We start from the raw sequence: 111,432 nt of genomic DNA on the forward strand, positions 1-111,432 counted from the left end.
CTTCGACCGCGACTCCGGCCAGTGGAAAGGCCTGCGCTTCATCTCCGGCGGTCGCGCCCGGCCGCGCCGGATGCTCTACCTCGCCGCCATCACCGCCAAGCGTTTCGATCCAGGCTTCAAGGCTTTCGCCGAACGCCTCCTGGCCGCCGGCAAGGCCCGCAAGCTCGTCACCGTCGCCGTCATGCGAAAGCTCATCGAGGCCGCCAACCTCGTCCTCGGACGTCGCCAGCCATGGCTCACTCACCCCGCCAACTGAAACATGGTTGCTCCCCTTGCAGGGGAGGACCAGGGCGGGAGCGATGCGCGCCGATCGCCTGCCGCGGCGAAGGTCCCTGAAAGCCCTAGCGTCCCGTGGCGACGGAGGTGGTGCGGTCCAGCGCGGCGCGCCACTCGTCGGCGTAGTCGCAGTCGGCATAGTCCGCGAAGTACGGCCCGCCGCGGGTGAAGTGGGCGATCCGGGCGTCCGGGTTCATGTCGTACTCGCCCACCAGCCAGTTCCACTCCAGGGGCAGCGCGCCGATCTCGGCCTCGTCCGCGAGCCACTTGAACTGGTGGAGTTCCAGGCCCGACGCCGTCTGCACGAACTCGGGCGTCAGCGCCCGGCAGCGGGCGTTGTTCATCAGCATCACGCTCGACCAGTTTTTCTTGGCGTAGCGGGCCTGCGGATGGTTCAGGAACTTCACCTCGTCGCGCGGGGTGTAGTCGTGCTGCGCCACCATCACCGCATAGCGGTCGTTCGCCAGGGCGAACAGCTCGGCCACGTCGGCGCGCAGCAGCATGTCGCAGTCCATGAACAGCGACCAGCCGGCGTAGCCCGACAGATAGGGGGTCAGGAACCGCGAGAACGAGAAGTCGGTGGACTGCGCCGAGACCGGCGGGCGGTCGAAGATCGGCCGGATCGTGGAGAGCGCGATGGGCGTCAGCCGCACCGGGCGAGAGCTGCGCTCGAGGATGCTCTGGGCCAGCACGTGGTAGGCCACGATCTCCTGGCGATCGTAGCCGATGTAGATGTCCAGCGGTTCGAACGGCGGCACGGGCGCTCAGGACTCCAGGCGGGCGGCGACGGCGGCGGCGACCTCCGCCAGGACCGGGGCCCAGTCGCCCGGCGCCGCCTGCCGGAACAGCCGGACCGAGCGGTACCAGGGCATCGCGGGCCCGGCGGCTGTGTAGCGCCACTCGGCCACGTGCGGAATGAGGGTCAGGCAGGTCCGGCCCAGGGCGCCGGTCAGGTGGACCAGGGTCGTCTGCACCGACACCACCAGGTCGAGGTTGGCCACGAGGCCCGCCAGATCGTCGAAGTCGTCGATGTCCGCGGCGGGGAAGATGCGGATCGGCTGCGCCCGGCCATGGTGCGCCGCCGCGACTTCGGACTCCACCTCGCCGTACTGCAGGCTGACGAACTCGCAGCCGGGCAGGTCGAGGACGGGCCCGAGCGCGCCCAGCGCCAGCGAGCGCTGGTCCCGCCGGGTGTTCGGCGAGCCGCCGCGCCATGAGAGGCCCACCCGCAGCCGCGCCGTGCGCGGACCCAGGCGCTGCGCCCAGCGCGCCTCAGACGCCGGGCTCGGGCGCAGGTAGGGCGTCCCTGGAAAGGCCGCCGCGTCGGTACGGAAGAGGCCGCCCAGGCTCCCCATCGCCAGCACGGCGTCCACCGCCGAGAGGTCCAGGCGCGCCGCCTCGGGGCCGACGAACCCGGCCTGCGGGAAGGACGCCGCGAACAGGCCGACCAGCCGCGGGTCGCACACGCAGCCCACGTGGGCGCCCAGCCGGACCAGGTCGGGGATCATGCTGGCGAACATGATCTGGTCGCCCACGCCCTGCTCCCCCAGCAGCAGCACCCGCTTGCCGGCGAGGGCGTCGGGGCGCGTCGTCGGCGTCAGCAGCGGCCGCGTGCGGGCGTTCACGATGCCCCCAGCCACCGGCAGGAAGCGCTTCAGGTCCAGACGGGCCTCGTAGTCGGCCCAGCCGCCGGCGAAGTCGCGCAGCTGCAGGCGCACGATCGCGCGGCGATGCCGGGCGAGGGCGTCCTCGGGGCGCAGGGCGACGGCGGCGTCGAGGGCCTCCAGCGCCTCGGCGTGGCGGCCCATGGCCGAGCGGGCGAGGCCCAGCTGGCAGAGCGCCTCGTAGGCCGGACCGCCGGCCGCCAGCGCCGCCTCGTAGGCCTGGGCCGCCTCGGCGTGCCGCGCCAGTCCCGCCAGGCCCTCGCCGCGCAGCAGCAGCGCCTCGCCGTGGCCGGGCGCATGCGCGAGCGCGGCGTCGGCCACGCCCAGCGCCTCATCGAAGCGCGCCCGCTCGATCAGCAGGACCCCGAGGTTCCGCACCGCCAGCGGCTGGACCGGATCGGCGGCGAGCACGGCGCGGAAGGCGGCCATCGCCGCGTCGCTTCGCCCGGCTTCGAGATGGGCCACGCCCTGCGCCAGCGCGTCTCGCGCCTCAGCCACCCGCCAGCTCGCAGGCGGCCAGGATCTCGGCCCGCAGCTGCCCGATGCCGTCGCCCTTTTCCGCCGAGGTGGCGATCACCCGCGGGAACGCCGCAGGCCGCTTGGCGACCTTCGAGAGCGTATCGGCCTTGACCGCCTCGACCTCGCGCGCGCTGCGCAGCTTGTCGGCCTTGGTGAGGACGACCTGATAGCTCACGGCGGCGGTGTCGAACGCGTCCATGGCCTCGCGGTCGACGTCCTTCAGACCATGGCGGCTGTCGATCAGCAGGTAGGCCCGCTTCAGGTTGGGACGTCCGCGCAGGTAGCTGCGGCCCAGGTTCTGGAACTTGTTCGCCGCGCTACGGCTCACCTTGGCGAAGCCGTAGCCGGGCAGGTCGACCAGCCGCAGCCGCTCGTCGGCGACGAAGAAGTTGAGCTCGCGCGTGCGGCCCGGCGCCGTGGAGGCCCGGGCCAGGTCCTTGCGCCCGGTCACGGCGTTGATCAGCGAGCTCTTGCCCACGTTGGATCGGCCGGCAAACGCCACCTCCGGCAGGTCGGCCGGCGGCAATCCCTGGATCGAGACGGCCCCCATCAGGAACGTCACCGGGTGGGCGAAGAAGACCCGCGCCGCCTCCAGCGCCTCGGCGTCGAACGGGGCGTCGGGCGCCGCGCTCACCCCGTGGTCCTGGGCTTGCCCGACAGCCGCGCGATCAGCTGGTCGATCGGGTTGTCCACCTTGAACCGCCGCATGATCACGTACTGCTGCAGCGCGGTCAGGATGTTCGACCAGGTGTAGTAGAGCAACAGGCCGATCGCGAACTGCGCCATGATGAAGGTGAACAGGATCGGCATCAGCTGGAAGATGCGCTGCTGAATCGGATCGGGCGCCGGCGGGCTCATGGCCGTGGTGAGCCATGTGGTGAACCCGTAGAGGATCGCCATGATGCCTATGTGCAGGAAGCCGGGCGGGTTGCCGTAGGCCAGGAGGCCGCCGATGAGCGGCGCCGTGCCGGGATCCCACGGGATCAGGCCGAACAGGTTGAAGATGGTGGTCGGATCAGGCGCCGAGAGGTCCTTGATGAAGCCCACGAACGGCGCATGCCGCATCTCGATCGTGACGGTCAGCACCTTGAACAGCGCGAAGAAGATCGGAATCGTCAGCAGCAGCGGCAGGCAGCCGGCCAGCGGGTTCACCTTTTCGCGCTGGTAGAGGGCGAGCAGCTCCTGCTGCTGGCGCTGCGGGTCGTCCTTGAACTTCTTGCGCAGCTCCTCCATCGCGGGCTGCACCTTCTTCATCTTGGTCATGGACTCGTACTGCTTGTTCGCCATGGGGAACAGCAGCAGGCGCACGATCACGGTCAGGATCAGGATCGCGACGCCGAAGTTGCCGACGAGTCCGAAGAGGAAGTTGAGCAGCTGGTAGACCGGCCGCGTCAGGAACCAGAACATGCCCCAGTCCACCGCCTCGTCGAGGTGCTGGACGCCGAGCTTGTCCTGGTAACCTTCGAGCACCGGCATCCGCTTGGCGCCGGCGAAGACGCGGACGGTGGACTCGACCTGCCGGCCGGGCTGGATGGTGCGGGCCTGGCCGGTGAAGGTGGCGGCGAGCAGGTTGAGCCCCGGGGCCTTGGTCAGCTTGTACTGGGCCTCGAAGCTCTGCTTCTGATCCGGGATCAGGGCCGCCAGCCAGTAGTGGTCGGTGATGCCGATCCAGCCGCCGGTGGACGCGTGGGACGGACCGCCGCCCTCCTTCTGCCACTTGGCGTACTTGATCGGTCGGCGCTTGCCGTCGAACCAGCCCATGCCGCCTTCGTGCACGATGCCGTTGCGACCGAGCGTCGGCGGGACGCCCTGGCGCTGGACCGAGCCGTACGGTGCGAGCGTGATCGGCGCCCCGGTGGTGTTCGCCACCGCGTCGGTGACCGTGAACATGTACTGGTCGTCCACGGCGATGGTGCGGGTGAACGTCAGCCCCTGGCCGTTGGCGTAGGTGAGCGTCACGGGCTTGCCGGGCGCCAGCACCGAACCGCTCGACAGCGTCCACAGCGTCTGGGCGTTCGGCAGTCCGGGCACGTTCAGGCCGGCCCAGCCCACATCGGCGAACCAGGCGTACTGCGTGCCCTCGGGCCGCAGCAGCTCGACCGGCGGCGAGTCCTTCTTGAGCGTCTGGCGGTAGTTGCTCAGCCACAGGTCGTCGATGCGCGCGCCGCGCAGCGAGAGCGATCCCCGGAGCGCGGGCGTTTCGATGGGCACCCGCGGGCTGGCCGACACCGCCGCCTGCCGGTTCACCACCTGCGGGCCCGGCGCCACGGCCGGCCGCGAGGGCGACAGGGTCTTGGCGGCGGCGGCGCGGGCCTTCTCCTCGGCGACCTTCTTCTGGTTCGCCGGCTCGATGACGAAGAACTGGTAGCCGATGAGGATCAGGAACGCGCACACGACGAAGATGATCGTGTTGCGTTGGTTCTCGTCTTGCATAAGGGGGACGCGGTCCGTCGAGGAAAGGTGGGCGGGCCTATCGGATTTGGGGAGCCGGCCGGTCGGCGGCGAGCCTTACCAGCGCAGTTTTCACATCGTCAAGCAAACGGTCCCACGGCCGGGTGATCACGCCGCCGCGCGCGATCAGCACGTAGTCGTGGCCGGGTCGCGCGTGATCGGGCAGGACGCGCCGCGCCGCCTCGCGCATGCGCCGCTTGGCGCGGTTGCGCTGAACCGCCCCGCCGATGCGTTTCGTCGCCGTGAAACCCACGCGGACGGCGGGGTCGTCGTCGCCCCGCGCCCGCGCCTGGACGACCACGGCGCCCTTCGCGCACGACGGCGCCTGGGCGCAGGCCAGGAACTCGCTGCGCTTGGTCAGGCGGGTGATGGGGGGGGTGTCCAAGATCGTGCCGCCATCCCGGTTTCGAAAGGGAAGACCGGGGCGCATAGACGCCGACTCGTCAAGAAGGCCCGCGGCGTCGCCGCCGCGGGCCTTCTGGAACTTCGATGCCTGCAGGTCCCCCGGTCCGGGTCTCCCCAAGGCCGGGAAAAGTGCGAGGTCGCTAGGCGCTCAGGCGCTTGCGGCCCTTGGCGCGACGGCGAGCCAGCACCTTCTGCCCATTCTTGGTGGACATGCGCAGGCGGAAGCCGTGACGGCGCTTGCGCACGAGTCGGGACGGCTGAAAGGTCCGCTTCACGGGAAGGCTCCGGGTCGAAAATTCGAGCGGCGGTGGATAGTGGAACGGGCCGGGCCTGTCAACCGGGCGACCTCAGCGTTTCCACCCCGGGCCGATCAGGGCAGCGTCACCACCACCGGTCCCCGGCGGGTCGCAACCAGCGTGTGCTCGTACTGAACGGTGGGTTCGCCGCCGGGCGGTCCAAGCGTCCAGCCGTCTTCCCGGGTCTCGTCCACCCAGTCGGCGCCCAGCGACAGGAACGGCTCCAGCGTGAACACGAGGCCCTCGCGGATGGTCCGCCGCTCCGACCGGTCGGCCCAGGTCGGGATCTCGGTGGGCTCCTCGTGCAGCGACGCGCCCACGCCATGGCTCGCGAGGTTCCTGACCAGCGAATACCCGTTGCGGCGCGCGAACGCCTCGATGTCGCGTCCGGGCGCCGCCAGGGACGCCCCCGGCCGCACCGCGCGGATGCCGGTCCACAGCGCGCGCCGGCCGTCCCGGCAGAGGCGCTCCACGCGCGCCGCCACCGGGGGCACGGCGAACGAGGCGCCGGTGTCGGCGAAGAAGCCGTCCAGCTCGGCCGAGACGTCGATGTTGATCAGGTCGCCGGCCTGCACCCGCGTGTTATCGGGAATGCCGTGCGCCACGTCGGGGCCTACCGAGATACACGTGGCGCCCGGGAAGCCGTAGGTCAGCTCAGGCGCCGGTCGCGCGCCTTCGGACTCGAGCATCCGCCGGCCCAGGTCGTCCAGTTCGCGCGTCGTGATCCCGGGCTCCAGCGCATCGCCCATCGCCTTCAGGGTCCGCGCCACGAGGCGGCCTGCCGCCTTGAGCTTCTCGAGGTCGTCTTCGCTGCCGATGGTCATGGCGTCCAGCTCCGCTGCGTCCCGGGTCAGGGAGCCCCATTACATCACAGGTCGGGCCGGATGATGGTCTTTCCTACGACCTTGCGCTGGGCGAGCGTCTCGAAGGCCTCGCGCCAGTCCGCGAGCGGGTACTCGCGGTCGACCCGCGGCTTGACCCGGCCCTCCTCGGCCAGGCGCCAGATGGCCTCGTTGTTCTCGCGGCCCTTCTCCGGGTTCTGGCGGCCGTACTCGCCGGCGCGCACGCCCATGACCGAGAAGCCCTTGATCAGCGCGATGTTGACCGGCAGCACCGGCAGCCGGCCGCTGGTGAAGCCGATGGACAGGATCCGGCCGCCGAAAGCGATGCAGCGGATCGACTCGTCGAACACGTCGCCGCCGACGGGATCGTAGATCACGTCCGCCCCGCGTCCGCCGGTGATCGCCTTCACGCGTTCGCGGAAGCCGCCGGTGACGTTCACCGTGGCGTCGACGTCGTACTCCTTGGCGATGATCGCCAGCTTCTCGTCCGACGCCGAGGCCGCGATCACCTTCGCGCCCAGCACCTTGGCGTAGTCCACCGCCGCCAGGCCTACGCCGCCGGCCGCGCCGTGCACCAGCACCCACTCGCCGGGCTGCACCCTGCCGATGCGGCTGAAGGCCACATAGGCCGTGAGGTAGGCCACCGGATAGCCCGCCGCCGCGCTGAAGCTCAGGCCTTCCGGCTTCCGGCGCAGGGTCGCCGCGGGCAGGATGGCGTACTCGGCGAAGCCGCCCCGGCCGCCGCTGCAGACCGCGTCGCCAACCGCGAAGCCCGCGACGCCCTCGCCCAGGGCGTCGATCTCGCCCGCGAGTTCCATGCCGCCCACGAACGGGATCGGCGGCTTGTGCTGGTGCTCCCCGCGGGTCTGCATCAGGTCCGGGAAGTTCACCGCCGCCGCCCGCACCCTGATCCGCACCTCGCCCGGCCCGGGCTGCGGCAGCGGCAGGTCGCGGATGTGGACGCCCGCGTAGTCGGGCAGCAGTTCTTCGACGACCAGGGCGCGCATCCGGGGTCTCCGCTTGGATCGCCGCGTCCTAGCAGCGGCGCCGCATGGGAATGGAAGCCTAAGCCCCGCCGCCCGCCGGCAGGCCCTTCACGCCGCCCAGGATCATGGCCGCGGCGAAGTCGGCGGCGGCCGCCACGTCGATGGGACGCCGCGTCAGCATCTTCTCGCCCACCTCGCGGGCGATGCCGATGCAGGCGGCGGCCATGTACTCGGAGTCGGCCGCCGGCCCCTTGCCCTGGGCGATGGCGTCCTCGATGGCGTCCTTCACCTCGGCGAACACGGCGGCCATCTCCGGGGTCTCGCCCTGGATATGGGGATGCGCCTCGCCGGCGGGTCGGCGCGCCGCCCAGCTCACATGCTCGTCGGCCATGAACTCGAAGTAGGCGACGATCGCCTCGCGGACGAACTCCTCGAAGGCGCCGCCCTTGGTCCGCAGGCCCTTGAGGATCGGCGCGAACCGCCGGGCGCCGTCGTCGGCGAGGGCGGCGAACACCTCCTCCTTCGAGCGGTAGTAGTTGTAGAACGTGCCGGCCGCGAGGCCCGTGCGGCGGATGATGTCGCGCACGGTCGATGCGTCATAGCCCAGCTCGCCGAACACCTCGCGCGCGGCGTCCAGGATCGCCTGGCGGTTCTGGACCTTGGTCTGCTCCCGCTTGCCCACGGGAAGATACGCGACTTGTGACATGGAACTCCTCACCCACTCCCCCGAAGGTGACGGGTGTCACATTAGAATGCGCCGTACGGCTCAGCCAAGCGGGTTTACGCGCAGGTAAAGACAAATCGGACGCCACCTTCGACCGGGGCGCCCCCCTGTCCGCAGAGGGTCAGACCGTGCGCTGGGCGCGGTCCTTCTCGTTGCTGGCCCGGATCGAGTTGCGGGCCGCCTCCCACTCCTTGTCGCCCCACGCCGCCAGGCGGGTGAAGCCGCCGCCGCCCTGCAGGTGCCCGCCGCCGTCGATGGCGATGGTCTGGCCGTTCACATAGGCCGAGCCCGGGTCCAGCAGGTAGACGGCGAGGTTCGCCAGCTCGCGCATCTCGCCGTTCCGCCCGAGCGGGATGCCGGGGTCGGCCTTCGCGCGCGCCCCGCCGGTCGCCTCCGTCGAGCCGGGGTTCAGCCGGGCCCAGGCGCCTTCGGTCGGGACGGGGCCGGGGGCGATGGCGTTGAAGCGGATGCCGCGGTTGCCCCACTCCACCGCGAGGGACTGCGTCATCACGTTCAGGCCCGCCTTCGACATGGCGCTGGGCACGGTGAACGGCCCGCCGTGCCAGACCCAGGTGGTCAGGATCGAGATCACCGAGGCGTGCCGGCCCTCGGCCAGCCAGCGCTTGCCCGCGTCCAGCGTCACGAAGAACGAGCCTCGGAAGACGATGTTGGCGATGGCGTCGAAGGCCCGCGGCGACAGGTCCTCGGTCCGGCTGATGAAGTTGCCCGCGGCGTTGTTGACGAGGCCCGTCAGCGGCCCGCCGGCCCACACCTCGTCCATGGCGTCGTGGATCGCCTCCGGCACGCGGATGTCCACCGCCATGCCGGTGCAGCGTCCACCGGCCAGCCCGCCGTGGGCGTCGGTCAGCTCCTGGGCCGCGGCCTTCACCACCTCGCCGCGCCGGCCCCAGATGACCACGTCGGCGCCCAGCAGGACGCAGGCCTCGGCCATCACCTTGCCCAGGCCGGTGCCCCCGCCGGTGATCAGGATGCGCTGGCCCTTCATCAGGCCCGGCTTGAACATGATGTCGTCCTGGGTGAACTCGGTCATCGGGGCGCCTCCATCGTTGTGTCCGTGAGCAGGCCGTCCTGACGCCGGGTCGGTCAAGCGCCCCTGCGACCAATCGCCGGGGCGCATACGGCGCAGTTGTGGCATTCTGAGTCGCGGGGGGCCGCATCGAGGGACTCGAATGGCGGCCATGAGGCGTGACCGGTCACAGCCCGCCGATCTTGCGGTGGAGCTGGGCGAAGCCCTGCTCGAGCTCGCGGGCGCGGACGGGCTCTTCGCCTGCGACAGCGGCGGGCGCATCACCTACTGCAACGCCGCCGGCGCGGCGTTCCTGCAGACGTTCCGCACCAGCTCGATCGGCAAGGCGCTCAAGCCCATCCTGGAACGGCTGGGCGTCGAGACCCTCGAGCTGCGGTTCCTGGCCGCCGTCCGCGACGCATCCGCCGTGGAGTTCGTGGTGGCGCGGCCGGGTGCGGCGGACGAGTGGGTCGAGGTGCGCGGCCTGCCGGTGACCGGCGGCATCGCTTTCTTCCTGCGCGACGTGACCGCCCGCGAGCGCAGCGAACGCACACTGCGCCGCAGCGAGCGGCGGCTGCGCTCCACCACCGAGAGCCTGCGGCTGGCGCATCAGGCCGCCCGCGCCGCCACCTGGGAATGGCGGACGGGGCGCGGCCTGCGCTGGCTGGATCCGGAGGCCGCCCGCGCCCTGATCGGCCTCACCGCCGGGCCCGACGAGTCCATCGCCGACTGGCGCACCTTCGTGTTCGACGACGACCTGGCCGGCGTGGGGGCCAGCCTGACGACTCTGCGCGACGCCGACGAGGTGGCGTTCGAGTATCGCGTGTCGGCCGCGGACGGGGGGCATCGCTGGCTGCGGTCCAGCGCCGCGGTCGTCGAGCGGCGCGACGGCCTGCCGGTGCGCGTGGCGGGCGTCACGCTCGACGTCACGGCCTCGAAGCTGCACGAGGCGCGGCTCGAGCGCGAGGTCTCGGAGCGCGACCGCGCCGAGCGGCGCCAGCAGCTCCTCATTCACGAGCTGAATCACCGGGTGAAGAACATGCTGGCCACCGTGCAGTCGGTGGCGCGCCAGAGCCTGGGGCGCGCCCGCGGCGGCGGGCCGCTGGCCGACTTCGAGGACCGGCTCATGGCGCTCGCCTGGGCCCACGACATCCTGACGCGGGAGCGTTGGGCGGGCGCATCGCTGCGGGCGGTGCTCGAACGCACCCTTTCGCCCCACGCCGCCGCGCACCGGGTCGAGTTCGCGGGCCCCGACCTGCGGGTCTCGCCCAAGATGGCCCTCGCGCTCGCCATGGGCGCCCACGAGCTGGCCACCAACGCCGTGAAGTACGGCGCGCTCTCCAACGACGTGGGGCGGCTCGCGGTGCGCTGGCGGCTGGACCCCGAGACCGAGCCGCCGCGCCTCATCCTCGAATGGGAGGAGGAGGGCGGACCCCCTGTGGCGCCGCCCAAGGCCCGCGGCTTCGGCTCGCGGCTGCTCGAGCGGGGGCTCGCCGGCGAGCTGGGCGGCGAGGTGAGGATCCTGTTCGAGCCGGCGGGCGTCCGCTGCCGCATCAGCGCGCCGTTCCAGCCCGAGGCCGCGCCGCCCGAGGAGCCGCTGGACGACCCGGTCTTCATGGCGCACGCCGGCGAGGCCGAGCTGCGTCAGTAGCGCCGGTTCAGACCGGCTCCGGCGGCTGGAACTCGGGATCGACCCGGCGGATGAACTCCATGGCCGCGGCGGGCGCGCGCACCTTACCTTCGTGGATGACGAACGCGTAGACGTCCCGCGGGCCCTCGGGCGGGCCGGTACGGTCCACCGGCGTGAAGTCGCCCGGCACGCGCCCCTCGGCGTAGGCGCGGAAGCGGCCGGCCCACAGGTCGAGGTCCTTGGCCTCGTAGCCCGTGGGGATCTCGTCGTCGGCCGACAGCAGGCGCAGGTAGACGAAGTCGGCCGTGATGTCGGGGATGAAGGGGTAGTTCTCGTTGTCCGAGTTGCAGATCGCGATGCCGCGGTCGCGGCAGAGGCCGATAAACTTCGGGTCGTTGAACGTCCCGTTGCGCACCTCGAACACGTGCTGGGCCCGGGTGTCGCCGATCCGCTCGGGCATCAGGTCCATGAAGCCGGCGAAGTCGTCGTAGTCGAACTTCTTGGTGGGCATGAACTGCCACAGGATCGGTCCCAGCCGATCCCCCAGCTCGGTCAGCCCCTGGTTGAGGAAGATGTCCAGGCTGGCCTTGCCGTCGGCCAGCACCTTGCGGTTCGTGCAGAACCGGCTGGCCTTGACCGAGAACTTGAAGCCCTCGGGCGTCGCCGCGCGCCACTTCGCCCAGCTGTCCGGCTTGAACGACGAGTAGTAGGTGCCGTTGATCTCGATCGCGGTCAGCCGGCGCGAGGCGTACTCCAGCTCCCGCGCATGGGGCCACTTGGGCGGGTAGAAGACCCCGCGCCAGGGCTCGAACGTCCACCCCCCGATCCCGCAGCGGATCCGGCCTGCCGCGTCAGCCATGCGACATCTCCTGAAGCTCGCCGGAAGTGGTAGCGACTGGCGCCCGAGTTCACAAGATGTTCCCGCGCGTGACGCGGACGGGCGTTGGGGCCGCCGCGCGTCGCGAATGGCGGGGCGTGACGCATCGCTGACGTCAGCTCGGGGGGCTGCAGCGGACCTCAGGCAGGCGGGCCTAGGCGACGTCCTTGCGCATCTCGGGCGCTGGCTCGAAGAGCGTCTCCACGGTTCCGATCGTTGAGAACCCAACCGCTTCGTAAAACGGCAGCGCGCGCTTGTTGGCGATCACGTGAAGCCCCCTGAACCCGGACGCGACTGCGCGCCGCTCGGCCTCCGCGATCAGCATTCGGCCAATGCCCTGTCCCCAGAGGCCAGGCTCGACGAACAGATCTTCAAGCTCCGCATCATGACCGTCGGAGGCCAAGACGGTCGCGAACCCCAGGATCGCGCCGCCTCGCTCGGCGAGAAAGACGGAGGCGAGATGTTCCTCGGGCACCTGCCTGGCCTCTGGCAACTCCGCGAGTTCCGCGTTGAGGTCGCCCCAGGCCAGCGACGAGCGCAACTTGAGTTCCCCCAGCTCAGCCCTCTCATCCTCGCTGGCCGGCCGTATGGTGATGTCGCTGGTCATGGCGAGACTATAGTTCTTCCTGCCCGCCGCGAGGCATAGGGACATGAACTAGGGCATTGGAGCCGTCAGGGACGTGCTCGGAGCTGGCGAGCTGATCGCGCGTCTGCGAAGCGAGTACGATGCCGCAAGGGCGGAACTCAGCGCGAAGGCTTCGCTTGCCTGAGGCGCCCCTGGGATCGGCGCGATGCCGAACGGTTCGTGCCTGGCGCAGAGGCGTCCCTGCCGTTCGACGCCGCGGGCCGGCGGATCCCGCCCTCAGCGGCTCTTGGCGGCCTGGACTTCGATCTCGACCATCATGCCCGGGCGGACCAGGGCGGCGACCTGGGAGGTGATGCGCGCGGGCTTCTTCTTCAGCGGCTGATAGATCGCGTTGTAGCTCTCCATCATGCCCGCGAAGTCCATGCCGCCGCCCTTTGCCGGGTCGCCGACGAGCAGGACGCGCATCATCACGACGTCTTCCCAGCCATAGCCCTGGCCCTGGAGGATCGCGCCGATCTTGCCGAGGACGCTGGCGGTCTGGGTCCTGGTGTCGCCGAAAGGCGCGGTCGACGGCGCGCCGGCCACCGTGTCGGGCGTGATGCCGCTGACGTAGAGCGTCTCGGAGCCGGCCGGGACCTTCACCGCCTGCGAGATGAAGCCGTTCTGCGGATTGACGTGCACATTCTCGGCCTGCGCAGCGCCGGCCAGGGCGGCGAGGGCGAGGGCGGCGGAAGGCAGCAGGTGGCGCATCGGGAGTCTCCTCGAGGGTCAGGCCGCAGAAGCCCGGGCGCGGCCCTCGGCGACCGAGTTTGAAACCCGCTCGGCGATCAGGTTCAAGGTGCGCTGCGCCGACAGGACGGCGCCCTCTTGCCAGCCGGGCATCTGCGACAGGTGGGCGCCCGAGAAATAGACACGCCCATGCGGCAGGTTCAGGAGGCGATAGGCCGGGTCGTCGAGATGGCCTTCCTGTCCCCCGCGCCCGCCCCACGCCGGCCAGGGCCCCAGGTTGAAGGGGATCTTGCTCCAGTTGACCACGGCGGGGGCGGAGAGGTCGGCCTCGTGGCCGGGGTGCAGGCGCGCCACCACGCCCCTGGCGATGGCGATCTGCTCGTCGATCGGCCGCGCTGCGAAGCCCTTGGCGGCGCGTCCTGACCCGTAGCAGGCCAGCAGCATGCCGCGGGCGGTGTGCAGGCCGTTGGAGGGATACCAGACGAGATTGGTCTCGCCGCCGACGAACGAGATGCCGCCGTAGATCTGGTCCTTCTCCCAGAACCGCGGCGCATCGAAGCCGATCTTGTTGGAGTAGTCGTGGGGCACGCCGGCGATGGCGGCCTTCACCGGCTTGTCGAAGTTGGACTCTACGCCCGCGAGGATGTTGAGCGGGAGCGTCACCACGGCGAAGTCGGCCTGAGCCGTTTCGGTCGTGCCCCGCACGCGATCGCGCCAGGTGACGGCGACGGCGCCGGGGGACTGGCGGATCTCCAGCACCTCGGCGTTCATGCGCACGGGACTGGTGATCGCCCGCTGAAAGCCGGCCACGATGCGGTCCATGCCGCCCACGGGCTGGAACATGGTGGCCTGCATGTAGAGCTGGTCTTCGAACAGGGTGGCGCGGAGCTGTTCGTTGGCCAGCAGCTCGCGGAACGGGAGCGGCTCGCGCGACCGCCCGAACTGGCCGGCCGCGCCCGGAACCTGTGCGAAGCCCGAGCGCTCGGTCCCGCGGAAGGCGCCGGTCTCGTCCAGGTCGCCGTAGGCGCGCAGGAACGGGAGAAGCTTCTCGCGATCCTCGGCCGAGAGGTCCTGGTCCAGGGCGCCGCGGCTCAGCGCCTTGGACAGCAGTTCGGAGATGTAGCCGCGGGTGTCGTTCACGCCCTGCCGCATCTGGATCGGCTTGCCGCCGTTGGATCCTGCCGACCAGATGTAGGCGCTGCGGCTGGAGTTGATCTCGACCTCCAGGGGCACGCCCAGGCGCGAGCAGTAGCCGAGCAGGCCTTCGTGGTGGCTGGGGATGCGGGCCGGCCCCGCGTTCATGTAGAGGCCGTCGGAGAAGGCCACGGTCTGGGTCGTTTCGCCGACCATCTCGATGCGTGAGCCGTTGCGCAGCGTCCAGTTTCGCCCGCCCAGCCTGTCGCGCGCCTCCAGCAGGGTGACCGTGAAGCCGGCGCGCTCCATCTCGTAGGCGGCGACGAGGCCCGCGATGCCGCCGCCCAGGATGACGACGCTTCGCCCCCGACCCAGCCCGGCCGGAAGCGACATGGGCCCGGCCCGGGCGGGGACGGCCATCAGGCCCAGGCTGACCATGGCCGAGTAGGTCGCCGCCGCGCCGCCGACCGCGCCGAGCCGATGGAGAAAGCTGCGACGGCTGAAGCCCATGATCCACTCCGCGTCCTGATCGCCCCTGCGACACGGCAAGTCGGATCGGCAGGGTCGGGCGGCGCAAGCGGCGGCCCATCGGGCGAAGGCGGCCGGCCGGATTCTGCGGCGCAAACCGGCGCCCTTGGCGACGGAATGGGCATTTCGGCGCAGACGTCAAAGATACATCTGCGCGTCACCCGAGTAGTCAAATGTATCCCTAAAGGAAGAAGGCAGTCGCCTGATGATGTTCGGGCTGAAGGATGCTCTAGGGTCCGTGATCAATACCCGGCCCGCGCCTGGCAAGCCGTCCGCCGGCGGCGCGAGGATGCTGATCATGCCGCCGTCGCGGACGGGCCCCCGTTCGTCTCGGGGGCCCTCCGCTGGCGTCCGGTCAGAACCGCTGGCCGAAGCGGGCGCCGAAGAACTGCGGCTTGATGGGGAAGGCCCGCGAGGAGCCCGAGCAGAAGGTGATCGAGCAGAACGTGTTGCGGGTCAGCTGGCCCCGGCGGTCGAAGGCGTTCTGGATGAAGACGTTGAAGTTCCAGTTGTCCTTCTTCACGCCCCCCGACATGTCGAAGGTGACGAAGCCGCCGGTGTTGCCCAGGAGGTTGTTGTTGAAGACGTTCAGATCCTGGGTCGCGCCGGTCTGGTAGAGGGCCGCCCCCTGGAGGAAGACCGTGTAGTCGCCGTAGTCGGTGTCGTAGCGGACCGAGGTGGTGCCCTTGAACTTCGGCTGGCGCGGAAGCCGCGTGCCGTCGGCGGCCGCGACCTGCGGGGTCGGCGGGCTGGAGCCCGGCACGGTCTGGCCCAGCGCGCAGGAGGACAGCTGGGTGATCGCCCGGCTCGTCGCATCGAAGGCGAAGTTGCAGAAATTGCCGTCGAGCGCGGCGTCGTTGTAGGCGCCCGACGACGAGATGGTGACCTTCCCCAGCTTCAGGTCGGCGTCGTACTCCACGCCGTAGACCCGCGCCTTGCCGGCGTTGCCGGTGATGCCGGCGCCCTGGGCTCCGGAGACGACCACCGAGTACTGGATGTTGTCCCACTGCTCGTAATAGATCGCGGCGTTGAAGCGGAAGATGTCGTTCCACAGCGTCTTGATGCCCAGCTCGTAGTTGGTGAGCTTCTCGGACTTGAACGGATCGACCGAGGCGACGCCGATGTTGCGGATGCGTAGTGGCCGATTGAAGCCGCCGGGCCGGAAACCGGTCGAGTAGTTGACGTAGACCATCTTGGTCGGCGTGAACTGCCAGTCCAGCGCCACTTTATGCGTTTCGCCGCTCTCGTCGTAGCGCCCGACCTGGTCCGCCGCGGCGAAGTTCGTGTTGAGGCACTGCAGCCGCTTCTTGGGCAGCGGCAGCACGCACCCGCGCGTGTTGGTCGGCACGTTCAGCGAGGTGGTGGTGTTCAGGGCCGAGGCCATCACGCCGGCGAAGCCCTTGATGGTGTAGTCCGTCTTGAAATAGCGGATGCCGGCGGTGAGCTTCAGGTTCGGCGTGATGTTGTAGTGCCCTTCGGCGAACAGCGCCTTGTCGTGATAGATCTGGTCCGTCTCGACGATGTAGAAGCCGTCCTCCTTCACCGCCGGGGTGCCCAGGATCATGGTGCCCCCGTTGGCCACCGGAATGCCGAGGCCGGCCGGGTTGCTGTCGCCGCCGCCCGCGCGGGTGTAGCCCACGATCTGATCCAGGCCGCGGATGGCGTAGTAGGTGTTATTTTGCTGCTTCTGCCAGTGGTAGAAGGCGCCGACTGTGACGTCGAACGGCCAGTCCTTCGGCGTCGAGACGCGGACCTCCTGGGTGAACTTGTCCCGGTAGGTCAGGCCGTGGAAGTACTGGGTCGGGTTCAGGAACTTCGTGCAGCGCAGGGTCGCGCCCGTGCCCGTGCAACCGCTGCGGTCGAAGAACTGCAGGTAGTTCTCGTACCCCGGCCCGAAGCCGTCATAGGTCACGGTGTAGTAGGTGTAGTCGTTGAGCAGCTTGGTCCGGCGCTGGTGGTAGCCGGTCGCCGAGACCACTTCCCAGTCGCCGATGTGGCCGTGGACCGCCAGCTGGGCCTGGTACCAGCGGTCGTCGTTCTTGGTCTGGTCGTAGTCGTGGACCTCGAGGTCGCCCAGGCGCGGGTCGTAGCCGAAGTAGCCATTGGCGGTCTGGTACTGGGCGGTGACCTGGGGGGTGACCTCCCAGCCGGGCGCGACCTCCCACAGCGCCACCAGCCGCGCTCCGAACTCGCGGATGGTGTTGTAGTTGTCATCGGCGATCGCCGAGTTGTCGAGCGTGAAGGACGTCGCCGGATTGTTGTCCCCGAGCGTGAGGACGGAGGACCGCCCGTCGTTCAGTTTCCCGTTGTTCGGCGTGTTGTCGACGTAGCCCCCGTCGCGGCGGACGTAGGCCATCCCGCGGACCGCCAGGGTGTCGTTCACCGGCAGGTTCACGAACGACTCGAGCTGGCCGCCCACCGAGCCCGGCCCGTACTTGTTGGCCTCCACGTCGTAGCCCGTCTCGAACACGCCGATCTTCGGCTTGTTGGTGATGAAGCGAATGGTGCCGGACAGCGAGCCGGCGCCGTAGAGCGTGCCCTGCGGGCCTGACAGCGCCTCGACGCGCTCCAGGTCGTACACGTGGATATCGGGGACGCCGACGCCGGTGATCGGGATGTCGTCCAGGTAGTAGCCCACGGACGCGTAGGTGCCGCCGGCCGGGACGATGCCCCGGAAGTAGGTGGTCTGGCGGCCCGGCCCGAGGCCGGCGAACGAGACCGAGGGCAGCAGGGTGACGACGTCGGACAGGCTCTTCACCTGCCGCTCGGCCATCTTTTCGGTGCTGAGCGCCTGCACCGAGATCGGCACCTTCTGGATGCTCTCCGCCCGACGGGTCGCCGTGACGATCACCTCGCCCAGCAGCGCGCCTTCCGAGCTCTCGTCGGCGGCGTCGGCCGCCTCGGCCGCCGTCTCTGCGGAGGCGCGCTCGGCAAGGCCGAGCGGAGTCAGGAAGGTGGTGGCCGCAAGCAAGCAAAGAAGGCGCGTCGCTTTTGACGCCGGTTGCAATTTCATGACTTCGATATCCCCCAAATCCTGATGCCAAGTTTCTCCCTTGCGTTGTGTTTTCTTGTTTTCTTGCGGCTTGCTCAAAATGACGCATTCCCCAATCGCGTCAGGCGAAACCCAAGGTGGAGCAAGTCACAGATTTTCGTCGCCGAAGATAAAATCTCCGGAATATCAACCGCCGAGGCGGGACGTCCAGGACACATCCTGAATCCGCCAGAATTCGCGGACGCAGCACTCCGCGAACATTTCTGAATTCAGATTGGCTGAGCGGGTTTCGGCGCTGTCAAGCGGGCTGCACTGGGAATCCCAGGTCCGCGACGCCCCGACACCGTCCCAGCCCAAGCAGATGTCGGAATTTTGTGCGCGGGTGCCCAAGAGCTTTGCCATCGGACCCGCTCCGACCGGGCCGACGAGGCGGCGGTTGATCGGGACTCGTCCGCACGGCCGGATGCGCTGGGCGGCCGCGAGGCGCGTCGCCGCCCAGCGCGGGGAGGACCACGCCGCCATGACCGCCATGACCGGCCCCGCCGCCAGGGCGCCGTCGATCCAGGCCGAGATCGCCGCGCTGCTCGAGACCCAGCCGGCCGCGGCGCTGGCGCGGGCGGAAGCGCTGCTGCGGCAGTCCCCGGGGCTGCCGCCGGCGGAACTGCTCGCCTGCCAGGCCCTGCGCCGCCTGGGCCAGCCGGAAGCCGCGCTGCAGCGCTTGAACATGCTCGCGCGCGCGCACGCGAGAGCGCCCGCCGTGCTCTGGGAACTGGCCGGGGCGGCGAGCGACGCGGGCCAGGGCCGGCAGGCCATCGCGGCGCTGGAGACCCTCACGCGCCTGCAGCCGATGGCGGCCCCCGCCTGGTTCCGGCTGGCGAAGGAACTGCGGGCGGCGGGTCGCGCCATGGACGCGTGGCGCGCCGACCTCTCCGGGGTCCACGCCGCGTCGCACGACCCCGACCTGCTGCAGGCCGCCCTCGCCATGAAGGACGGGCGCCTCGACGAGGCCGAGAGGATCCTGGCCCAGCGGCTCGGCCGCGCGCCGGACGATGCGCCCGCCATCCGTCTCCTCGGCGAGGTCAGCTGGCGGCGGGGCGACATGACCGAGGCCCTGGCGCGGGTCGAGCGCGCGGTCGAGATCGCGCCCGGCTTCGACCTGGCCCGCGACTTCCTAGTCCGCCTGCTGATGCAGACCAATCGCCTGCCCGAGGCGCTGGAGCAGGCCCAGGCGCTGGCCGGGTCGCCGATCCGCAGCCCGGCCCACGACCTGCTCATGGCCTCGGTGCTGGTGCGGCTGGGGCGCCAGGCCGAAGCCGGGGACATCTACGAGCGCCTGCTGGCGCAGCAGCCGGACCAGCCGCAGGTCTGGCAGAACCTCGGCCACGTGCTGAAGACCCTGGGCCGGCAGGCGGATGCGATACGCGCCTACCGCGAGGCGGTGGCCCGGCAGCCGACGATGGGCGAAGCCTGGTGGAGCCTGGCGAACCTCAAGACGGTGAGGCTGGACGCGGCGGACGCCGCGGCGATGGAGGCGGCGCTGGCGGCGCTGGCCCTGGTGGCGGCCGAGCGCAAGGAGGACGTCTTCCACCTGCACTTCTCGCTGGCCAAGGCGCGGGAGGACGCCGGGGACTACGCCGCCGCGTTCCGCCACTACGACCTGGGCAACAGGCTGCGGCGCACGATGGTGCTGCACGATCCGGACGGCCTGGCCGCCGAGGTGCGCGACGCCGCACAGGCGATCACCCGGCCGTTCCTCGCCCGGATGGGGGCCGGCGGATGCCCGGCGCCTGACCCGATCTTCATCGTCGGCCTGCCGCGTTCGGGCTCGACCCTGGTGGAGCAAATCCTCGCCAGCCATAGCCAGGTGGAAGGCACGATGGAGCTGCCCGAGATGATGATGATCGCCGGGCGCCTGCAGTCGCGGGTGGACCAGGGCGAGTTCCCGGATTTCCGCGCGATGGTCGCCTCGCTGTCGCCCGCCGACCGGGCGCGGCTGGGCGAGGAGTACATCGAGCGCACGCGGGTGCACCGGCAGAGCGGCCGGCCGCGGTTCGTCGACAAGATGCCGAACAACTGGCAGCACGTCGCGCTCATCAAGCTGATCCTCCCCAACGCGAGCATCGTCGACGCCAGGCGCCATCCGCTGGGCTGCTGCGTCTCGGGCTGGAAGCAGCACTTCGCGCGCGGGCAGGCGTTCTCGTACGACCTCGCCGAGATCGGCCGGTACTATCGCGACTACGTGGCGCTGATGGCCGCCTACGACGAGGCCGCGCCCGGGGCCGTTCACCGGGTGATCTACGAGCACATGGTGGCCGACACCGAGGCGCAGGTGCGGCGGCTGCTGGACGCGCTGGGGCTGCCGTTCGAACCCGGCTGCCTGGAGTTCCACAACAACGACCGCGCGGTCCGCACCGCGAGCTCCGAGCAGGTGCGCCGGCCGATCTTCACCGACGGGGTCGAGCACTGGAAGAATTTCGAGCCCTGGCTGGAACCGCTCGTCGAGGCGCTGGGTCCGGTCGTGCCGGCCTACCCCGATCCGCCGGCCGACTGGGCGGCGTGGCTGGCGCCTGGCGCGGCTGCGGATTCGGGCTGACCGCGGCGCCGGCAGGCCCCCATTCCGAGTCCGGATTCGGCGCGCCGTCGGCTGGTCCGGCGTGGAAGAATTAGGCGCCGCGTCGCGGTCTGCTGCCGCTTCTTAGGCAGTTTGCGCTGCAGTCAAGCTTGCCGGGCCGGGTCCCGCTGAAAGCCGCTTGACCGAGGCGCGCCCTGGCCGCCCCGCTTGTCGTGCGGGAGGTCGAGGGGACCCTCCCGGACTGGCTAAGGGGGTCATTTCGAGATGAGCGTCCCGCAGAGCGGTGTCGGCGCGCCGGAGGGCGGCCAGGACGATCCGGGACGTTCGCCGGCGCGGACGGCAAGTCCGCTCCGAAGGCGCGCGTGGCCGCTGGCGCTGGCGCTGGCGGGCGTCTTCTCGGCCACGGTGGTCGGGGCGCAGGTCACGGGCGGCAAGCCGCTCGGCCCAGACCCCGTCGACTGGACCGAGACCGACCCGGGCATTCCGGTCACCGACCCGCTGACCACCAGCAAGTGCGGCACGTGCCATGCGCCCGACGCCAAGGGCAACCTGTCGCGGATCTCCTGGGTGCGCGCCACGCCCGAGCTCTGGGCGCAGACCATCAAGCGCATGGTCAAGCTGCACGGCGCCCCGGTCCAGCCGGACGAGGCGCGCCGGATCGTCCAGTACCTCGGCGCCTACCACGGGCTCGCACCCGAGGAGGCCAAGCCGGTCATGTACCTGGTCGAGCGGCGGATCCAGGACGAGACGAACATCCCCAACGAGACGATGCGGCACGCCTGCGCCGCCTGCCACGCCTTCGCGCAGCCGCTGTCGTCGCGGCGCAGCAAGCGCGAGTGGGCGCTGCTGCAGAACATGCACGTGGCGCTCTATTCCCAGGCCGATGCGCAGTACAGCCGCCCCCCGCAGGGCGCCCCGCCCGGGCCGCCCGGCCCCGACGGCAAGCCGCTGCTCCCGGGCCAGGTCGCGCTCAACTGGCTGGCCGAGAAGGCGCCGCTGCACACGCCGGAGTGGGCCGCCTGGAAGCCGCGCATCCGGCCGGCGCGCCTGGAAGGCCGGTGGCTTGTCTCGGCCACGCTGCCCGGCAAGGGCCGCTACCTCGGCGAGATGACCATCAGCCCCGGCCCGGACCCGGACCGCTTCGTCACCACCGCCAGCCTGCGCTCCCTGGAGACCGGCGCGCAGATCAACCGCAAGGGCCAGGGGGTCATGTACGGCGGCTACAGCTGGCGCGGCAGCGCCGACGGCGGCTCGGCCAGCCAGCCCGACGATCCAAAGGGCGCCGACCGCGAGGTGATGTGGTTCTCGCCGGACATGAAGCTGGCGCAGGGCCGCTGGTTCTGGGGCGCCTATCACGAGTTCGGCTTCAACGTGACCCTGACCCGGGCGTCGGCCGATCCGACCGTGGCCGCCGTCTCGCCCGCGGCCCTGAAGGCCGGCGCCAAGGGCGTGACCGTGCGCATCTATGGCGACGCGCTGCCGAAGACCGTCACGCCGCGGGATGTCGACCTGGGGGCCGGCGTCACCGTGACGAAGGTCGTCTCGGTGAGCCCGGGCGAGCTGGTCGTGACCGCGGACGTAGCCGACAAGGCGCTGCCGGGTCAGCGGGACGTCGCCGTCAAGGGTTCGGTCCTGGTGAAGGCGCTGCCGGTCTACGACAAGGTCGACTACCTGAAGGTCACGCCCGAGACCGGGCTCGCCCGCCTGGGCGGCCTCAAGTACGACAAGGGCTACGAGCAGTTCGAGGTCACCGGCTACGCCAACGGCCCGGACGGCAAGCCGAGGACCGACGACGACGTCGCGATCGGGCCGGTGCCGGTGACCTGGAGCCTCGAGGAGTTCCACACCGTTACCTATGACGACGACACGAGCTACGTCGGCGTGCTGAGCTCGTCGGCCCTGTTCACGCCGTCCACCGAGGGGCCCAACCCCAAGCGCCGGTTCAGCCGCAACAACTACGGCGAGGTCTGGGTCGTCGCGACCGCCAGGGACGCGAAGGATCGGTTCGGCAAGCCGCTCGTCGGCAAGGCCTACCTCGTGGTCACCGTGCCCACCTACCGGCGCTGGGACCAGGCGGAGATCACCCGATGACCACCATGACCTCCATGGCGGCGACCCGCTATCGCCGCGGCGAGCTGCACGAGTTCCAGGCGGCCGGCCAGGCGTTCGTCTACCTGGTCTCCGCGGGCGCGATCTTCGCGCTCGACGACGGGGCCTGCGCGGTGCTGCGCCAGCTCGGCGAGCGGGAGATGTCGCACGGCGAGCTCGTCGCGGCGCTGGTCGAGCACGGCCACGCGCGCAGCGACGCCGAGGAGCTGATCGCCGAATTGCGGTACGTGCGCGGCATCGTCTCCGACGCGGTGACGCCGGTTTCGGCCCAGCCCACCAGCCCGCCGGCCGACTTCCCGCTGCAGGCGCTGGTGCTCAACATCACCAACCAGTGCAACCTGGCCTGCACCTACTGCTACGAGTTCGGCGCCGACAAGATCGCCACGCCCGAGGGCAAGCCCAAGTACATGACGCTGGAGACGGCGACCGCGTCGGTCGACTTCCTCCTGGCGCAGTCGGCGGGCCGCCAGGCCGTGCACATCACGTTCTTCGGCGGCGAGACGCTGATGAACTTCAAGCTGCTGCGGAGCGTGGTGGAGTACGCCCGTGAGCAGGCCGCCGCCCAGGGCCGCGGCATCGGCTTCAGCCTCACCACCAACGCCACCCTGCTGACCGACGAGATCATCGCGTTCCTGGCCGACAACGAGATCGGCGTGACGGTCAGCATGGACGGGCCGCCCGACCTGCAGGACCTGCGCCGCGTCGACAAGCGCGGCCGCGGCACCTACCGCATCATCGAGCCGAAGCTGCGCAAGCTGATCGCCCGGCACAAGACCCGCGCCATCACCGCCCGCGTCACCCTGACCGACGGCGTCACCGACGTGGTCCGGATCTACCGCCACCTGAAGGACGACCTGGGCTTCGACGAGGTCGGCTTCGCGCCCGTGACCAGCAACGGCGACCAGGCCTATGCGATCGCCGACCCCGACATGGACAGCGTGCTGGACCAGTTCAACCAGCTCGCCGACGAGTGGCTGGCCTATGCCCTGCGCGGCCGGCGCCATGGCTTCTCGAACGTCAGCGAGACGATCGGCGAGCTGATCCAGGGCGTGAACAAGTCGCATCCCTGCGGCGCGGGCCTGGGCCTCCTGGGCGTGAGCCCGTCGGGCGACCTGTCGCCCTGCCACCGGTTCACCGACGCCGACACCCACACCCTGGGCCACGTCTCCAGCGGCGTCGACGCCGCCAAGCGCGAGGACTTCCTGGCGCGCGGCCACGTCAGCGCCAAGTACGAGTGCGCGACCTGCTGGGCGCGGCCGCTGTGCGCCGGCGGCTGCCATCACGAGGCCTTCGTCCGCTACGGCGACACGGGCCACGCCAACCTCCACTACTGCGACTGGATCCGGCAGTGGACCGACACCTGCCTGCGCATCTACGGCGCGGTCGCCGCGCAGAACCCCCAGTTCCTCGAACACTTCGCTGAACGGAAGGCCCTGTCATGAAGCATCTTCGGCCGATCAATCGGAAGGCGGAGCGGATCGACCAGGCGGCCTCGATGATCGAGGAGGACGTCGTGGCCCTGCAGCAGCAGCAGCCGCCGCCGCCCCCCAAGCCGCACGTGCCGATGGGCTGCGCGCTGTCGTTCTCGCCCGGGTGGGAAGTCGACGCCGGCGGCGGCACGGCGGGCCTCTGCCAGCCCGTCGAGCGGGACATCTACGACTGCTACGTGACCTGCTTCTGGCCGGTCCAGGTGCCGGACCACGTGAACTACTCGCCCGACTGGGCCAGCAACTGCGCCATCGCGACCAAGGACTGGCGCAAGCTGGACCTGGTCTTCCCGTGACGCCCCGTTTCACTCTCCGAGGAAGAGCCCGTCGCATGAGGACGTACTGGCCCAAACTTGCCCTAGGCGCGGCCGCCCTTTGGTCGGCCGCCGCGCTCGGCGCCGCGCAGGCGGGGACCATGTTCCTGGGCGGCTACCCCAACCACCTCATGGTCATCGACGAGGCCAAGGGTTCGGTCACCCAGGAGATCGACCTCAAGACCGGGCTGCCGACGAGCATGCGGCTCTCGGACGACGGCAAGCTGCTCTACGCGACGACGCTGACCACCAGCGGCATCGAGGTGATGGATCTCGCCACGCGCAAGATCATCAACAAGCTCAGCCTGAACACGCCCACCACGACCTATCGCTTCAGCGGCGGCGTGCCGGACCGGAGCGGGCGCCACTTCTACATCCTGGGCACGAAGATCGAGAAAGGCGTCGACTCGTACCGGATCAGCAAGCAGCAGTTCATGGTGGTCGACCTTCAGGAGAAAAAGGTCGTCCGGAGCGCCGAGCTGGACGCCGACGACCAGAAGTTCACCTACCGCGGCCAGCTCATGCTCTCGCCCGACGGCAAGACGCTCTACGCGTTCCGCGACAAGGTGATCGTGGTCAACACGGCCGACCTGAAGACCGTCGACCACTTCGACCTCTCCAAGCCCGATTTCCCGGGCATGCAGGACGTCAGCCTGGGCGGCGGGGTCGGGCGGCTGCAGACCCCGGGTCAGTTCGTCTCGCTGTTCGAGACGCAGGACCCGTACATCCAGAACAAGGTCTTCGGGATCGCGCGGCTGGACCTGGACACGCGCCAGTTCAGCTTCACGCCGATCGGGCCGTCGCCCAAGGCCCTGGCCGGGCTGGAGGTCACCCCCGACGGCAAGAGCGGCTACACCGTCGCCGTGAACGGCGACCTGGGCAACCAGCGCTGCGAGTTCTGGCGCTTCGACCTGGAAAAAAACAAGGCGCTCGACAAGGCCGAGTTCGAGTGCCGGCGGCGCTTCTATTTCGGCATGTCGGGGAACGGCGAGCGCCTCTACATCTACGGCGCCGGCTTTGACGTCGCGGTCTACGACGCCAAGACCCTCCGGCCCGTCGCCGACTGGCAGCTCACCCACGACACGACCATCTCGGGCATGGTCATCACGCCATGACGGGGGCTTGTCGGGACAGGCGCGCGTGACGGCGCCGGGCGCGGACCGGCGGGGTCTGACCGTCGCGATCCAGGGCCCGGGGATGGCCGCCGGCTGCTGCGCCGACCTGCTGGCCCGCGCCGGCTTCGACACGGTCCGCACGATGCAGACGCGCGCGGCGGGCCCGGCCGTCCTGCTGAGCGACGCGGCCCTGGCGCTGCTGCGCGACGTCCTGGAGCGGCCGCAGCTGTTCGCCGACCGGCCGCGCATCACCCATCGGGTCGTCGCCTGGGGGCCGGGCGACCCGGCGCGGCTGCCGCACGGTGGGGTCGTCCTGTCCGAGGGCGAGCTCGACGCCGCGCTGGGCGGGCCGCCGTCCGAGGGGAACGAGACGGACGCGCCGCCCTTCATGTCCGTCCACGCCGCCCCGCCGTTCCCGTCCGGCCGGATGCTGGCCTTCGGGGGAAGGCGCGCCGTCGCCGCCCGGGTCGGCCTCGTGCACGCGGACGACCGGTCCGCCTGCTGGATCGAGGCGGTGGAGGCGGGCTGGCTGTTCCTGATCCCCACCGGCGCCGCGTCCGGGTGGCTGCTGGCGGTCGGCGGCGACATCGAGGCGTCGCTCCGGCAGAGCCGTCACATCGCGCCCCGCGTGGTGGTGGCCGGCGAGCCCTCGGGCGCGTTCGAAACCAGCCCGCGCATGCTCGCGGCGCTGCAGGGGCCGGACTGGCTGGCCTGCGGCTCGGCGGCCATCGCCTTCGACCCGATCTGCGGTGACGGCACGGCCCAGGCGGTGCGCGAGGCGATCCTGGCCAGCGCCGTCGTCGGCGCGATCGCGGGGGGCGGCGATCCGGACGCCCTGCGCCTGCACTACGAATCCATGATGGTGGCCGCCATGCGCCGGCACCTGCGCCTGTGCGCGCAGTTCTACGCCACCGGCGGCCAGGGCGACTGGTGGCGCGCCCAGCTCGCCGACCTCGCCGCCGGGTTCGACGCCTGCACCGCGCGCCTCGCACGGATGCCCGAGCCCCGCTTCGAACTGCACGGCCTGCGCCTCGTGGCGCGGGAGGCGGCCGCTTGAACCGGCCCCTGCCTCCGCCGCCGGCGGACCCGGCGGCGGCCGGCGAGCCGTCCGTGGCCAGCTGGCGCAGCTACGGCCGGCTGCTCCCGTTCCTGCGGCCCTACCTGCGGCCGCTGCTGGTCGTCCTGGTGGTCAGCCTCGGAGGGACGGCGCTCAACCTGGCGCAGCCGTACCTTTCCAAGCTGATGATCGACCACGCGCTCCTGCGCCGGGACATGACGGCGCTGGTCGAGATCGCGCTGGCGATGGTGGCGGTGGCCATCGTGGGCTACGGGCTCAACATCTTCGCCAGCTACCGCTACGTGTCGGCGTCCGCGGCGATGCTGTTCGACATCCGCGCCGCGCTGCTGCGCCACCTGCAGACCCTGTCCCCGCGGTTCTACGGCGGCTTCCGCCTGGGCGACCTGATGTCGCGCCTCAACAGCGACGTCAGCGACGTCCAGCGCGTCACCGCCGACACGCTGCTGTCGGTGCTGTCCAACGTGCTGATGCTGGTCGGCAGCGTCGCCCTGATGCTCTGGCTGGACTGGCGGCTCTTCCTGATCGGCGTCGTGCTGATCCCGGCGTGCGTGGCGATCTTCCTGCACTACCAGCGCAAGCTGACGCTCATCACCCGCGAGATGCGCGAGCGCGGCGCGGACCTCGGCAGCTTGCTCGTCGACACCGTGATGGGCATGCGGGTGGTCGCCTCGCTGGACGCCGGCGAGCACGAGGTGCGCCGCTTCGAGAGCCGCAACAACGCCTTCGTCCGGGCCATGCTGCGCATGCAGCTGACGTCGTTCATGGCCGGCGCGCTGCCGGGCGCTCTGCTGACCGCCTCGACCTCGGCCGTCATCCTCTACGGGGGCTACGCGATCATCGAGGGCCGCATGACGATCGGCACGCTGGTCGCCTTCATCACCTACCAGGGTCGGCTGTTCTCGCCGATCCAGACGCTGATGGGCCTGACCGCCGGGCTGGCGGCGGCCCGGGTGTCCCTGGCGCGCATCTTCGAGCTGTTCGACACGCCCGCCGACGTGACCGAGCGGCCGGGCGCCGCGCCGCTGGGCGGCGTGAGGCAGGGGCTGCGCTTCGAGGGCGTCTCCATGCGCTACGATCGGGCGCCGGTGCTGGTGGACGTCGACCTGGAGATTGCCCGCGGCAGCATCTGCGCCATCCTGGGGCCCAGCGGCGTGGGCAAGTCCACCCTGGCCGACCTGATGGTGCGCTACCAGGACCCGCAGGCCGGCCGCATCCTCGTCGACGGCGTCGATATCCGCGACCTCAGGCTGGCCGACCTGCGCCGGCAGCTGATCCTGGTCGACCAGTCGCCCTATCTCTTCAACGCCACCATCGCCGACAACATCGCCTTCGCCATGCCCGGCGCGAGCGCGGGCGAGGTCGAAGCCGCCGCCCGGATGGCGGGCCTCGGCGAGCTCCTGGCCCGGCTGCCCGAAGGGCTGGCGACGCCGACCGGCGAACGCGGGTTGGCGCTGTCCGCAGGCGAGCGGCAGCGGGTGGCCCTGGCGCGCGCGCTGCTGCGGCGGCCCAGCGTGCTGATCCTCGACGAGCCGACCTCGGCGCTGGACGGCGACACCGAGCGCCTGGTGGCCCGCGGCCTGCGCGAGGCCCTGCCCGACGCCACGATCGTCGTGATCACCCACAAGCCGGCGCTGGCCCAGATGGCCGACACGGTGGTGATCCTGGACGAGGGTCGCGCCACGGTGCGGCGCGCGCCGGACCTCCTGGATGCCTGAGCCGGACGCCTCGACGGGGCTCGCCCCGGCGGCGCAGGCCGGCCCCACCGGCCGTGGCGTCGTCGTCGCGGTGATCGACAGCGGCGTCCACCCGGGCCACGGCCACATCGCGGCGGGCCGGCTGGGTCCGGGCGTGATGGTCCTGCCCGACGGCGGCGTGGTCGAGGGCGAGGACGTCTGGCTGGACGGGCTGGGTCACGGCACGGCGGTGACGGCCGCCATCCAGGAGAAGGCGCCGGACGCGGTCTGCCTGCCCGTCCGCGTCTTCCGCGGGGCGCTGAAGACCAGCGCCGCCGGGCTCATCGCCGCGATCCGGTGGTCCGTCGCGGCCCGGGCGGACGTCATCAACCTCAGTCTCGGCTCGCTCAACCCGGCGCACGCCGACGCGTTCGCCGCCGTCGTCGACGAGGCCGCGGCCGCGGGCGCGGTCGTCGTGGCCGCGGCGCAGGCCAACGGCGCGCCGTGCTATCCGGGCGCGCTGGACGGCGTGGTCGGCGTCGACGTCGACTGGGACTGCCCGCGCGAGGTCTACGAGGTGCGTCGCCGCGACGGCCGGGCGCTCGTCGTGGCCTCCGGCTATCCGCGCCCGATCCCGGGCGTTGCGCCGTCCCGCAACCTCTACGGCGTCAGCTTCGCCGTCGCCCAGGTCAGCGGCTTCGCCGCCCGCGCCTGCGAAGGCCTCGGCGACGCCGAGCGGGGCCCGGCGCGCGTGCGCGCGCTGCACGACCGCCTCTGGGCGCGAAGACCGACGAGCTAGAACGGTTGTGGCCCGCCTGTGGCGGCGAGCCGTCCGACGTCAGGCCGAAGCCGATCGCCCCTCGCCCCTCGAACGGCCGAAGCTTCCTCTTCGGAGGAGCGAGGCCGGAAAGCCTGTCCTGGCCGCGCCCGGCTCACCGGGGCGTCGCACCCGGAACCAGGCGGCGTAGAGCGCCGGCAGGAACAGGAGCGTCAGGACTGTGCCGATCAGCACGCCGCCAATCAGGGTGTAGGCGAGCGGCCCCCAGAAACTGGACAGTGTCAGGGGAATGAACGCCAGCATGGCGGCGAGCGCCGTGAGTATCACGGGGCGCGCCCGGCGCACCGTGGCTTCGACGATCGCGTCGTAGTCCGACAGGCCCGCGGCCTGATCGCGCCGGATCTGGTCCACCAGGATCAGCGTGTTGCGCATCAGGATGCCCGCCAGTCCGATCAGCCCCAGGATGGCGTTGAAGCCGAAGGGCTGGTTGAACAGCAGCAACGTGGGGGCGGCGCCGACGAGGCCGAGGGGCGCTGTCAGGAACACCATGAACATGGCCGGGAAGCTTCGCACCTGGGCCATGATCACGGCCAGCATCAGGGTGATCATGATGGGGAAGATGGCGGCGAGCGCCGCGTTCGCCTTGCCGCTTTCCTCGACCGAGCCGCCTGTGTCGATGCGAACGCCCGGCGGCAGCCTGGCCTTGAGCGTCGCGAGGCGCGGCAGCACCGCGGCGGTCGCGTCAGGGGGTTGAATGCCCTCGGCCACATCGGCGCGCACGGCGATGTAGAGCTCGCGATTGCGCCGCTTGAGGACGGGTTCTTCCGCAGCCGGGACCAGGCGCGCCACCTGCGCCAGCGCCACGCTGCGCCCGTCGCGCGTGGTGAGGGTCAGGTCGCCCAGGCGGTCCAGGCTCGCCCGCTCGGCGTCCACGGCGCGCGCCACGACGTCCACCGTGCGGATTCCCTCGCGCACCTGGGTGACCGTGACGCCGGTCAGGAGCGTCTGCAGCTGGTTGGCGGCGTCCTGGGGCGTGAGTCCGATCAGCCGCAGCCGCGCCTGGTCGAACGCCAGCCGCTGGACCGGCGCCCGCTCGCCCCATTCCAGGTGCGCTCCCTTGAGTTCGGGCGCCGCCTGGAGGACGTCGCGAACCGCCGTCGCGGTCCGGCGCATGACCGCAAGATCGGTCCCGACCACGCGGAAGACCACGGGATATGGCACGGGAGGGCCGAAGAGCAGTCGATCGACGCGAATTCGCGCCTCCGGATAGCGGCCCGCCTCGACCCAGCGAGCCACCTTGGCGGAGAGCTCGGCGCGCGCCTTGGCGTCCGGAGTCCGGATCACGATCTTGCCGAAGGCCGGGTCGGGCTGCTCGGGATTGAGCGACAGGAAGAAGCGGGCGGCGCCGGCGCCGATGTAGCTCGTGACGATCTCGGCTTCCGGCTCACGCCGCAGGTCGGCTTCGAGGCGGGCGATTGTCGCCTCTGTGGCCCGGAAGGACGATCCCTGCGGCAGGGCGACCTCGATGAGGACCTCGGGGCGATCCGAGGACGGGAAGAACTGCTTCTTCACGACGCCCATCGCAGCCACCGACAGCGCGAAGGCGGCCACTGTCAGGCCGATCACGGTCCTGCGCCGATCGATACAGGTGCGGATCAGGCGACGAAGCCGCTCGTACCGACCTGTGGCGTAGATGGCGTCATGCCCGCCCGGCCGGGCCGGGATTGCGGGCAGCAGCTTGACGCCGAGGTACGGCGTGAACAGCACCGCCACCAGCCAGCTGGCCAGGAGGGCGAAGGCGACGATCCAGAAGATGTTGCCGGCGTATTCGCCCGCGCTCGACTGGGCGAAGCCGATCGGGATGAAGCCGATGATCGTGACCAGCGTGCCGGTCAGCATCGGGGCGGCGGTGGCGGTCCAGGAGAAGGTGGCCGCCGAAATGCGGTCGAGCCCTTCCTCCATCTTCACCACCATCATCTCGATGGCGATGATGGCGTCGTCGACAAGGAGGCCCAGCGAGAGGATCAGCGCTCCGAGCGTGATCCGGTCGAAGTTGCGGCCGGTGGCCAGCATGATCACGAAGACCACCGCCAGCGTCAGCGGGACGGCGGCGGCGACGACCAGTCCGACACGAAGGCCGAGAGTGGCGAAACTGACGGCCATGACGACGCCCAGCGCCACGGCGAACTTCAGCATGAACTCGTCGTAGCTGTTGGCAATGTTCCGCGCCTGGTCCGCGATCCTGTGCAGCTCGAGGCCGAGCGGCAGGCTGTCGTGGATGGCCCGCTCCTCCGCCGCGAGCGCCTCGCCGAGGCGCAGGCCGTTCCAGCGCGGTTGCATCACCACGCCGATGAGCAGCGCCGGTTCGCCGGCGTTCCGGATGCGGTAGCTCGGAGGGTCTTCGTAGCCGCGGCGCACCTCGGCGACGTCGCGGAGCCGCAATGTGCGATCCCCGACCGCCGCCACCGGCGTCTCGCGAAGGGTCTCCAGGCTGTCGAACTCCCCGTCGAGCCGCATGTGGACCCGCGGCCCGTCCGTCTCCACGAAGCCGGCCGCCGCCACCGTGTTCTGGCTGGAAAGCGCATTGGCGACCTGTTGTCCGCTCAGGCCGAGGGTGGCGAGCCGCGTGTGGGAGAACTCGACGTAGATGCGCTGCGGCTGCTCGCCCAGGATGCGCACCTTCTGGACCCCCGGCACGGCAAGCAGACGCTGGCGGACCGCCTCCGCCTCGCGCACGAGATCCCGGTGCGGCAATCCCCGCGCCTCCATCGCATAGAGCGTGAAGTAGACGTCGGAGAACTCGTCGTTGAAGAACGGGCCGATCACGCCCCGCGGGAGGTTCGACGCCTCGTCGCTCAGCTTCTTGCGGACCTGATAGAACAGCTCGGGCGCCAGCTTGGGCGGCGTGGTGTCCTTGAAGCTGATCACCATCGCCACCTGCCCAGGACGGGAGGTGGTCTCGACCCGGTCGAAGTAAGCCACCTCCTGAAGACGCTTTTCCAGCTTGTCGGCGACCTGTTCCTGCATCTCCGCCGCCGTCGCGCCCGGCCAGGCCACGGCGACTGTCATGACCTTGACGGTGAAGCTCGGGTCCTCCGCCCGCCCCAGCCGCTGGAACGCGAACAGCCCGGCGGCGGCCACCGCGATGATGAGGAACAGGGTGACCGCCCGCTCACGAACGGCGAACGCCGACAGGTTGGGGATCTGCATCAGCGTGACGCCGTCTGGGCCGTCATCGGGCGAACGACCTGGCCCGGCCTCAACAGGTGGACGCCCAGCGACACCACCCGGTCGCCCGGCCGCAGCCCGCCCGCCAGGACCGCCGTCTCTTCGCCCAGCGAACGAACGGTCACCTTGCGATAGGTCACGCGGCTGCTTCGGGGATCGACCAGCCAGACGCCCGGCCCCGAGCCCGAGTCATGCAAGGCGCCGATCGGTACGCTCAGCCCGCCTCCCGCGCCCGCGGGGCGCGTCAGTACGGTGACTGTGGCTCCAAGCGGGACGCTGCCCGGCTCCGCCGCCAGTGCATACCGCGCCTCGAACGTGCGCGTGACCGGATCGGCGGCGGCCGACAGCTCCCGCAGCGTGGCGGACATGGGGCGACCGTTCCCGCCATAGAGCTCAGCCGTCGCCGTCCTGGGAAGGGCGGCGCGCGCCGTCTCAGGCACCGCGATCACGGCCTCCCGAGCCCCATCGCGCGCGAGCCGGACGATGGGCTGGCCGGCGGCCACGACCTGGCCCGGTTCGGCAAGGACGCGCATCACGATCCCGTCGGAGTCCGCGATCAGCGCGGTGTACGCGGCCTGATTTCCGGCCTGGCTGGCCTGCGCCTGGGCCGCGCGCACCTGCGCCTCGGCGGCCGCCAGGTTCGCACTGGCCGCCTGCGCCGCGGCGCGGGCTTGGTCGTAGCGCTGGCCCGACGCGAACCCCTGCGCGTTCAGCTTGCGGAAGCGAGCCTCGTCAGCCTGGAGGCGGACGGCCTCGGCGCGGGCGGCCGCGGCCGATCGCTCGGCGGCCGCCACCTGGGCGACGGCGGCCGCCGCGCCCAGGCGGAGGTCCGCCGGATCGAGCCTGGCGAGAACCTGACCGGCCCGGACCGCATCGCCGGCATCGACCAGCCTGACGCTGATCTTGCCCGGCGCCCGGAAGCCCAGATCGCTCTCGTAGCGGGCCCGGATCACGCCGGTGTAGCCGGCCTCGCCGGCGGCGGCGGGCGCGGCCACCGCGACGCGGACGAGCGGGGCCGATGGGCGGGGCTCGGTCCGGGGGCCGCACGCGTTGAGCAGGAAAAGGACCGCAAGACCCAGCGCCAGCCGCTCGATCGACCGCATGCGAAACTCCTCGACACCACGATCAATGATGGGCGTCCAGTGACGTTATCGTCAAGTTGTCAACGTCAAGATCGGACCGTCAGGCCACCATCAGACCGCGGGTGACGAGGCGGGCCGTCCAGACGGCCTGGGCGGTCAGGTCCTGGCCGGCGTCGAGGGCGTGCTCGATGGCGGCAGGGTGGGCGAACGCGACCATGGCGCTCGCCACCGCCTGGGTCTGCTCCTCGAGCGGAGTCGCCGCCTCGAAGACGCCTGCCGCGCGGCCCTCTTCGATCACATGCGCGACGGTGGCCCGCATGGCTGCCTTGTGACGCTCTACCGACGCCCATCGGTGGTCCATGGCGACCTTGGTCATGTCGTGCAGCTTCCGCTCCTTGAAGAGCAGGGCGACGGTCTCCGACAGCAGGCCGCGAAACAGCCGGTCCAGCCGTTCGACGGGCGGGGCGTCGGCGGTGGCGATCCGCCAGAGTTCCGCATCGATCCGGCTGAGCACCTCGCCGCAGACCGCCTCGCAAATGGCGGTCTTCGACGGGAAGAACTTGTAGACATAGGCGGTGGAAATGCGCAGGTCGCCTGCGATCTCGGCGACCGTGGTGCGTCCATAGCCTTCGCGGCGGAACCGAGCCTCGGCGGCCGCGACGATCCGGTCGCGCATGGCGTGCTGTTCGGGGCCGCGCGTTTCCAGGGCTTTCTTGTCGGTTGTGATCATTCTAGCGTTTCGTCACCGCCGCGCATAATCTGACCCAGTCGGCCTGCATCGCCAACCACAGACCTGAAGCTTCTGCGCCAATTGGACCTTCCTGGGGAGTACGAAATGGCCGCACCCGCGCTCACACGGGCCGTGGCTCTGAACCACGCCGCGCTGGACGCGATGGTGAAGGGCGACAGCTCGGGCTACGTCGCGCTGCTCTCGGATCGCGACGACGTGACCTGGGGCAATCCGTTCGGTCCCTTCGCCAGAGGGCGCGCGAACGTGGAAGCTGCGCTCGTGAGCGCCGCAGCGCGCATGGGCGGCGGCCGGGCGCTCGATGCCGATCACATCGCAACGTACGCGACTGACGAACTCGCGGTCGTGGTCGAAGTGGAACACGCCGAGCGGCTGTCCGCCGGCGCCGGGGCGCCCTCGAGGACGGCTCTTCGCGTGACCAGCGTCTATCGGTTGGAAGGCGATGCGTGGAAGCTCGTTCATCGACATGCCGATCCGATCACCACGCCACGGTGATCGGTCTTCCATGGTGAGGCCGGCCCCTGGCGCGGGCAGCCAAGCGGCTGATCCGCATGAGCCGAGCCCGCGCGTGGCGTCCCGAGGCGCAGCCTCATGCAGAACGGTTGGCGACGTCGCTGAGGGCGTCTCTGCCTGCAGCCCTTGGCTTCCGCGCCGTGCGCCGCGGTATGGTCTCGGGTCGCGCGATGGGAAGCTGCTGATGATCGACCTGCACTACGCCAACGGACCCAATCCGCGGAAGGTCGCGATCATGCTCGAGGAGGTCGGCCTGGCGTACCGCACCGTGCCCTACGACATGGGCCGCGGCGACCTGCTGACGGAGGAGTTCCGGGCCCTGAACCCCAACGGGCGCCTTCCCGTGATCGTGGACCACGATCCCATCGGCGGGGGCGATAGCCTGGTGGTCTGGGAGTCGGCCGCCTGCCTCCAGTACCTCGCCGACAAGACGGGGCGCTTCCTGCCGACGGATCCCAAGGGCCGCTACGCCACCCTGCAGTGGCTGGCCTGGCAGATCGCCAGCCTGGGCCCCTACCACGGCCAGGCGCACCACTTCACCCGCTACGCGCCCGAGCCGATCGACCCCTACGCCCGCCAGCGCTTCCGGCTGGAGGCCGAGCGGCTGATGTACGTCATGGACCGCGAGCTGCGGGACCGGCCCTACATCGCGGGCGACGACTACACCATCGCCGACATGGCCTGCTGGCCCTGGATCAACCTCACCTGGAACATGCAGCTCGAGAAGCCGCGCGAGGCGTTCGAGAACCTGGAGCGGTGGTTCCAGGCGGTCCGCGCGCGACCCGCCGTCCGGCGCGTGGACGCCGAGACGCTGGCCCCGCACATGCTGCGCGCCGACCATGTGCGGATCCCGCCGGAACGCTGGACCAACAGCTTCGGCGAGAACTTCCACGCCTTCTTCAGGAAGGGGTGAGGCCTACTTCCTCTGCGCCCGGGTCTTGTCGCGCTCGGCCTTGAACTCGGCGCCGTCCTTCCACTCGGGCCAGATGCGGCTGTTGGCGAGCTTGCGGCCCAGGTCGTAGAGCAGCGCGCCGTCGGCGACGAAGCCCTTCGGGTCCCAGGTCGGGTCGAACTCGTCGGCGGGCTGGTGGTACTTGTCGGCCGTGTAGGCCCGCGAGCGCGCTTCGCCCGCTTCCTTGCCGCCCTCGACCAGGTCGCGGCCGCCGCCGAAGCTGATGGCCGGCACGCCCACCTTGGCGAACGGGAAGTGGTCCGAGCGGAAGAAGCTGCCGGCCTCGGGCCGCGGGTCGGGCGAATAGTAGCGGCCGTGCGCCTTGCCGACGGCGATCAACTCGTCCTGCAGGGTGAGCGGCGCGTTGCCCGAGGTCGTGAAGTCGCGCGCCAGCCCGCTCGGCCCCACGCCGTCCATGTTGAGAACGCCCACCGTGGTGGCCAGCGGGTAGAGCGGGGTCGAGGCGTAGTACTCCGACCCCAGCAGGCCCTTCTCCTCCGCGGTCACCGCCAGGAACACCAGGCTGCGCTCGGTCCGGCCCGCCTTGGCGTGCGCCCGCGCCAGCTCCAGCAGCATCGAGGTCCCCGAGGCGTTGTCGAGGGCGCCGTTGTAGATCCGGTCGCCCCTGGCGTCGGGCTGGCCCACGCCCAGGTGGTCCCAGTGGGCGGTGTAGAGCACGCGCTCCTCGGGCCGCTTCGTCCCCGGCAGCACGCCGACCACGTTCTTCGACACGACCTTCTGCGCGTCGACGGCGTAGTCCGTGGAGAAGGTCACGCCCTTCAGCTCCACCGGCCGGAAGTCGCGCGTCCGGGCCTGCGTCTTCAGCGCCTCGAAGTCGTGCCCCGCGGCCGCCAGCAGTTCGGCGGCGTTGTCGCGCTGGATCCAGCCCTCCAGCGGCGCGTGGTCGGTGGACGGATTCGGCCGGATGACGTCGAAGATCTCGTTGGTGTTCGAGTTCTTGACCGTGGCCCAGCCGTACGACGCCGGGGCGGTCTCGTGGATGACCAGGAAGCCCACGGCGCCCTGCCGCGCCGCCTCCTCGAACTTGTAGGTCCAGCGGCCGTAGTAGGTCATCGCCTTGCCGCCGAAGTCGCCCTGGCCGGTCTCGAAGTCCGGGTCGTTGACCAGCACCAGGGCCACCTTGCCCTTCAGGTCCACGCCCTTGAAGTCGTCCCAGTTGCGCTCGGGCGCCTTCACGCCGTAGCCCACGAACACCACCGGCGCGTCCTTCACCGTCAGCCGGTCGCCGATCAGGGTGGCGCGGATGGCCACCTCCTGGCCCTGCGTCCAGTTCTTCCGCTCGCCGTTGACCGAGACGCTGACCGCCACCGGGCCCTTGGTCGCCGAGCGCACCAGCGGGACGTCCTGAGTCCAGGCGCGCGCGCCGTCCTTGCCGCGGTCGCCGCCCGGCTGCAGGCCGGCCGCCTTCATCTGCTCGATCATGTAGGCGACGGTCTTCCGCTCGCCCTCGGTGGCCGGGCCGCGCCCCTCGAACGCGTCGGACGACAGCACCTGGGTGTCGCGCAGGATGCGCTCGACGTTCACGACCGGGTCGGCGGCCAGGGCGGGGGGACAGATCAGCGCCGCGACGGCGGCGCCAAGGAGCAGCTTTTTCATCGGTCACTCGGGAGGAGGGGGCGAAAGTTGCGCGACCCTAGCGAGCGGTGGGGCATGCCGCCAGCGCGCTTTCGGCGAGCGCGGTTACCTCAAGCTTCGCCGCCTATGTGTCCTTTGTGCAATTCCCGAGACGTGATCGGCAGTGTAGACGGGCGCCGCAGTTCGGCGTCAGCGTCCTCCCTCCCAAGGCACAGCATGCGCCTTCAGATCGTTGTCCTGGCCGCCGGCCTCGTCCTGGCGGGATGCGCCACGCCGCGCGACGCGGACGTGCGCCTTCCGGCCGCCTACGAGCAGGCGCCCGAAGCGCCCGCCGGCTCCATCCCCCTCGACACCTGGTGGACCGCCTACGGCGACGACCAGCTGACCGAGCTCGTGCAGCAGGCGCTGGAGCGGAACACCGACGTCCGCACGGCCCGCTCGCGCCTCGACGAGATCCGCGCCCAGCGCACGCAGGCCATCCTGCAGTACCTCCCGGGCGGCGACCTGACGGCCCAGGGCCGGCGCACCGACACCGAGCAGATCGGCGGCACGGCGGCCAACATCCCCGGCTTCTCGACGTCGGGCGTGTCCGAGCAGTACCAGGCCAACTTCAACGTCGCCTGGGAGATCGACCCCTGGGGCCGCGGCTTCGTCGCCTACCGCGCCGCGAACGCCGAGGTCGACCGCGTGCGCTTCGCCTTCGAGGCCACCCGCGCCCAGATCGCCGCCCAGACGGCCGACGCCTACTTCCAGGCCCGCGGCCTCGCGATCCAGCTCGCCGACGCCCGCGAGACCGCGCGCATCCAGCAGGAGCTGTACGAGGTCGCCTCGCGCCGCGCGGCGGCGGGGCTGGCCGCCACCTCCGAGCCCGACCGCATCGCCGGCGACCTGGCCCAGGCGCAGGCCGCCGTCGCCGCGTTCGACGCCCAGCTCCAGACCCAGAAGCGCGCGATCCTGATCCTCGCCGGCCGGGTCTTCGAGCCCACCGCCAACATCGCCGCCCCGCCCGAGGTGGGCCAGCCGCCGGCCGTGCCGGCGTCCCTGCCGTCCGAGCTGCTGCAGCGCCGGCCCGACGTGCGCCAGGCGCAGGCCGCCCTGCGCTCCGCCGCCGGCCAGCAGCGGCTGGCGGGCCTCGCCTTCTTCCCCAGCTTCACGCTCTCGCCGGGCCTCGGCTGGGCGCGGATCGAGCAGCCGAACTTCTCGTCCGAGACCTCGAGCTGGAGCATCGGCGGCTCGATCACCCAGCCGCTCCTGTCCATTCCGCGCCTGCTGGCCGAGCTAAAGGTTCAGAACGCCCGCACCGAACAGGCCGTCACCGCCTACGAGAAGACGGTGCAGACCGCGTTCCAGGAGGCCGAGGCCGCGCTCGTGAACCTCGACGCCGACCGCCGCCGCGTCGTGCTGCTGCGCGATGGCGAGGCCCGCGCCCGCCGCGCCTACGAGGCCGCGCGCACCGGCTACGCCCGCGGGCTCACCGACCTTTCCACCACCCTTTCCGCCGAACAGGCCTGGCGCGCCGTGCGCGCCCAGCTCGCCTCGGCCCAGGTCCAGGCCCTGCGCCGCTCCGTCCAGGCCATGAAGGCCATCGGCGGCGGCTGGCCGGCCCAGGCCTACGCCGCCAAGTGAGACCGCAATGAAGCGCGCAACATTCACCCTGCTGGTCCTGCTCCTGCCGGCCGCCCTCTCGGTCGCGGCCTGCAAGAAGCCTCCCCGCAAGGAGACCGAGGCCGAGCGCGCCCGCGCCGTGACCGTGGTCCAGGTCGAGCCCCGGGCGATCACCGGCGCGCTGACCGCCTCGGGCGACCTCGCCCCGCGCGAGGAGGCCGCGGTGATGCCGGAAGTGACCGGCTACCGGGTCCGCGCGGTCCGCGCCGAGGTCGGCGACTACGTGCGCGCCGGCCAGACCCTCGCCGAGCTCGACCCCACGCTCCTCGAGGCCCAGATCGCCGAGGCCCGCGCCCAGGCCGCCCAGGCCGAGGACCAGGCCAACCGCGTCAAGGGCCTCGAGAACCAGGGCGTCCTGCCCCAGGAGCAGATCGCCCAGCGCCGCTTCCAGGCCCAGGCCGCCGCCGCGCGCCTGCGCAGCCTGCTGACCCAGCAGCGCAAGCTGAACGTCGTGGCCCCGGTGTCGGGCGTCATCCTCGAACGCAACGTGCGTCCGGGCGACCTCGCCGCGGGCGGCGCCACGCCGTGGTTCCGCATGGCCCGCGACGGCCAGGTCGAGCTGCGCGCCGAACTGTCCGAGACCGACCTGAGCCGGGTCCGCGTCGGCCAGGCCGCGACGGTCAGCCTGCCCGGCGGGGCCACGGTCACCGGCCGCGTCCGCCTCATCAGCCCGCAGATCAACCCGCAGACCAAGCTGGGCGAGGTGCGCCTGCTGCTGCCCGTCCGCAGCGACATCCGCGCCGGCGGCTTCGGCCGCGCCATCTTCGACGACGCCCAGACCACCGTCAGCGCGGTCCCCGAAGCGGCGATCCGCTACGACGCCGACGGCGCCAAGGTCATGGTCGTCGGCCCCGACAACAAGGTGAAGCGCGTCCCGGTGCAGACCGGCGCCCGCGGCGGCGGCCTCGTCCAGATCGTCAAGGGCCCGCCGAACGGGACCCGGATCGTCGCCAACGCCGGCGCGCTGTTCCTCGACGGCGACCTCGTGCGTCCCGTGGCCGCCGGCCCGACCCCGGCGGGCGCCGCGCCGCGCGCCGCCGCCGCCAGCCCGCCGGCCGCCAAATGAGCGAGCAGCCCCAGCGCCACTTCGCGATCTCCGCCTGGGCGATCCGCAACCCGATCCCCGTCGCGGTGCTGTTCATCGGCCTGCTGATGTCGGGCCTGATCGCCTACCAGATGCTGGCGGTCAAAATGTACCCCAACATCCAGTTCCCGCTGATCGCGGTGACGGTCACCCAGGCCGGCGCCGCCCCGGGGGAGATGGAGACGCAGATCACCCGTCCGGTCGAGGACGCGGTGGCCAGCGTCACGGGGGTGCGCAGCATCCAGTCGGTGGTGACCCAGGGCGTCTCCACCACCTCGATCCAGTTCGAGATCGGCGAGAACCTGCAGAAGAAGACCGACGAGCTCCGCTCGAAGGTCGCTCAGATCCGCGCGCAGCTGCCGCGCGACATCGACGAGCCGCAGGTCAACCAGATCGAGGTCGACGACGCCGCGCCGATCATGACCATCGCGGTCGAGGCGCCCGCCATGAGCGACGACGAGCTCTCGTGGTTCGTCGACGACACCGTCTCGCGGACGCTGCAGGCGGCCAAGGGCGTGTCGCAGGTCTCCCGGGTGGGCGGGGTGGCCCGCGAGATCAACGTCATCGTCGATCCCGACCGCATGGCCGCCCGCGGCCTGACCGCGGCTCAGGTCAACAACGCCCTGCGCGGCTTCCAGGTGGACGCGCCCGGCGGCCGCGTGGAGGTGGGCGGCCGCGAGCAGACGGTCCGCGTCCTGGGCTCGGTCACCACCGTGGCGCGCCTGCGCGAGATGATGATCCCCACGGCCGGCGGCGGCTCGGTGCGCCTGTCCGACGTGGCCGAGATCGGTGACGGCTCCTCGGACGAGCGCGGGTTCGCCCGGCTGAACGGCCGCGCCGTGGTCGGCTTCCAGGTCTCCAAGACCAAGGAGGCCAGCGACGTCGACGCCGAGGACGCGGTCCTCGCGAAGCTCAAGGAGCTCGAGGCGGCCCACCCGGGCGTGAAGTTCTCGACGATCTTCTCGTCGGTGACCGAGACCCGCGCCAGCTTCCAGGCCACCAAGAACGTGCTGGGCGAGGGCATGCTGCTCGCCGCGATCGTGGTGTTCTTCTTCCTGCGCGACTGGCGGGCCACGGCGATCACCGCGCTGGCCATGCCCATCTCGCTGATCCCGACCTTCCTGATCATGCAGATGGCGGGCTTCTCGCTGAACATGGTGACGCTGCTCGCGCTCACCCTGGTCATCGGCATCCTGGTCGACGACGCCATCGTCGAGATCGAGAACATCGAGAAGCGCGTGGCCCGCGGCCAGCGCCCCTACCAGGCCGCCATCGAGGGCGCTGACGCCATCGGCCTCGCCGTCGTCGCGACCACCTTCTCGATCGTGGTGGTGTTCACCCCGGTCTCGTTCATGCCGGGCATCCCCGGCCAGTTCTTCAAGGAGTTCGGGCTCACGGTCTCGGTGGCCGTGCTCTTCTCGCTGGTGGTGGCGCGCCTCGTCACGCCGCTGCTGGCCGCCTACTTCCTGAAGCCCACCGCCACGCCCCACGAGCGCAAGCCGTTCGAGGGCTTCTACCGCAACGCCCTGGAGTGGGCCCTGGCGCACCGGATCATCGCCGCCTTCCTGGGCGGGGTGTTCTTCATCGGCTCGCTGGCCCTCGTCCCGCTGCTGCCGGCCGGGTTCCAGCCCGCGGGCGACCCCGACTACATGTACGTCGACATCCAGGGTCCGCCGGGCGCCACGCCCCGGGACATGGAGGTCACCGCCCAGCGCCTCACCGAGCTGTTCGAGAAGCAGCCCGAGGTGCGCGGCGTCTTCATCCAGATCGGCTCCACCGTCTCCAGCTTCGGCCCGGGCATGTCGGGCGGCGGCGGCGGCGACGTCCGCCGCGGCACCGCCACCATCCTGCTGAACGAGGACCGCTCGGTCCGCGGCTCCGAGATCCGCGACCGCCTGCGCGACGACCTGCGCCGCATCCCCGACGTCCGCCTGGGCTTCCTCGACTTCGAGGGCGGCGCCGGCTTCCAGCAGATCCTCACCGGCACCAACCCGGCGAACCTCGAGGCCGCCGCCCTCGAACTCGAGCGCCAGATGCGCACCCTGCCCGAGGTGGCCGACCCGAAGCAGTCGACCCCGCCCGTCGGGCCCGAAATCGTCATCCGTCCGCGGCCGGACGAGGCCGCGCGCCTGGGCGTCTCGTCGGACGCGCTCGCCAACATCATCCGCGTCGCCACCGCCGGCGACATCGACGCCAACGTCGCCAAGTTCAACGAGGGCGAGCGCCGGATCCCGATCCGGGTGCGCCTGCCCGCCGACGCGCGCAGCGACATCCAGCGCCTGCGCGCCCTGCGCGTCCCCACCGCCTCCGGTGGCACGACCACGCTGGAGAGCGTCGCCGAGATCGAGTTCAAGGCCGGTCCGGCCCGCATCGACCGCCTGAACCGCGAGCGGCGGATCACCGTGCAGGCCGAACTCAACGGCGGCTACCAGCTGGGCCAGGCCCAGAAGGCGGTGAACAACCTGCCCATCATGAAGAACATGCCCGAGGGCGTCCGCCCGGCCGCCATCGGCACCGCCGAGGCCATGGCCGAGCTGTTCGGCGGCTTCGGCATGGCGATCTTCACCGGCGTCTCGATGATCTACGGCGTGCTGGTCCTGCTGTTCCGCAGCTTCTTCAAGCCGGTGGTGATCCTCTCGGCGCTGCCCACCGCCGTCGGCGGGGCCTTCGCGGGCCTGCTCGCCTTCGACCTGTCGCTCTCGATCCCGTCGCTGATCGGGTTCCTGATGCTGCTGGGCCTGGCCGCCAAGAACTCGATCCTGCTGGTCGAGTACGCCATCGAGCGCGAGCGCGAGGGGATGAGCCAGCACGATGCGCTGATCGACGCCTGCCGCGAGCGGGCGCGCCCGATCGTCATGACCACCTTCGCCATGGCCGCCGGCATGCTGCCCACGGCGTTCGCCCTGGAGAAGGGCGCCGAATTCCGCCAGCCCATGGCCGTGGCGGTGATCGGCGGCCTGATCACCTCGACCGTCCTGTCGCTGGTCCTGGTGCCGGTGGTCTACCGCTTCGTGGACGACTTCGAGAACTGGCTGAAGCCCAAGCTCGCCCGCGTCGTCACCCCCCGCGAAGTCCCGCCCCGCCCGATCCCCGAAGACCGCCTCTAGCGCATCCGAAGAGTGCGGCTCCGGGGTCTGTCATCCCGGTTTCGCCGCAGGCGAAGACCGGGACCCATAGACTCCGCGTTGCAGGAGAACCCGCGACGGCGCCGCCCAGCCGGTCTTTCCGGCGCCGGCGCGTATGGATCCCGGTCTTCCGCTCCGCGGAAACCGGGATGACAGCGACCTCCCGCTCGCGGGAAAGGGCAAGCGGCCGGCAGGGCCCAACCGCCCGCCCGTCACAGCTCCCCGCGCAGCACCTGCGCGAACTGCTCGGGGTCGACGTTGCCGCCTGAGAGCACCAGGCCCACCGTCCGGCCCTCGAAGCCGCGGACCTTGCCGGCCAGCAGCGCCGCGAGGCCCGCCGAGCCGCCCGGCTCCACCACCAGCTTCAGCGTCGAGAAGGCGCACCGCATCGCCTCCGCCACCTCGGCGTCGGTCACCACCGCCACGTCGGCCACGTGCGCCTTCAGGATCGGAAAGGTCAGCTCGCCGGGGCAGGGGGTCTCCAGGGCGTCGCAGAGCGTCCGGTGCGTCGGCGTCATCGGCGTGCGCACGCCCGCCTGCAGAGACTTCAGCGTGTCGTCATAGCCCGCGGGCTCGGCGCCGATCAGCGCCGTCGCTGGCGACAGGGCCTTCACCGCCGTGGCCACGCCCGCCAGCAGGCCGCCGCCGCTGCAGGGGGTGATGACCGCGTCCAGCTCCGCGCCCAGCGCCCGCGCCTGGCGCACCAGCTCCAGGCCCGCCGTCCCCTGGCCCGCGATGATGTGCGGATCGTCGAACGCCGGGACGACGACCGCGCCGCGCTCGGCGGCGATGGCGGCGGCGATCTTCTCGCGGCTCTCGGTCAGCCGGTCGTAGAAGCGCACCTCGGCCCCGTAGCCCTTCGTCGCCTCGGCCTTCACCCGGGGCGCGTCGGCCGGCATCACGATCAGCGCGGGGATCCCCAGCAGCTTCGCGGCCAGCGCCACGCCCTGGGCGTGGTTGCCGCTCGAGAAGGCCACCACCCCCGTCCGCTTCTCCGCGTCCGAGAGCTGGACCAGCCGGTTGAACGCGCCCCGGAACTTGAAGGCGCCCACCCGCTGCAGCGTCTCGGGCTTGATCAGCACGCGCAGGCCCAGCCGGTCGTTCAGGGCGGCGCTCTCCAGCAGCGGCGTCTCCACCGCCCAGCCGCGGATCCGGCCCGCCGCCGCCTCGATGTCGGCCAGCGAGATCGCCAGCCCGTCCGTCCCGCTCATCTCGCGAACACCATGTCGTCGCGGGCGAAGGCCTTGAACTCCAGCGCATTGCCCGAGGGGTCCAGGAAGAACATCGTCGCCTGCTCGCCGGGCTGCCCCTTGAAGCGGATGTTGGGCTCGATCACGAACGCCGCGCCGGCGGCCTTCAGCCGCTCGGCCAGCGCCTCCCACTCGGGCAGCGTCAGGATCACGCCGAAGTGGCGCACCGGCACATCGTGGCCGTCCACCGGGTTGGTGGCGCCATGCCCCGCCTCGCCCGGCGACAGGTGCGCCACGATCTGGTGACCGTGGAAGTCGAAGTCGACCCACTCGTCGCTGGAACGGCCCTCTGGGCAGCCCAGGAGGCCCCCATAGAACGCCCGCGCCTCGGCCAGGTCGCGGACCGGAAACGCCAAGTGGAAACGCGGAATAGCCATCCCCGCCTGATACCCCGCCCGCCCCCCGCACGGAACAGGCCAGTCGGCGGGGAGGGGCTACCTCGGCCCCGTCCCGAGTCCACCGAAGCGGGATGAGAGGTGTCGCAGGCGGCGGCTAGCCGACCCGCGTCGGCTCGGCCATCCGCACCTCGGCGACGCGCCGGGACTCCGGCGTCGGGAAGAAGACCTTGGCCGCGTTCTTGGCCACCTCCTCGGCGGTGTAGGGCCGGCCGGGCGCAAAGCCCTCGGTCTCCAGCATCTTGATCTCGCGCACGCCGCGCGAGGAGACGCCCAGGATCTTGCCCGAGTGGTCGGCGGCGAGGTCCGAGACCATGAACAGCACGCCGGGCGCGATGTTCTCGGGCAGGGACAGCGGGTCGGGCTCCTGGCCCTTGCGACCGGGCAGGTCCGAGGTCATGCGCGTGTAGGCGCCGGGCGCGAGGCCCATGACGCGGATGTTGTACTTGCGGCCCTCGATCGCCATCACCCGCACCATCCCGTAGATGCCGGCCTTGGCGGCGCCGTAGTTGGTCTGGCCGAAGTTGCCGTAGAGGCCCGAGGTGGACGAGGTGAGCACCATCGATCCGCCGCCGTTGTCCTTCATCCATTTCCAGACGGGCAGGGCGCAGCAGTAGGTGCCCTTCAGGTGCACCTTGATGACGGCGTCCCAGTCGGCCTCGGACGTGTTGGCGAAGGTCTTGTCCCTCAGGATCCCGGCGTTGCAGACGAGGATGTCGACCTTGCCGAATGCGTCGAGCGCCGACTTCAGGATGTTCTCGCCGCCCTCGATCGTGGAGACGTCGTCGCCGTTGGCCACCGCGCGGCCCCCCGCGGCCTTGATGGCGTCGACGACCTTCTGCGCAGCGGACACGTCCGCCCCGGTGCCGTCGCGCGCGCCGCCCAGGTCGTTGACGACCACGGCCGCGCCCTCCTTGGTGAACAGCTTCGCATAGGCCTCGCCCAGTCCGTTGCCCGCGCCGGTGATGATCGCGACCTTGCCCTCGAGCAGTCCCGCCATGACGTTCCCTCCATACCGCTGTTTGGAAGCATCATCGGACTCGAGACGCGGCCAGTGCAAGGGCCTCGTCCAGAGGCGCCGTCAGGGCGCCCGACGGTAGCGCCACGCCTCGGACTGCAGCCTGCCCCCGATCACGCCCTCGGTGCGGGCGCACAGACCATCTTCGCAGCGGCGGAAGACGACGCGCTGGGGAAAGTCGTGCGCCTTGTTCTCGAAGACGGCCTCGCCGTCCTTGCCGGGCACGAGCACGAACGGCGTCGGCGGCTGGCCGGGCAGGTAGGCGGTCAGGGTCGCGCCGGCTGGTTCCGGCGTGATCTTGTAGTGCGACACGAACGGACGCTTGCCGGGCGCGTTGGTCTGGGCGGCCCCGGCCATGACCCCACCCAGCGGCGCCAGCCAGGTCTCCCGGGTGACCACGCCGTCCTGCTCGTGGATCCAGCTTCCGGCCATCCAGCCGAGCCTGGCGATATCGTCCGCGGGGTCCGCCTGGGCCGCGGAGGCGAGGGCCGAGAGGGCCAGGATCATCATCATCGGTCGCATCGGCGCAGCTTAGCGCGGGCGAACCGGCGGAACAGCGGCTTGCGACGGGCGGCGCGTCAGCGCCCGCGCCGGGCCCGGAAGAAGCTCCGGAGCAGCTCGCCCGCCTCGTCGGCCAAGACGCCGCCTTCCACCTGCGGGCGCCAGTGGCAGGTGGGCTGATCGAAGAAGCGGGGCCCGTTCACGACTGCGCCGCCCTTGGCGTCCTCGGCGCCGAACACGAGCCGGCCGATGCGGGCGTGGCTGATGGCGCCGGCGCACATCGCGCAGGGCTCGAGCGTCACGTAGAGCGTGAGGCCGGTCAGGCGGTAGTTGCCGCGCTTGGCCGCGGCGGCGCGCAGGGCCACGATCTCGGCATGAGCGGTGGGATCGTGCGCGCCGATCGGCTGGTTCGCGCCCACGGCGACCACCTCGCCCGTCGCGGGGTCGACCACGACGGCGCCCACCGGCGTCTCGCCGGCCGCGGCGGCGGCTTGCGCGGCTTCGAGCGCGATGCGCATTGTCCGGCGGTCATGGTCCACGATCCCCTACGAACAGAGCGCGGCGAGCCCGGTCAAGACGGCAGCGACGGCGACGAGGCCGGCGGCGAGCGCGTCGCCAAGCAGCTGGCGCGCGCCGGCGTGGGCTCGCGACGCGACGTCGAGCGGCTGATCGGCGAAGGGCGGGTGGCCATCAACGGGCGCGTGCTGGAGACGCCCGCGGTGAAGGTGGAGCCGGGCGACATCGTCACGGTCGACGGCGAAGTGGTGGGCGAGCCCGAGCCCGCGCGGCTGTTCCGCTACCACAAGCCCGTAGGGCTCGTGACGACGCACAAGGATCCCCTGGGCCGTCCCACGGTCTTCGAGGCGCTGCCCGAGGGCCTGCCGCGGCTGATCTCGGTGGGGCGGCTGGACCTCAACTCCGAGGGGCTCCTGCTGCTGACCAACGACGGCGAGCTGGCGCGGGCGCTGGAGATGCCGTCGAGCGCCATCGTCCGCCGCTACCGCGCCCGGGCCCACGGCCGCACCAATCAGGAGCGGCTGGACCGCCTCAAGGCCGGCGTCACCGTGGAGGGCGTCAAGTACGGGCCGGTCGAGGCCAGGCTCGACAAGGCGAAGGAGGGGCCGCAGGGCGCGAACCTGTGGCTGACCGTGACCCTGCACGAGGGCAAGAACCGGGAGGTCCGGCGGGTGCTCGAGTCCATCGGGCTCAAGGTGAACCGCCTGATCCGCCTTTCGTACGGCCCGCTGGCCCTGGGGACCCTGGGCGTCGGCGAGTTGGAAGAGGTGGGCCCGCGGGTGATCCGCGAGCAGTTCGCCGCGTACATCGACCCGGCCAACCTGCCGACCGGCGACCGGCCGCAGTACCGCGCGCCGGCCAAGCAACGGCGGCGGGCGCAGCAGGCCGCGGCGCAGCCTGAAGCGGCGCCGGTCGCCGTGGCCCCGGAAGCGCCGGCGAAGAAGGCCTACAAGGCCGGCTGGGCCAAGCCGAAGATCAAGGCGCGGCCGCACCCGCCGCCCAAACCCAAGGGGCAGAAGTCGGAGGGCGGAAAGGCCCCGCCGCGCGCCGCCAAGGGCGCCGCGCCCGCTAGACCTTCTGGATCTCGGCCGGCCGGCGGCCCTCCGCCAGGCCCGCGCGGGCCGAGGCCGTCTGCATCACGGCCAGGAAGCTCGCCCGCTCGTCGGCCAGGCCCTCGGAAACCGGGCGGTCGAGGGCCGCGCGGGTGAGGCGCTTGGCGTAGGCCACGCCGTCCGCGCCCTTCGCCTCGAACTCGGCGGCGATCTCGAGTGCGCGGGCCAGCGGGTCTGCGGCCAGTTCGTGCACCATGCCGATGGCGTGCGCCTGCGCGCCGGTGAACGTCAGCCCGCGCAGGATGATCTCCAGCGCCTTGGCCTCGCCCACCACGCGCGGAAGCCGCTGGGTGCCGCCGCCGCCGGGAAAGATGCCGACGCGGGTCTCGGGCAGGCCGATCGCCTCGGCCTTCGGGTCGGCGATGCGCAGGTCGCAGGCCAGCGTGAGCTCGAACCCGCCGCCCATGCAGAGGCCGTTGATGGCCGCGATGACCGGCTTCGGCGCGGCGCTGATCGCGTCGACCAGCGCCAGGAAGCCCTGCTCGGGAGGCCCATCGGCAGGCGGGGGCGGCGGGCGGTCCTTCAGCGCCTCGCCCATGTTCGACAGTTCGTCCACGTCATAGTGGCGGATGAAGATGCCGGGCACGCCGCCGGTGATGACCACGCAGCGCACCGCCGGATCGGCGGCGAGCGGCCGGAAGAGCTCCAGCATCTCCTGCGAGCCCGCGGCCGTCATCGTCCCCCAGGGCGGATTGGCGTAGGTCATGATCGCGGTCCCGCCGCGACGTTCCACCGTCACCAGGCCCATCGGCGTCTCCTCCCGTCTTGCTTTGTCGGCCAAAGCTTGGAACGGGGAAGCCGAGGGGACAAGGGAGCCGGCCGGTTTGCGCATCGTATCGGGGGAGTTCCGCGGCAAGGCGCTGGTCGCGCCGAAGGGCGACGCCACGCGCCCCACGTCCGACCGCGCCCGGCAGGCGATCTTCAACATCCTGGAGCACGCGCCCTGGAGCGGCGGGGTGCGCGGCCGGCGCGTGATCGACCTCTTCGCAGGCTCGGGGGCGCTGGGCTTCGAGGCGCTGTCGCGCGGCGCCGACTTCTGTCTTTTCGTGGAAACCGACGAGGCGGCCCGCGGGGCGATCCGCGAGAACGTCGACGGGATGGGCCTGTTCGGCCGCACGCGCGTGCACCGGCGCTCGGCCGTCGACCTGGGCGTACGCCCCGGCGCCGACGGCCCGGCCTTCGATCTCGCCTTCCTGGACCCGCCATACGCCAAGGGCCTCGGCGAGCAGGCCCTCGCGCGCCTGGCCGCAGGCGGCTGGCTGGCCGACAATGCGGTGGTGGTCTTCGAGCGGGGCGCCGGCGAGCCTGCGTTCGACGCGCCCGGGTTCGCGCCCCTGGACGTCCGCGACTACGGCGCGGCCAAGGTCCACTTCCTGCGGTTCAATCCTTCGCCGGCCGGATGACCACGCTGTCCGCCGAACGCGTCGACGGGCCGTGGAAGACGGCCTCGATGTTGTTGCCGTCGGGGTCGAGAAGGAACGCGGCGTAGTAGCCGGGGTGGTAGTCGCGTTCGCCCGGGGCGCCGTTGTCGCGGCCGCCGGCGGCGAGGCCCGCGGCGTGGAAGGCCTGGACCATGGCGTGGTCCTTCGCCTGGAAGGCCAGGTGCACGTGGGTGGCCGGGCCGCCATGGTCGATCCAGAGTTCGTCGGCCTGGACGTGCGTCTCGTCGCTCACGAAGGGGACGCCAAGCACGCGCAGGACGGCCTCGTAGAACCGCCGCGCGGCCGCGAGGTCTTTGGCGCGCAGGTGGACATGGTCGATCAGGCGGCCGGTGTGGACGTCCATTCGGGGCTCCGTCGGAATGCTGCCGACGCTAAACGTGGCGTGACGGCCGGCGGCTCCCGGGCTCCGCGGGGAAGCCGCCGAGGGCCCGTCGACGCGCTAGCTGTCCTGGAGCCAGCTCTCGGAACGCATCTCCTGCAGGCGCGAAGCCGTGCGCTCGAACTCGAAGGCGCCATCGCCGGCCGGGTAGAGCTCGGTCGGCTCGGCCCCGGCCAGCACGATGAGGTGGGTCTTGGCCTCGTAGAGCGCGTCGATGAGGATCACCAGCCGCCGGGCTTCCTCGCGGTTGGCAGGGCCCATCTTGGGAAGACCCTCCAGGAAGATCGTGTGGAAGCGGTCGGCGATGGCCACGTAGTCGTTGGGGCCGAGGGGAACCTTGCACAGGCTGTCGAAGGTCGCCCGCAGGAGCCCGCCCGCGGCCCGCGGGAACACCAGCTTCCGGCCCAGGACCTCGACCGTCTCGCCGTCCTCGTCCTCGGGCCCCAGCATGTCTGTCCAGAGCGCGTCGAAGGCCGCAACCTGCGCGGGGTCATGCCACGCGAACCAGGTGCCGGCCGCGCGGAGGCGATCCAGCCGGTAGTCATGCGGCCCGGCGATCGTGACCACTTCGGTCTTGCGCTTGAGCACCTCGATGAACGGCAGGAAGAGCTGCCGGTTGATGCCGTTGAGGTAGAGGTCGTCCGGCAACCGGTTGGAGGTCGCCACCAGCACCACGCCGTGGCCGAACAGCGCGTCGAACAGCCGCCCCAGGATCATGGCGTCGGCGATGTCGGTGACCTGGAACTCGTCGAAGCAGAGCAGCCGCGCCTGGCTGGCGATGAGGTCGGCGACCGGCGGGATCGGGTCGTCGCCCTTGTGCTGCCCGAAGGTCCGCCGCCGCGCGTCGCGATCGCCCTTGCGCCAGGCGTCGATCAGCCGGTGCACCTCGCCCATGAAGACGTGGAAGTGGGTGCGCCGCTTCTTGAAGCCGGACACCGCTTCGTAGAACAGGTCCATCAGCAGCGTCTTGCCGCGGCCGACCGGGCCGATGAGGTAGACCCCGCGGGGGGCCTCGTAGTGGCGGCGGCGCAGCATGGCCAGGATGCCGCCCTCGGGCTCGTCGTCGGACAGGTCGGTCTCGAGGCGGATGAGGGGCCGGAGCGCCGCGGCCTGGGCCGGGTCCGGGCGGATCGATCCGTCGCGGATCTTCGCCTCGTAGGCGGCTTGCAGGGCGGAGGCCATCGCCGTCCGGCCTAGCGGGCGGCGGGGCGAATCGCAAGGAACGGGCGGCGTCCGGCCGGGTTGACCCTTGCGAACAAGGGAGAGCCTTTCATGGCCGATCAAAGCAAAGACACCTTCTCCACGGACGCCGCTGCGGCCAATCGCGCCCGCATGCAGGGCGGCGGCGTCGGCCAGCACGAGATGGACGCCCAGCGCGATCCGGGCCGCTTCGAGACGGCGACGAACCCCGAGCAGCGAAGCTTCCAGGGCGATCTGGACGAGGCGACGAACGGCGACCGCCCGCAGCAGGCGGACTTCGGCGATGCATCCACGGACGGAGATGACGCCGCCGCGGATGACGACGACGCCGAGGACGAGCCTGGCGCCGCCGCTGCGGGGGCGCGCCGCGACGGGTGGGGCCTGGACCCCAATCTCGGCCGGGACGAGGCCGACATCCATGCGATCGACGGCGACCTCGGCGCCGGGACGCCGGCCAATGTCGACATCCACAAGCTGGGTCAGCCCGACAACCCCGAGGCGGACTGGGGCGAGGCGGGGGACCCCGAGGCGGTGTTCTCGTCCAACCACACCCGTCGCGCCGACCGGATCGAGGCGGAGCGGGGCCAGGGGATCAAGACCCGGCGGCTGAACAAGGACACCATCAGTCGGCGGAGCTGAGGCCCTTCGCGCGATGATGCTGGCGGCGGCGATCCTGGGTCGCCGTGGCCATTGAGCCGCTCATCGAGGTCGGGGAGGCTGTCAGGCGGTCTTCTGCCTGATGGCCTTCCTGGCCGCTCCGGCGAGCACGCGCGCCGCGATCGGCCGACAGCTTCGCAAGCCGGATCGCCGCCGCTAGGTTGCGCCGGGCATGACTCCCGTCTCGTTCACCGGCCTGCCGATCGACCGCCACTCGTCGTTCCTGCGCGGAGCGGCAAAGGCGCCGGCGGCGATCCGCGCCGCGCTTCACTCGCCTCACAGCCATCTCACCGCCAGCAACGGGCTCGATCTCGTCGATCTGTTGCGCGACCTGGGGGATGCGCCCATCCGCGACGACGCCGTGGACTTTCACAGGATCGTGGAGGCCGCGCGCGTGGCGTTCGAAGCGGGGCCGGCGGTCTTCCTGGGCGGCGACCACATGGTGACCTATCCCATCCTTCAGGGCTGGTCCGAGGCCGGGCGGGCGCCGCCGCAGGTGGTGCACATCGACGCCCATCCGGACCTCTACGCCGACTTCGAAGGCGATCCGCTGAGCCACGCCTCGCCCTTCGCGCGGATCCTCGAGAAAAAGCTGTGCGCCGGGCTGACCCAGCTCGGCATCCGCACCCTGAACGGGCATCTGCGCGAGCAGGCCGGCCGCTATGGCGTCCGCGTCTTCTCGCCCGCCGACCACGCGGCGGCCCTGTCGCTGCTGCCCCTCGGCCCCACCTACATCTCCATCGACCTCGACGGGCTGGACCCGGCCTACGCGCCCGGCGTCTCGCACCACGAGCCCGGCGGGCTGACCACGCGCGAGGTCCTCGACGTGATCTGGAAGACGCCCGGGCCGGTGATCGGCGGCGACATCGTGGAGCTCAACCCCGACCGTGACATCAACGGCATGACCGCGACGCTGGCGGCCAAGCTGATGAAGGAACTCGCGGCCCGGATCAGCGCCGACGCGGCGTCGCTCCCCTGACCGGCAGGACCCGCATCTCCGCCTTGGCGGCGAAGCGGATCGGGAGCGGCGAGGCTACCTCATCGTCGGGATGACGAAGGCGGAGTCCTCGACGGCGCCTTCGGGCCAGCGGGAGGTGATGGTCTTGACCTTGGTCCAGAAGCGGACGCCTTCCATGCCGTGCTGGTTGGCGTCGCCGAAGGCCGAGCGCTTCCAGCCGCCGAAGGTGTGGTAGGCCACGGGCACCGGGATCGGCACGTTGATGCCCACCATGCCCACGTTGACCCGCTGGGCGAACTCGCGCGCGGCGCGGCCGTTGCGGGTGAAGATGGCGACGCCGTTGCCGTACTGGTGGTTCGAGGGCAGGGCCAGGGCGTCCTCGAAGGTCTCGGCGCGGACGATCTGCAGCACCGGGCCGAAGATCTCCTCCTGGTAGGTCTTCATGGCGGGCTTCACCTGGTCGAACAGGCTCGGGCCCAGGAAGTAGCCGTTCTCGTAGCCCTGCAGCTGGAAGCCGCGGCCGTCGACGACCAGTTCGGCGCCCTCGTCGACGCCGGTCTGGATGTAGCCTTCGATCTTCGCCTTGTGCGCCGCCGAGACCACCGGGCCGTACTGGGCGGCCGGGTCGGTGGAGAGGCCGACCTTCAGGTTGTCGATCTCGGCCAGCAGGCGCTCGCGGACCTCGTTCGCGGTCTTCTGGCCCACGGGCACCACGACGGGCAGCGCCATGCAGCGCTCGCCGGCCGAGCCGTAGGCGGCGCCGATGATGTCCTTGGTGGCCTGCTCGAGGTCGGCGTCGGGCAGGATCAGGCCGTGGTTCTTGGCCCCGCCCATGGCCTGGACGCGCTTCGAATTGGCCGTGCCGCGGCTGTAGACATAGTGGGCGATGTCCGAGCTGCCGACGAAGCTCACCGCCTTGATGTCCGGGTGATCCAGGATGGCGTCCACAGCCACCTTGTCGCCGTGGATCACGTTCAGCACGCCGGCCGGCGCGCCGGCCTCCATCATCAGCTCGGCCAGCCTCACCGGGACCGTCGGGTCCTTCTCGCTGGGCTTCAGGACGAAGGTGTTGCCCGTCGCGATGGCCACCCCGAACATCCACATCGGGATCATGGCCGGGAAGTTGAACGGCGTGATCCCCGCGCCCACGCCCAGGGGCTGGCGCATGGAGTAGACGTCGATCCCGGGGCCCGCGCCCTCGGTGTACTCGCCCTTGAGCGCATGCGGGATGCCGCAGGCGAACTCGATCACCTCGAGACCCCGCTGGATGTCGCCCTTGCTGTCGGCGATGACCTTGCCGTGCTCGGACGACAGGATCTCGGCCAGCTCGTCCATCCGCGCCTCGACCAGGCGCTTGAACTCGAACATCACCCGCGCCCGCCGCTGCGGGTTCACCTGGGCCCAGCCGATCTGCGCCTTGAGCGCCGACTGCACGGCGCGGTCCACCTCGGCCTCGGTGGCGAACTGAACCCTCGCCTGAACCTCGCCCGTGTTCGGGTTCATCACGTCGCCGAAGCGGTCCGAAGCGCCCGTGAACCCGGCGCCGTCGATGAAATGGGTGATCTCTCGCATGCCGGCGCTTTTAGGCTGCTCCAACGCGCCAGCCTAGGGGCTAAGCGTGCACCGCAGGTGCGTCAGGCCGCCTGCGACGCGGCCGGCTCGGCGGCGGGCTCCTCGAAGAGGTCGTACACCTCGGCCGTCACGTATGGCGCCGTCGTGGAATGGCGGAAGCGGTAGCCCAGGTCGACGCAGGCGTGCTCGATCGTGGAGCCCTGGACGGCGTCGGGCGCGACTCCACGCGGCCGCACGCGACCGATGTAGCGGTCGAACAGCAGCTTCAGCGAGCAGCCGAGGCCGTGGCTGACGGTCTTGAACAGCCGGCCGTCGATCTTGTCCTGGCCGATGATGTCGAGCTCGGCCTCGAAGCCGGCCCGTGCGAGCGCGGCCTGCTGCCGCCGCTTCACGTCGGGCGGAGAGACGGTGTCCCAGGCGGCGTTGACCATGAAGTACTGGGTTCCGCCGTCGGCGGAGGCGGCGCGCTGCGTCGCGATGTGGGGCGGGTAGCGGACGTCGCGGATCAGGTCGCGGTCGCGGCTGTAGAAGTCGGGCGCATTGCGGTCCGTGAGCGTCCAGGCGCTGCGCGTCCGCGCATGCAGGTTCAGTCCCTCGAAGCCGATGGTGATCTCGGGAAGGTCGCCGATGGCCAGGAAGTTCATGGGCGGCTGGGCATAGGATGAGTTGTCGATGATGGCCGCCAGGGTCGAGGGCGCCATCTTCGCCATCAGGTGCGCGATGTAGGCGCCGTGCGACGACCCCAGCGCCACGATGCGGGCGGCGTCGAACGGCGGTGCGTTCTCCAGGAGGTCGCCGATCACCATCAGGTGGTCCAGCGCCTGGAGGATCCCGAAGTTCTGCCGCTCGCCGTGCGCCGGGTCGATCCAGACCTTCGGCGCGATGTCGGCCTTCGCCGCCGCCAGACCCCGGACCACGTCGCGGAAGTTCGTGATGTCGCGCACCTTGGCCTTGGCCAGGAGCGCCGCGCCGATGAGATAGGCCTGCTCGGACGGATCGATGGAGATCGCCCCCCCGTTGGTCGGGCGGGCGTGGAAGGCATGGTAGCGCACGGTCACGGCGCCCATGCCGGTGGTCTCGACGATGTGGCGGCGTAGCCCGGCGCTGTAGTCGCTGTTCGTGTCGTCGCCGAAGCCTGCGATCACCAGCACCAGCCCGGGGGCCTCGCCCTCCTGCGGCCAGGTGATGTCGTAGGCGAGGCCGGCCGAGCGGGGCTTGCCCGCCTCGACGTCGACGGCGCCGTCGATCTCGCGCGTGATCTCGATCATGGGGCCCTCCGCCGCGGTCCGAGGGTCGGCGAACGTGGTTAACCGATCGGAAAGAGCCGAGCCCGCGGGCAACCGTCGCCGGGCTGTCGGGGCGGATGCGGTCCAGGGTGACGCTCGAGGCCCTAGCGCGCCCTGACGCGGGGCGCGTGACTTTAGGGGGCGGCTCCGCTATAGGCCCGCCCGTCATGACGCGGATCGCGCATCACCACGGCCATCACCATCATCCGACCCGGGCGGGTTCGGAGCGGGTGCGCGCGGCCTGACGCCGACCCCTTCCGAAGCCCCGCCGCACGCGGACGGGGCTCGGCTCTTCCAGCTTCGTCCGTCGCCTCAGACCCTTGAAGAGACGACCGATGAACGACCTGTCCCCAAGCAGTTCCTTGAGTGAGACCGTCCCAGAGGCTAAGCGGCCCGCCATGAGCGAGCGCCCGCAAGCCCGTACGCCCCGCGGATTCATCGACCGGCGCGGCCGCGACGTCGTCGCCGAGCGCGGGATCCTGAAGGCCGTGAGCCAGGTCTACGAGGCCTGGGGCTTCGAGCCGCTGGAGACCGGCGCGTTCGAGTATGCCGACGCTCTGGGCAAGTTCCTGCCCGACGCCGACCGTCCGAACGAGGGCGTCTTCGCGCTGCAGGACGACGACGAGCAGTGGATGGCGCTGCGCTACGACCTGACCGCGCCGCTGGCGCGCTTCGCCGCGCAGAACTGGGAAACCCTGCCCAAGCCGTTCCGCCGCTACGCCTTCGGGCCGGTGTGGCGTAACGAGAAGCCGGGGCCGGGGCGCTTCCGTGAGTTCGTGCAGTGCGACGCCGACACGGTGGGCTCGGCGCGCCCGGAAGCCGACGCAGAGATCATCGCGATGGTGGCCGAAGGGCTGGAGGCCGCGGGCCTCCCGGCCGGCTCGGCGGTCATCAAGATCAACAACCGCAAGCTCCTGAACGGCCTGATGGCCGCGGCGGGCGTGGCGGACGAGGGCCAGAAGCTCGCGGTGCTGCGTGCCGTGGACAAGCTGGACCGTCTCGGCCCGGACGGCGTGCGCCTGCTCCTGGGGGAAGGCCGGATGGACGAGTCCGGCGCCTTCACCAAGGGGGCGGGACTCACGGCGTCGGCCGCCGAACGGGTGCTGGCGTTCACCGCCGCCGGCGTGGGCGGCCGCGCCGAGACGCTGGCGAAGCTGGCCGACGTGGTGGGCGGCTCGGCCGAGGGCGACGAGGGGCTCGCGGAACTGGCGGCGATCGATGCCGCCCTGAAGGGCCTGGGCGTGGGACCGGACCGCGCGTTGGTGGATCCCTCGGTCGTCCGCGGCCTCGAGTACTACACCGGGCCGGTCTTCGAGGCCGAGCTGCTGCTCTCCACGCTCGACGAGAAGGGCCAGGCCATGCGCTTCGGCTCGATCGGCGGGGGCGGGCGCTACGACGACCTGGTCGCCCGCTTCACCGGCGAGCGCACGCCCGCCACGGGCTTCTCGTTCGGCGTCTCGCGCCTGGCCGCGGCGCTCCGGGCGGCAGGTCGCGATCTGGCGCAGGCCGCGCGGGGGCCGGTGGTGGTGATCGCCTTCTCGCAGGACCGGATGGCCGACTACTTCGCCGTCGCCCGCGAGATCCGCGCGGCGGGCATACCTGCCGAGGTGTACCTGGGCGCCTCGGGCATGAAGGCGCAGATGAAGTACGCCGACCGTCGCCTCTCGCCGGCGGCGATCATCGTCGGCGACGACGAGTTGGCCGCGGGGACCGTCACGGTGAAGGACCTCGACCTCGGCCGGGAACTGGCCGCAAAGGTTACCGACAACGCCGAGTGGCGCGGTCAGCGGCCCGGCCAGCAGACGATCCCGCGGGCCGAGCTGGTCCCGGCGCTGCGGCGCATCCTGGACGCCGGCTGATGCGGATCGAGCCCGCCGTCCCCGCGCAGGTGCTGGCCGCCGTGCGCGCGCCGCTGGAGAGTTCCGGCGCCGAGCGCGCCGACGCGCCCCTGCTTCAGCCGCTCAACCTGCTGCTCGACCTCGCCGGCGAGGCGATGCGCGCGCGGCTGTTCGTGGTCCAGTCCGAGGGCGGGACCGAGAGCTGCCTTCGGCCAGACTTCACGGTCGCCATCGCCCGCCAGCACCTGGAGCGCGGCCGCGCCGCCGGCGCCTACTGGTACGAGGGCGCGGCCTTCCGGGCCTCGGCCGGCGCCGACCGCCCCGAGGAGTTCGTGCAGATCGGGCTCGAGATGTTCTCGCCCGGCGGCGGGGGCGTGGAAGCCGCCGACGCCGAGATCGCCGGGCTGGCCTGGCGGGCGGCGGAGGCGGGCGGGCGCAAGGACCTGTCGCTGTGGCTGGGGGACGTAGCGCTGTTCGCCGCCTTCGTCGAAAGCCTGGACCTGCCCGAGGGCCTGGCGGCGCGGCTGAAGCGCGTGGCCGGTCGGCCGCGCCTGCTCTGGAACGAACTCAGCCGCGTCGGCGAGACCAACGGCGACGGCGGCGGAACGCTGGCGGGCCTGCTGGCGGGCCTGCCCGAGGCCAAGGCTGCCGCGCTGCTGGAGGAGGTCTGGGCGCTGGCCGGCGTGGAGCCGGTGGGCGGACGCGGGCCGGCCGAGATCGCCGCCCGCCTGGTCCGCAAGGCCGAGGCCGCCAGGGCCCCGGCGCTCACGGCCGGGCAGGCCGACGCCATCCGCGCCTTCATGGCCATCGACGACGAGCCGAGCTACGCCTTCGCCCAGGTGCGGCGCCTGGCGGGCGGCAACGACGCTGCGCTGAAGGCGGCGCTCGCCGGATGGGAGAGCCGGCTCCTGGAGCTGTCGCGCGCCGCGCCGGCCGACCGCACGCGGTTCGCGCCCGCCCTCGGCCATGCCTTCGACTACTACGACGGACTGACCTTCGAGGTTCGGTCGGAGGCGCTCGGGGTCGAACGTCCCGTCGCCGTGGGCGGCCGCTACGACGGCCTGCTGGCGCGGCTCGGGGACGGGGCCGACACGCGCGCCGTGGGCTGCATGGTTCGGCCGTGGCGAGCCTGGACGGGGGGCGAAGCATGAGCGGGCTCATCATCGCCGTGCCCTCGAAAGGCCGGCTGAAGGAGCAGGTCGAGGGCTGGCTCGCCGACAGCGGGCTGAAGCTGGACGTCTCGGGCGGCGCCCGCGGCTATGTCGCCAGCCTGCGCGGCGTCGCCGACGCGCAGGTGCGGCTGCTCTCCGCCGCGGACATAGCCGACGCCCTGGACGCGGGCGAGGTCCACCTGGGCGTCACCGGCGAGGACCTGCTCCGCGAGCGGGGCGAGGACCTCGACGCGCGCGTCCTGCTGCTGCGCCCGCTCGGCTTCGGCCGCGCCGATCTGGTGACCGCGGTGCCCAAGAGCTGGCTCGACGTCGACACCATGTCCGACCTCGAGGAGGTGGCGCACGAACTGCTGGCGCGGACGGGCCGGCGCATGCGCGTGGCGACCAAGTACCTGGCGCAGACCCGGGCCTTCTTCGCCCGCCACGGCGTCGCCGACTACCGGATCGTGGAGTCGGGCGGCGCCACCGAGGGCGCGCCCGCCACCGGCGCAGCCGAGATCGTCGTCGACATCACCACCACGGGCGCGACGCTTCAGGCCAACGGGCTGAAGGTGCTGGCCGACGGCGTCATGCTGAAGAGCCAGGCGCAGCTCGCGGCGAGCCTGCGCGCGACCTGGGACGCGACGGCTCTCGCCGCGGCCGAGCGCCTGCTGCGGATCGTCGAGGCGCGCGCCGCGGCGCTCCGGAGCGCGACGCTGGCGTGGCCGGCGCGGTCGAACGCGGCTGAGGCCGCGGTGATCGAATCGCTGACCGCCGCGGGAGCCTCCCGCCGACCGAGCGGCCTCCTCGTCGATTCGGCCCAGATCGCGGACGCCTCCCTGGCGCTCGCCGCCGCCGGCCTTGGACCGGTCACCGTTTCCCGCCCGGATTTCGTCTTTGACGTAAACTCGCCGGCTCTGGAGCTGCTGCGCTCACGCTTGTTTTGACGCTCGGGTCAAAAAACGGCGTAAATTTCTACGTGATGACGCATTCTTGAGGCCCAGGTGCGCGGAAAGCGCCTGACGCCCGTTGACTCGGGTAGAAAATTCCCGTCTTGTCACATTGCGAGAGACATGAAGGCGCAAGTCCTGAGGTCTCCGGCGTTTCGGGGAGGAAACGCCCGCTCATTCAGAGCGACTGCTCAAGGCGGCCCGCAGCGACTATCCCCCGCTGCGGGCCGATTCTTTTTCCGCTCCCGCATTTTTTCGACGTAGACGTCAAAAGGTCCGCGCGGCCTGAGGCGGCCGCGCGCCCGTCGCCTACCAGATCCGGACCCGCTTCTCCGGCGGGACGTACATCGGGTCGCCCGGCTTCACGCCGAAGGCGTCGTAGAAGGCGTCGATGTTGCGCATCGGCAGTTCCACGCGGGCGACTGGGGGCGAGTGCGGGTCGCTCACCAGCACCTGCCGCATGAGGTCGTCTCGGTACTTGGCCCGCCAGACCTGCGCCCAGCCCAGGAAGACCCGCTGTTCCCCCGTCAGCCCGTCGATCACCGGCGCAGGCTGGCCCTTGAGCGAGACGCGGTAGGCTTCGAGCGCCAGCACGAGCCCGCCGAGGTCGGCGATGTTCTCGCCCATGGTCAGGTCGCCGTTGATGCGCGCGCCGGGCAGGACCTCGGTCGCCGCGTACTGTTCCCCGAGGATCTTCGCCTGGGCGTTGAACTTGGCCTCGTCCGCAGGCGTCCACCACTCGGCCAGCCGGCCGTCGCCATCCGACTTGCGGCCCTGGTCGTCGAAGCCGTGCGTGATCTCATGGCCGATCACGCCGCCGATCCCGCCGTAGTTCACGGCGGCGTCGCCCTCCGGATCGAAGAACGGCGGCTGCAGGATGGCGGCCGGGAAGACGATCTCGTTCTTGGTGGGCGAGTAGTAGGCGTTGATCGTCGCCGGGGTCATTTCCCACTCGCCGCGATCCACCGGGCCGTTCATGCGCGTCACGCGGTGGGCCCACTCGAAGGCGGAGGCGCGCACGGCGTTGCCGTAGAGGTCGTCCTCGCGGATCTCCAGGGCCGAGTAGTCGCGCCACTTGTCGGGGTAGCCGATCTTGACGTTGAACTTGCCGAGCTTCTCCAGCGCCTTCGCCTTGGTCTCGGGGCCCATCCACGCCAGCGTCCGGATGCGTCCCGCCAGCGCCGTCTTGATGTCGCCGACCAGGGCCTCCATCCGCGCCTTGCTCTCGGCCGGGAAGTAGGCCTCGACGTAGAGCTTGCCGACGGCCTCGCCCAGGCTGCCGTCCACCATGCCCACCGCGCGCTTCCAGCGGGGCTGCTGCTGCGGCACGCCCGACAGGGTCTTCGAGCGGAACTCGAAGCGCGCCTGGTCGAACGCCTTCGAGAGGTAGGGCGAGGCCTGGTCGATGGTGGTGAAGGCGAGCCACGCCTTCAGGGTCGCGAGGTCGGTCCTGGCGAACACCTGCGCGATCTTCGGGAAGGCGGTGTTCTCGGCGACGACCACGCGCCGCGCCGGCGACAGATCCGCTCCGGCGAGGAAGGCCGCCCAGGGAAACCCGGGCGCCAGCTCGGCGAGCTTGGCGGTCTCGTAGGGATTGTAGGTCTTGTCGTCGTCCCGGCGCTCGGCGCGCGTCCACGAGACGCGGGCGATCTCGGTCTCCATCGCCAGGATGGCCTTGGCCTGGGCCTGCGCATCGGGCCAGCCGCCGAGTTCGAGCATCCGGGCGATATAGGCCTCGTACGCCGTCCGCTGGGGCGCGAACCTGGCCTCGAGGTAGTAGTCCCGGTCAGGGAGGGTGATGCCGCCCTGGCCGAGATAGACCGCGTACTTCAACGGGTCCTTCGCGTCGTCATAGACCTGGGGGTCGAAGAAGCTGCGGCCGAAGCCCTTGGCCGTGGCGCCCATCAGGCGGGCCACGTCCTCGCGCGACCTGGCGGCGCGGATCCTGGCGAGATCCGGCGCGAGCGGCTTCGCGCCCAGCGCCTCGACCCGGGCCTCGTCCATGAAGCTTCGGTACAGAGCGCCGACCTGGGCCTCCGGCCCGGACTTGGCGGTGGACGCGGCGGCCCTGTCGATCACCGCCTTGAGCCGGTCGCGGGAGAGCTCGTCCAGCACATTGAAGGCGCCGTAGGTCGAGCGGTCGGCCGGGATGGTCAGCCGGTCCATGTACGCGCCGTTCGCGTACCGGAAGAACCCATCGCCGGGCCGGACGCTGCGGTCCATGCCCGACAGGTCGAAGCCCCAGGCGCCCATTCGCGGCGCCTTGGTGAGGTCGCGGACGGAGGCTTCGGGCGCCGTGGCCGCGGAGTCGGCCGCCAGAGCGGCGAACGGCGCAGCCAGGACGAGCGCGGCCGCGGAGGCGGCGGCGAGCCAGAGGGTCTTCATGGGGCGGATGGCATCCTCGATAGGCGGTCTGGCCGGACCATGCTCTGAAGGCGCGGTGTGACGCTCGTTACATTTTCGTCAGGAAACTCAGTGCTGGTGCGGCGTTGCGACCGGCGGTCCCAGGCCCACGACGAACGCGGTCTTCACCCTCGCGCCGCTGGCGAAGACCAGGGTCGCGGGGAGGCTGTCGCCCGGCCCCAGCGGCCTCGCCAGACCGACGAACATAAGGTGGTATCCGCCGGGCGCGAACGTGACAGTTCCGCCGCCCGCCAGCGGGACGCGGGACACCATCTGCATCGACGCCACCCCGTTGGTGATGCTCGACCGATGGATCATCGCCGTCCGGGCGGCCGGCGTCTCCACCGACACGAGGGCGTCCGCCGCGCGGCCGGGGTTCTTCAGGACCATGTAGCCCACGCCGGTGGCGCCCTGCGCGGCAGGGCGGCTCCAGGCGCCGGTGACCTGGGGCGGCGTGGCCGCCGCGGCGGGGATCGAAACGGCCGCAACCGCGACCACGGCGGGGAAGATCAGGGAATGTCTCATGGCGCCTTCAGCGATGATGATCGTGGCTGGCGGCCGGCGATGCAACCGGGACCAGCGTGAGGACAGGGGCGGGGTGGCTCGGCCGCGGCCCGCCCGGCGGCGTCGGCTCGGCCCAGCGGACGGCCGTCTTCCCGCAGGACTGGATCGCCGGGAACGCCAGGGGCGCGGCGTCCGGCGGCAGCTTCACCAGCACGATGAACTCGTCGAACTGGTCCGCGGGCAGGGCGCCGCGCCAGACGATGGCCGTCACGGTATCGCCCTCGCGCTCGACGGTCAGCTTCCAGCCCGGCTTGGGCTGCGGTCGCGCCGCCCCCAGGCCCGGCGGCATCTCCAGCCGCAGTTGCGTGGTGCCCTGGGCCTCGCAGCCATGGCCGACGCCGAAGCGCAGCACCTGGTAGGCCCCGGCGGGGGCCGTCTGCGGCTGGATGCTGACGTGCGCGCCCGCCGGGCCCGCGCAGAGGAGCGCGGCGCCGGCGGCGAGGGTGATGCCGAGATCCGTCATGCGGAAGCTCGCGGAGCGGCGCGGCGCGCCGCCGGGGTTCGAGGGGCTCATTCCGGTCATCCGATGGCGAAGGGGTCGTCGTGGGGGTTCTCGCTCCACTGATACTCGAGGGCCCGGGCGAGGCCGCGTGCCGCGTCCTGCCCATGAAGACGCGCCACGACGGCGAGCGCCATGTCGGTCCCCGCGGACACGCCGGAGGAGGTGACGTACTTGCCGTCCTCGACCCAGCGGGCGCGCTTCACCCAATCGACGCTCGCGTCCTGGGAGGCCGCGATGTTGAAGAACCGCTTGTTGGTCGTGGCCCGGCGGCCCTTGAGCAGGCCGGCCTTGGCCAGGAGCGCCGAGCCCGTGCAGACGGACGTGGTGAGCTCGGTCCTGCGATCCTGGTCGCGGAGGTACTGCAGGTAGGTCTCGTTCCGCAGCTCGGCGAGCGTGCCGGTCCCGCCCGGCGCCATCATGATGTCCAGCGGCGGCGCGGTGTCGAAGCTGTAGTCCGCCACCACCGAGACGCCCTGCGCCGACCGTACCGGGCCGGCGGACTGGGCGACCAGGATGACGTCGAGACCGGGCGCGTTGGCCCACATCTCCACCGGCCCGAAAACGTCGAGCACTTCGAAGTCGCGGTAGAGGACGACGCCCACCACCTTCTTGCCGGGTCGGGGCTGGGCCTGCGCGGCGGGAAGCCCGGCCAGGGCCGCCGCGCCCGCGCCGGCCGCGGCGCGCTTGATCCAGGCCCGGCGCGTTCCAGCGCTCGCCGGCGAGTCCGTTTCGTTCGTCATGGGATGCCTTCCGAGGTTGGAGGAACCGCGGCGCGCGGGGCGCCGCGGCCGTGGTTGCAGGGATCAGAAATCGACCGTCAGGCCGCCGAAGACGGCGCGGCCGTCCCCGGGCCAGTAGGCCGCGCTCGCAGGACCGGCCAGGATCTGGGCCTGGACGTTGGAGACGTAGTCCTTGTCGCCCAGGTTCCGGACATCCAGGAACACCGAGACCCGCTCGCTCACGTTCCAGCCGGCCCCGAGGTTCACGATGGTGTAGGCGGGGGCTCTGGTCGTGTTGCGGTAGTCCACCCAGACCGAGGACGACGCCTCGATCGACGGGGCCACGAACCACCCGGCCGGATGCTGGTAGCGCAGCTCGGCGCGGTAGAAGCGCTTCGGGGCGATCGGCAGCCGGTTGTCGCCATACTGGCCGTCGTCGCGGAACCGGAAGTCGGACAGCGTCGCGGTCTGCCGCAGCCGCCAGCCTTCGGCGAAGGTCCAGTCGACCGTGGCCTCGAGGCCCTGGTGCACCGTGTCGTCGGCGTTGAACGTGGAGGCGGGGACGCCCGGGGCGACGGTGAACTGCAGGAGTTCGCGATCGAGCTGGGCGCGGTACAGCGTGATGTCCCAGAGGAACGGGCCGCGGCGGCCGCGGGTCCCGACCTCCGCCGTCCAAGCCTCCTGCGCCCGCACAGGCGCGAAACCCTGTCCCGTGGGCGACAGCGAGCCGTGGTTCGGCGGCTCCACCGAACGCGTCACGTTGGCGAACACCTGGGCGCCGCCCTCGTCCTCCCAGAGCAGGCCGATCCGGGGCGCGAACCAGTCGTAGCGCTTCGAGGCGCGGAGGTTGAAGGTCGAGGCGACGCCCGGGATGGCGGTCTGCCGGTAGTCCCGCTCGGCCATCCCCCAGGTTCCGCCCGCCACGACCGCCAGGCGCGGAACCACGAAGATCCGGCCCTCGGCGAAGACGTCGGCCGCCTCCGCGTTCTGCCGCGTGCGCGACGTGGGCGCCCCGCGGGCCCCGCGCAGGTTGACGAAGAAGTTGGAGTCCAGGTCTCCCGACCGCAGCCACGCGCCGAGATAGGCGTCGGCCCGGCGTTCGCCGAGGGCGCCCTCCCAGTCGAGCCGGGCGAAGGCGCCGTAGTTGCGGCTCTCCTGGTCGATGATCTGGAAGATCGGGTGGTCGAGGTCCTTCCAGACCCCGTAGACGGCGCCTTCGAACACCGTCGAACCGCTCAGCCGCCAGGTCGTCCGCAGCGAGGCGCGCACGCCCCGCTGATGGCGCCCCTGATCGTTGAGGTAGTTGCCGGGCGCGGGCTGGCGCGGGTTCGCGTCGACTTGGGCGCGCGTCAGGGCGCCGGGGATCTCCTGGTTGATGTTCGACCCGTTCAGGATCAGCCGGACTTCCCGGTCCTCGCCGAACGTGCGGCCCAGGTTGAGCGAGCCGAACTGGATGTTCTGCTGGCTCTGCGGCCGATAGCCCTGTCCGCGCTGGTTGCTGATCGCCATGAACACGTCCCAGTCGTCCACTTGGCGGGCCAGGGCGGCGTGTTCGCGATGCAGGCCGAAGCTGCCCCCGTCGACGCGGAGCCGCGTCTCGAAGCCGGCGTCGCGGCCTGTGGGCGTCACCATGTTGACCGCGCCGCCCAGCAGGGCGCCGCCGAAGCGCAGCGCATTTCCCCCGCGGTAGACTTCCGTGAAGCGGGTGATCAGCGGGTCCGCGATCTGGCTGTCGCCGAAGCCGTCTGCCTCGTTCAGGGGAACGCCGTCCTGGGCGATGAGGAGGCCGCGGTTGTGGTTGGCGTTGCCGAGTCCGGACCCGCGGATCGAGATCCGGATGTCGCCGCCCCACTTTCGTTGGGCGTAGACGCCGGGCGCGTCGCGCAGGATGTCGTCCAGGCCCAGGGCGAAGCGGCTGGCGTAGGATTCCTGCGAGATCACCGACACGGCGCCCGGCGTTTCGGACAGGCGGGCGCGGGCGTCGGCGACGACGGGCGGGTCTTCGGGATTTCGGGCCCCGGTGACGATGAGGGTGTCGACGGTGGTGGCGTCGTCGTCCGCCCGCGCGGGGGCGGGGACGAGCGCAGGTGCGGCGCAGGCTGCGACCAGCATGGCGCGAAGGAGGTTTGCCAAGGAAAGGCTCCTGAAAAGCGAGATGACGGGCGCGCGAGTGGACTCGCGCGCGGCGGCGATCAGGCCTCGGAGCTGGGCGGACCTCGGGAGGGCGGCGGTGGCGCGGCGAGGCCGCGTCCGGGCCGCACGGCATAGGCCACCGGCGTGGGCGCCGCGGCAGGCGCGGTGTAGACGACCGGCCGCACGAGGGCGGACGGCGAGGCCGGCAGCGCGGGCGCTGCGCAGGCGGTGAGGCAGTGGTCGCAGCCGTGGGACCGCTCCATCGGGGCGCCGGCGTCGTTCGCCGGCGCGGGGGCCAACCCCATGTCGGTGCAGATCGTCACCCCGGGGCCGCTCATCGCGCCGGCGCTCGCGAAGGTCGGGAACATCGCCTGCACGAGCAGGGCGAACACGGCGAACAGGGCGATGATCGCCCGGCGCTCGGCGCGCGTGTTCGACTGTGCGGTGGTTCCCACGATGTCGGCTTCTAGACCCAGCGCGGGATTCCGCAAGTGGGCGACGTAGGCCATAGTGGCTCGACTGGCGGTTTGGAGAACGGATGGCAGGCGAGGTTCAGCCCGGCGCGTACAAGGACGTGGTTCTGTTCCTGGCCACCGCCGGGGTGGTGGTCCCGCTCTTCCGGCAATGGCGCATCAGCCCCATCCTGGGCTTCCTGGGCGCCGGGGTCGTGCTCGGGCCCTATGGCCTGGGCGCCCTGGCCCACGAGGTGTCGTGGCTCGACGCCTTCACCATCGAGAATCCCGACGAACTCGCGCAGCTCGCCGAGTTCGGCGTGGTGTTCCTGCTGTTCACCATCGGCCTGGAGCTCTCGTGGGAGCGCCTGCGCTCCATGCGCCGCTACGTCTTCGGTCTCGGCGCCCTGCAGGTGGGCGTGTGCCTGAGCATCACCGCCGTCGCGGCCTGGCTCTTCGGGCAGCCCCCGGCCGCCGCCATCGCGGTGGGCGCGGCCCTCGCGCTCTCGTCCACGGCCATCGTCATGCCGATCCTGGCCGAGCAGAAGCGCCAGCACTCCATGGCCGGCCGCGCGACGTTCTCGGTGCTGCTGTTCCAGGATTTGGCCGTGGCCCCGATCCTGGTGACCCTGACCCTCCTGGGCCGGCGGGGGGTCGAGGACTTCTCCTCGCCCAGCCTGCTGCTCTCGCTGGTCCCCGCGATCCTGGGCGTGGCTTTCCTGTTCGCCTTCGGACGCTGGCTGCTGCGTCCGATGCTCCGCTCGGTGGCCCGCGCGAAGAGCGAGGAGCTCTTCGTCGCCGCCTGCCTGCTGGTGGTGGTGGGGGCAGGGCTGGTCAGCGCGCTCACCGGTCTCTCGATGGCGCTGGGCGCGTTCATCGCCGGCCTGCTGCTGGCCGAGACCGAGTTCCGGCACGAGGTCGAGGTGCGGATCGAGCCCTTCAAGGGCCTGCTGCTCGGTCTCTTCTTCATTTCGGTCGGCATCGGCCTGAACATCCCGCTGCTGCTCGAGCGGCCCCTCGTGATCCTCGGCTCGGCCGTCGGGCTGGTGGCGTTCAACACCGCGGTCGTCTTCGGCCTGGCGAAGGCCTTCGGCCTGAAGACGCGCAGCGCCATCGAGTCGGCGCTGCTGCTCGCGGGGGCCGGCGAGTTCGCCTTCGTCATCCTGGGCCAGGCGATGGACCAGGGGCTGGTCGCGCGCCAGGTGGGCCAGACCGTGCTGGTGGCCGCGACGCTCTCCATGTTCTCGATCCCGTTCCTGGCGCAGCTCGGCCTGCGGCTGGGGGGCCGCCGCGTGCGTCCCGCCGAGGAGCCGCCCGAACAGCCCGAGCCGCGCGAGTCGATCGCCGGCGCGCCGCCCAAGGTGCTGGTGGTCGGCTACGGGCGCGTGGGCCGCCTGGTGGGCGAGATGCTGAAGCGCCACGACATCGGATGGGTCGGCGCCGACCTGGACGCGCGGCTGGTCGAGCAGGGCCGCAGGGCCGGAGAGACCATCTATTTCGGCGACGCGGCCCGGGCCGAGTTCCTGCTCCGGTGCGGCCTCGCCGACGCTCCGGCGCTGGTGGTCACCATGGACGACCCCGAGGGGGTCGAGGCGATCGTCGCCGTCGCCCGCGAGGTTCGGCCCGACCTCACCATCGTGGCGCGCGCCCGCGACGCGCGGCACGCGCAGCGGCTCTACGACCTGGGCGCCACCGACGCGGTGCCTGAGACAGTGGAGGCCTCGCTGCAGCTGTCCGAGGCCGTGCTCGTGGAGATCGGCGTCCCGATGGGGCTGGTGATCGCCTCCATCCACGAGCGCCGCGACGAGTTTCGTCGCACCCTCAACCGGCCCGAGTCGCTGGGCGGCCGGACCCGCCGCTTCCAGCGCGAGCGGGAAGGCTGAACCCGATGGCGGAGAGGCGCCGGAACCATGGCGCCCGAAAAAAGCGCGGCGAGACGGGAACGCGCGGAACCAAGCGTAGCCTTGCGAGTTTGGGCCGTCAGACGCGGTGCGAAGCCGCGGTGGGGGCTTGGCCTGATGAAACGGGACGGATGGAGCGGCGACTGGGCGGACAACGCCTTCGCGCGGCTGCGTCGTCTCGGCGTCTTGTCAAGGAAAACAACGGCCTCCCATCAGCAACCGGACGACCTCCGGGGCGGCAGGGGCGAGATCCTCGGAGGTGCTCGAAAGGGCTCCGCCGCGAGCGGGGACACAGCCTGGGGCCGTTTCCACATCGTTGTGTTTGCGATTCTACGAGAATACCGGCATCTGCATGGGCGTCAGAACAACGACGTCCTGGTAGAGCTTGGGAAAGGCTGGCGAAATTGCGGTCCCAGTGTGACCCTGGCGACACTTTCGCAACCGTCCGGCCTTGATATAAGAGCGGCCTGGGTCAAACGGCCGCACCACCTGAGGGCAACGAGAGGGCTCTGATTATGAAGTTGAAACTCCTGGCTGGGGCCGCGATGGCTGCGGTGTTCGCCGCATCCGGAGCTGCGGCTCAAGAAGGCTGGTACGGCGCTGTGGACCTCGGGTACCACTGGCCCGAAGAGTTCGAGATGACGTCCTCGAACAACGCGCCCAACGGCGCGCCCTACAAATGGGACTTCAGCCAGGAAGAGGACTGGGCCGGCTTCGCTCGCCTCGGCTACCAGCTGACCGAGAACTGGCGCGTCGAACTGGAAGTCGGCTATCGCGGCGGTGACATCGAGAGCGTCCGCGGCGGCCAGAACCAGGTCATCGTCGGGCTCTGCACCCCTGGCGTGACGCGCACGCCCGCGGCTCCCGTCTGCGGCTCGCCGGACGGCGACGTCGATGCTTGGACGGTGATGGGCAACATCATCTACGACATCGCGCCCAACAGCGTCATCAACCCGTTCATCGGCGCCGGCATCGGCGTGAACCACGTGAAGATGGACGTGACGGGCCAGTTCTCCAACGTTCCGGTCGGGACCGCGGCGGCCAACGCGATCCAGAACCTGACCGTCGACGACGACGACACCGCGTTCGCCTACCAGTTCATCGCCGGTCTCGCCTGGCGCGCGACCGACCAGCTGCGGGTCGACCTGACCTACCGCTACCTGGCCGGCTCGGACGTCGACTTCACCTCGGTCGGCAGCGTCGGCACGGGCCTGCAACCGGGCGTCTTCTCGGGCGAGTACAAGGACCAGGCGGTGACGCTGGGCCTGCGCTACGTCTTCGCGACGCCTGAGCCGCCGCCCCCGCCGCCCCCGCCGCCTCCGCCCCCGCCGCCTCCGCCGCCGCCTCCCCCGCCGCCGCCGCCTCCGCCGGCCGCGGCCTACGAGGCCCGGCAGTTCATCGTCTACTTCCCGTTCGATCAGTACGTGATCACGCCGGAAGCCCAGGCGGTGATCACCGACGCGGCCAACTACGCCAAGGGCGGCAACGCCACCCGCGTCGTGGTCGTGGGCCACGCCGACACCTCGGGCTCGGCGGCCTACAACGTCCGTCTCTCCGAGCGCCGTGCGAAGGCCGTGGCCGACGCCCTGGTCGGCTCGGGCGTGAACCAGACCTCGCTGTCGGTCGACTGGAAGGGCGAGACCATGCCCGCGGTCGCCACCGGCGACGGCGTCAAGGAGCCGCTGAACCGCCGCTCCACGATCGACATCAACTTCTAAGGTCGGTCGAAGACTTGAAGATCGGGGCCCGGCGGCGACGCCGGGCCCTTTTCTTTTGCGCCTGCTTTCTCTTGCGCCTGCCGCAGTCGGGAGGGGCTCAGAGCGGCAACACCGTCGTGGACTTGACCTCCTCCAGCACCGCGTAGGTGCGGGTCTCGCGGACGCCGGGAATCCTCACCAGGACCTCCTCGAGGAACTTCCGCCAGGCGGTCAGGTCGCGGACCCGGCTCTTGATCAGGTAGTCGAACCCGCCGGCCACCATGTGGCACTCCAGCACGTCCGGGGCCCGCCGCGCGGCGGCGGCGAAGGTCTCGAAGACCTCGGGGGTGGTGCGGTCGAGGACCACTTCCACGAAGATCAGGACGCCCCGCTCCACCATCTGCGGATCGACCAGGGCCGCGAACCCGGTGATGTAGCCGCTTTCGCGCAGGCGCCGGACGCGGTCGGAACAGGCGCTGGGCGAGAGGTTGCAGCGTTCCGCCAGCTCGGCGTTGGAGATGCGGCCATCCGCCTGCAGCACCCGCAGCAGCCGCCGATCCGTATCGTCCAGCCGAAGATTGTTCGCCATATCGGCCCCCTGGCCCAGAGAATCCGGCCCTGCACGCCAACTACCGTAGCACATCCGGCTCAAGCTTCCTTACTCCGAAGCGTGTCAGCCGCTGGAGGCCCGCATGGCGTTCGATCACCTGGACGACGGCAAGTTCGCCGACGAGCGCGCAGCCCTCGCGGCGCTGCTCGCATCGCGCCCGCTCGGCGAAACCGACCGCGAGGCCGTGCGGGCCGAGGCCGAGGCCCTGGTCCGGGCGGCGCGCAAGGCCGCGCGCAGGCAGGGCGTGGTCGAGAGCTTCCTGCAGGAATTCAGCCTCTCGACCCGCGAGGGGCTGGCGCTCATGTGCCTGGCCGAGGCGCTGCTGCGCACGCCCGACGAGGAGACCCGCGACCGGCTCATCGCCGAGAAGATCGCCTCCGCCGACTGGGCGAGCCACGCCGGCCGGTCGGACTCGCTGCTCGTCAACGCCTCGACCTGGAGCCTGATGCTCACGGGCAAGCTGATCGATCCCGACGACGAGGCGCGCAACGACCTGCCGGGCTTCATCAAGCGCCTGGCCGGGCGCCTGGGCGAGCCGGTGATCCGGCGCGCCGTGGCGGCGTCGGTCCGCATCATGGGCGAGCAGTTCGTGCTGGGCGCCACCATCGAGAAGGCCCTGAAGCGCGCCGCCGACGACGGCTTCGTCTGCAGCTACGACATGCTGGGCGAGGGCGCCCGCACCGACGCCGACGCCGACCGTTACGAGGCGGCCTACGCCCGCGCGATCCAGGTCGTGGGCAAGGCCGTGAAGGACGAGGGGCCCGAGCGCGGGCACGGGGTTTCGGTCAAGCTCTCGGCGCTCTCGCCGCGCTACGAGGCCCGCCAGTTCGAGCGGGTGATGGCCGACCTCTATCCGCGCATCGTGCGGCTGGCGACCATGGCCGCCGAGGCCAACATCAACCTCACCCTCGACGCCGAGGAAGCCGACCGTCTCGTCATCTCGCTGGACCTGCTCGACCGGCTGGCCCGCGAGCCTGCGCTGGGTTCCTGGCGCGGTCTCGGCCTGGCGGTGCAGGCCTATCAGAAGCGGGGCCCGCAGACGATCGAGGCGGTGGCCGGCATCGCGCGGAGCACGGGCCGGCGGCTGATGGTGCGGCTGGTGAAGGGGGCCTACTGGGACTCCGAGATCAAGCGCGCCCAGGTGGCCGGCCTCTCCGGCTATCCGGTGTACACCACCAAGGCCGCCACCGACGTCTCCTATCTCGCCTGCGCCCGTGCGCTGCTCGCCGCCGCCCCGCATCTCTACGGACAGTTCGCCACCCACAACGCCCACACGCTGGCGGCCGTGCGGCTGATGGCGAGCCAGATGGGGCTGTCGCCCGAGTTCCAGCGCCTGCATGGCATGGGCGAGGCGCTCTACGAGGCGGCGCGCGAGCGCTACGGCCATTTCCCGCTCCGGGTCTACGCCCCGGTGGGCAGCCACGAGGACCTCCTGCCCTATCTCGTCCGCCGGCTGCTGGAGAACGGCGCCAACACCTCGTTCGTGCACGCCCTGCTGGATGAGAAGACGCCCGTCGCCAAGGTCGTGGTGGACCCGGTCGGCGCGGTGGAAGCCGCCGGCGCGGGGCCGCACCCGCGCATCCCCCTGCCGCGCGACCTCTACGGGCCGGCCCGGCGCAACTCGGCCGGTCTCGACCTCTCCGTCGCCGCCGTCCGCGCGGCGCTGGGCGCCGCCATCGCGGAGCTGCCGCCTCTCGACGGCGCGCCCATCGTGTCGGGCCTGTCGATGATGGAGGGGGCCGGGGCCCTCGTGGCCTCGCCCGCCGACCTCGACCGGCCGATCGGCCGCGTCTGGTCCGCGACCCCCGCCCACATCGACGCCGCCTTCGGCGCGGCCCGGGCGGCGCAGCCCGGATGGGACGCCCGCGGCGGCGAAGGCCGGGCCCGGGTGCTCCGCGCCATGGGCGATGCTCTGGAGGCCGACCGCGACCGCCTGATCGCCGTCTGCGTGCGCGAGGCGGGCAAGACCCTGGCGGACGCCGTCGCCGAGGTGCGCGAGGCCGCCGACTTCTGCCGCTTCTACGCCCATCTCACCGAGCGGCAGTTCGCCGGGGCGGAGACCCTGCGCGGCCCGGTGGGCGAGACGAACCAGTTGCAGCTCCACGGTCGCGGCGTCTTCGTCTGCATCAGCCCGTGGAACTTCCCGCTGGCCATCTTCACCGGCCAGATCGCCGCCGCGCTGGCGGCCGGCAACGGCGTGCTGGCCAAGCCCGCCGAGCAGACGCCCCTGGTCGCGGCCGAGGCGGTGAAGCTGTTCCACAGCGCGGGCGTGCCCGCCGATCTCCTCCACCTGCTGCCCGGCGACGGCGCCACCGTGGGCGCGGCGCTGACGGCGCACCCCGGCTGCGACGGCGTGGCCTTCACCGGCGGCGTCGAGACGGCCTGGGCGATCAACCGCGCCCTGGCGGCGCGCGAGGGGCCGATCGTCCCCTTCATCGCCGAGACCGGGGGGCTGAACGCCATGTTCGTGGACACCACGGCCCTGCGCGAACAGGTGATCGACGACGTGCTCGTGTCCGGGTTCGGCTCGGCGGGGCAGCGCTGCTCGGCCCTGCGCCTGCTGTTCGTACCGCACGACACCGCAGACCTCATCATCGACGGACTCAAGGGCGCCATGCAGACCCTCGTGGTGGGCGACCCGGCCGACCCGCGGACCGACATCGGGCCGGTCATCGACGCCCAGGCGAAGGCCGAGCTCGAGGCTCACGTCCAGGCGCTGCAGGCCGAAGGCCGGGTGCTCGCGCGGCTCGCCGCGCCGGACGGCGGGCACTTCTTCGCGCCCACCCTGGCCGAGCTCCCGGACGCGTCCCGCCTCCAGAAGGAGGTCTTCGGACCGATCCTGCACGTGGTCCGCTACGATCCCGCGCGGCTCGCCGAGGCGGCCGCCCCGCTGGTGCAGGCGCGCTACGGGCTCACGCTCGGCGTCCATTCGCGCATCGAGGCCTTCGCCCAGGCGGTGCAGCGCGCCGTCCCGGCCGGCAACGCCTACGTGAACCGCTCGATGATCGGCGCCGTCGTGGGCGTCCAGCCGTTCGGCGGCGAAGGGCTCTCGGGCACCGGCCCCAAGGCGGGCGGTCCTCACGCGCTCCTGCGGTACGCCGTCGAGCGCGCCGTCAGCGTCAACATCGCGGCCCAGGGCGGCGACCCCGCGCTCCTGAACCTCGACCTCTAGCCGCGCGTCTCCGGCCCAATCGCGGAGCGGGCGCCACTTCCGGCGCGGCTTTGCGTTTAGCTGGGCAGCGCAGCGGGGGTCGAGGGACGCATGACACTCCAGCAGGCCCTGGCCTTCGGCCTGATGGGCCTCACCATCGTGGGCTTCATCTGGGGCCGGTGGCGCTACGATGTGATCGCAGTGCTGGCCCTGCTGGCGGGGGTCACGCTCAACATCGTCCCGGCCGAGTCGGCCTTCGACGGCTTCAAGAACGACATCACCGTCATCATCGCCTGCGCGCTGGTGGTGAGCGCGGCCTTCGCCCGGTCGGGCATCGTCGAGCGGGTGCTGCGACCGCTGGCGCCGCACCTCAAGACCCCCGCCTCGCAGGTGATGCTCTTCGCCGGCGCGGTCACGCTGCTCTCCATGGTCACGAAGAACGTCGGCGCGCTGGCGATCATGATGCCGATCGCGCTGTCCGTGGCCAAGCGCACCGGCACGCCGCCCTCGCTGATCCTGATGCCGATGTCGTTCGGGGCGCTGCTGGGCGGCACGGTCACTCTGGTCGGCACCTCGCCCAACATCATCGTCTCGCAGGTGCGCGAGGAGATCCTGGGCCGGCCGTTCGGCATGTACGACTATGCGCCCGTGGGCCTCGGCGTCACGGCGGTGGGCCTCATCTTCCTCGCCTTCGGATACCGGCTCCTGCCCAAGTCCCGGCCCACGCGGGAGACCCTGGACGCGGCTCTCGGCGCGAACCCCTACGTCACCGAGGTCGAGGTGCCCCTCGGCTGGGAAGGCGGGCCGACCACCATCGGCAAGCTCGACCACCTGGCGGGCGGCGACGTCACCGTGATGGCGCTGGTCCGCGACGGCAAGCGACGGCCGTCGCCGCACGCCAACACCCGCGTGCGGCCCGGCGACATCCTGCTGCTCGAAGGCGACCACGAGTCCCTCGACTCCCTCATCGGCCGCCTCAAGCTGAAGCTCACCCGCGCGGATCGGCCCATCACCATGGAGGAGCCCACCGAGGAGGTCCGCATCGTCGAGGTCGTGGTCGGGCCCGAGTCCGTGATGGCCGGGCGTTCCGCGCGGCAGGAGGACCTGCACACGAGCCACGGGGTCAACCTCTTGGCCGTCAGCCGGGCCGGCTACCGCATCTCGAGCGAGCTGCGCACGCTCAAGCTCCGCGCCGGCGACATGCTGGTCCTGCAGGGGGCCGAGCGGACCCTCCCGGGCGCGCTGAAGACCCTGGGGCTGCTGCCCTTGGCCGAACGGGAGGTGCGCCTGGGCGGCCCCCGGTCGCTGGCGCCGGCGGTGATCCTGGCGGTGGCGATGATCCTGGTGGCGCTGAAGATCGCGCCCGTCGCGATCGCCTTCTTCGGCGCGGCCGTCCTGATGGTCGCGGTGGGCGCGATCCGCATGCGCGAGGCCTACACCGCCCTCGACGGACCGCTCCTCGTCCTGATCGCCTGCCTGATCCCGGTGTCCGAAGCCATCCGCGCCACCGGCGGCGCCGACCTCATCGCGGAAGGTCTGGCCTGGGCGTTCCGCGGCCAGCCCGGGATGCTGGCGCTGGGCGCGGTGATGGCGGTGGCCATGGCCGCGACGCCGTTCCTGAACAATGCCGCGACGGTGCTGATCGTGGCGCCGATCGGCGCCAGCCTGGCGAAGCTGCTGGGCTTCCAGCCCGAGCCCTTCCTGATGGCCGTGGCGCTCGGCGCCGCCTGTGACTTCCTCACCCCCATCGGCCACCAGTGCAACACGCTGGTGATGGCGCCCGGCGGCTACCGCTTCGCGGACTATCCCCGGCTGGGCGCGCCCCTGTCGCTGATCGTCCTCATCGTCGGCACGGCGCTGATCGGGATGGTCTGGCCGCTGAATTGAGGGCGCGCGGCGCACGCCGTTCACAGTGTCGTGAATCGCGGCGGCGTTAACCATCCCACGCCGAGAGCGGCGGACTCGGCGTTAACGCCTCGTTAGCGAAAAAACCCGGGGACGGGTCGCTCGCCTCATTGACGAGTCGATGGGACCCATGTGTCCATATGTGGGTTGTTCGGGATGGGGCCGACACAACATCTAGGGGCTGGGACTGGGGCGGGAGAGCCAGGGTCCCGAATGGGAAATGGGTCTGAGGACATGAGTGAGGCGGCGAAGGTTGGGATTGCCGAGTCTTCTGAACGGGTTGCGCCGGCGCAGCCCGCGCGTCCGCAGCTGCAGCTGGTCCGGAAGGTCGAGGTGGATCGGTCGCGCGACGCGCTGCTGACCGACTTCGGCAAGACGACGCTGGAAGACCGCTACCTGCTCCCGGGCGAAAGCTACCAGGACATGTTCGCGCGGGTCGCAACGGCGTTCGCCGACGACGCCGACCACGCCCAGCGGATCTACGACTACATCTCGCGGCTCTGGTTCATGCCGGCCACGCCGGTGCTGTCGAACGGCGGCGCCCAGCGCGGCCTGCCGATCAGCTGCTTCCTCAACGCCGTGCCCGACAACCTCGAAGGCATCGTCGGCGTCTGGAACGAGAACGTCGCCCTGGCCTCCAACGGCGGCGGCATCGGCACCTACTGGGGCGGCGTCCGCTCGATCGGCGAGAAGGTGAAGGGCGCCGGCCAGACCAGCGGCATCATCCCCTTCATCCGCGTGATGGACTCCCTGACGCTCGCGATCAGCCAGGGGTCGCTGCGCCGCGGCTCGGCCGCCGTCTACCTCGACATCCATCACCCTGAGATCGAGGAGTTCCTCGAGATCCGGAAGCCCTCGGGCGACTTCAACCGCAAGAGCCTGAACCTCCACCATGGCCTGTCGATCACCGACGAGTTCATGGAGGCGGTGCGTGACGGCGCCATGTTCGGCCTGCGCTCGCCGAAGACCGGCGAGGTGATCCGCGAGGTCGACGCCCGCTCGCTCTGGCAGAAGATCCTGGAGATCCGCCTGCAGACCGGCGAGCCCTACCTGATCTTCTCCGACACCGTGAACCGCGCGATGCCGCAGCATCAGCGCGAACTCGGCCTCTCCGTCCGCCAGTCCAACCTGTGCAGCGAGATCATGCTGCACACCGGCAAGGACCATCAGGGCCTGGAGCGGACGGCCGTGTGCTGCCTGTCTTCGGTCAACGCCGAGACCTTCCTGGAGTGGCGCGACCACCCGACGTTCATCGAGGACGTCATGCGCTTCCTCGACAACGTGCTGGAGGACTTCATCGTCCGCGCGCCGCCGTCGATGAAGAACGCCGTCTACGCCGCCCGCCGCGAGCGCAGCGTGGGCCTGGGCCTCATGGGCTTCCACTCGTTCCTGCAGAGCCAGAACGTGCCCTTCGAGAGCGCCATGGCGAAGAGCTGGAACATGCGGCTCTTCAAGACCCTGCGCCGCCAGTGCGACGCCGCCTCGCGCAAGCTGGCCGCCGAGCGGGGGCCCTGCCCGGACGCCGCCGAGCGCGGCGTCATGGAGCGCTTCAGCCACAAGCTGGCCATCGCGCCCACCGCCTCGATCTCGATCATCTGCGGCGGGACCTCGGCCGGCATCGAGCCGATCCCGGCCAACATCTACACCCACAAGACCCTGTCGGGGACCTTCGCGGTCAAGAACCCCTTCCTCGACGCGCTGCTGACCGAGAAGGGCCAGAACACCCCCGGGGTGTGGGATTCCATCCTGCAGAACGAGGGCTCGGTGCAGCACCTCGACTTCCTGAGCCAGGACGAGAAGGACGTCTTCAAGACGGCCTTCGAGATCGACCAGCGCTGGGTGATCGAGCTGGCCGCCGACCGGACGCCCGACATCTGCCAGTCGCAGTCGGTGAACGTCTTCCTGCCCGGCGACGTCGACAAGTGGGACCTGCACATGCTGCACTGGACGGCGTGGGAGCGCGGCTGCAAGTCGCTCTACTACCTGCGCTCCAAGTCGGTGCAGCGCGCCAGCCATGCCGGCGGCGAGGCGCTCGCCGAGGTGGTCCACGCCGAGGGCAAGACCGACTACGAGGAATGCCTCGCCTGCCAGTAGGCCCTCAGGCTCGCACAGGCTCCTGAAACGCCAGGCTCCTCCCGGCGAGGGACGAGCCTGCGCGGCAGGCGTGCGACCGGCCGCTGCGAGCAAGGGCCGCGCGATTCACCCTGCCGCAATTCGCCCCAGGCGCTTTTGGCCTTGCCGGGGGCCGCGGGGTCGCGAACTATGACCTTCGGAACGGGGAGTAGCGCATGCGTGGGGTCGCGCTCGTCGTCGCACTGGCAGGCTGCGCGGCCGCAGGGTCCGCCGCGGCGCAGACGCGTGTTCCCGATCTCACGGACGCCCTCGACCTCAAGGACGCCGCCTTCGCCCGGGTCCCCCGGGGCTTCGACGACGACCGCCTGGACCGGGTGACGATCCGCGCCTGGCCCCGGGCGGTCAGCTTCTCGTCCGACACGCTGGAGTTCGAGGTCGCGCCGCACGCCGGCTTCGGCGTCTCCGATCGCGGCCGGGGCGCGGCCGAGGGCGGCGCGATGCTGACGGTCTCGCCGAAGACCCGCGGCGAGCGCGCCCTGGCGCACCTGCGCGACATGGGCGTGAAGGACGGCCAGGCGGCCTTCGGCGACACCGGGCGCTGGTACCTGTTCGCGGCCGCCAGCGGCCAGGCGGTGGGGCTCAACATGCTGCGCGGCGACCGCGGCGGCTGGGACCGCGCCGGGTGGTCCACCGACGCCGCCAGCACCCTGGTGGGCGACGCCCAGGTCGGCGTGGGCTGGCGCAAGGGGGACGTCCAGAGCTCGTTCGGCGTCATCCACCGCGAGGTGAAGGGCAAGCACATGATCTGGGGCCAGCCCACCCGCGACGACACCGTCGCCGCCTTCACCTTCAGCTTCCGCCCGCAGAAGTAGACCAGAGATCCTCCCCCATCCGGGCAGCACGCTGCCGGCGCCGCCGGCTAGATCCGGTCCCAGCCCTCGAAGAAGGGGTAGCGCTCGGCCCACAGCGCGGCCAGCCGCGGGTCGGCGTCGACGCGGCGCACGGCCTCGCCCATCCGCGGCGCCGCGGCGTAGAACCGCTGCCGCCTCGGACGGAAGCGCGACACCACCGCCACGTACAGGTCGAGCACGGTCAGCGCCTCGCCCAGGATGTACGGGCCGGGCTCGACCTGCCGCTCCATGATCGCCCAGCATTGGCTGATCCGGTCCTGGATCGCGGCGTCCATCTCGCCGTGGACGCGCGGGTCGACCACCAGGCGCGAGGGGTCGTCCTTGATCCAGTAGAAGGCGTAGATCGCGGCGCTGACGAAGCTCATCCAGCGCAGGAAGGCCGAGCGGCGCGGATCGTCCGGCCCGGGGGCGAGGCCCGCCTCCGGGTGCAGCTCCCCGAGCCGCACCAGGATGGCCGCGCTCTCGGTCATCACCTCGCCGCCGGGGAGCGCCAGCGCCGGCACCTGCCGCATGGGGTTGGCGGCCAGCACCCGGTCGCCCGCCGCCTGGTCGTCCTCGAAGGTGGGCGCCTCGACCACCTCGAACGGCGCGCCGATCAGCGTCAGCGCCGCCTCCACGGCCACGCCGCCTGAGCCGACGGCGGAATAGAGGACATATCCACCGGCCATCACCAACTCCGTGGAAAAACGCTACATAGCGTGGGGTGGCCGCTTTACGACCACAACATGTTGAGACACTCTTAACCCGTTCGCAGGGGGCGCGTGACTCGATGAGCCAGACCACATCCAACGTCCAGGCGCTGCCGGGGCTCCTCACCCCGTCCTACGCCTACAAGCCCTTCCGCTACCCCTGGGCCTACGACTTCTGGAAGCGCCAGCAGCAGGTGCACTGGATGCCCGAAGAGGTGCCGCTGGGCGAGGACCTGAAGGACTGGGCGGTCAATCTCACCGACCGCGAGCGCAACCTGCTCACCCAGATCTTCCGCTTCTTCACCCAGTCGGACGTGGAAGTGAACGACAACTACATGGAGCGCTACAGCCGCGTCTTCAAACCCACCGAGGTGAAGATGATGCTGGCCTCGTTCTCCAACATGGAGACGATCCACATCGCGGCCTACGCCCTGCTGCTCGAGACGATCGGCATGCCCGATTCCGAGTTCACGGCCTTCCTCGACTACAAGGCCCTGCGCGACAAGCACGACTACATGCAGCAGTTCGGCGTCGACACCCACGCCGACATCGCCCGCACCCTGGCCATGTTCGGCGGCTTCACCGAGGGCCTGCAGCTGTTCGCCAGCTTCGCCATGCTGATGAACTTCCCGCGCCACAACAAGATGAAGGGCATGGGCCAGATCGTCAGCTGGTCGGTCCGCGACGAGAGCCTGCACTGCGAAGGGATCATCAAGCTCTACCACGCCTTCAACAAGGAGACCGGCTGCGTCACGCCCTCGGTGGCCGCCGACATCGTCGACTGCTGCAAGACGGTGGTGGGCCTGGAGGACAAGTTCATCGACCTGGCCTTCGAGGCCGGCGACGTGGCGGGCATGACCCCCGCCGACATCAAGGCCTACATCCGCTTCATCGCCGACTGGCGCCTGCGCCAGCTGAACCTGCCCGAGGTCTACGGCGTGAAGGAGAACCCGCTTCCCTGGCTGCAGAGCATGCTGAGCGGCGTGGAACACGCCAACTTCTTCGAGGCGCGCAGCACCGAGTACTCCAAGGCCGCCACCCGCGGCCAATGGCACGGCAGCGAAGGCGTCTGGGCCGAATTCGACCGCATGCAGGCCAAGCGCGACGCCGCGCCGGAGGGGCTGATCGCAGGGGAGTGATCCCCCGCCCGGGCCCGGCGGGCTCGCTTGGGGTCTCCGTGCGGCGACGTCGTCCGCGGAACGGCGGATGTCGGAAGGCCGCACTGCGGCGCGTCCTCCGGGCGCAAGCCCGCGACCAGCGGGTCGGAAGGCGGAGGCGCGGGATGTCCAGGGTTCGGGTGGCGGGGTTCTCGGTCTCGGTCGACGGGTTCGGCGCGGGACCCGACCAGAGCCTCGAACATCCGCTCGGCCGGGGCGGCGAGGCGCTGCACCAGTGGATGTTCGGCACCCGCTTCTTCCACGATATGATCGGCGAACCGGGCGGCAGCGACGGCGTCGACCAGGACTACGCCCATCGCGCCATGGACGGGTTCGGCGCCTTCATCCTCGGCCGCAACATGTTCGGGCCGGTCCGCGGCCCGTGGCCCGACGAGAGCTGGACGGGGTGGTGGGGCGCCGATCCGCCATACCACGCGCCGACGTTCGTGCTGACCCACCATGCGCGCGCGCCCCTCGTCATGGAGGGCGGCACCACCTTCATCTTCGTGACCGAGGGGCCGGAGGCGGCGCTGGCGCAGGCGCGGGCCGCCGCGGGCGGCCTCGACGTGAAGATCGGCGGCGGCGTCTCGACCGTGCGCCAGTACCTGCGCGCCGGCCTGGTCGACGAGCTGCAGATCGCCGTGTCCCCCGTGGTGCTGGGCGAGGGGGAGCCGCTGTTCGCCGGCATCGATCTGCCGGCCCTCGGGTTCCGCGTTCGCGAGCGCCGAGCCAGCGAGGACGCGATGCATGTGGTCCTGACTCGCTAGCCGCAGACGGCGCCGAGCCCTTCCGCTCGCCCTGACGTTGCGCCAGGCGGGTCGAACCGTCGGTCTGTTCCCGTTTGATCAACGAAGGTCCGTTCAGAGCGCGAAAGGTTGGAGCCGCGCTCGACCGTTTGCTGTCGCTTACCTCCCCCGCGAAGCGGCGGGAGGGGGACCGCTCGCCGGGGCGCAGCCGAAGAGCGAGTGGTGGAGGGGGCGAGCGGCGGGCACTGCGGAACGATCGGGCGTGTTTGGAGCGGATGAGGCTCGCCCCCTCCACCCCCCGCTCTCCGGCCGGCTCGCGCCGGCCTCGGCGGGCGGTCCCCGTCCCGGGAGGTAAGAGCGTCGGCGCAGATGCCAGCGCCGCCCGCTGTTCCGAAATCGGATGTCACAGGTACGGCATGCTCCTCATGGAGAGAGAAAGGCTTCGATCTCATGGCCGATGGGAGCCTGCCGGGGCCGGTCACTCAAGGACCGGCCTGCGGCCGGCCGCGCCGCGGCGGCCCTCCGGGCCGTCCTTGACTGACCGGTCCCGGCAGGCAGGCTCGCCGCCACGAGACCGATGCACGACAGCGCCGCCGCCGGACCCCGCGTCCGCCGATGAATGGCAGGGAGGGTGCGGACGGCTCTCCTGTCAGGCCCCTCGCCGCTCCGCGGCCGCGAGAGGAGAGGCGGTGTGCGCGCCGCCAAAGCACTCCAGACGATTGACGCCGGCGACGCCTCGCGCATGCTCCCAGGCGGGGGTGCTCTAGTTGGCCGACGACGACAAGATCGGGACGGTCTGGACGGACGATGAGCTTGATCTCATCGTGGCCGACTACTTCGCCATGCTAGCCGCTGAGCAGGCGGGCCGCCCGTATGTGAAGTCCCACCATGCCGCGGAATTGATGGCGAAGATCGGTCGGACCCATCGCTCGGTCGAGTTCAAGCACATGAACATCTCGGCCGTCTTGGAAGAGATCGGGCAGCCCATCATCCGCGGATACAAGCCTAAGCCGAACTATCAGCGCTCGATACTGGATGCGATCGAGCGGCACATGTCCACTCGGCATGAGCCACTGTGGCGACCCACGACGGAGGAGGTGGTGCACGAGCTGGCGATGCCGTTCATGGAGCCGCCCCCTCAGCGCCAGCCGCCAAAGGCACGGCCCCGCGAACTGGAGCGGCTGGTCCGGAAGTTCGACGCCAGCGAGCGGGATTTCCGCAATCGCCAACTCGGCAAGGCCGGAGAGCGCATGGTGTTCGAGTTCGAGCAGCAGCGATTGCGCGGCGAGGATCGGGCTGATCTGGCGCGCAAGGTGCGCTGGGTAGCCGAGGAGGACGGCGACGGCGCTGGCTACGACATCCTGTCTTTCGATCGGACGGGACGCGAACGGCTCGTCGAAGTGAAGACGACGCTGGGAGGCCGGCTGACCCCCTTCTACCTCACCCGGAACGAGTGCGACCTCGCCGATGAGCGCGGCGACGCGTTCAGGCTGATGCGGCTCTACTCCTTCGCCAAGGGGCCGCGGGTGTTCGAACTCACGCCGCCCTTGGCGGATGTGGTGACGCTCTCGCCTGAGACCTACAGGGCGAGCTTCGCCGCATAGGGACGCCTCAAGCTCAGAGGCTGTGTCCGCCTCTCCCTCACTACGCCCGCCTCACGTCCCTGCCCCGGCGGAAGCGGGAGGATCGGTTATGGCTCGGCTTGCCGCACGCTTCGGTCGGGAGGGCGGCGCAACGGAAAGGAGCCGCCCATGAGTGTCGCCGAAGTCATCGCCACCCACAGCACGTCGGTCGCAGACGCCGTCGCCACCCGGCGGTCGGTCCGGGCGTTCCTGCCGCGGTCCGTGCCGTTCGAGACGGTCCGGCGCGTGCTGGACCGGGCGCGCTGGGCGCCGTCGGGCTGCAACTTCCAGCCCTGGGAAGCCACCGTGCTCACCGGCGCGCCGCTGAAGGCGCTGCAGGACAAGCTGCTCGTCAGCCCCCCCGACAATCCGCAGGAGTACGACTTCTCGGCGCCGGGACAGGTCGAGAAGTACCAGGCCCGCCTGCGCGCCGTCGGCGCGGCCATGTACCAGGCCCAGGGCATCGTGCGTCAGGACGCCGACGCCCGGGCCAAGTTCGTGCGCGACAACTGCACCTCGTTCGGCGCGCCCGTGCTGCTGCTCTGCCACTTCCCGAAGCTGATGAAGGAGGCGCAGTGGTCGGACGTCGGCATGTGGCTCCAGACCATCATGCTGCTGTTGCGGGAGGAGGGGCTCGACAGCTGCCCGCAGGAGTACATGGGCGTCTACGGCCGGACGATCAAAGCGCACCTGGGGCTGGGCGACGACATCCTGCTGTTCTGCGGATTGGCGATCGGCTGGCGCGACGAGACGGCCGCGGTCAACACCTTCACCCGCGAGCGCGTGGCGCTCGAGGACCACATCACCTTCCAGGGGTTCTGACCCGGGCTCGGCCCCGACGTCGCTCAGGCGCCTGACCTACCGCGCCCGCCAGTGGCCGGCGATGAAGGCGCGGAGGTCGCGGTAGCAGACCACTTCGGCGTCGCGCAGGGCGGCCTGCTTCTCGGCCACGCCGCCGGCGTCGAAGCTGCCGCGCGCGTCGGAAAGGGCGGTGAAGTAGGCGGCGTAGCGGCCCGCGTCGCCGGCCAGCAGCCGGTCGTCGTTGATCACGCCCAGGGCCACGACGGCGACCACGCAGCCCACGGTGACCTCGAGGGCGAGCTTCACGTCCGTGTCGAGCGGCGCGCGACCCAGGGCCAGAACCAGCACGGCGGCGATCGCGCCGGTGGCCGCCGCCACCGCCAGCAGCAGGCGGCTCATGACCCGCGCCACGGCCGCGCGCTGGCCGGGCGCGCCCAGGGAGGCGCTGAGCTTACGCTCCACATAGTCGATCTGGGCGTCCAGCCGCTGCCCGCGCAGCAGCGACAGCAGCAGGTCCAGCTCGAGGGACGGGCTCGGCGGCTGCGGCGGCTGCGACCAATCCGGAACCACCCAGGCCTCGGCGTCGTCGGCGACGGGGCCTGCCAGGGCCGGCACCTGGCCGGGCAGGTCCTCGGGCCGGGGCAGGTGCGAGAGCGTCCGCGCCCGCGCCTGCTTCCAGGCGGCCAGGGCGTCGTCGTCGGTCATGGCCCGCGACACGAGGTCGAGGTTGTTGATCACGGCCTGGAAGTAGAGCGCCCGCACGCGCTCGGCGCCGAACCGGTGCGCGAGCGATCGGGCCTTGGCCTGCGCGCCCAGCTTGTGCACGGCCATCATCGCCAGGCCCGCGACGATCAGGACGGCGGCCACGATCTCGATCGCCCGCTCGGCGCCGATGGCCAGGGGCGACGCCATCGCCAGCGCGAGGCCCAGGGCCGCCAGCCCCACGGAGAACAGGCCGAACCGGCGGTCCCGGCGCCCGTGTCGCGTGGCGGGCGGATCGTACCTTGCGAACAGCGCCCGCAGCTCGGGCCAGTCCAGGACGCGCAGGGCCGCGGGGTGCTTCGCGCCCAGGGCGGCGCGGGCCTCTTTCGTGTGCAGGACGTCGTCGTTGGCCCAGTCGGCCAGCGCGTCCTGGAACAGGCCATGACGCTCCTCCGCCTGCGCGTACCCGCCTGCCGAAGTCATCGCTCGCGCCCCCGAGCCGGCCCGCCCGGCGGCGGCCCCTCGGCGTGACTATAGCGCGGCGCGGCACGAATGGGACCCGCGAGTCGGGCTTGCAATCTGCCGCCAACATTCGACTGTTCGGCTGGAGAGAGGCCGCGACGCCGCGCGATGTACGCGGCTCCGGGACAGGGGGAGGCGAGCATGGGACTGCGTCAGGCGGTGGTCTGCAGCGTGGCGGGAGTCCTGCTGGCGCTGGCCGCGGGGGCCGTATCGGTGTCCCAGCCGGCTCCGGCGCCCGGGGCCGGCGAAGGCGAGGCCCTCTACGCGGCGCGCTGCGGGATGTGCCACGAGCCGCCGGTCCCGCGGGCGCCCGGCCGCGACCAGCTTCGCGGGATGGCGGGCTCGCAGATCGTCGAGGCCCTCACCCGGGGCACGATGCAGCCGATGGCCGAGGGACTGTCGCCGGCCCAGATCGCATCGCTCGCCACCTACCTCACGGGGCGCAGCGTCACCGCCCCTGAAGGCGGCCTGCGCGTGGGCGCCGCCGCGCCTGCGCCGCCCGACCTCAAGCCCGACGCGACCGCCGCCGCGCGGCTTGGCCGGATGCGGCCCGTGTCCCAGGCCACGCTGCATGCGCCGGCGCCGGGCGACTGGCTGCACTGGGGGCGGACCTACGACGGCCAGAACTTCAGCCCGCTGACGAGGATCGACCGGCGCACGGTGACGTCGCTGCGCCCGGCGTGGCGCCTGCCGCTGCCGGCGGGGCCCAGCATGCCGACCCCGCTGGTGCACGACGGCGTCATGTTCCTGCAGACCAGTCCGGACACGGTGATGGCGCTGGACGCCACGACCGGCGCGGTGCTCTGGCGGCGCAGCTACAAGCCCAGCCTGCCGTCCAGCCAGAAGATGGGGCTGGCGATCGCGGCCGGCCGCGTCTTCGTGCCCACCTCGGACCTGCACGTGATCGCGCTCGACGCCCGCACCGGCGAGCCGGTCTGGGACCACGAGATCGCCATCGCACCGCCGGCCACGGCGCGACGGCCCTTCAACCTGCGCAGCGCGCCGCTGATCGTCGGCGACAAGGTCATCCAGGGCGTCACGGCGTCGGGCGCGCCCGGCGGCGGCTTCATCGTCGGGCTCGACATCGCCACGGGCCGCGAAGTCTGGCGCTTCCACACGATCGCCCGGCCCGGCGCGCCCGGCGGCGAGAGCTGGAACGGCCTGCCGCTGGAGCGGCGCAGCGGCGGCTCGGTCTGGCAGCAGGGCACCTACGACCCCGAGCTGAACCTCGTCTACTACGGGGTGGGCCAGACCTACGACACAGGCCCGCTGATGAAGCCCTCGGGCGCGCCGGGAACCACCCAGGATGCGCTCTACACCGACAGCACGGTCGCCCTGGATCCCGACACCGGGAAGCTGGTCTGGCACTACCAGCACCTGCCGAACGACCAGTGGGACCTGGACTGGTCCTTCGAGCGCCAGCTCGCCACCCTGACCATCGACGGGCGCCCGCGCCGGGTGGTGATGAACATCGGCAAGATGGGCGTGCTCGATGCGCTGGATGCGCGCACCGGCGCCTACCTGTTCTCGATCGACGCCGGCGCCCAGAATGTGATCTCGGCCATCGACCCGAAGACCGGCGCCAAGAGCACCGATCCCGCGCGCTGGCCCGACAAGACGAAGTCGACGCTGATCTGCCCGAACGCCACCGGGGCGCGGAACTGGCCCTCGACCAGCGTCGATCCGCGCAGCGGGAAGCTCTACCTGCCGGTCACGATGTGGTGCCTCACCTTCGGGCCGCCGACGGGCCCCGGCTTCACGCTGCTGAGCTCGGGCGTGGGCCTCAGTCCCGCCGACCACCCGGAGGCCTCGGCAAGCGGGAAGATGGGTCGCCTGCAGGCGATGGACCTGCGCGGCCGCAAGCTGGGCTGGCGGCAGGAGTTCGCGGCGCCGATCGCGTCCTCGGTCCTGGCGACCGCGGGCGGTGTGGTGTTCGCGGGCGACCTGCAGCCGGCGCTGAACGCCTTCGACGACCGCGACGGCAGGCTGCTGTGGCGCGCGCCTCTGGACGGCTATCCCAGCTCGACGCTGGTGACCTACGGCGTGGGCGACGCTCAGTACGTCGCCGTGGTCATCGGCCTGAGGAACTTCCACGTGAACGACCTGTCGCGTCGCTACCAGGTCTTCCAGCGCGCCCGCGGCGTGGCCGTCGAACCTCCGAAGGGCGAGCCGGCGATCGTGGTCTTCGCGCTCGACGGCAGGTCTCGCTCGCGCTGACGTTGCGGCAGGCGGGTCGAATCACCCGCCGAGTGATGTATGTTGGTCCGCAGTGACGTCAGTCGGGTGACAAGGGGGCTTCACTCGTGCCGAACATCGCGTTCATCAGCCCGAAGGGGGGCGCGGGCAAGACGACCGCGGCGCTTCTCCTGGCCCTGGGCCTGGCCGAGCGCGGCGCGCGGGTGGCGCTGATCGATTCCGATCCCAACAAGCCGCTGGTCCGCTGGGGCGGCCTGCCGGGCCGGCCCGACGGCGTGACCGTGCACGCGGCGCCCACCGTGCCCGACATCCGCGAGGCCGCGGCCGAGGCGCGCCGCCTCAGCCCGGACTGGGTGATCGTCGACACCGAGGGGTCCGTGCGCGGAGCCATGGTCTTCGCCGCGCTGCGCTTCGACGCGGTGGTGACGCCGCTGACCGGCTCGCCGATGGACGCGGTGGAGGCGATCAAGGCGTCCGAGCTGGTGGCCAGCTTCGGCAAGCGGCAGGGCAACGACCTGCCCTACGCCTGCCTCATGAGCCGCGTGCCGGCGGCCCTGAAGCCGCGCTCGCTCGGCGCCGTGGTGGCGCAGCTGAAGGCGCGCGGCATCGAGATCCTGCCCACCCCGCTGATCGAGAAGGAGGCCTTCCGCGCGCTCTTCGAGGTCGGCGGCGGGCTGAGCGGGCTCGAGGCGCAGGGCGTCGGCGGCGTCGCGGCAGCCCGGGCGAACGTCGCGGCCTATGTGAACGCCATCCAGGCCCTGGTGACGCCCGCGCCGGCGCTCCGTCGCGCCGGATAGCCGGCGGTCGCCGCCGGCGGCCTTACGCCCTTGTCCCGGAATGAGCCGGTTGCAGACACTCGCGCGTGGCGCGAATCCTGCAAGCTGGACCATCGGATATCGCCCTATGGGTCAGGGGGAGACGATGGCCGAGTACAAGATCTACGTTCTGGGTCCCAGCGGCATGATCGCGCGGGGCATCTGGTTCGACCGCCCGGATGACGAGGCCGCGGCGGAGTTCACCCAAACCCGCGCGCCGGACGAGGCGCGCGAGCTCTGGTGCGGGGACCGGCTGGTCGGGACCTTCGAGCGCGCCGCCGGCGCGGGCTGACCGGGTTCGCGTCGCAGGCGGCTTTCGCCCAGGACCGCGGTCGCGCTAGGTTGCCCCCCGAACAACAAGGGGAGGGGACCATGTCGGACATCGTGACCGTGTCGGACGCCGGCCATGTGCGGACGATCCGCCTGAACAGTCCGCGCAACAAGAACGCGCTGTCGACCGAGCTGGCCTGGAAGGTGATCGGGGCGATCGACGCCGCCGCCGTGGACGACAATGTCTGGGTGGTGGCGCTGACCGGAACGAGCGACGCCTTCTCGGCGGGCCTCGACCTCACCAACCCACCCCGCTACTCGCCCAAGTCGGCCATGGACAGCCAACTCGACGACATCGGCTGGGTGGGCAACTTCCTGCTGGCCATGCGCAAGCGCTGCGACAAGCCGGTGGTGGGCGGGATCAACGGCGTGGCGGTGGGCGCGGGCCTCGGGCTGGCCATGTCCACCGATGTGCGCCTGATCGCTTCCAGCGCGCGCCTCATGGCGGGCTACACCCGCATCGGCGGCTCTCCCGACGCGGGCCTCACCATCACCCTGCCGCAGGCCATGGGCTACGAGAAGGCCCTGCGCTTCATGATGGAGAACCGCACTGTCACCGGCGCCGAGGCCCTGGCCTGGGGCATGGCCGGCGAGGTGGTCGACGACGATAAGTTCGACGCCCGGCTGGCGGAATACTGCCAGGAGCTCTGCGCCTGGTCGCCGATCACCCTGCGCCTGCTGAAGCGGGGGCTGGTGAAGGCGATGGAGTCGAACGACATGGAGCAGCAGCTCCGCTACGAGGTCGGCAACATCCGCATCGCCTTCGGCAGCGAGGACGCCCAGGAGGCCCGCAAGGCCTTCTTCGAGAAGCGCAAGCCGGTGTTCGTGGGCAGGTAGACGAGCGCGGTCATCAGGGCGCCTGAGGCGCGGGGGGAAGAGATGCTGACGATGAGGATGGCCCGGCGGGCGCTGCTGGCGGCCGTGGCGGCGACGGCGCTGGCCGGACCGGGCCTGGCCGCCACCCGGGCGGTGGACGCGAAGGCGTCGTCGATCGTGAAAGGCGACGCGGCGGCGCTGGGCTTCGATCCGGCAAAGCTGGACGCCGCGCGCCAGGGCCTGAAGGCCGACGTGGCCTCGGGGAAGATCGCCGGCGCCTATCTGATGGTCGGGCGCAAGGGCAAGGTGGTCTTCCAGGAGGGCTTCGGCGTGCAGGGCCCGGGCCAGACCCGGACGCCCGACGAGGAGACCATCTGGCGCATCTTCTCGATGACCAAGCCGCTGGTGACGGTGGTGGCCATGACGCTGGTCGAGGAGGGCAAGCTCGACCTCGACGCGCCGGTCTCCAAGTACCTGCCGGAATACAAGGATCTCGTCGTCTGGCAGGCCGACGGCACGACGCGGCCCGCCACCAGGCCGATGCTGGTGCGGCACCTGATGAGCCACACCTCGGGGCTCATCTACGGCTTCATCCAGCCGAACGCGCCGATCGCCAAGGCCTGGGCCGCGGGGGGTGAGAACCGCAACGACCTCACGGCGCGCGAGTACGCCAAGGTGGTGGCCAGGCTGCCGCTGCGCACCGAGCCGGGCGCGGCGTGGTTCTACTCGCGCTCCACCGACATCCTGGGCGCGGTGACCGAGGCGGCCGGCGGCAAGACCCTGGACGTGCTGGTGCGCGAGCGCGTCACAGGCCCGCTGGGGATGACCGACACCGCGTTCTTCCAGCCCGAGTCGAAGCGGTCGCGGTTCGCCGAGCCGAAGACGCCCGAGCCCTTCATGTACTACGACTACGCCAAGCCCACGCCGATGCTGTCGGCCGGCGGCGGCCTGTCGTCGACCGCCGAGGACTACCTGCGCTTCGTGCTGATGCTGGCGGGCGAGGGGACCTACAAGGGCGTCCGCATCCTCAAGCCCGAGACGCTCGCGCGCATGCGCCAGGACGAGACGACGCCCGAGATCCGGCGGGCGGGACTGTTCTTCCCGGGGCCCGGCATGGGCTTCGGCCTCGGCTTCAGCCTGGTGAACGACGACACCGTCCAGCGTCCGGGCAAGGGCACGTTCTCGTGGTGGGGCATCGCCGGCACCGAGTTCTGGGTGGACCCGAAGAACGAGGTCTTCATGATCTTCATGGTGCAGGCCCGCGAGGCGGCGATGGAGTACCAGCGCAAGAACCGCGCCTGGATCTACGACGCCCTCGCAACGCCGGGCGCGGCGGCCCGATAGGAGACCGGACGATGCGGACGAGCACTTGCGCGGCGGCCATGGCCGCGTTGCTGGCGGCGATGGCGGCAGGCCCGGCGGCGGCTGCGAAGCGGGCGGGCCTGACGACCACCCCGGCCGCGCTGGCGAAGGCGCTGGCGAGGGGCGACGTCGTCGTCCTGCAGGTGGGCGACCGCGCCGGCTACGAGGCGGGCCACATTCCGGGCGCGCGGCTGCTCAGCCTCGCCGACATCGCCGCGCCCATGGGCGGCGAGGCGCTGACGCTGCAGCTTCCGGAGCCGGAAGCCCTGCGCGCCAGGCTGGCGTCCCTGGGCGTGTCGGACCGCTCCCGCATCGTCGTGGTCCCGACCAAGGAAGGCATCCAGTCGGCCACGCGGGTGGTCTTCACCCTCGACGCCGCCGGCCTGGGCGCGCGAACCACCCTGCTCGAGGGCGGGACGGCGGCGTGGGCCGCGGAGGGCCGGGCGCTCGAGACGGCCGCGCCCGCGCTGGCGAAGCCCGGCAGGCTGTCGCCGATCCGCTATCGCCCGCTCGTGGCGGACGCGGCGTTCGTGAAGGCGCACCTCTCGGCCCCGGGCTACACGATCGTCGACGCCCGCACGCCCGAATTCTACGGGGGCCAGCGCACCGGCGGCTCGCCCGCGCGGCCGCACAAGACCGGGCACGTGGCGGGCGCGCGCAGCGTGCCCTTCACCTCGGTCACGACCCCTGACCTGAAGCTGGCGAGCGAGGCCGAGATCGCGGCCCGCTTCAAGGCCGCCGGGGTGAAGCCGGGCGACAAGGTCATCGTCTACTGCCACGTGGGCCAGCAGGCCACCGCCACGCTCTTCGCCGCCCGCAAGCTCGGCATCGACGCCCTGCTCTACGACGGCTCGTTCGAGGAGTGGTCCCGGCTGGACGGGCCCGTCGCGTCGCCCTGAGACCCCTGACTCCGCGGACCGGCTATCCCGCCCGCGGCTTGAACGCCTCGCGCACGAAGGCCGGCGGCTCCGCGCCGCGGAAGGCCATGTGGAGGTTGTCGTTGAACGACGCGACGGAGAAGCCCAGGCCACGCCACAGCAGCGCCAGCGCGTGCCGTGAGTACAGGGTGATGTGGCCGTTCCGGGGGCCGATGTACCACCAGGAGAGGCCGCGCCGGTCGAAGTCGGCCGGCTGCACCAGCGTCGAGAAGAAGATCACGCCGTCGTCGGCCGTGAGCGCGGCGAGGTCGGCGGCTCCGCCCCGCGGGTCCGGCAGGTGCTCCAGGGTCTCGAAGCAGGTGACCAGTTCGAACCGCCCCTCGGGACGTCCTCCCGTCTCGGGGTAGATCGGATCGTAAGTCTCGCACGCCAGGCCTGCCGCGCGCAGCTCGGCGCAGAACCTCCCGCCGCCGCCGCCGTAGTCCAGCACCCGGCGGCCCTGGAGGCCCGGCCCGAGGCGCGCCGTGACCCAGCGCGCGTTCTGGATGGGCCGGGTCTCCTCGCTGTCCGGGTCCACCTCGGCGTAGGCGTCGTTGTAGATGTGCGCGCGAAAGTCGTCGTGGCTCCAGGCGTCGAAGGCGTCCGTGAACACCAGGCCGCAGCCCCGGCATCGGCGGTAGTAGATCGGGACGCCGACGAGCGGCAGCTGGCCGGCGCGCTCTTCCACGCAGGTGCGGTTGAAGTCGAGCACGCCGAAGAGCGGCGCCTCGCCGCCGCAGATCTTGCACGGGACGGCCGCACGGTCCGGGGGCCGGAGTTTCGCGGTCAGATCGGGCCGGACCGCCGTGGCGCTCATCGCCGTCCGAACAGCCGCTCGATGTCGGCGAGCTTGAGTTCGACGTAGGTGGGGCGTCCGTGGTTGCACTGGCCGGAGTGGGGCGTCGCCTCCATCTGGCGCAGCAGGGCGTTCATCTCGGGCGCGCTGAGCCGGCGGCCGGCGCGGACCGAGCCGTGGCAGGCCATGGTCGAGCAGACATCCTCGAGCCGCTCCTTCAGCGCCAGGGCCTGGCCGTTCTCGGCGAGGTCGTCGGCGATGTCGCGGATCAGGCCCGCCGCGTCGGTTTCGCCCAGCAGCGCGGGGACCTCGCGCACCAGCACTGCCCCCGGCCCGAAGCTCTCGATGGAGAGGCCCAGGGCTGCGAGCTCGTCGGCGCGCGCCAGGACGCGGTCGGCCTCGGCCGGATCCAGTTCCACCACCTCGGGCAGCAGCAGGGCCTGGCGCGCGACGCCGCCTTCGGCCAGTTCACCCTTCATGCGCTCGTAGACCAGCCGCTCGTGCGCGGCGTGCTGGTCGACGATGACCACGCCGTCGCGGGTCTGGGCCACGATGTAGGTCTCGTGCACCTGGGCGCGCGCCGCCCCCAGCGGGAAGTCCACGGGATCGAAGGCCGGAGACGGGGCCCCGGGCTCCGCCATCCCGGGACCCGGCGCTTCGGCCCGTGCGGACAGCTCCGCGAGACCGGGGATGGCCTGGGCGACGGCTGCCGCGGCGTTCGGCGTCCAGCCGCCCGCCGACCAGGCGGAGAACCCGGCGCCCGAGGGCCGGGGCGGCGGAAAGGCCTGCGGCCGGAAGCCGCCCAGCGCGGCCATGGACACGGTCGTCGACGCCCGGTGCCCGGCGCTGGCCAGCGAATGCCGCAGCCCGCTCACGATCAGCCCCCGCACCAGGCCAGGGTCGCGGAACCGCACCTCGGCCTTGGCCGGGTGCACATTGACGTCCACGAGCGCGGGATCGAGCTCGATGTAGAGCGCGCACGCCGGATGGCGGTCGCGCGCCAGGAAGTCGGCGTAGGCGCCCCGCAGCGCCCCCTGCAGCAGCCGGTCGCGCACCGGCCGGCCGTTCACGAACAGGTACTGGTGAGCGGCGTTGCCGCGGTTGTAGGTGGGCAGGCCTGCATAGCCGGACAGGCGCACGCCCTCGCGCTCGTGGTCGATGAGCAGCGCGTTCTCCGAGAACTCCCGGCCCATAACGGCGCCCAGACGCGCCAGCCGGCCCTCGTCGCCGGCCGCCTCGGCGGGCAGGCGCAGGCTGCGGCGTCCGTCGAGGTCGAGCGAGAAGCCGACGGCCTCGTGCGCCATGGCCTGGCGCTTCAGCTCCTCGGCGATGGCCTGGCTCTCGGCCCGCTCGGACTTCATGAACTTCAGCCGGGCGGGCGTCGCATAGAACAGGTCGCGCACCTCCACCCGCGCCCCGTGCGGACCGGGGAAGGCCGCCGGCGACACCGCGCCCACGGCGCCGCCGTCCACGAAGATCGCATAGGCGTCCGCGGCGTCCCGGGCGCGGCTGGTGATCGACAGCCGCGCCACCGAGCCGATGGACGGCAGGGCCTCGCCACGGAACCCCAGGGTGGCGATGCGCAGGAGGTCGTAGTCGCCCGCGTCGTCGGGCGCGAGCTTGGAGGTCGCGTGGCGCTCCACCGCCAGCGGCAGCTCGGACGCCGTCAGGCCGCCGCCGTCATCGGCGACGAGGATGCGGCTGAGGCCGCCGCCGTCGGCCTGGACCTGGACCTCGCCCGCGCCGGCGTCCAGCGCGTTCTCCACCAGCTCCTTGACCGCGCTGGCGGGGCGCTCCACCACCTCCCCGGCGGCGATGCGGTTGATGAGCTCGGGCGGGAGGCGGCGGATCGGCATGTCGGCGCTTCGTATCTACATAGTACGATTCCAAGGAGCCTTCTGTCCGTGCTGAATCGAGCCCTGATCCTGGCCGCGGCGATCGCCCTCTGCGCGCTTCCCGCGCAGTCCCAGGCCCCGGCGCCGGCGCCCGCCGACGATCCCGACGCCACCCTGGTCGAGGAACTGGTGGTCCGCGGCCGGCTGCCCGGCCCGGCGTGGTGGCGCGTGCAGGACGCCGACACCACCGTCTACGTCCTGGGCGTGCCCTCGCTGGCGCCCAAGCGCATGCAGTGGGACCGGTCGATCCTCGAGCGCCGGCTGCAGGGGGCCAACGTGGTGGTCCTGCCGTTCGTCAACGTCCGCGCGAAGGCGGCGGGCTCACTGGGCACGGCGTTCAACCTGATGCGGCTGCGAACCGGCGGTCCCTACGAGGAACGGCTCGATCCGGCGACCCGCGCCCGCTTCGTCGCCGTCCGCACGCGGCTGGGTCAGGACGCGCGACACTACCCCACGAGCAATCCCCTCGCGGCCGGCGTCCAGCTCGCCATCGACTACCGGGACCGCAACGAGCTCACCAACATGGATCCCGCCAAGCTCGTCCGCTACCTGGCGCAGCAGCGCCGCGTGAAGGTGGTCGAGAAGAGCTACGACCTGGGCGGACAGCTGGGCGGCATCATCCGCACACCCGCCTCGGTGGGCCGCATGTGCTTCGACGAAGTGCTTCAGCAGGCCGAGGCCGGACCCGGCGTGACGCTCGCGGCGGCGCGGGCCTGGGCCGAGGGCGACGTCGCCGGCGCCCTCAACAACGAGCGGACCTACGAGCGCTGCCTGTCGGCCGTCGCGGGCGGCCGCAGCTACGACGAGCGCACCAAGGCCGACACGGCCGCCGCCATCACCAACGCCCTGAAGCAGCCCGGCCACGCGATCGTGCTGGTGCAGCTGCGCCCGCTGCTCGCGCAGGGCGGCGTCCTCGACCGCCTTCGGGCGGCCGGTCATACGGTCAAGACGCCGGGCGAGGACTAGCTGGGCCGTTGACCAGGGATCGTCACGCGGACAGGCCACGGGATGAGAGCGTCGAGGGGGCGCCGCCCCCACTCGCCTCGCGAACTCCCCCTTGGGGGGAGCATCTGACAGGCGTTCCCCTGAGCGTTCAGGGGACGACGATCAAAGCCCCGGGAGCTTGATCTTGCTCTTGCCCTGGCGCTCGATCAGGACGGGCTTGCCGCCGGTCAGCTTGGCGATCCGTTCCTTCTCGGCGGCGGCGTCGATGGGCGCGTTCGAGCCGTCGAGGGCCGCGGTCTGTTGCGGCTGGGCGGCGGCCGCCTCGTCCTTCTTCCAGAACATCACCCGGTCGGCGAAGCTCTTTTCCTTGTGGGCGATGTCGCCGAACTCGTCGTCGACCACGTAGCGGACCAGCGGGTCGGCCTTCTCGGCGCCCGCCTTGGCGACCAGGAGCTTCTCGCCGTCGGAGCGCTGCTCGGCCTCACGCTGGCCCAGCAGGGCGTTGCGCGCGGCGCTCTCGGGCTGCAGCTCCTGCGGACGCGGCTCGCCGGGGGCGGGCGGGCGCAGCGCATAGTCGGGGGGCACCACGAGCGGAGCCTTGGTGACGATCCGGAACTCGTCGGGCGTCACCTTGGACATGCCCAGCGCCTTCTGAGTCGACTGGCAGCCGGCGAGGCCCGCGGCGGCGACCAGGGCGGCGGTCGCCACGATCACTCGGTTGGCCACGATCGCGCGGTTGGCCACGATCACGCGTTTGACGGTCATCTACCCTAGAACTCCCATGCGCGGCTCGGACCGAGCCCGGGCGCCAGCTTCGACGTATCGCCGCTCTCCGTGGCGGGAAAACGGCGGCGGCTCCCGTCCCGGAGAGATGGAATAGACGAATCCCCGCGGCGCGCCAACGGCGTCAGGCGGCGCGTTGTGGCCGCAGGCTGTCGAACAGCAGCAGGATCACGCCGATCGTGATGCCCGCGTCGGCGATGTTGAAGATCCAGGGGAAGAACCCCAGCGCGCTCACGTCGATGAAGTCCACCACCGCGCCGAACCGCGCCCGGTCGATGGCGTTGCCGACCGCGCCGCCGATCACCAGAGCCAGCCCCAGCGCGGTCAGGGCGCGCGTCTGGTTGCGGGCCCAGAACGCCAGCAGAACCGCCACGGCCGCCGAGAAGGCCACGAAGCCCCAGCGCACCAGATCGTGCTCGGCCTGGAACAGGCCGAAGCTCACGCCCTCGTTCCAGATGCGCGTGAAGTTGAGCGGGCCGAACACCTCCATGGTGGCGCGTTCGGGCAGGCGTACGACCGACAGGATCCAGTACTTGGTCAACTGGTCCACCACGATCACCACGGCGGCGATGGCGAAGGCGCGCCAGCCCCAGGGCGTGATCCCGCGGGGCGGCGACGCGGCCTGCACGGCCTCGCTCATGCCGCCCGCTCCGCGTCCCAGGCGGCCACGGCGTCGTCGCAGCGCTCGCAGAGGAACTTCGGCGCGGCCACCTCGGGCAGGATGCGCCAGCAGCGGGCGCACTTGTGGCCGTGGGCCTTCTGCACGTCCACGCCCACGCCGGGCGACTCGGCCAGCCGGAAGCCGCCGCCGGCCGCGGCGACGAGTTCGGCGGCGCTGGTGCGGAACACCTCGGCCGGGTCCAGCCCCTCGAAGGCCGCACGCAGGTCGGCGCTCTCCAGGTGCACGCGCGGCGCGGCTTCCAGCGCGGCGCCCATCCGCTTCTCGCGCCGCTCGACCTCGATCGCGCCGGTCACCACGGAGGTCGCCTGCTGCACCCTGGCCCAGCGGGCGGCCTCGGCGTCGTTGCGCCATTCGGCCGGCGTCGCCGGGATCGTCCGCAGGCAGTTGGAATGGCCCTGCGGGAAGCGTGTCGTCCACGCCTCTTCCGTGGTGAAGGGGATCAGCGGGCTGAGCCACGCCGTCAGCCGTTCGAACACCGCGTCCATCACCGTGCGGGCCGCGCGCCGGCGCAGGCTGTCGGGCCGGTCGCAATAGAGGGCGTCGCGGCGGACGTCGAAGAACAGCGCCGACAGGTCGTCCTGGCAGAAATCGAGGATCGGCCGGATCACGTCCTGGAAGACATAGCCCTCGTAGGCGGCGCGCACCTGGCCGTCGAGCTCCCACAGCCGGTGCAGGATGTAGCGCTCCAGCGGCGGCATCTCGGCCAGTTCCACCGCCTCGTCAGGCCCGTAGTCGGCGAGCGCGCCCAGCATGTAGCGCACGGTGTTGCGCAGCTTGCGATAGGCGTCGGACGTGGTCTGCAGGATCGTCTTCCCGATCCGGCTGTCGTCGGCGTAGTCGATCATCGCAGCCCACAGGCGGATGATCTCGGCCCCGGACTCGCGGATGACCACCTCGGGGTCGACCGTGTTGCCCTTGGACTTGCTCATCTTCTCGCCGTTCTCGTCCATGGTGAAGCCATGGGTGAGGATGGCGTCGTAGGGCGCCCGGCCGCGCGTGCCGCAGCTCTCCAGCAGCGAGCTCTGGAACCAGCCGCGGTGCTGGTCCGAGCCTTCCAGGTAGAGGTCGGCGGGCCATTTGGTGTGGGCGCGGTTCTCCAGCGTGAAGGCGTGCGTCGAGCCCGAATCGAACCAGACGTCCAGGATGTCCTCGACCTTCTCGTAGCGGTCGGGGTCGTGCTGGCCCAGGAAGTCGGTGACCGGCCGGTTGAACCAGGCGTCCGCGCCTTCCCGGGCGATGGCGTCCACGATGCGGCGGTCGACCTCGGGGTCGTGCAGCGGCTGGCCCGTCTCCTTGTCCACGAACATGGCCAGGGGCGCGCCCCAGGCGCGCTGGCGGCTGATCAGCCAGTCGGGCCGGCTCTCGACCATCGCCCGGATGCGGTTCTTGCCCTGCGCGGGATAGAAGGCCGTGGCCTCGATCGCCTCCAGCGCGGCCTCGCGCAGGGTGCGCCCGCCCAGCGCCTTCGTCTCGATCGGCTCGTCGATGCGGATGAACCACTGCGGCGTGTTGCGGAAGATCACCGGCGCCTTCGAGCGCCAGCTGTGCGGATAGCTGTGTTCCAGACGCCCGCGCGCCAGCAGTCGGCCCGCCTCGATCAGCTTCTCGATGACCGCCGGGTTCGCGGGCCCGAACCGGCCGGCCTTCTTGCCTTCGGTCTCCAGCACCTTCAGCCCGCCGAACAGGGCCACGTGCGGATAGTAGGCGCCGTCGGGATCGACGGTCTCCGGGATCTCGCGGTGGCCGTGGGCCAGCCAGACCAGGTAGTCGTCGGCGCCGTGGCCCGGCGCGGTGTGGACGAACCCCGTGCCGGCGTCGTCGGTGACGTGGTCGCCGGCGAGCAGGGGCACGCCGAACCTGTAGTGGGGATCGAGGTTGGCGAACGGGTGCTCGCACTCCATGCCCTGGCAATCGATGGTCTCGAGACGGCGGGCCTTGGCGATCTTGGCGGCTGCGAACACGTCGGCCGCCAGCTTGTCGGCGACGATCAGCCTGTCGCCGGGCCGGGCCCACGGCTCGAACTCCAGGCCCTCCTCCATGGCGTCGACCACGTAGACGCCGTAGGCGATGGCGTCGTTGTAGCTGATCGCCCGGTTGGCGGGGATGGTCCAGGGCGTGGTGGTCCAGATCACCACGCTGGCCCCGCGGGCGGCGTCGCTGCCCTCCGTGACCGGGAACTTCACCCAGATCGTCGGGCTCACGTGGTCGTGGTACTCGACCTCGGCGTCGGCGAGCGCGGTCCTCTCGACCGGGCTCCACATCACCGGCTTCGAGCCGCGGTAGAGCTGGCCCGACGCCACAAACTTGTGGAACTCGGCGACGATCGCGGCCTCGCTCGTGAAGTCCATGGTGGCGTAGCGGTTCTCCCAGTCGCCGACGACGCCCAGGCGCTTGAAGCCCTGCTTCTGCACCTCCATCCAGTGAGCGGCGTAGTCGCGGCAGAGCTTGCGGAATTCGGCCTTGCCGACCTCGTCCTTGCGGCGGCCCTTGGCGCGCAGCTCCTCCTCGATCTTCCACTCGATCGGCAGGCCGTGGCAGTCCCAGCCGGGCACGTAGTCCACGTCGTAGCCCAGCAGGAACCGCGAGCGGACGACGAAGTCCTTCAGCGTCTTCTGCAGGGAGTGGCCGATGTGGATGGCGCCGTTGGCGTACGGCGGTCCGTCGTGCAGGACGAACAGCGGCGCGCCGGCGCGCTGCCGCTCGGCGCGCATCTGGCGGTAGAGGTCGTCCGCCTCCCACTTCGCCAGGATCTGGGGCTCCTTCTGCGGGAGTCCGGCGCGCATGGGGAAGGGCGTCTCGGGAAGGAAGACGGTCTCGCGGTAGTCGCGAAGGGGTGTTTCGGCGTCGTCGGCCATAACTCTGTCCAGTGTGTCCGGAGGTCTAGAGGTGCGGGGTGAGAACCCGGCGCGCGCTGGAACGGAATTCGTCCGGCGGCGTCACGCCGGGCGGATAATTCGCGCGCTCTTCCGGACCGAAGTCATGGCGGCAGCGTCTAGCAGAGGGCGGCCGAGGCGTCACCCTCCGCGGCGCGCTGCCGTGACGCGGCCGCGGCCGAATGCGGGATGACAGCGCCGAAGGGGCAGGCAAGGATCGGGCAAACGGAGGGAGAGGCCCGATGATGCGGTGGATGCTGGCGCTTGCGGCGCTGTTCGTGCTGGCGGCCCCGTCCGCCGCCCTGGCCGAGACCGGGTTCCTGGACCGGACGATCACCGTCGACGGCAAGGCCTACGCCTACCAGGTCTATGTGCCTCGCCGGCTTGCGAAGGGACCACCGCCCGTCATCCTCGCCCTCCACGGCGCGGGCGAGCGCGGCTCGGACGGGCTGCTGCAGACCGAGGTGGGTCTGGGGGGCGCGATCCGTCGCCATCCCGAACGCTGGCCCGCCATCGTGGTTTTCCCCCAGGCGCCCAAGGACCAGCTCTGGATGGGCGCCCCGGCCAAGATGGCGCTGGCCGCGTTGGCCGCGGCCGAGCGGGAATTCCGCACCGACCCCGACCGCGTCTACCTCGCGGGCATGTCCATGGGCGGCAACGGGACCTGGCGGCTGGCGTATGAGAATCCCGACCGCTTCGCCGCCCTCGTGCCGGTCTGCGGCTTCGCCGGATCGTTCCGGGGCCTTCCGCCGATCGCCGCCGGACCCGACCCCTTCGCGGCCCTGGCGCAGCGCATCGCCCGCGCGCCGGTGTGGATCATCCACGGCGACGCCGACGTGGTGGTCCCGGTCGACGAGTCGCGGAAGATGGCCGCGGCCCTGAAGGCCGCCGGCGCCGCCGTCACCTACAAGGAGCTGGCCGGGGTGAACCACAACTCCTGGGACCCCGGGTTCGCCGACGAGGCCCTGCCGACGTGGCTGTTCCAGCAACGGCGCCAGCACGCCAAATAGGCGGCGCCAGGGCCGTTTCGGGCGGCCAGCGCACCCCAAAGGCCCGCCTGGCGCGGCAGGACTCCAGAATGTCCTGGAGTTGTCGGAAGATTTGTGCTACCTATGGAAAATCGAAATTCGAATTGGTTCGGTTGCTCTCCACGCTTGTTCTTCGGATCGAGCCCGGACTTCCCAAGATCCACTCCGAGATATCGATCGACGCTCCATCCGGAGCGCGCGCAAATCTATGCCTGAAAGGCGAAAAACATGACCACCGGCACCGTGAAATGGTTCAACCCCACCAAGGGCTTCGGCTTCATCCAACCTGACAACGGCGGCAACGACGTGTTCGTGCACATCTCGGCCGTCGAGCGGGCGGGCCTTGGCAGTCTGAACGAAGGCCAGAAGATCGGCTTCGAGCTCGAGCGCGACCAGCGCAGCGGCAAGATGTCGGCCGGCCAGCTGCAAGCTGTCTGACGAAACCGGGCCGGGCGGGAAACCGCCCGGCGACCTGCCCATGTCCACATCGACCATCGAACGCGCCTACGAGCTCGCCCGCTCCGGCGCCGCACCCGACATCGAAGGCCTCAAGCTGCGCCTGAAGGCGGACGGCTGCCGCGCCGTCGACGCCCTGCTCGCGCCCCGCAGCATCCGCGGCCACCTGGCCGCCATCTGCGCGGCGACCTTCCCGGCGGCCCAGGCCGCGACTGACCCAAGGCGACCATGAACGAAATCCAGCGCACCGGCTTCGCCGAACGCCTCAAGACCGCCGCCGAAGCGAAGAAGGCCCTGCTGGCGGGGTTCAAGCCCAAGCCGACCGTGACGGCCGCCGACTTCACGCCCAGCGCCGAGGCGCGGCAGGCCGAGCTGGCCCAGGTGCGCCAGGACCGGGCCGAGGCCAAGGCCGCCCGCATCCAGGCCGCTCACGACGCCGCCGAGGCCAAGCGAGTGTCCGAGGAAGCCGCCGCCGCCGCCGCCCTCGACGCCAAGCGCGGCGAGCGCAAGGAGCGCAAGGCGCTCACCAAGGCCGAGCAGAAGGCCAAGCGCGACGCGCGCTACGCCGCCCGCAAGGCCCGCTGATCCGGAGACATCCATGGCGCGAAAGCCGAACTACGATTTCGAACGCCGCGAGCGCGAGCGCCTGAAAGCGCTCAAGACCGCCGAAAAGGCCGAGGCCAAGCGGGCCCAGCGCGAGCGCGACCGCGCCGCGGGCGATGCGCCCGGCGGCGGATCCGACGAACAGGACTGAGCCATGCCGCAGGGCGAGATCTACAACCACGAGACCGTCCTCATGGACGGCGAAACCTTCTCGGACTGCGAGTTCCGCGATTGCCGCCTGGTCTATGGCGGCGGCGAGCCGCCGGCGTTCGCCGGCTGCAGCTTCGTGGGCTGCGACTGGAAGTACGAGGACGCGGCCGCGCGCACGCTGGCCTTCCTCAAGCTGGTCTGGAGCGTCGGCGGCAAGGCCCCCGTCCAGGCGTTGATCAAGGACATCACGGCCGTCGGCCGCTGACGGAAGGGGCGCGCGCCATGGCCGGTCTGAAGGACAAGGGCGGCTTCTTCATCGACAAGGACCGGCTCGACCTCTCCGAGCGCAAGGCCGTCGAATACTGGATGAAGAAGTGGGGCGTGACCCGCGAGCAGCTCACCGCCGCCCACCGCAAGGTCGGCCGTCTCACCAAGGACATCGCCGCCGAACTCGGCAAGCGCCGCTGACGCGCTACGCCTCGGCGGTCGTCAGCCGCAGGCCGACGGCGCCCACCAGGATGAGGGCGATAAAGCCCAGCTGCAGCGGCCCCAGCCGCTCGCCGAACGCGAACGCCCCGATGGCGCCCGCGGCCATGATGCCGACTCCCGACCAGATGGCGTAGGCGACGCCCACCGGGATCGCCTTCAGCGCCGGCGCGAGCACCCAGAAGCATGCGGAGTACAGGGCGATCGAGACCGCGCCCCAGTGCGCCTTCTCGAAGCCGTTCGACAGCTTCAGGAAGAAGGTCCCGCCGATCTCCAGGGCGATCGCCGCCGCCAGGTAGAGCCAGGCCGTCATCGGGTCGCCTCCATCGCTTTCCGCCGGTCGGCCGGCCCGCTCAGCTCCCCAGCACCCTGCGGGCCTCGTCCGCGTCCTTCATCACCTGCGCGGTCATCGCCTCGAGCCCGTCGAACTTCTCTTCCGGACGCAGGAAGGCGACGAGGTCGGTCTCGATGACGCGGTCGTAGATGTCCTCGTCGAAGTCGAACAGCCAGACCTCGAGCAGGGGCCGGGTGAGCCCCTGGACCGTCGGGTTCATGCCGATGTTGGCCACGCCGTCGAACTGCCGCCCGTCCGACAGGCGGGTACGGGTGGCGTAGACGCCGAAGCGCGGCGTCACATAGTCGGCGAGGTCCACGTTCGCGGTGGGAAATCCCAGCTTTCGGCCCAGCTGCCGGCCCCGCTGGACCGTGCCTTCGATGGCGAAGGGGCGGCCCAGGATGTCGGCCGCGACCTCGGGCCGACCGTCGCGAAGCGCGTCGCGGACCTGGGTCGACGAGAACTTCTCGCCGCCGTGGCCCACGGGGTCGGCCACCGAGACCCCGAAGCCGAGCTCGTCCCCGTAATGGCGCATGGTGTCCGGGGTGCCTGTGCGGCCCTTGCCGAAGGAGTTGTCGAAGCCGACCGCCACGTGGCGCGCGCCCAGGCCCTGGTGGAGCACCTGCGTGGCGAACTCGCGGTCGGTCATGCCGGCCAGCTCGGCGTCCAGGGGCAGGACGTAGAGGATGTCGACGTTCAGCTTCTCCAGCGCGCGCGCCTGCTGGTCGGTCTTCATCAGCCGGAACGCCGGTTCCTCGGGCCGGAAATAGACGCGGGGGTGGGGGTCGAAGGTGATGACCCCGAGCGGCGCGTCCAGATCGCGCGCGGCGCGGGCGGCCAGTTCGATCACCTGCTGGTGCCCTTTGTGGACGCCGTCGAAGCTGCCCATGGCCACGGCGGCGCCGCGGTCCTCTGGCGGCAGGTCCTTCCAGCCGCGGATCACCCGGATGCGCTTCATGCGCCCCCGATTGTCACGCCGGGCGGCGGGGCGCAATCACCAGGGCTTCACCGTCGATGACCGTCTTGCCCGCGACCTCGCAGATCGTGTCGAGTGTGACGTGCCCGCGAGCCTCGTCGAGCGCCTTGATCGTGACCCGAACCCCGACCAGGTCGCCGATCTTCACCGGCCGGCGGAACCGCAGCGACTGGGACAGGTAGATGGCCCCGGCCCCGGGCAGCTTGTTCGCGATGAGCCCCGAGATGAACGAGGCCGAGAGCATGCCGTGGGCGATGCGTTCGCCGAAGGTCGTGGTCTTGGCGTAGGCCTCGTCCAGGTGCAGCGGGTTGTGGTCGCCCGAGACGTCGGCGAAAGCCTGAATGTCGGCCAGGCCCACCACGCGGCTGGTCTCGGCGGTCTGGCCGACCGTCAGCTCGTCGAAATAGAAGCCTTGCACCGACCGCTCCCTTGGAACGCGGACGTCGCCCCCAGGAACGGTCCACGCTCCGGTCCTAGAGCGCCCCCGCCGACCACGCCAGATCGGGAGTTACCCAGTTCGCGAAAAGCGCCTCGCGGCGCAGGAGATCCGCCACGACGCGCGCGTCCAGGCCGTCGGCCCCGATCGTCTCGCCGCCGTGTATCCCGTTGGCGACGAACAGGACGTCGAGGCCACGCGCATTTGCGCCCCGGACGTCGGTGGGCAGCCCGTCGCCGATGCACAGCACGCGGCGCGGATCGATCGGCCCGCCGCGCTCGGCCTCAGCGGCCCTCAGGGCCATCTCGTAGATCGGGGCGTAGGGCTTGCCCGCCATCACGGACCGGCCGCCCAGGTTCTCGTACAACTGGGCCAGGGCGCCGCCGCAGTAGATCAGCCGGTCGCCGCGCTGCACCACGATGTCGGGGTTGGCGCAGATCAGCTCCAGGCCCCGTTCCACGCACGTCAGGAAGCGGTCGCGGTAGTCCGCAGGCTCCTCGGTCTCGTCGTCGTAGGGCCCGGTGACGCAGATGAAGTCGGCGTCGCCCGGCCCGGCGTCGGTGAGGCCCAGGCCTTCGTAGAGCACCTCGTCCCGGTCCGGTCCGATCTTCCAGACGCGCCCGCCGCGCTCGGCCAGAAGCGCCCGGGTGGCGTCGCCCGACGTGATGAGCCGCGTCCAGGCCTCGCGCGGGACGCCGAGGGAGTCCAGCTGGTCCACGATCGGGGGATGCGGCCGCGGGGCGTTCGAGATCAGGATGACGGGGCCCACCTCGGCCCGGTACCGCGCCAGGGCGGCGCAGGCCGCGGGGAAGCTCTCGCGGCCGTTGTGGATCACGCCCCAGACATCGCAGAGAAGGACATCGTAGCGGGCGGCGAGCTCGCCGAGCCCGGCGATCGGTGTGGGGGCGTTCATGCGAGGCGCGGGTAGCACATCGATGCGGCTCGGCGAAGGCGCGCGCCTCAGGGCTTGCTACCATCCTGCGCCGGAGCCTGCGCCTCGGCCTGCCGCGAACCCGCCAGCATGCTCCGCAGCGCGTAGTTCCCCTCATGGCAGGCTACCTCGAAGAGCGGCCCTGCGGTGGTGCGAAGCTCCATCTCGCCCTGCCAGGGCATGACGTAGAGCGACGGATTGCGCACCGTGAAGGCGTAGCCGAGCCGGTCCGGGCCCAGGCGCGTGAGCCGCTCGATCACCACGGCGTCCGCCGCGGGATCGCCGTCCGGCGCGTCCACCTCGGTCGCCGTGAAGTTGGTCGTCACGATGACCAGGGTGTCCCCCTCCCAGTGGCCGATGGACTCCCCGAGCCACCGGCGCACGTGCGGCGGCCCGCGCCGCGCCCGCGGGTCGAGCCGCACGATGCGCACGTCGCCGAGGTACTCCGCCTGGATGACCAGGTGGTCGCGGGTCTGCACGATGCGGAAGTTGTTGTTGTAGACCCCATTGATCATCGGCGGTCCGGCGAGCGCCCCCGGCAGGCAGCGATCGCCGCGCCCTCGGTCCTCCGGATTGTCGGTCGTCAGCTTGCGTCGCGCGGTGCGATCCTTGTTGCGGGCGGCGGCGGCCGCGGTGAAGGGAAGCTTCCCGTCGGCGGGCGAGACGATCAGCGAGGTGCGCGGCTGGCCCCGGACGCGCTGCAGCGGCTCGTCGGTCTCCCACCACTCGGAGTCCGCGCCGCCGACGTCGTCCTCGATGGGGGGCGGCTGATTGCGCCGGCGGGCCTCATAGGCGCGGGCTTCCGGCTCGCTGATCGTCAACGCCTTGAAGTCCTTGGGCCGTTCGAGCGGCGTCAGCGAGCCGGTGGTCCACAGGCCGCCGAGATCCGGCGGCGCCGCCTGCGCGGTCGTGACGGAGGCGAGCGCCGCTGCGGCGATGATCAACCTGCGCATGCCACGCCCCCCTGCCGGCGCGTCATGCTCGTCCGGGGCCGGCCGTCCCGCAATAGCCCACGCGAAGGCTTGCCCTACGCGGCGCGGGGCCTCAGGCGCTCGACGTTCGAGGCCGGCGCGCCGGCCTCGGCCAGGACGTCGTTCTTGATCGCCCGCGGCTCGCCGAACAGGTGGCCCTGGGCGAGCTGCACCTCGAGGTCGAGCAGGTCGACCACCTGCCGCTCGTTCTCGACCTTCTCGGCCACCAGATCGACGCCGTAACGGCGCAGCAGCAGGGCGAAGTCCTCGGCCGCCAGGTCGGGCATGGAGCGCAGGACGAGCCGGTCGTCCACCTCGGTGAGCTCGTCGAGCAGGGTCTGGGCGCCGACCTTCAGGAACTTGACGTCCGAGCGGCCGAGGTCCTGCAGGTCCAGGTCGAGGTTGACCACCTTGTCGACCGAGAAGCGGAAGCCGAGGTCGGCCAGGCGGGCCATGTTGCGGGCCTGCACGCCGTTGCGGGTCTCGAACGCCTGCTGGCCGATCTCGAAGACGAGGGCCGGCGCCAGGTCGCGGTTGGCCCGGAGCAGCTCGAGGAACTGCGGGAAGAACTCCTCGTCGCCCAGGCTCGCCATGGAGATGTTGCAGAAGATCCCCACGCGTCGGTCGCGCTGCGCCAGCCGCCGCACGATCTGCACGCAGCGGAAGAGCAGCAGGTTGTCGATGGCGGTCACCAGCCCCGCCGGCTCGGCCACGGCCAGGTACTCGGCCGGCAGGATGACGCGGCCCGTGGCGTCGCGCAGGCGCGAGTAGCTCTCGTAGAAGACGGTCTTGCGCTGCGGCAAGGCCATCACCGGCTGCAGGTAGAGGTCGACTCGATTCTCGGTGAGGGCGTCCCGGACCACGTCCAGCAGCCCCTGGGGACGGCGGCCGTCGGAACCGCGAACGTCCTGGCCGGCGCGGGCGGCCAGGTACGGCTCGGGCCGCTCGTCGAAGCGGCGGCCCAGGCGCTGCACCAGCTCCTCCAGCATGTGGACTTCGTCGGTCAGCTCGGCGCCCCGGGTAAGGTCGGCCTCGACCGCCCGGGCCACCTCGGTGATGCGGCCGTCGATCTTCACCACCTGGTCGAGAAGGATCCTGTGGGCGTCGCGAACCGCCTCCACCTCGCCGCGGATCTCGCGCATCTCGAGGAAGCGCATGACCATGCCGTGCGAGGCGATGCAGAGGCCGAAGGCGCCCAGGAACGACGAGACGGCCACGCCGGCGCCCATCCCGTTGCGCCACAGCGTGAGCGCCACGATCAGCGAGAGGCAGAAGTAGGTCGCGCAGAGGAGCGCGAAGGTGAGCCGCCGCATGGATCCCGCTCCGAATCACCCGGAGTATCCGCTGCGGACTCCGGCCTCGTCGAACCCATTAACCATGCCGCGGTTCGGGTTTGGTTAACGCCGAATCGGGTCGCGGGCCCGCGGCGCTGGGGAGGCGCGCGCGCGGACCCGCCCGTCGCGGCTTACGCGGCCGGCTGGTCGAAGGCCCAGACGAACCCGAACGGGTCCTTCACCTGGGCCCAGGTGTCGCCCCAGAACATCACCTGCGGCTCGACCAGCGCCTGACAGCCGGCGCCGACGGCCCGGTCGAACCAGGCGCGGCAATCCTCGACGATGAGCTGGATGATGAAGGCGGCCGGGGCTTCGAAGCTGTGCCCGTGCTCGGGGTAGAAGTCGCCGAGCATGACCGAGCTGTCGTTGATATGGAGGTGGACATGCATGGTCCGTCCCTGCTCGTCGGCGGGATGGGCGAACGCCACCTCGGCGGCGAACGCCTTGGCGTAGAAGTCGGCCGCCTTCAGCGCGCCGTCGACGGCCAGGTAGGCGACGACGCCCCCCTTGGTCTCCACCTTCGGCATGGCGGGCGCGTCGAGAGTCTCGGGCATCGGGTTGCTCCTGGCTGATCCTGGACCAAGGACGCGCGAACCGCGCTCGCGCCGACAACCTCAGCGCTTCCTTTCCCGCTCGCGGGATAAGGGGAGGCGCTCAGCCCGCGGTCTTCGCCGGCTGGTGGTCGGCGGCCAGCCGGTCGAGGTGGGCGCGGATGTGCGCGGCTTCGGCCGCCGTGTTGGCCAGTGCGATCGCCCGGTCGAAGGCGGCGCGGGCCTCGCCGTGCCGGCCCAGCTCGAGGTTGAGCGCGCCCCTCAGGCCGTGGAAGTGGAAGTAGCCCGAAAGCCGGTCCTGCAGCGGGTCGATCATCTCGAGCGCCGCCGCCGCACCGCGCACCTTCGAGACCGCCACAGCCCGGTTCAGCGTGATGACCGGCGACGGCGTCATCCGCTCCAGGCTGGCGTAGAGGGCGTCGATCTGAGGCCAGTCGGTTTCGGCCGGCGTGGCGGCGCGGGCGTGCAGCGCTGCGATGGCGGCCTGCACCTGGTAGGGGCCCGGCCGCCGGTGACGCAGCGCCTTTTCGATCAGCGCGAGGCCCTCGGCGATCAGCGGCGCGCGCCAGAGGCGGCGGTCCTGGTCGTCCAGCAGCACCACCTGGCCGTCGGCGTCGAAGCGGGCGGGCGTGCGCGAGTGCTGGATCAGCATTAGCGCGAGCAGGCCCATGATCTCGGGCTCGGTCTGGAAGAGCCGCAGGAGCAGGCGGGCGAGGCGGATGGCCTCGTCGCACAGCTGGGCGCGCTCGAGGTTGCCGCCGGTCGAATAGCCCTCGTTGAAGACCAGGTAGAGCATGGCGGCCACAGCGGCCAGCCGCTCGGACCGCTCGACCGCGCCGGGCGTCTCGAAGGGGGCGTCGCCGGCGCCGACCTGGCGCTTGGCGCGGGTGATCCGTTGCTCCATCGCCGCTTCGGAGACCAGGAACGCCCGGGCGATCTGGGCGACCGAGAGGCCCGCGACGATCCGCAGCGCCAGCGCGATCTGCTGGGTGGCCGGCAGGTCGGGATGGCAGCAGATGAAGAGCAGCCGCAGCACGTCGTCGCGATACGCTCCCTCGTCCACGCGGTCGGCCGCACGCGCCTCCTGGTCGTCCAGGTCGGAGAGAGTCTCCTCTGACGGGAGCTCGGTGTTGCGGGCGCGCTTGCGAACGCCGTCGAGCGCGGCGTTTCGTCCCACCATGATGAGCCAGGCCGCGGGATCGCGCGGCGGACCGTTCTTCGGCCAGTTTCCGAGGGCGCGCAGGCAGGCGTCCTGGAAGGCCTCCTCGGCCGTGTCCAGATCCCGGAAGTAGCGGAGCAGCGCCCCGACCGCCTGGGGCCGCGCGGCCGTGATGGCCGCGTTGATCCAGGCGAGGTCGCTCACGCCGGCACGCGCAGATCCGCGCCGGTGTTGTAGACCGCGAGCGGACGGATCTCGTAGGCGCCGCCGGGATTGGCCTCGCCCAGCGCCTTGGCGACGGCGATCGCCTCGTCGAGGTCGGCGACGTCCAGGATGTAGAAGCCGAGCAGCTGCTCCTTCGTCTCGGCGAAGGGGCCGTCGATGATCAGCGGCGGGTCGCTCTTGCGCAGGGTGGTCGCCGCCGTGGTGGGCAGCAGGCGCAGCGACGGGCCGAGCTTGCCCTGGGCCTCCAGCTTCTCGCGCACTACGGCGATGCGGCCCATGACCTCGTCTTCCTGCGCCTTGTCCCAGGCCCAGACGGTCGCCTCGTCATTGTAGCAGAGCAGGGCGTACAGCATGGGGGGTTCCTCGTTCGGACACAGGACGCACGAGGATACGACCGCCCGACAGAGGGGCGCAATTTTGTCCGCCGGGAGGCGGTCAGCGCGTGGGGACGGGCTTGTCGCCGCGGTAGTCGTAGAAGCCGCGGCCCGACTTGCGGCCCAGCCAGCCGGCCTCGACGTACTTCACGAGCAGCGGGCAGGGCCGGTACTTCGAGTCCGCGAGGCCCTCGTACAGCACGTTCATGATCGAGAGCACGGTGTCCAGGCCGATGAAGTCGCCCAGCTCGAGCGGCCCCATGGGGTGGTTGGCGCCCAGCCGCATGGCCGTGTCGATGGCGTCGACGGTGCCCACGCCCTCGTAGAGCGTGTAGATCGCCTCGTTGATCATCGGAACCAGGATGCGGTTGACGATGAAGGCTGGGAAATCCTCGGCGTTCGAGGTGGTTTTGCCCAGCGACTGGGCGAACTGAACCGCAGTCTCGTAGGTGTCGGCGTCGGTCGCGATGCCGCGGATGATCTCGACCAGCTTCATGACCGGCGCAGGGTTCATGAAGTGCAGGCCGATGAACTTGCCCGGACGGTCGGTGGCCGAGGCCAGCCGCGTGATCGAGATCGACGAGGTGTTCGAGGCGAGCAGCGTGTCGGGCCCGAGGTGCGGCGAGAGGGCCTTGAAGATCGTCTTCTTGGTCTCTTCATTCTCGGTGGCGGCCTCGATGGCCAGGTCGGTCCCGCCCACGGCCTGAAGTTCGCTGGCCGGCTTGATCCGCTTCATCGCCGCTTCCATGGCGGCGGGCTCGATCAAGCCCCGCGAGACCTGGCGGGTCATGTTCTTCTCGATGACGGAGAGGCCTTGCTGCAGGCGCTCCTGGCTCACGTCGTGGAGCAGCACGTCATAGCCGCCCAGGGCCACCACGTGGGCGATGCCGGTGCCCATCTGGCCTGCGCCGATGATGCCGACCGTCTTGATGTCAACCATTCAGATCAGGCCTTCGATGCCGCTTGCAAGTTTTCGCATAGTTTCGCGGCAGCTTTCTAACACGGGTATGGCGCGCCGCGGCAAGACCTTTGCTGCGCCGCAAAATGAATTCCGCCGGTCGATGGCGGTTCAGGGGCCTACGTCGCGCCCGCAACGCAAACGGGCGGCCCCTCGCGGAGCCGCCCGTCGCACGTCGGATGTCGGAAGAGCCTACTTGCCCGCTGCGGTGAGCGCGCTCATCAGCTCGGGAACCGCGGCCTTATAGTCGGCCACGAGGCCGAAGTCGGCCACCTGGAAGATCGGCGCGTCGGCGTCCTTGTTGATCGCCACGATCACCTTGGAGTCCTTCATGCCGGCCAGGTGCTGAATGGCGCCCGAGATGCCGATGGCGACGTAGAGTTCCGGCGCGACCACCTTGCCGGTCTGGCCGACCTGGTAGTCGTTGGGCGCGTAGCCCGCGTCCACCGCCGCGCGGCTGGCGCCGACGGCCGCGCCGAGCTTGTCGGCGAGCGGCTCGATGACCTTCTGGAACTCCTCGGCCGAGCCCATGGCGCGGCCGCCCGAAACGACGATCTTGGCGCCGCCCAGCTCAGGCCGGGCCGACTTCACGATCTTCTGGTCCACGAACTTGGTCTTGGCCGGCGCGGCGGGAGCCGCCACGCTCTCGACCGAGGCCGAGCCGCCGTCCGCGGCCGCCTTGAAGGCGGTCGGGCGGACGGTCAGGACCTTCTTGGCGTCGCCCGACTGCACCGTCTCCATCGCGTTGCCCGCATAGATCGGGTGCGTGAAGGTGTCGGCCGAGACCACCTCGGTCACGTCCGAGATCTGGGCCACGTCCAGCTTCGCCGCGATGCGCGGGCTGAAGTTCTTACCCTGCGAGGTCGCCGGCGTGAGGATGTGGTCGTAGCCGCCGGCCAGGCCCACCACCAGGTCGGCCATCGCCTCGGCAAGACCCTGGCCGAGCTCGGCGCTCTCGGCCGTCAGCACCTTGCGCACGCCGGCGATCTTGGCCGCCTCGGCCGCGATCGCGGCGGTGTTCGAGCCGGCCACCAGCACGTCGACGTCGCCGCCGATCGCCTGGGCGGCGGTCACCACCTTGTGCGTGTTGTCCTTGAGAGTCGCGTTGTCGTGGTCCGCGATGACGAGAACGGCCATTTAGAGGACCCCCGCGGTCTTGAGGTTGGAGACGAGGTCGGCGGCCGTCTCGACCTTGATCCCGGCCTGGCGCTTGGCCGGCTCGGTGACCTTCACGACCTTGAGGCGCGGCGCCGTGTCGACGCCGAGGGAGCCCAGCTCCTTCACGTCCAGCGGCTTCTTCTTCGCCTTCATGATGTTGGGCAGCGAGGCGTAGCGCGGCTCGTTCAGGCGCAGGTCCGCCGTGACGACCGCGGGCAGGCTCACGTCGATCGTCTGCAGGCCGCCGTCGACCTCGCGGGTCACCGTCGCCTTGCCGCCGTCGACGGCCACTTCCGAGGCGAAGGTCGCCTGGGGCCAGTCGAGCAGGGCCGAGAGCATCTGGCCGACGGCGTTGTTGTCGCCGTCGATGGCCTGCTTGCCCATCAGGACCAGCTCGGGGTTCTCCTCGGCGATCACCGCCTTGAGCACCTTGGCCACCGCCAGAGGCTCCAGGTCCTGGTCGGTCTGGACCAGGATCGCGCGGTCGGCGCCCATGGCGAGCGCGGTGCGCAGGGTTTCCTGGGCCTGAGTCGGGCCGACGGAAACCGCCACCACCTCGGTGGCTGCGCCTTTCTCCTTGAGACGGACGGCCTCTTCGACCGCGATCTCGCAGAACGGGTTC

100 protein-coding genes and 1 pseudogene (1 of these 101 only partly in view) are annotated in these 111,432 nt (G+C 71.2%); 46 read left to right on the plus strand and 55 right to left on the minus strand.

Going from position 1 to position 111,432, the window contains the following annotated elements; translation table 11 throughout:
- Positions 1–256, plus strand: a 256-nt coding sequence (locus tag AC2D8W_RS04645; protein ID WP_484670550.1) for a transposase, incomplete at its 5' end; no start/stop codon positions are given.
- Between the two features lie 85 nt (positions 257–341).
- On the opposite strand, the gene AC2D8W_RS04650 is transcribed toward AC2D8W_RS04645, so the two are convergent.
- The 10 genes from AC2D8W_RS04650 to AC2D8W_RS04695 all read right to left on the minus strand — a co-directional run bounded on the left by AC2D8W_RS04650 (position 342) and on the right by AC2D8W_RS04695 (position 9,214).
- Positions 342–1,034: a hypothetical protein gene (locus AC2D8W_RS04650; RefSeq protein WP_484670551.1), complete on the minus strand. Its 693-nt coding sequence runs from the start codon at positions 1,032–1,034 to the stop codon at positions 342–344.
- Between the two features lie 6 nt (positions 1,035–1,040).
- Positions 1,041–2,438 (minus strand): tetratricopeptide repeat protein, encoded by a 1,398-nt coding sequence (locus AC2D8W_RS04655; RefSeq protein WP_484670552.1) that lies wholly within the window; start codon positions 2,436–2,438, stop codon positions 1,041–1,043.
- On the minus strand, positions 2,431–3,009 hold the full coding sequence (yihA, locus tag AC2D8W_RS04660; protein ID WP_484671045.1) for a ribosome biogenesis GTP-binding protein YihA/YsxC: 579 nt from the start codon (positions 3,007–3,009) through the stop codon (positions 2,431–2,433). The genes AC2D8W_RS04655 and yihA overlap by 8 nt, the downstream gene beginning before the upstream one ends.
- A gap of 80 nt (positions 3,010–3,089) precedes the next feature.
- On the minus strand, positions 3,090–4,892 hold the full coding sequence (gene yidC / locus AC2D8W_RS04665) for a membrane protein insertase YidC (RefSeq protein ID WP_484670553.1): 1,803 nt from the start codon (positions 4,890–4,892) through the stop codon (positions 3,090–3,092).
- Positions 4,893–4,929: 37 nt separating this feature from the next.
- Positions 4,930–5,340, minus strand: coding sequence for a ribonuclease P protein component (gene rnpA, locus AC2D8W_RS04670; RefSeq protein ID WP_484670554.1), 411 nt, complete (start codon positions 5,338–5,340; stop codon positions 4,930–4,932).
- A 115-nt stretch (positions 5,341–5,455) separates the two neighbouring features.
- Positions 5,456–5,590: a 50S ribosomal protein L34 gene (gene rpmH, locus AC2D8W_RS04675; RefSeq protein ID WP_293482274.1), complete on the minus strand. Its 135-nt coding sequence runs from the start codon at positions 5,588–5,590 to the stop codon at positions 5,456–5,458.
- A 95-nt stretch (positions 5,591–5,685) separates the two neighbouring features.
- Positions 5,686–6,435 (minus strand): type I methionyl aminopeptidase, encoded by a 750-nt coding sequence (map, locus tag AC2D8W_RS04680; RefSeq protein WP_484670555.1) that lies wholly within the window; start codon positions 6,433–6,435, stop codon positions 5,686–5,688.
- A gap of 44 nt (positions 6,436–6,479) precedes the next feature.
- The gene (locus tag AC2D8W_RS04685; RefSeq protein WP_484670556.1) at positions 6,480–7,460 is read right to left on the minus strand and encodes an NADPH:quinone oxidoreductase family protein; all 981 of its coding nucleotides are present in this window, start codon (positions 7,458–7,460) and stop codon (positions 6,480–6,482) included.
- Positions 7,461–7,518: 58 nt separating this feature from the next.
- Entirely contained in the window at positions 7,519–8,145 is a 627-nt protein-coding gene (locus tag AC2D8W_RS04690) for a TetR/AcrR family transcriptional regulator (RefSeq protein WP_484670557.1), read from the minus strand.
- A gap of 139 nt (positions 8,146–8,284) precedes the next feature.
- On the minus strand, positions 8,285–9,214 hold the full coding sequence (locus AC2D8W_RS04695) for an SDR family oxidoreductase (protein ID WP_484670558.1): 930 nt from the start codon (positions 9,212–9,214) through the stop codon (positions 8,285–8,287).
- A 148-nt stretch (positions 9,215–9,362) separates the two neighbouring features.
- Here AC2D8W_RS04695 and AC2D8W_RS04700 point away from each other — a divergent pair, with 148 nt between their 5' ends.
- The gene (locus tag AC2D8W_RS04700) at positions 9,363–10,841 is read left to right on the plus strand and encodes a sensor histidine kinase (protein WP_484670559.1); all 1,479 of its coding nucleotides are present in this window, start codon (positions 9,363–9,365) and stop codon (positions 10,839–10,841) included.
- Between the two features lie 7 nt (positions 10,842–10,848).
- On the opposite strand, the gene AC2D8W_RS04705 is transcribed toward AC2D8W_RS04700, so the two are convergent.
- The 5 genes from AC2D8W_RS04705 to AC2D8W_RS04725 all read right to left on the minus strand — a co-directional run bounded on the left by AC2D8W_RS04705 (position 10,849) and on the right by AC2D8W_RS04725 (position 17,645).
- On the minus strand, positions 10,849–11,679 hold the full coding sequence (locus tag AC2D8W_RS04705; RefSeq protein WP_484670560.1) for a DUF72 domain-containing protein: 831 nt from the start codon (positions 11,677–11,679) through the stop codon (positions 10,849–10,851).
- Between the two features lie 172 nt (positions 11,680–11,851).
- Positions 11,852–12,304: a GNAT family N-acetyltransferase gene (locus AC2D8W_RS04710; protein ID WP_484670561.1), complete on the minus strand. Its 453-nt coding sequence runs from the start codon at positions 12,302–12,304 to the stop codon at positions 11,852–11,854.
- Positions 12,305–12,559: 255 nt separating this feature from the next.
- Positions 12,560–13,033, minus strand: a complete 474-nt coding sequence (locus tag AC2D8W_RS04715) for a Rid family hydrolase (RefSeq protein WP_293481590.1) — start codon at positions 13,031–13,033, stop codon at positions 12,560–12,562.
- Positions 13,034–13,051: 18 nt separating this feature from the next.
- On the minus strand, positions 13,052–14,656 hold the full coding sequence (locus AC2D8W_RS04720; RefSeq protein WP_484670562.1) for a flavin monoamine oxidase family protein: 1,605 nt from the start codon (positions 14,654–14,656) through the stop codon (positions 13,052–13,054).
- Positions 14,657–15,029: 373 nt separating this feature from the next.
- A complete protein-coding gene (locus AC2D8W_RS04725; RefSeq protein ID WP_484670563.1) occupies positions 15,030–17,645 on the minus strand; it encodes a TonB-dependent receptor in 2,616 nt (871 codons plus the stop codon).
- A 457-nt stretch (positions 17,646–18,102) separates the two neighbouring features.
- Between AC2D8W_RS04725 and AC2D8W_RS04730 the strand changes: the two genes are divergently transcribed.
- From AC2D8W_RS04730 to qhpE, 8 genes are all read left to right on the plus strand, one after another.
- A complete protein-coding gene (locus AC2D8W_RS04730) occupies positions 18,103–20,259 on the plus strand; it encodes a tetratricopeptide repeat-containing sulfotransferase family protein (protein WP_484670564.1) in 2,157 nt (718 codons plus the stop codon).
- 243 nt (positions 20,260–20,502) lie between these two features.
- Positions 20,503–22,329 (plus strand): quinohemoprotein amine dehydrogenase subunit alpha, encoded by a 1,827-nt coding sequence (peaA, locus tag AC2D8W_RS04735; RefSeq protein ID WP_484670565.1) that lies wholly within the window; start codon positions 20,503–20,505, stop codon positions 22,327–22,329.
- Positions 22,326–23,789, plus strand: a complete 1,464-nt coding sequence (gene peaB / locus AC2D8W_RS04740; RefSeq protein WP_484670566.1) for a quinohemoprotein amine dehydrogenase maturation protein — start codon at positions 22,326–22,328, stop codon at positions 23,787–23,789. Before peaA ends, peaB begins: the two co-directional genes overlap by 4 nt.
- On the plus strand, positions 23,786–24,130 hold the full coding sequence (gene qhpC / locus AC2D8W_RS04745) for a quinohemoprotein amine dehydrogenase subunit gamma (protein WP_293481596.1): 345 nt from the start codon (positions 23,786–23,788) through the stop codon (positions 24,128–24,130). Before peaB ends, qhpC begins: the two co-directional genes overlap by 4 nt.
- 35 nt (positions 24,131–24,165) lie before the next feature.
- Positions 24,166–25,263, plus strand: a complete 1,098-nt coding sequence (locus AC2D8W_RS04750) for a YncE family protein (RefSeq protein ID WP_484670567.1) — start codon at positions 24,166–24,168, stop codon at positions 25,261–25,263.
- A 7-nt stretch (positions 25,264–25,270) separates the two neighbouring features.
- Positions 25,271–26,320, plus strand: a complete 1,050-nt coding sequence (locus AC2D8W_RS04755; RefSeq protein WP_484670568.1) for a hypothetical protein — start codon at positions 25,271–25,273, stop codon at positions 26,318–26,320.
- A complete protein-coding gene (locus AC2D8W_RS04760) occupies positions 26,317–28,056 on the plus strand; it encodes an ABC transporter ATP-binding protein (RefSeq protein WP_484670569.1) in 1,740 nt (579 codons plus the stop codon). The genes AC2D8W_RS04755 and AC2D8W_RS04760 overlap by 4 nt, the downstream gene beginning before the upstream one ends.
- A complete protein-coding gene (gene qhpE / locus AC2D8W_RS04765; protein ID WP_484670570.1) occupies positions 28,049–28,813 on the plus strand; it encodes a subtilisin-like serine protease QhpE in 765 nt (254 codons plus the stop codon). The genes AC2D8W_RS04760 and qhpE overlap by 8 nt, the downstream gene beginning before the upstream one ends.
- A gap of 39 nt (positions 28,814–28,852) precedes the next feature.
- Here the strand turns inward: qhpE and AC2D8W_RS04770 are convergent, their stop codons facing one another.
- The 3 genes from AC2D8W_RS04770 to AC2D8W_RS04780 all read right to left on the minus strand — a co-directional run bounded on the left by AC2D8W_RS04770 (position 28,853) and on the right by AC2D8W_RS04780 (position 33,832).
- Positions 28,853–32,002 carry an efflux RND transporter permease subunit gene (locus AC2D8W_RS04770; protein WP_484670571.1) on the minus strand — a complete coding sequence of 1,050 codons (3,150 nt, stop codon included), beginning with the start codon at positions 32,000–32,002 and terminating at the stop codon, positions 28,853–28,855.
- Positions 32,002–33,123, minus strand: a complete 1,122-nt coding sequence (locus AC2D8W_RS04775; protein ID WP_484670572.1) for an efflux RND transporter periplasmic adaptor subunit — start codon at positions 33,121–33,123, stop codon at positions 32,002–32,004. The genes AC2D8W_RS04770 and AC2D8W_RS04775 overlap by 1 nt, the downstream gene beginning before the upstream one ends.
- Positions 33,124–33,202: 79 nt before the next feature.
- Positions 33,203–33,832, minus strand: a complete 630-nt coding sequence (locus AC2D8W_RS04780; protein ID WP_484670573.1) for a TetR/AcrR family transcriptional regulator — start codon at positions 33,830–33,832, stop codon at positions 33,203–33,205.
- Between the two features lie 105 nt (positions 33,833–33,937).
- On the opposite strand from AC2D8W_RS04780, the gene AC2D8W_RS04785 reads away from it, so the two are divergent.
- Positions 33,938–34,345: a YybH family protein gene (locus tag AC2D8W_RS04785; protein WP_484670574.1), complete on the plus strand. Its 408-nt coding sequence runs from the start codon at positions 33,938–33,940 to the stop codon at positions 34,343–34,345.
- A 202-nt stretch (positions 34,346–34,547) separates the two neighbouring features.
- Positions 34,548–35,276, plus strand: a complete 729-nt coding sequence (locus AC2D8W_RS04790; protein ID WP_484670575.1) for a glutathione S-transferase family protein — start codon at positions 34,548–34,550, stop codon at positions 35,274–35,276.
- 3 nt (positions 35,277–35,279) lie between these two features.
- Here the strand turns inward: AC2D8W_RS04790 and AC2D8W_RS04795 are convergent, their stop codons facing one another.
- Complete coding sequence (locus tag AC2D8W_RS04795; protein WP_484670576.1) at positions 35,280–36,932, minus strand: M28 family metallopeptidase; 1,653 nt, start codon at positions 36,930–36,932, stop codon at positions 35,280–35,282.
- Between the two features lie 195 nt (positions 36,933–37,127).
- On the opposite strand from AC2D8W_RS04795, the gene AC2D8W_RS04800 reads away from it, so the two are divergent.
- The 3 genes from AC2D8W_RS04800 to AC2D8W_RS04810 are packed head-to-tail and all read left to right on the plus strand — an operon-like array spanning position 37,128 to position 42,767.
- Complete coding sequence (locus AC2D8W_RS04800; RefSeq protein WP_484670577.1) at positions 37,128–38,537, plus strand: efflux transporter outer membrane subunit; 1,410 nt, start codon at positions 37,128–37,130, stop codon at positions 38,535–38,537.
- A gap of 7 nt (positions 38,538–38,544) precedes the next feature.
- On the plus strand, positions 38,545–39,642 hold the full coding sequence (locus tag AC2D8W_RS04805; protein WP_293481367.1) for an efflux RND transporter periplasmic adaptor subunit: 1,098 nt from the start codon (positions 38,545–38,547) through the stop codon (positions 39,640–39,642).
- Entirely contained in the window at positions 39,639–42,767 is a 3,129-nt protein-coding gene (locus AC2D8W_RS04810) for an efflux RND transporter permease subunit (protein ID WP_484670578.1), read from the plus strand. The genes AC2D8W_RS04805 and AC2D8W_RS04810 overlap by 4 nt, the downstream gene beginning before the upstream one ends.
- A 230-nt stretch (positions 42,768–42,997) precedes the next feature.
- Here AC2D8W_RS04810 and AC2D8W_RS04815 read toward each other — a convergent pair whose 3' ends face one another.
- The 5 genes from AC2D8W_RS04815 to tadA form a co-directional block, all read right to left on the minus strand.
- The gene (locus AC2D8W_RS04815) at positions 42,998–43,996 is read right to left on the minus strand and encodes a threonine ammonia-lyase (protein ID WP_484670579.1); all 999 of its coding nucleotides are present in this window, start codon (positions 43,994–43,996) and stop codon (positions 42,998–43,000) included.
- Entirely contained in the window at positions 43,993–44,412 is a 420-nt protein-coding gene (locus tag AC2D8W_RS04820) for a VOC family protein (protein WP_484670580.1), read from the minus strand. Before AC2D8W_RS04820 ends, AC2D8W_RS04815 begins: the two co-directional genes overlap by 4 nt.
- Before the next feature lie 115 nt (positions 44,413–44,527).
- On the minus strand, positions 44,528–45,430 hold the full coding sequence (locus AC2D8W_RS04825; protein WP_484670581.1) for an SDR family NAD(P)-dependent oxidoreductase: 903 nt from the start codon (positions 45,428–45,430) through the stop codon (positions 44,528–44,530).
- Positions 45,431–45,511: 81 nt separating this feature from the next.
- Positions 45,512–45,970 (minus strand): DUF6265 family protein, encoded by a 459-nt coding sequence (locus AC2D8W_RS04830; RefSeq protein ID WP_484670582.1) that lies wholly within the window; start codon positions 45,968–45,970, stop codon positions 45,512–45,514.
- Between the two features lie 56 nt (positions 45,971–46,026).
- Complete coding sequence (gene tadA, locus AC2D8W_RS04835) at positions 46,027–46,467, minus strand: tRNA adenosine(34) deaminase TadA (protein WP_484670583.1); 441 nt, start codon at positions 46,465–46,467, stop codon at positions 46,027–46,029.
- 12 nt (positions 46,468–46,479) lie between these two features.
- On the opposite strand from tadA, the gene AC2D8W_RS04840 reads away from it, so the two are divergent.
- Positions 46,480–47,673 carry a pseudouridine synthase gene (locus tag AC2D8W_RS04840; RefSeq protein ID WP_484670584.1) on the plus strand — a complete coding sequence of 398 codons (1,194 nt, stop codon included), beginning with the start codon at positions 46,480–46,482 and terminating at the stop codon, positions 47,671–47,673.
- On the opposite strand, the pseudogene AC2D8W_RS04845 reads toward AC2D8W_RS04840, so the two are convergent.
- Positions 47,630–48,505: pseudogene (locus AC2D8W_RS04845) on the minus strand (enoyl-CoA hydratase/isomerase family protein); the annotation flags it as partial. The gene AC2D8W_RS04840 and the pseudogene AC2D8W_RS04845 overlap by 44 nt on opposite strands.
- Between AC2D8W_RS04845 and rsmD the strand changes: the two are divergent.
- Positions 48,402–48,980, plus strand: coding sequence for a 16S rRNA (guanine(966)-N(2))-methyltransferase RsmD (gene rsmD, locus AC2D8W_RS04850; protein ID WP_484670585.1), 579 nt, complete (start codon positions 48,402–48,404; stop codon positions 48,978–48,980). The pseudogene AC2D8W_RS04845 and the gene rsmD overlap by 104 nt on opposite strands.
- Here rsmD and AC2D8W_RS04855 read toward each other — a convergent pair.
- Both AC2D8W_RS04855 and zapE read right to left on the minus strand, forming a co-directional pair.
- A complete protein-coding gene (locus AC2D8W_RS04855; RefSeq protein ID WP_484670586.1) occupies positions 48,958–49,362 on the minus strand; it encodes a VOC family protein in 405 nt (134 codons plus the stop codon). The genes rsmD and AC2D8W_RS04855 overlap by 23 nt on opposite strands.
- A gap of 96 nt (positions 49,363–49,458) precedes the next feature.
- Positions 49,459–50,580 carry a cell division protein ZapE gene (gene zapE / locus AC2D8W_RS04860; RefSeq protein WP_484670587.1) on the minus strand — a complete coding sequence of 374 codons (1,122 nt, stop codon included), beginning with the start codon at positions 50,578–50,580 and terminating at the stop codon, positions 49,459–49,461.
- Positions 50,581–50,670: 90 nt separating this feature from the next.
- On the opposite strand from zapE, the gene AC2D8W_RS04865 reads away from it, so the two are divergent.
- Both AC2D8W_RS04865 and AC2D8W_RS04870 read left to right on the plus strand, forming a co-directional pair.
- On the plus strand, positions 50,671–51,237 hold the full coding sequence (locus AC2D8W_RS04865; protein WP_484670588.1) for a hypothetical protein: 567 nt from the start codon (positions 50,671–50,673) through the stop codon (positions 51,235–51,237).
- A 190-nt stretch (positions 51,238–51,427) separates the two neighbouring features.
- Entirely contained in the window at positions 51,428–52,234 is an 807-nt protein-coding gene (locus tag AC2D8W_RS04870) for an arginase family protein (RefSeq protein ID WP_484670589.1), read from the plus strand.
- Between the two features lie 54 nt (positions 52,235–52,288).
- Here the strand turns inward: AC2D8W_RS04870 and AC2D8W_RS04875 are convergent, their stop codons facing one another.
- Complete coding sequence (locus AC2D8W_RS04875) at positions 52,289–53,785, minus strand: CoA-acylating methylmalonate-semialdehyde dehydrogenase (RefSeq protein WP_484670590.1); 1,497 nt, start codon at positions 53,783–53,785, stop codon at positions 52,289–52,291.
- Between the two features lie 62 nt (positions 53,786–53,847).
- A complete protein-coding gene (locus AC2D8W_RS04880; protein WP_484670591.1) occupies positions 53,848–55,053 on the minus strand; it encodes a DUF2920 family protein in 1,206 nt (401 codons plus the stop codon).
- Between the two features lie 416 nt (positions 55,054–55,469).
- Between AC2D8W_RS04880 and hisS the strand changes: the two genes are divergently transcribed.
- The 3 genes from hisS to hisG are packed head-to-tail and all read left to right on the plus strand — an operon-like array spanning position 55,470 to position 59,007.
- On the plus strand, positions 55,470–56,930 hold the full coding sequence (hisS, locus tag AC2D8W_RS04885) for a histidine--tRNA ligase (RefSeq protein ID WP_484670592.1): 1,461 nt from the start codon (positions 55,470–55,472) through the stop codon (positions 56,928–56,930).
- Positions 56,930–58,060, plus strand: coding sequence for an ATP phosphoribosyltransferase regulatory subunit (locus AC2D8W_RS04890; RefSeq protein ID WP_484670593.1), 1,131 nt, complete (start codon positions 56,930–56,932; stop codon positions 58,058–58,060). Before hisS ends, AC2D8W_RS04890 begins: the two co-directional genes overlap by 1 nt.
- Positions 58,057–59,007, plus strand: coding sequence for an ATP phosphoribosyltransferase (gene hisG, locus AC2D8W_RS04895; protein ID WP_484670594.1), 951 nt, complete (start codon positions 58,057–58,059; stop codon positions 59,005–59,007). The genes AC2D8W_RS04890 and hisG overlap by 4 nt, the downstream gene beginning before the upstream one ends.
- 312 nt (positions 59,008–59,319) lie before the next feature.
- Here the strand turns inward: hisG and AC2D8W_RS04900 are convergent, their stop codons facing one another.
- The 6 genes from AC2D8W_RS04900 to AC2D8W_RS04925 form a co-directional block, all read right to left on the minus strand.
- Positions 59,320–61,395 (minus strand): M13 family metallopeptidase, encoded by a 2,076-nt coding sequence (locus AC2D8W_RS04900; RefSeq protein ID WP_484670595.1) that lies wholly within the window; start codon positions 61,393–61,395, stop codon positions 59,320–59,322.
- Positions 61,396–61,482: 87 nt separating this feature from the next.
- Complete coding sequence (locus AC2D8W_RS04905) at positions 61,483–61,938, minus strand: copper chaperone PCu(A)C (RefSeq protein ID WP_484670596.1); 456 nt, start codon at positions 61,936–61,938, stop codon at positions 61,483–61,485.
- Between the two features lie 7 nt (positions 61,939–61,945).
- Positions 61,946–62,491 (minus strand): YcnI family copper-binding membrane protein, encoded by a 546-nt coding sequence (locus AC2D8W_RS04910; protein ID WP_484670597.1) that lies wholly within the window; start codon positions 62,489–62,491, stop codon positions 61,946–61,948.
- A 5-nt stretch (positions 62,492–62,496) separates the two neighbouring features.
- On the minus strand, positions 62,497–63,219 hold the full coding sequence (locus AC2D8W_RS04915) for a DJ-1/PfpI family protein (protein ID WP_484670598.1): 723 nt from the start codon (positions 63,217–63,219) through the stop codon (positions 62,497–62,499).
- Positions 63,220–63,282: 63 nt separating this feature from the next.
- Complete coding sequence (locus AC2D8W_RS04920) at positions 63,283–65,310, minus strand: TonB-dependent receptor family protein (RefSeq protein ID WP_484671046.1); 2,028 nt, start codon at positions 65,308–65,310, stop codon at positions 63,283–63,285.
- An 80-nt stretch (positions 65,311–65,390) separates the two neighbouring features.
- On the minus strand, positions 65,391–65,840 hold the full coding sequence (locus AC2D8W_RS04925) for a DUF2946 family protein (RefSeq protein ID WP_484670599.1): 450 nt from the start codon (positions 65,838–65,840) through the stop codon (positions 65,391–65,393).
- A 29-nt stretch (positions 65,841–65,869) separates the two neighbouring features.
- On the opposite strand from AC2D8W_RS04925, the gene AC2D8W_RS04930 reads away from it, so the two are divergent.
- Positions 65,870–67,666 (plus strand): cation:proton antiporter domain-containing protein, encoded by a 1,797-nt coding sequence (locus tag AC2D8W_RS04930; protein ID WP_484670600.1) that lies wholly within the window; start codon positions 65,870–65,872, stop codon positions 67,664–67,666.
- 533 nt (positions 67,667–68,199) lie between these two features.
- On the plus strand, positions 68,200–69,402 hold the full coding sequence (locus AC2D8W_RS04935; RefSeq protein ID WP_484670601.1) for an OmpA family protein: 1,203 nt from the start codon (positions 68,200–68,202) through the stop codon (positions 69,400–69,402).
- A 97-nt stretch (positions 69,403–69,499) separates the two neighbouring features.
- Here the strand turns inward: AC2D8W_RS04935 and AC2D8W_RS04940 are convergent, their stop codons facing one another.
- On the minus strand, positions 69,500–69,970 hold the full coding sequence (locus AC2D8W_RS04940) for a winged helix-turn-helix transcriptional regulator (RefSeq protein ID WP_293483123.1): 471 nt from the start codon (positions 69,968–69,970) through the stop codon (positions 69,500–69,502).
- Positions 69,971–70,073: 103 nt separating this feature from the next.
- Here AC2D8W_RS04940 and putA point away from each other — a divergent pair, with 103 nt between their 5' ends.
- The 4 genes from putA (at position 70,074) to AC2D8W_RS04960 (ending at position 77,992) form a co-directional block, all read left to right on the plus strand.
- Entirely contained in the window at positions 70,074–73,163 is a 3,090-nt protein-coding gene (gene putA / locus AC2D8W_RS04945; RefSeq protein WP_484670602.1) for a bifunctional proline dehydrogenase/L-glutamate gamma-semialdehyde dehydrogenase PutA, read from the plus strand.
- Positions 73,164–73,253: 90 nt separating this feature from the next.
- Positions 73,254–75,029 carry an SLC13 family permease gene (locus tag AC2D8W_RS04950; RefSeq protein WP_484670603.1) on the plus strand — a complete coding sequence of 592 codons (1,776 nt, stop codon included), beginning with the start codon at positions 73,254–73,256 and terminating at the stop codon, positions 75,027–75,029.
- 252 nt (positions 75,030–75,281) lie between these two features.
- Positions 75,282–77,141 (plus strand): ribonucleoside-diphosphate reductase subunit alpha, encoded by a 1,860-nt coding sequence (locus AC2D8W_RS04955; RefSeq protein ID WP_293483129.1) that lies wholly within the window; start codon positions 75,282–75,284, stop codon positions 77,139–77,141.
- A 194-nt stretch (positions 77,142–77,335) separates the two neighbouring features.
- The gene (locus tag AC2D8W_RS04960) at positions 77,336–77,992 is read left to right on the plus strand and encodes a hypothetical protein (RefSeq protein ID WP_484670604.1); all 657 of its coding nucleotides are present in this window, start codon (positions 77,336–77,338) and stop codon (positions 77,990–77,992) included.
- A 47-nt stretch (positions 77,993–78,039) separates the two neighbouring features.
- Here AC2D8W_RS04960 and AC2D8W_RS04965 read toward each other — a convergent pair whose 3' ends face one another.
- Positions 78,040–78,699, minus strand: coding sequence for a glutathione S-transferase family protein (locus tag AC2D8W_RS04965; RefSeq protein WP_484670605.1), 660 nt, complete (start codon positions 78,697–78,699; stop codon positions 78,040–78,042).
- Between the two features lie 101 nt (positions 78,700–78,800).
- Here AC2D8W_RS04965 and AC2D8W_RS04970 point away from each other — a divergent pair, with 101 nt between their 5' ends.
- The 4 genes from AC2D8W_RS04970 (at position 78,801) to AC2D8W_RS04985 (ending at position 83,067) form a co-directional block, all read left to right on the plus strand.
- A complete protein-coding gene (locus tag AC2D8W_RS04970) occupies positions 78,801–79,859 on the plus strand; it encodes a ribonucleotide-diphosphate reductase subunit beta (RefSeq protein WP_484670606.1) in 1,059 nt (352 codons plus the stop codon).
- Positions 79,860–80,002: 143 nt separating this feature from the next.
- Complete coding sequence (locus AC2D8W_RS04975) at positions 80,003–80,644, plus strand: dihydrofolate reductase family protein (protein ID WP_484670607.1); 642 nt, start codon at positions 80,003–80,005, stop codon at positions 80,642–80,644.
- Positions 80,645–81,390: 746 nt separating this feature from the next.
- Positions 81,391–82,227 (plus strand): protein NO VEIN domain-containing protein, encoded by an 837-nt coding sequence (locus tag AC2D8W_RS04980; RefSeq protein ID WP_484670608.1) that lies wholly within the window; start codon positions 81,391–81,393, stop codon positions 82,225–82,227.
- Between the two features lie 147 nt (positions 82,228–82,374).
- Positions 82,375–83,067, plus strand: coding sequence for a nitroreductase (locus AC2D8W_RS04985; RefSeq protein ID WP_484670609.1), 693 nt, complete (start codon positions 82,375–82,377; stop codon positions 83,065–83,067).
- A gap of 36 nt (positions 83,068–83,103) precedes the next feature.
- On the opposite strand, the gene AC2D8W_RS04990 is transcribed toward AC2D8W_RS04985, so the two are convergent.
- Positions 83,104–84,231 (minus strand): hypothetical protein, encoded by a 1,128-nt coding sequence (locus AC2D8W_RS04990; RefSeq protein ID WP_484670610.1) that lies wholly within the window; start codon positions 84,229–84,231, stop codon positions 83,104–83,106.
- A 180-nt stretch (positions 84,232–84,411) separates the two neighbouring features.
- On the opposite strand from AC2D8W_RS04990, the gene AC2D8W_RS04995 reads away from it, so the two are divergent.
- From AC2D8W_RS04995 to AC2D8W_RS05020, 6 genes are all read left to right on the plus strand, one after another.
- Positions 84,412–86,487 carry an outer membrane protein assembly factor BamB family protein gene (locus tag AC2D8W_RS04995; protein ID WP_484670611.1) on the plus strand — a complete coding sequence of 692 codons (2,076 nt, stop codon included), beginning with the start codon at positions 84,412–84,414 and terminating at the stop codon, positions 86,485–86,487.
- Between the two features lie 86 nt (positions 86,488–86,573).
- Positions 86,574–87,263 (plus strand): nucleotide-binding protein, encoded by a 690-nt coding sequence (locus tag AC2D8W_RS05000; protein ID WP_484670612.1) that lies wholly within the window; start codon positions 86,574–86,576, stop codon positions 87,261–87,263.
- 124 nt (positions 87,264–87,387) lie between these two features.
- Positions 87,388–87,573 (plus strand): hypothetical protein, encoded by a 186-nt coding sequence (locus tag AC2D8W_RS05005; protein WP_293483908.1) that lies wholly within the window; start codon positions 87,388–87,390, stop codon positions 87,571–87,573.
- Positions 87,574–87,653: 80 nt separating this feature from the next.
- Positions 87,654–88,448, plus strand: coding sequence for an enoyl-CoA hydratase/isomerase family protein (locus AC2D8W_RS05010; RefSeq protein ID WP_484670613.1), 795 nt, complete (start codon positions 87,654–87,656; stop codon positions 88,446–88,448).
- A 42-nt stretch (positions 88,449–88,490) separates the two neighbouring features.
- The gene (locus AC2D8W_RS05015) at positions 88,491–89,771 is read left to right on the plus strand and encodes a serine hydrolase domain-containing protein (protein ID WP_484670614.1); all 1,281 of its coding nucleotides are present in this window, start codon (positions 88,491–88,493) and stop codon (positions 89,769–89,771) included.
- Between the two features lie 11 nt (positions 89,772–89,782).
- The gene (locus AC2D8W_RS05020; RefSeq protein WP_484670615.1) at positions 89,783–90,688 is read left to right on the plus strand and encodes a sulfurtransferase; all 906 of its coding nucleotides are present in this window, start codon (positions 89,783–89,785) and stop codon (positions 90,686–90,688) included.
- Between the two features lie 22 nt (positions 90,689–90,710).
- On the opposite strand, the gene AC2D8W_RS05025 is transcribed toward AC2D8W_RS05020, so the two are convergent.
- Together AC2D8W_RS05025 and mutL are read right to left on the minus strand one after the other, a co-directional pair.
- Positions 90,711–91,523 (minus strand): class I SAM-dependent methyltransferase, encoded by an 813-nt coding sequence (locus AC2D8W_RS05025; RefSeq protein ID WP_484670616.1) that lies wholly within the window; start codon positions 91,521–91,523, stop codon positions 90,711–90,713.
- Positions 91,520–93,358, minus strand: coding sequence for a DNA mismatch repair endonuclease MutL (gene mutL, locus AC2D8W_RS05030; RefSeq protein WP_484670617.1), 1,839 nt, complete (start codon positions 93,356–93,358; stop codon positions 91,520–91,522). Before mutL ends, AC2D8W_RS05025 begins: the two co-directional genes overlap by 4 nt.
- 48 nt (positions 93,359–93,406) lie before the next feature.
- Between mutL and AC2D8W_RS05035 the strand changes: the two genes are divergently transcribed.
- Positions 93,407–94,363, plus strand: a complete 957-nt coding sequence (locus AC2D8W_RS05035) for a TraB/GumN family protein (protein WP_484670618.1) — start codon at positions 93,407–93,409, stop codon at positions 94,361–94,363.
- Between the two features lie 141 nt (positions 94,364–94,504).
- Here AC2D8W_RS05035 and AC2D8W_RS05040 read toward each other — a convergent pair whose 3' ends face one another.
- The 3 genes from AC2D8W_RS05040 to ileS all read right to left on the minus strand — a co-directional run bounded on the left by AC2D8W_RS05040 (position 94,505) and on the right by ileS (position 98,662).
- Entirely contained in the window at positions 94,505–95,107 is a 603-nt protein-coding gene (locus tag AC2D8W_RS05040; protein ID WP_293483897.1) for a DUF3035 domain-containing protein, read from the minus strand.
- Positions 95,108–95,249: 142 nt separating this feature from the next.
- A complete protein-coding gene (gene lspA, locus AC2D8W_RS05045; RefSeq protein WP_484670619.1) occupies positions 95,250–95,765 on the minus strand; it encodes a signal peptidase II in 516 nt (171 codons plus the stop codon).
- Entirely contained in the window at positions 95,762–98,662 is a 2,901-nt protein-coding gene (ileS, locus tag AC2D8W_RS05050) for an isoleucine--tRNA ligase (protein ID WP_484670620.1), read from the minus strand. The genes lspA and ileS overlap by 4 nt, the downstream gene beginning before the upstream one ends.
- 260 nt (positions 98,663–98,922) lie before the next feature.
- On the opposite strand from ileS, the gene AC2D8W_RS05055 reads away from it, so the two are divergent.
- From AC2D8W_RS05055 to AC2D8W_RS05085, 7 genes are all read left to right on the plus strand, one after another.
- Positions 98,923–99,690 carry a carboxylesterase family protein gene (locus tag AC2D8W_RS05055; protein WP_484670621.1) on the plus strand — a complete coding sequence of 256 codons (768 nt, stop codon included), beginning with the start codon at positions 98,923–98,925 and terminating at the stop codon, positions 99,688–99,690.
- 246 nt (positions 99,691–99,936) lie between these two features.
- Positions 99,937–100,146: a cold-shock protein gene (locus AC2D8W_RS05060; RefSeq protein ID WP_293483890.1), complete on the plus strand. Its 210-nt coding sequence runs from the start codon at positions 99,937–99,939 to the stop codon at positions 100,144–100,146.
- Between the two features lie 40 nt (positions 100,147–100,186).
- On the plus strand, positions 100,187–100,396 hold the full coding sequence (locus AC2D8W_RS05065) for a hypothetical protein (protein WP_484670622.1): 210 nt from the start codon (positions 100,187–100,189) through the stop codon (positions 100,394–100,396).
- On the plus strand, positions 100,393–100,749 hold the full coding sequence (locus AC2D8W_RS05070) for a DUF6481 family protein (RefSeq protein ID WP_293483886.1): 357 nt from the start codon (positions 100,393–100,395) through the stop codon (positions 100,747–100,749). Before AC2D8W_RS05065 ends, AC2D8W_RS05070 begins: the two co-directional genes overlap by 4 nt.
- A gap of 13 nt (positions 100,750–100,762) precedes the next feature.
- Positions 100,763–100,918 carry a hypothetical protein gene (locus tag AC2D8W_RS05075; RefSeq protein ID WP_293483884.1) on the plus strand — a complete coding sequence of 52 codons (156 nt, stop codon included), beginning with the start codon at positions 100,763–100,765 and terminating at the stop codon, positions 100,916–100,918.
- Between the two features lie 3 nt (positions 100,919–100,921).
- Complete coding sequence (locus tag AC2D8W_RS05080) at positions 100,922–101,182, plus strand: hypothetical protein (RefSeq protein WP_293483882.1); 261 nt, start codon at positions 100,922–100,924, stop codon at positions 101,180–101,182.
- 17 nt (positions 101,183–101,199) lie between these two features.
- Positions 101,200–101,385 carry a DUF3606 domain-containing protein gene (locus tag AC2D8W_RS05085; protein ID WP_293483880.1) on the plus strand — a complete coding sequence of 62 codons (186 nt, stop codon included), beginning with the start codon at positions 101,200–101,202 and terminating at the stop codon, positions 101,383–101,385.
- Between the two features lie 4 nt (positions 101,386–101,389).
- Here the strand turns inward: AC2D8W_RS05085 and AC2D8W_RS05090 are convergent, their stop codons facing one another.
- From AC2D8W_RS05090 to AC2D8W_RS05145, 12 genes are all read right to left on the minus strand, one after another.
- Complete coding sequence (locus tag AC2D8W_RS05090) at positions 101,390–101,716, minus strand: DMT family transporter (RefSeq protein WP_293483878.1); 327 nt, start codon at positions 101,714–101,716, stop codon at positions 101,390–101,392.
- A 40-nt stretch (positions 101,717–101,756) separates the two neighbouring features.
- Positions 101,757–102,695, minus strand: coding sequence for a bifunctional riboflavin kinase/FAD synthetase (locus AC2D8W_RS05095; protein WP_484670623.1), 939 nt, complete (start codon positions 102,693–102,695; stop codon positions 101,757–101,759).
- A gap of 13 nt (positions 102,696–102,708) precedes the next feature.
- On the minus strand, positions 102,709–103,131 hold the full coding sequence (locus AC2D8W_RS05100; protein ID WP_484670624.1) for a MaoC family dehydratase: 423 nt from the start codon (positions 103,129–103,131) through the stop codon (positions 102,709–102,711).
- Between the two features lie 55 nt (positions 103,132–103,186).
- Positions 103,187–104,062, minus strand: coding sequence for a TIGR01459 family HAD-type hydrolase (locus AC2D8W_RS05105; RefSeq protein WP_293483872.1), 876 nt, complete (start codon positions 104,060–104,062; stop codon positions 103,187–103,189).
- Positions 104,063–104,109: 47 nt separating this feature from the next.
- On the minus strand, positions 104,110–105,033 hold the full coding sequence (locus AC2D8W_RS05110; RefSeq protein ID WP_484670625.1) for a hypothetical protein: 924 nt from the start codon (positions 105,031–105,033) through the stop codon (positions 104,110–104,112).
- 74 nt (positions 105,034–105,107) lie between these two features.
- A complete protein-coding gene (gene tipF / locus AC2D8W_RS05115) occupies positions 105,108–106,364 on the minus strand; it encodes a flagella assembly cyclic-di-GMP phosphodiesterase TipF (protein ID WP_484670626.1) in 1,257 nt (418 codons plus the stop codon).
- A 152-nt stretch (positions 106,365–106,516) separates the two neighbouring features.
- Positions 106,517–106,939 carry a VOC family protein gene (locus AC2D8W_RS05120; protein WP_293483866.1) on the minus strand — a complete coding sequence of 141 codons (423 nt, stop codon included), beginning with the start codon at positions 106,937–106,939 and terminating at the stop codon, positions 106,517–106,519.
- A 100-nt stretch (positions 106,940–107,039) separates the two neighbouring features.
- A complete protein-coding gene (locus AC2D8W_RS05125; RefSeq protein ID WP_484670627.1) occupies positions 107,040–108,299 on the minus strand; it encodes an RNA polymerase sigma factor in 1,260 nt (419 codons plus the stop codon).
- Positions 108,296–108,673: a YciI family protein gene (locus AC2D8W_RS05130; protein ID WP_484670628.1), complete on the minus strand. Its 378-nt coding sequence runs from the start codon at positions 108,671–108,673 to the stop codon at positions 108,296–108,298. Before AC2D8W_RS05130 ends, AC2D8W_RS05125 begins: the two co-directional genes overlap by 4 nt.
- An 82-nt stretch (positions 108,674–108,755) precedes the next feature.
- Positions 108,756–109,634, minus strand: a complete 879-nt coding sequence (locus AC2D8W_RS05135; RefSeq protein ID WP_484670629.1) for a 3-hydroxybutyryl-CoA dehydrogenase — start codon at positions 109,632–109,634, stop codon at positions 108,756–108,758.
- Between the two features lie 210 nt (positions 109,635–109,844).
- Positions 109,845–110,789, minus strand: coding sequence for an electron transfer flavoprotein subunit alpha/FixB family protein (locus tag AC2D8W_RS05140; protein WP_293483859.1), 945 nt, complete (start codon positions 110,787–110,789; stop codon positions 109,845–109,847).
- A protein-coding gene (locus AC2D8W_RS05145) for an electron transfer flavoprotein subunit beta/FixA family protein (RefSeq protein WP_484670630.1) crosses the window boundary here: on the minus strand, positions 110,790–111,432 show its 3' portion. It continues 104 nt past the right edge of the window; only the last 643 of its 747 coding nucleotides appear in the window; its start codon lies off the right edge, out of view; it ends in the stop codon at positions 110,790–110,792. It lies immediately after the preceding gene.

The sequence above is a fragment of the Phenylobacterium sp. T106 genome (genome assembly GCF_057219735.1).

What these genes read in the sequence shown, in the direction of transcription:
- yihA (WP_484671045.1), bottom strand. Translation starts at nt 3,009, where the DNA reads ATGGGGGCCGTCTCGATCCAGGGATTGCCGCCGGCCGACCTGCCGGAG.
- yidC (WP_484670553.1), bottom strand. Translation starts at nt 4,892, where the DNA reads ATGCAAGACGAGAACCAACGCAACACGATCATCTTCGTCGTGTGCGCG.
- rnpA (WP_484670554.1), bottom strand. Translation starts at nt 5,340, where the DNA reads ATGCGCCCCGGTCTTCCCTTTCGAAACCGGGATGGCGGCACGATCTTG.
- map (WP_484670555.1), bottom strand. Translation starts at nt 6,435, where the DNA reads ATGACCATCGGCAGCGAAGACGACCTCGAGAAGCTCAAGGCGGCAGGC.
- AC2D8W_RS04685 (WP_484670556.1), bottom strand. Translation starts at nt 7,460, where the DNA reads ATGCGCGCCCTGGTCGTCGAAGAACTGCTGCCCGACTACGCGGGCGTC.
- AC2D8W_RS04690 (WP_484670557.1), bottom strand. Translation starts at nt 8,145, where the DNA reads ATGTCACAAGTCGCGTATCTTCCCGTGGGCAAGCGGGAGCAGACCAAG.
- AC2D8W_RS04695 (WP_484670558.1), bottom strand. Translation starts at nt 9,214, where the DNA reads ATGACCGAGTTCACCCAGGACGACATCATGTTCAAGCCGGGCCTGATG.
- AC2D8W_RS04700 (WP_484670559.1), top strand. Translation starts at nt 9,363, where the DNA reads ATGAGGCGTGACCGGTCACAGCCCGCCGATCTTGCGGTGGAGCTGGGC.
- AC2D8W_RS04705 (WP_484670560.1), bottom strand. Translation starts at nt 11,679, where the DNA reads ATGGCTGACGCGGCAGGCCGGATCCGCTGCGGGATCGGGGGGTGGACG.
- AC2D8W_RS04710 (WP_484670561.1), bottom strand. Translation starts at nt 12,304, where the DNA reads ATGACCAGCGACATCACCATACGGCCGGCCAGCGAGGATGAGAGGGCT.
- AC2D8W_RS04715 (WP_293481590.1), bottom strand. Translation starts at nt 13,033, where the DNA reads ATGCGCCACCTGCTGCCTTCCGCCGCCCTCGCCCTCGCCGCCCTGGCC.
- AC2D8W_RS04720 (WP_484670562.1), bottom strand. Translation starts at nt 14,656, where the DNA reads ATGGGCTTCAGCCGTCGCAGCTTTCTCCATCGGCTCGGCGCGGTCGGC.
- peaA (WP_484670565.1), top strand. Translation starts at nt 20,503, where the DNA reads ATGAGCGTCCCGCAGAGCGGTGTCGGCGCGCCGGAGGGCGGCCAGGAC.
- peaB (WP_484670566.1), top strand. Translation starts at nt 22,326, where the DNA reads ATGACCACCATGACCTCCATGGCGGCGACCCGCTATCGCCGCGGCGAG.
- qhpC (WP_293481596.1), top strand. Translation starts at nt 23,786, where the DNA reads ATGAAGCATCTTCGGCCGATCAATCGGAAGGCGGAGCGGATCGACCAG.
- AC2D8W_RS04750 (WP_484670567.1), top strand. Translation starts at nt 24,166, where the DNA reads ATGAGGACGTACTGGCCCAAACTTGCCCTAGGCGCGGCCGCCCTTTGG.
- qhpE (WP_484670570.1), top strand. Translation starts at nt 28,049, where the DNA reads ATGCCTGAGCCGGACGCCTCGACGGGGCTCGCCCCGGCGGCGCAGGCC.
- AC2D8W_RS04770 (WP_484670571.1), bottom strand. Translation starts at nt 32,002, where the DNA reads ATGCAGATCCCCAACCTGTCGGCGTTCGCCGTTCGTGAGCGGGCGGTC.
- AC2D8W_RS04775 (WP_484670572.1), bottom strand. Translation starts at nt 33,123, where the DNA reads ATGCGGTCGATCGAGCGGCTGGCGCTGGGTCTTGCGGTCCTTTTCCTG.
- AC2D8W_RS04780 (WP_484670573.1), bottom strand. Translation starts at nt 33,832, where the DNA reads ATGATCACAACCGACAAGAAAGCCCTGGAAACGCGCGGCCCCGAACAG.
- AC2D8W_RS04785 (WP_484670574.1), top strand. Translation starts at nt 33,938, where the DNA reads ATGGCCGCACCCGCGCTCACACGGGCCGTGGCTCTGAACCACGCCGCG.
- AC2D8W_RS04790 (WP_484670575.1), top strand. Translation starts at nt 34,548, where the DNA reads ATGATCGACCTGCACTACGCCAACGGACCCAATCCGCGGAAGGTCGCG.
- AC2D8W_RS04795 (WP_484670576.1), bottom strand. Translation starts at nt 36,932, where the DNA reads ATGAAAAAGCTGCTCCTTGGCGCCGCCGTCGCGGCGCTGATCTGTCCC.
- AC2D8W_RS04800 (WP_484670577.1), top strand. Translation starts at nt 37,128, where the DNA reads ATGCGCCTTCAGATCGTTGTCCTGGCCGCCGGCCTCGTCCTGGCGGGA.
- AC2D8W_RS04805 (WP_293481367.1), top strand. Translation starts at nt 38,545, where the DNA reads ATGAAGCGCGCAACATTCACCCTGCTGGTCCTGCTCCTGCCGGCCGCC.
- AC2D8W_RS04810 (WP_484670578.1), top strand. Translation starts at nt 39,639, where the DNA reads ATGAGCGAGCAGCCCCAGCGCCACTTCGCGATCTCCGCCTGGGCGATC.
- AC2D8W_RS04815 (WP_484670579.1), bottom strand. Translation starts at nt 43,996, where the DNA reads ATGAGCGGGACGGACGGGCTGGCGATCTCGCTGGCCGACATCGAGGCG.
- AC2D8W_RS04820 (WP_484670580.1), bottom strand. Translation starts at nt 44,412, where the DNA reads ATGGCTATTCCGCGTTTCCACTTGGCGTTTCCGGTCCGCGACCTGGCC.
- AC2D8W_RS04825 (WP_484670581.1), bottom strand. Translation starts at nt 45,430, where the DNA reads ATGGCGGGACTGCTCGAGGGCAAGGTCGCGATCATCACCGGCGCGGGC.
- AC2D8W_RS04830 (WP_484670582.1), bottom strand. Translation starts at nt 45,970, where the DNA reads ATGCGACCGATGATGATGATCCTGGCCCTCTCGGCCCTCGCCTCCGCG.
- tadA (WP_484670583.1), bottom strand. Translation starts at nt 46,467, where the DNA reads ATGCGCATCGCGCTCGAAGCCGCGCAAGCCGCCGCCGCGGCCGGCGAG.
- AC2D8W_RS04840 (WP_484670584.1), top strand. Translation starts at nt 46,480, where the DNA reads ATGGTCCACGATCCCCTACGAACAGAGCGCGGCGAGCCCGGTCAAGAC.
- AC2D8W_RS04855 (WP_484670586.1), bottom strand. Translation starts at nt 49,362, where the DNA reads ATGGACGTCCACACCGGCCGCCTGATCGACCATGTCCACCTGCGCGCC.
- zapE (WP_484670587.1), bottom strand. Translation starts at nt 50,580, where the DNA reads ATGGCCTCCGCCCTGCAAGCCGCCTACGAGGCGAAGATCCGCGACGGA.
- AC2D8W_RS04865 (WP_484670588.1), top strand. Translation starts at nt 50,671, where the DNA reads ATGGCCGATCAAAGCAAAGACACCTTCTCCACGGACGCCGCTGCGGCC.
- AC2D8W_RS04870 (WP_484670589.1), top strand. Translation starts at nt 51,428, where the DNA reads ATGACTCCCGTCTCGTTCACCGGCCTGCCGATCGACCGCCACTCGTCG.
- AC2D8W_RS04875 (WP_484670590.1), bottom strand. Translation starts at nt 53,785, where the DNA reads ATGCGAGAGATCACCCATTTCATCGACGGCGCCGGGTTCACGGGCGCT.
- AC2D8W_RS04880 (WP_484670591.1), bottom strand. Translation starts at nt 55,053, where the DNA reads ATGATCGAGATCACGCGCGAGATCGACGGCGCCGTCGACGTCGAGGCG.
- hisS (WP_484670592.1), top strand. Translation starts at nt 55,470, where the DNA reads ATGAGCGAGCGCCCGCAAGCCCGTACGCCCCGCGGATTCATCGACCGG.
- AC2D8W_RS04890 (WP_484670593.1), top strand. Translation starts at nt 56,930, where the DNA reads ATGCGGATCGAGCCCGCCGTCCCCGCGCAGGTGCTGGCCGCCGTGCGC.
- hisG (WP_484670594.1), top strand. Translation starts at nt 58,057, where the DNA reads ATGAGCGGGCTCATCATCGCCGTGCCCTCGAAAGGCCGGCTGAAGGAG.
- AC2D8W_RS04900 (WP_484670595.1), bottom strand. Translation starts at nt 61,395, where the DNA reads ATGAAGACCCTCTGGCTCGCCGCCGCCTCCGCGGCCGCGCTCGTCCTG.
- AC2D8W_RS04905 (WP_484670596.1), bottom strand. Translation starts at nt 61,938, where the DNA reads ATGAGACATTCCCTGATCTTCCCCGCCGTGGTCGCGGTTGCGGCCGTT.
- AC2D8W_RS04910 (WP_484670597.1), bottom strand. Translation starts at nt 62,491, where the DNA reads ATGAGCCCCTCGAACCCCGGCGGCGCGCCGCGCCGCTCCGCGAGCTTC.
- AC2D8W_RS04915 (WP_484670598.1), bottom strand. Translation starts at nt 63,219, where the DNA reads ATGACGAACGAAACGGACTCGCCGGCGAGCGCTGGAACGCGCCGGGCC.
- AC2D8W_RS04920 (WP_484671046.1), bottom strand. Translation starts at nt 65,310, where the DNA reads ATGCTGGTCGCAGCCTGCGCCGCACCTGCGCTCGTCCCCGCCCCCGCG.
- AC2D8W_RS04925 (WP_484670599.1), bottom strand. Translation starts at nt 65,840, where the DNA reads ATGGCCTACGTCGCCCACTTGCGGAATCCCGCGCTGGGTCTAGAAGCC.
- AC2D8W_RS04930 (WP_484670600.1), top strand. Translation starts at nt 65,870, where the DNA reads ATGGCAGGCGAGGTTCAGCCCGGCGCGTACAAGGACGTGGTTCTGTTC.
- AC2D8W_RS04935 (WP_484670601.1), top strand. Translation starts at nt 68,200, where the DNA reads ATGAAGTTGAAACTCCTGGCTGGGGCCGCGATGGCTGCGGTGTTCGCC.
- AC2D8W_RS04940 (WP_293483123.1), bottom strand. Translation starts at nt 69,970, where the DNA reads ATGGCGAACAATCTTCGGCTGGACGATACGGATCGGCGGCTGCTGCGG.
- putA (WP_484670602.1), top strand. Translation starts at nt 70,074, where the DNA reads ATGGCGTTCGATCACCTGGACGACGGCAAGTTCGCCGACGAGCGCGCA.
- AC2D8W_RS04950 (WP_484670603.1), top strand. Translation starts at nt 73,254, where the DNA reads ATGACACTCCAGCAGGCCCTGGCCTTCGGCCTGATGGGCCTCACCATC.
- AC2D8W_RS04955 (WP_293483129.1), top strand. Translation starts at nt 75,282, where the DNA reads ATGAGTGAGGCGGCGAAGGTTGGGATTGCCGAGTCTTCTGAACGGGTT.
- AC2D8W_RS04960 (WP_484670604.1), top strand. Translation starts at nt 77,336, where the DNA reads ATGCGTGGGGTCGCGCTCGTCGTCGCACTGGCAGGCTGCGCGGCCGCA.
- AC2D8W_RS04965 (WP_484670605.1), bottom strand. Translation starts at nt 78,699, where the DNA reads ATGGCCGGTGGATATGTCCTCTATTCCGCCGTCGGCTCAGGCGGCGTG.
- AC2D8W_RS04970 (WP_484670606.1), top strand. Translation starts at nt 78,801, where the DNA reads ATGAGCCAGACCACATCCAACGTCCAGGCGCTGCCGGGGCTCCTCACC.
- AC2D8W_RS04975 (WP_484670607.1), top strand. Translation starts at nt 80,003, where the DNA reads ATGTCCAGGGTTCGGGTGGCGGGGTTCTCGGTCTCGGTCGACGGGTTC.
- AC2D8W_RS04985 (WP_484670609.1), top strand. Translation starts at nt 82,375, where the DNA reads ATGAGTGTCGCCGAAGTCATCGCCACCCACAGCACGTCGGTCGCAGAC.
- AC2D8W_RS04990 (WP_484670610.1), bottom strand. Translation starts at nt 84,231, where the DNA reads ATGACTTCGGCAGGCGGGTACGCGCAGGCGGAGGAGCGTCATGGCCTG.
- AC2D8W_RS04995 (WP_484670611.1), top strand. Translation starts at nt 84,412, where the DNA reads ATGGGACTGCGTCAGGCGGTGGTCTGCAGCGTGGCGGGAGTCCTGCTG.
- AC2D8W_RS05005 (WP_293483908.1), top strand. Translation starts at nt 87,388, where the DNA reads ATGGCCGAGTACAAGATCTACGTTCTGGGTCCCAGCGGCATGATCGCG.
- AC2D8W_RS05010 (WP_484670613.1), top strand. Translation starts at nt 87,654, where the DNA reads ATGTCGGACATCGTGACCGTGTCGGACGCCGGCCATGTGCGGACGATC.
- AC2D8W_RS05015 (WP_484670614.1), top strand. Translation starts at nt 88,491, where the DNA reads ATGCTGACGATGAGGATGGCCCGGCGGGCGCTGCTGGCGGCCGTGGCG.
- AC2D8W_RS05020 (WP_484670615.1), top strand. Translation starts at nt 89,783, where the DNA reads ATGCGGACGAGCACTTGCGCGGCGGCCATGGCCGCGTTGCTGGCGGCG.
- AC2D8W_RS05025 (WP_484670616.1), bottom strand. Translation starts at nt 91,523, where the DNA reads ATGAGCGCCACGGCGGTCCGGCCCGATCTGACCGCGAAACTCCGGCCC.
- mutL (WP_484670617.1), bottom strand. Translation starts at nt 93,358, where the DNA reads ATGCCGATCCGCCGCCTCCCGCCCGAGCTCATCAACCGCATCGCCGCC.
- AC2D8W_RS05040 (WP_293483897.1), bottom strand. Translation starts at nt 95,107, where the DNA reads ATGACCGTCAAACGCGTGATCGTGGCCAACCGCGCGATCGTGGCCAAC.
- lspA (WP_484670619.1), bottom strand. Translation starts at nt 95,765, where the DNA reads ATGAGCGAGGCCGTGCAGGCCGCGTCGCCGCCCCGCGGGATCACGCCC.
- ileS (WP_484670620.1), bottom strand. Translation starts at nt 98,662, where the DNA reads ATGGCCGACGACGCCGAAACACCCCTTCGCGACTACCGCGAGACCGTC.
- AC2D8W_RS05055 (WP_484670621.1), top strand. Translation starts at nt 98,923, where the DNA reads ATGATGCGGTGGATGCTGGCGCTTGCGGCGCTGTTCGTGCTGGCGGCC.
- AC2D8W_RS05060 (WP_293483890.1), top strand. Translation starts at nt 99,937, where the DNA reads ATGACCACCGGCACCGTGAAATGGTTCAACCCCACCAAGGGCTTCGGC.
- AC2D8W_RS05065 (WP_484670622.1), top strand. Translation starts at nt 100,187, where the DNA reads ATGTCCACATCGACCATCGAACGCGCCTACGAGCTCGCCCGCTCCGGC.
- AC2D8W_RS05070 (WP_293483886.1), top strand. Translation starts at nt 100,393, where the DNA reads ATGAACGAAATCCAGCGCACCGGCTTCGCCGAACGCCTCAAGACCGCC.
- AC2D8W_RS05075 (WP_293483884.1), top strand. Translation starts at nt 100,763, where the DNA reads ATGGCGCGAAAGCCGAACTACGATTTCGAACGCCGCGAGCGCGAGCGC.
- AC2D8W_RS05080 (WP_293483882.1), top strand. Translation starts at nt 100,922, where the DNA reads ATGCCGCAGGGCGAGATCTACAACCACGAGACCGTCCTCATGGACGGC.
- AC2D8W_RS05085 (WP_293483880.1), top strand. Translation starts at nt 101,200, where the DNA reads ATGGCCGGTCTGAAGGACAAGGGCGGCTTCTTCATCGACAAGGACCGG.
- AC2D8W_RS05090 (WP_293483878.1), bottom strand. Translation starts at nt 101,716, where the DNA reads ATGACGGCCTGGCTCTACCTGGCGGCGGCGATCGCCCTGGAGATCGGC.
- AC2D8W_RS05095 (WP_484670623.1), bottom strand. Translation starts at nt 102,695, where the DNA reads ATGAAGCGCATCCGGGTGATCCGCGGCTGGAAGGACCTGCCGCCAGAG.
- AC2D8W_RS05105 (WP_293483872.1), bottom strand. Translation starts at nt 104,062, where the DNA reads ATGAACGCCCCCACACCGATCGCCGGGCTCGGCGAGCTCGCCGCCCGC.
- AC2D8W_RS05110 (WP_484670625.1), bottom strand. Translation starts at nt 105,033, where the DNA reads ATGCGCAGGTTGATCATCGCCGCAGCGGCGCTCGCCTCCGTCACGACC.
- tipF (WP_484670626.1), bottom strand. Translation starts at nt 106,364, where the DNA reads ATGCGGCGGCTCACCTTCGCGCTCCTCTGCGCGACCTACTTCTGCCTC.
- AC2D8W_RS05120 (WP_293483866.1), bottom strand. Translation starts at nt 106,939, where the DNA reads ATGCCCGAGACTCTCGACGCGCCCGCCATGCCGAAGGTGGAGACCAAG.
- AC2D8W_RS05130 (WP_484670628.1), bottom strand. Translation starts at nt 108,673, where the DNA reads ATGCTGTACGCCCTGCTCTGCTACAATGACGAGGCGACCGTCTGGGCC.
- AC2D8W_RS05135 (WP_484670629.1), bottom strand. Translation starts at nt 109,634, where the DNA reads ATGGTTGACATCAAGACGGTCGGCATCATCGGCGCAGGCCAGATGGGC.
- AC2D8W_RS05140 (WP_293483859.1), bottom strand. Translation starts at nt 110,789, where the DNA reads ATGGCCGTTCTCGTCATCGCGGACCACGACAACGCGACTCTCAAGGAC.